The organism is Paenibacillus sp. N22P23 (assembly GCF_059383735.1).
The window spans coordinates 57,672-142,931 of the sequence record NZ_JBXENT010000012.1 but is presented as its reverse complement, the minus strand read 5'-3'; the positions used below and the strand labels follow the sequence as shown (position 1 = coordinate 142,931).

Annotated in this window: 75 protein-coding genes (1 of these 75 cut by a window edge); 59 read left to right on the top strand and 16 right to left on the bottom strand. The window is 49.5% G+C overall.

Translation table 11 applies throughout. The annotated features are described in order from the left end of the window. Positions 1–1,157: 1,157 nt before the first annotated feature. From AC506A_RS28445 to AC506A_RS28425, 5 genes are all read right to left on the bottom strand, one after another. Positions 1,158–2,375 (bottom strand): magnesium transporter CorA family protein, encoded by a 1,218-nt coding sequence (locus AC506A_RS28445; RefSeq protein WP_495464383.1) that lies wholly within the window; start codon positions 2,373–2,375, stop codon positions 1,158–1,160. Positions 2,376–2,547: 172 nt separating this feature from the next. After that, positions 2,548–3,324, bottom strand: coding sequence for a sigma-70 family RNA polymerase sigma factor (locus AC506A_RS28440; RefSeq protein ID WP_495464382.1), 777 nt, complete (start codon positions 3,322–3,324; stop codon positions 2,548–2,550). Next, a complete protein-coding gene (gene rsbW / locus AC506A_RS28435) occupies positions 3,324–3,803 on the bottom strand; it encodes an anti-sigma B factor RsbW (RefSeq protein ID WP_495464381.1) in 480 nt (159 codons plus the stop codon). Before rsbW ends, AC506A_RS28440 begins: the two co-directional genes overlap by 1 nt. A gap of 33 nt (positions 3,804–3,836) precedes the next feature. Beyond that, on the bottom strand, positions 3,837–4,160 hold the full coding sequence (locus AC506A_RS28430) for an STAS domain-containing protein (RefSeq protein ID WP_495464380.1): 324 nt from the start codon (positions 4,158–4,160) through the stop codon (positions 3,837–3,839). Positions 4,161–4,237: 77 nt separating this feature from the next. After that, positions 4,238–5,341 carry a LacI family DNA-binding transcriptional regulator gene (locus AC506A_RS28425; RefSeq protein WP_495464379.1) on the bottom strand — a complete coding sequence of 368 codons (1,104 nt, stop codon included), beginning with the start codon at positions 5,339–5,341 and terminating at the stop codon, positions 4,238–4,240. A 721-nt stretch (positions 5,342–6,062) separates the two neighbouring features. Here AC506A_RS28425 and AC506A_RS28420 point away from each other — a divergent pair. From AC506A_RS28420 to AC506A_RS28330, 19 genes are all read left to right on the top strand, one after another. Continuing rightward, positions 6,063–7,664: a hypothetical protein gene (locus AC506A_RS28420; protein ID WP_495464378.1), complete on the top strand. Its 1,602-nt coding sequence runs from the start codon at positions 6,063–6,065 to the stop codon at positions 7,662–7,664. 280 nt (positions 7,665–7,944) lie between these two features. After that, a complete protein-coding gene (locus AC506A_RS28415; RefSeq protein WP_495464377.1) occupies positions 7,945–9,681 on the top strand; it encodes a type 2 periplasmic-binding domain-containing protein in 1,737 nt (578 codons plus the stop codon). A gap of 141 nt (positions 9,682–9,822) precedes the next feature. Further along, on the top strand, positions 9,823–10,797 hold the full coding sequence (locus AC506A_RS28410; RefSeq protein ID WP_495464376.1) for an ABC transporter permease: 975 nt from the start codon (positions 9,823–9,825) through the stop codon (positions 10,795–10,797). Between the two features lie 22 nt (positions 10,798–10,819). Continuing rightward, positions 10,820–11,698, top strand: a complete 879-nt coding sequence (locus AC506A_RS28405) for a carbohydrate ABC transporter permease (RefSeq protein WP_495464375.1) — start codon at positions 10,820–10,822, stop codon at positions 11,696–11,698. A 7-nt stretch (positions 11,699–11,705) separates the two neighbouring features. After that, positions 11,706–13,358: a glycoside hydrolase family protein gene (locus AC506A_RS28400; RefSeq protein ID WP_495464374.1), complete on the top strand. Its 1,653-nt coding sequence runs from the start codon at positions 11,706–11,708 to the stop codon at positions 13,356–13,358. A 21-nt stretch (positions 13,359–13,379) separates the two neighbouring features. Then, positions 13,380–14,129 carry a phytanoyl-CoA dioxygenase family protein gene (locus AC506A_RS28395; RefSeq protein ID WP_495464373.1) on the top strand — a complete coding sequence of 250 codons (750 nt, stop codon included), beginning with the start codon at positions 13,380–13,382 and terminating at the stop codon, positions 14,127–14,129. 24 nt (positions 14,130–14,153) lie between these two features. After that, on the top strand, positions 14,154–15,356 hold the full coding sequence (locus AC506A_RS28390; protein WP_495464372.1) for an enolase C-terminal domain-like protein: 1,203 nt from the start codon (positions 14,154–14,156) through the stop codon (positions 15,354–15,356). Positions 15,357–15,469: 113 nt separating this feature from the next. Then, positions 15,470–16,006, top strand: coding sequence for a general stress protein (locus AC506A_RS28385; RefSeq protein WP_495464371.1), 537 nt, complete (start codon positions 15,470–15,472; stop codon positions 16,004–16,006). Between the two features lie 1,055 nt (positions 16,007–17,061). Further along, positions 17,062–18,153 (top strand): LacI family DNA-binding transcriptional regulator, encoded by a 1,092-nt coding sequence (locus AC506A_RS28380; RefSeq protein WP_495464370.1) that lies wholly within the window; start codon positions 17,062–17,064, stop codon positions 18,151–18,153. Between the two features lie 316 nt (positions 18,154–18,469). Next, positions 18,470–21,322: a beta-galactosidase gene (locus AC506A_RS28375; protein ID WP_495464369.1), complete on the top strand. Its 2,853-nt coding sequence runs from the start codon at positions 18,470–18,472 to the stop codon at positions 21,320–21,322. Between the two features lie 133 nt (positions 21,323–21,455). Continuing rightward, complete coding sequence (locus tag AC506A_RS28370) at positions 21,456–22,325, top strand: ABC transporter permease (RefSeq protein ID WP_495464389.1); 870 nt, start codon at positions 21,456–21,458, stop codon at positions 22,323–22,325. Between the two features lie 70 nt (positions 22,326–22,395). Further along, entirely contained in the window at positions 22,396–23,301 is a 906-nt protein-coding gene (locus AC506A_RS28365; RefSeq protein ID WP_495464368.1) for a carbohydrate ABC transporter permease, read from the top strand. Positions 23,302–23,413: 112 nt separating this feature from the next. Further along, complete coding sequence (locus AC506A_RS28360; protein ID WP_495464367.1) at positions 23,414–25,027, top strand: ABC transporter substrate-binding protein; 1,614 nt, start codon at positions 23,414–23,416, stop codon at positions 25,025–25,027. 150 nt (positions 25,028–25,177) lie between these two features. Further along, on the top strand, positions 25,178–25,702 hold the full coding sequence (locus tag AC506A_RS28355) for a sigma-70 family RNA polymerase sigma factor (RefSeq protein ID WP_495464366.1): 525 nt from the start codon (positions 25,178–25,180) through the stop codon (positions 25,700–25,702). After that, the gene (locus AC506A_RS28350; RefSeq protein WP_495464365.1) at positions 25,699–26,820 is read left to right on the top strand and encodes a hypothetical protein; all 1,122 of its coding nucleotides are present in this window, start codon (positions 25,699–25,701) and stop codon (positions 26,818–26,820) included. Before AC506A_RS28355 ends, AC506A_RS28350 begins: the two co-directional genes overlap by 4 nt. Further along, positions 26,817–27,797, top strand: a complete 981-nt coding sequence (locus tag AC506A_RS28345; RefSeq protein WP_495464364.1) for an ABC transporter ATP-binding protein — start codon at positions 26,817–26,819, stop codon at positions 27,795–27,797. The genes AC506A_RS28350 and AC506A_RS28345 overlap by 4 nt, the downstream gene beginning before the upstream one ends. After that, positions 27,794–28,627 (top strand): ABC transporter permease, encoded by an 834-nt coding sequence (locus AC506A_RS28340; protein WP_495464363.1) that lies wholly within the window; start codon positions 27,794–27,796, stop codon positions 28,625–28,627. Before AC506A_RS28345 ends, AC506A_RS28340 begins: the two co-directional genes overlap by 4 nt. A 25-nt stretch (positions 28,628–28,652) precedes the next feature. After that, positions 28,653–29,579, top strand: a complete 927-nt coding sequence (locus tag AC506A_RS28335; RefSeq protein ID WP_495464362.1) for an ABC transporter ATP-binding protein — start codon at positions 28,653–28,655, stop codon at positions 29,577–29,579. Then, positions 29,572–30,297 carry an ABC transporter permease gene (locus AC506A_RS28330; protein ID WP_495464361.1) on the top strand — a complete coding sequence of 242 codons (726 nt, stop codon included), beginning with the start codon at positions 29,572–29,574 and terminating at the stop codon, positions 30,295–30,297. Before AC506A_RS28335 ends, AC506A_RS28330 begins: the two co-directional genes overlap by 8 nt. 65 nt (positions 30,298–30,362) lie before the next feature. Here the strand turns inward: AC506A_RS28330 and AC506A_RS28325 are convergent, their stop codons facing one another. After that, on the bottom strand, positions 30,363–31,250 hold the full coding sequence (locus AC506A_RS28325; RefSeq protein ID WP_495464360.1) for an AraC family transcriptional regulator: 888 nt from the start codon (positions 31,248–31,250) through the stop codon (positions 30,363–30,365). A gap of 156 nt (positions 31,251–31,406) precedes the next feature. On the opposite strand from AC506A_RS28325, the gene AC506A_RS28320 reads away from it, so the two are divergent. The 9 genes from AC506A_RS28320 to AC506A_RS28280 all read left to right on the top strand — a co-directional run bounded on the left by AC506A_RS28320 (position 31,407) and on the right by AC506A_RS28280 (position 42,585). Next, positions 31,407–32,966, top strand: a complete 1,560-nt coding sequence (locus AC506A_RS28320; RefSeq protein ID WP_495464359.1) for a HEAT repeat domain-containing protein — start codon at positions 31,407–31,409, stop codon at positions 32,964–32,966. 157 nt (positions 32,967–33,123) lie between these two features. Beyond that, on the top strand, positions 33,124–33,777 hold the full coding sequence (locus AC506A_RS28315) for a GntR family transcriptional regulator (RefSeq protein WP_495464358.1): 654 nt from the start codon (positions 33,124–33,126) through the stop codon (positions 33,775–33,777). A gap of 115 nt (positions 33,778–33,892) precedes the next feature. After that, positions 33,893–34,816 carry an ABC transporter permease gene (locus tag AC506A_RS28310; protein ID WP_495464357.1) on the top strand — a complete coding sequence of 308 codons (924 nt, stop codon included), beginning with the start codon at positions 33,893–33,895 and terminating at the stop codon, positions 34,814–34,816. Between the two features lie 15 nt (positions 34,817–34,831). Further along, positions 34,832–35,734 (top strand): carbohydrate ABC transporter permease, encoded by a 903-nt coding sequence (locus tag AC506A_RS28305; protein ID WP_495464356.1) that lies wholly within the window; start codon positions 34,832–34,834, stop codon positions 35,732–35,734. Between the two features lie 75 nt (positions 35,735–35,809). Next, the gene (locus tag AC506A_RS28300; RefSeq protein WP_495464355.1) at positions 35,810–37,480 is read left to right on the top strand and encodes a type 2 periplasmic-binding domain-containing protein; all 1,671 of its coding nucleotides are present in this window, start codon (positions 35,810–35,812) and stop codon (positions 37,478–37,480) included. 82 nt (positions 37,481–37,562) lie between these two features. After that, a complete protein-coding gene (locus tag AC506A_RS28295) occupies positions 37,563–38,660 on the top strand; it encodes a mandelate racemase/muconate lactonizing enzyme family protein (protein WP_495464354.1) in 1,098 nt (365 codons plus the stop codon). Positions 38,661–38,830: 170 nt separating this feature from the next. After that, positions 38,831–40,012: a SulP family inorganic anion transporter gene (locus tag AC506A_RS28290; RefSeq protein ID WP_495464353.1), complete on the top strand. Its 1,182-nt coding sequence runs from the start codon at positions 38,831–38,833 to the stop codon at positions 40,010–40,012. A 51-nt stretch (positions 40,013–40,063) separates the two neighbouring features. Continuing rightward, entirely contained in the window at positions 40,064–40,963 is a 900-nt protein-coding gene (locus tag AC506A_RS28285) for a helix-turn-helix domain-containing protein (protein ID WP_495464352.1), read from the top strand. 113 nt (positions 40,964–41,076) lie between these two features. After that, positions 41,077–42,585 (top strand): alpha-glucosidase/alpha-galactosidase, encoded by a 1,509-nt coding sequence (locus AC506A_RS28280; RefSeq protein WP_495464351.1) that lies wholly within the window; start codon positions 41,077–41,079, stop codon positions 42,583–42,585. Positions 42,586–42,645: 60 nt separating this feature from the next. On the opposite strand, the gene AC506A_RS28275 is transcribed toward AC506A_RS28280, so the two are convergent. The 4 genes from AC506A_RS28275 to AC506A_RS28260 form a co-directional block, all read right to left on the bottom strand. Further along, a complete protein-coding gene (locus AC506A_RS28275) occupies positions 42,646–43,422 on the bottom strand; it encodes a pirin family protein (protein WP_495464388.1) in 777 nt (258 codons plus the stop codon). A gap of 38 nt (positions 43,423–43,460) precedes the next feature. Continuing rightward, a complete protein-coding gene (locus tag AC506A_RS28270; protein WP_495464350.1) occupies positions 43,461–43,850 on the bottom strand; it encodes a DoxX family protein in 390 nt (129 codons plus the stop codon). 82 nt (positions 43,851–43,932) lie between these two features. Beyond that, positions 43,933–44,376 (bottom strand): MarR family winged helix-turn-helix transcriptional regulator, encoded by a 444-nt coding sequence (locus tag AC506A_RS28265; RefSeq protein ID WP_495464349.1) that lies wholly within the window; start codon positions 44,374–44,376, stop codon positions 43,933–43,935. 239 nt (positions 44,377–44,615) lie between these two features. Next, positions 44,616–45,350: a hypothetical protein gene (locus AC506A_RS28260; RefSeq protein ID WP_495464348.1), complete on the bottom strand. Its 735-nt coding sequence runs from the start codon at positions 45,348–45,350 to the stop codon at positions 44,616–44,618. 350 nt (positions 45,351–45,700) lie between these two features. Here AC506A_RS28260 and coxB point away from each other — a divergent pair, with 350 nt between their 5' ends. The 13 genes from coxB to AC506A_RS28195 all read left to right on the top strand — a co-directional run bounded on the left by coxB (position 45,701) and on the right by AC506A_RS28195 (position 58,168). Beyond that, complete coding sequence (coxB, locus tag AC506A_RS28255; protein ID WP_495464347.1) at positions 45,701–46,744, top strand: cytochrome c oxidase subunit II; 1,044 nt, start codon at positions 45,701–45,703, stop codon at positions 46,742–46,744. A 68-nt stretch (positions 46,745–46,812) separates the two neighbouring features. Next, the gene (gene ctaD / locus AC506A_RS28250; RefSeq protein ID WP_495464387.1) at positions 46,813–48,666 is read left to right on the top strand and encodes a cytochrome c oxidase subunit I; all 1,854 of its coding nucleotides are present in this window, start codon (positions 46,813–46,815) and stop codon (positions 48,664–48,666) included. After that, positions 48,663–49,283 carry a cytochrome (ubi)quinol oxidase subunit III gene (locus tag AC506A_RS28245; protein ID WP_494822054.1) on the top strand — a complete coding sequence of 207 codons (621 nt, stop codon included), beginning with the start codon at positions 48,663–48,665 and terminating at the stop codon, positions 49,281–49,283. Before ctaD ends, AC506A_RS28245 begins: the two co-directional genes overlap by 4 nt. A 3-nt stretch (positions 49,284–49,286) precedes the next feature. Then, a complete protein-coding gene (locus tag AC506A_RS28240; RefSeq protein ID WP_495464346.1) occupies positions 49,287–49,601 on the top strand; it encodes a cytochrome C oxidase subunit IV family protein in 315 nt (104 codons plus the stop codon). 85 nt (positions 49,602–49,686) lie between these two features. Continuing rightward, positions 49,687–50,586 (top strand): cytochrome c oxidase assembly factor CtaG, encoded by a 900-nt coding sequence (gene ctaG / locus AC506A_RS28235; RefSeq protein WP_495464345.1) that lies wholly within the window; start codon positions 49,687–49,689, stop codon positions 50,584–50,586. 39 nt (positions 50,587–50,625) lie between these two features. Then, positions 50,626–51,090 carry a DUF420 domain-containing protein gene (locus AC506A_RS28230; RefSeq protein WP_495464344.1) on the top strand — a complete coding sequence of 155 codons (465 nt, stop codon included), beginning with the start codon at positions 50,626–50,628 and terminating at the stop codon, positions 51,088–51,090. Positions 51,091–51,421: 331 nt separating this feature from the next. After that, positions 51,422–52,123, top strand: coding sequence for a cold-shock protein (locus AC506A_RS28225; protein WP_495464343.1), 702 nt, complete (start codon positions 51,422–51,424; stop codon positions 52,121–52,123). Between the two features lie 233 nt (positions 52,124–52,356). Continuing rightward, positions 52,357–53,397 (top strand): aldose 1-epimerase family protein, encoded by a 1,041-nt coding sequence (locus AC506A_RS28220; protein ID WP_495464342.1) that lies wholly within the window; start codon positions 52,357–52,359, stop codon positions 53,395–53,397. Positions 53,398–53,432: 35 nt separating this feature from the next. Next, positions 53,433–54,182 carry a DeoR/GlpR family DNA-binding transcription regulator gene (locus tag AC506A_RS28215; RefSeq protein WP_495464341.1) on the top strand — a complete coding sequence of 250 codons (750 nt, stop codon included), beginning with the start codon at positions 53,433–53,435 and terminating at the stop codon, positions 54,180–54,182. Between the two features lie 120 nt (positions 54,183–54,302). Then, complete coding sequence (locus AC506A_RS28210) at positions 54,303–55,151, top strand: class I fructose-bisphosphate aldolase (RefSeq protein ID WP_495464340.1); 849 nt, start codon at positions 54,303–54,305, stop codon at positions 55,149–55,151. A gap of 1 nt (position 55,152) precedes the next feature. Next, on the top strand, positions 55,153–56,313 hold the full coding sequence (locus tag AC506A_RS28205) for a Gfo/Idh/MocA family protein (RefSeq protein WP_495464339.1): 1,161 nt from the start codon (positions 55,153–55,155) through the stop codon (positions 56,311–56,313). Between the two features lie 2 nt (positions 56,314–56,315). Next, complete coding sequence (locus AC506A_RS28200) at positions 56,316–57,605, top strand: carbohydrate kinase family protein (RefSeq protein ID WP_495464338.1); 1,290 nt, start codon at positions 56,316–56,318, stop codon at positions 57,603–57,605. 8 nt (positions 57,606–57,613) lie between these two features. After that, positions 57,614–58,168: a D-lyxose/D-mannose family sugar isomerase gene (locus tag AC506A_RS28195; RefSeq protein ID WP_495464337.1), complete on the top strand. Its 555-nt coding sequence runs from the start codon at positions 57,614–57,616 to the stop codon at positions 58,166–58,168. A 68-nt stretch (positions 58,169–58,236) separates the two neighbouring features. Here the strand turns inward: AC506A_RS28195 and AC506A_RS28190 are convergent, their stop codons facing one another. Beyond that, positions 58,237–58,962 (bottom strand): FadR/GntR family transcriptional regulator, encoded by a 726-nt coding sequence (locus AC506A_RS28190; RefSeq protein ID WP_495464336.1) that lies wholly within the window; start codon positions 58,960–58,962, stop codon positions 58,237–58,239. Between the two features lie 137 nt (positions 58,963–59,099). On the opposite strand from AC506A_RS28190, the gene glcD reads away from it, so the two are divergent. Continuing rightward, positions 59,100–60,515, top strand: a complete 1,416-nt coding sequence (gene glcD / locus AC506A_RS28185) for a glycolate oxidase subunit GlcD (RefSeq protein WP_495464335.1) — start codon at positions 59,100–59,102, stop codon at positions 60,513–60,515. After that, the gene (locus tag AC506A_RS28180; RefSeq protein ID WP_495464334.1) at positions 60,508–62,064 is read left to right on the top strand and encodes a (Fe-S)-binding protein; all 1,557 of its coding nucleotides are present in this window, start codon (positions 60,508–60,510) and stop codon (positions 62,062–62,064) included. Before glcD ends, AC506A_RS28180 begins: the two co-directional genes overlap by 8 nt. 63 nt (positions 62,065–62,127) lie before the next feature. Here the strand turns inward: AC506A_RS28180 and AC506A_RS28175 are convergent, their stop codons facing one another. Beyond that, entirely contained in the window at positions 62,128–62,490 is a 363-nt protein-coding gene (locus AC506A_RS28175; RefSeq protein ID WP_495464333.1) for a hypothetical protein, read from the bottom strand. Positions 62,491–62,957: 467 nt separating this feature from the next. After that, complete coding sequence (locus AC506A_RS28170; protein WP_495464386.1) at positions 62,958–64,568, bottom strand: alpha-amylase family protein; 1,611 nt, start codon at positions 64,566–64,568, stop codon at positions 62,958–62,960. Between the two features lie 107 nt (positions 64,569–64,675). On the opposite strand from AC506A_RS28170, the gene AC506A_RS28165 reads away from it, so the two are divergent. From AC506A_RS28165 to AC506A_RS28130, 8 genes are all read left to right on the top strand, one after another. Continuing rightward, positions 64,676–65,038 carry a hypothetical protein gene (locus AC506A_RS28165; RefSeq protein WP_495464332.1) on the top strand — a complete coding sequence of 121 codons (363 nt, stop codon included), beginning with the start codon at positions 64,676–64,678 and terminating at the stop codon, positions 65,036–65,038. A gap of 132 nt (positions 65,039–65,170) precedes the next feature. Beyond that, positions 65,171–65,386, top strand: a complete 216-nt coding sequence (locus tag AC506A_RS28160) for a hypothetical protein (RefSeq protein WP_495464331.1) — start codon at positions 65,171–65,173, stop codon at positions 65,384–65,386. A gap of 21 nt (positions 65,387–65,407) precedes the next feature. Further along, a complete protein-coding gene (locus AC506A_RS28155; RefSeq protein ID WP_495464330.1) occupies positions 65,408–65,656 on the top strand; it encodes a hypothetical protein in 249 nt (82 codons plus the stop codon). Positions 65,657–65,803: 147 nt separating this feature from the next. Then, entirely contained in the window at positions 65,804–66,526 is a 723-nt protein-coding gene (locus tag AC506A_RS28150; RefSeq protein ID WP_495464329.1) for a hypothetical protein, read from the top strand. 28 nt (positions 66,527–66,554) lie between these two features. Further along, positions 66,555–66,989, top strand: coding sequence for a GntR family transcriptional regulator (locus tag AC506A_RS28145; protein ID WP_495464328.1), 435 nt, complete (start codon positions 66,555–66,557; stop codon positions 66,987–66,989). After that, entirely contained in the window at positions 66,982–67,881 is a 900-nt protein-coding gene (locus AC506A_RS28140; protein WP_495464327.1) for an ABC transporter ATP-binding protein, read from the top strand. Before AC506A_RS28145 ends, AC506A_RS28140 begins: the two co-directional genes overlap by 8 nt. A gap of 3 nt (positions 67,882–67,884) precedes the next feature. Beyond that, the gene (locus AC506A_RS28135) at positions 67,885–68,787 is read left to right on the top strand and encodes an ABC transporter ATP-binding protein (protein ID WP_495464326.1); all 903 of its coding nucleotides are present in this window, start codon (positions 67,885–67,887) and stop codon (positions 68,785–68,787) included. Continuing rightward, positions 68,780–70,111 (top strand): ABC transporter permease, encoded by a 1,332-nt coding sequence (locus AC506A_RS28130; RefSeq protein WP_495464325.1) that lies wholly within the window; start codon positions 68,780–68,782, stop codon positions 70,109–70,111. The genes AC506A_RS28135 and AC506A_RS28130 overlap by 8 nt, the downstream gene beginning before the upstream one ends. 212 nt (positions 70,112–70,323) lie before the next feature. Here the strand turns inward: AC506A_RS28130 and AC506A_RS28125 are convergent, their stop codons facing one another. After that, entirely contained in the window at positions 70,324–71,160 is an 837-nt protein-coding gene (locus AC506A_RS28125; protein WP_495464385.1) for a helix-turn-helix domain-containing protein, read from the bottom strand. A 189-nt stretch (positions 71,161–71,349) separates the two neighbouring features. Between AC506A_RS28125 and AC506A_RS28120 the strand changes: the two genes are divergently transcribed. The 8 genes from AC506A_RS28120 (at position 71,350) to AC506A_RS28085 (ending at position 81,951) form a co-directional block, all read left to right on the top strand. Further along, complete coding sequence (locus AC506A_RS28120) at positions 71,350–72,351, top strand: Gfo/Idh/MocA family protein (RefSeq protein WP_495464324.1); 1,002 nt, start codon at positions 71,350–71,352, stop codon at positions 72,349–72,351. Further along, positions 72,348–73,337 carry a Gfo/Idh/MocA family protein gene (locus AC506A_RS28115; protein ID WP_495464323.1) on the top strand — a complete coding sequence of 330 codons (990 nt, stop codon included), beginning with the start codon at positions 72,348–72,350 and terminating at the stop codon, positions 73,335–73,337. Before AC506A_RS28120 ends, AC506A_RS28115 begins: the two co-directional genes overlap by 4 nt. A 135-nt stretch (positions 73,338–73,472) precedes the next feature. Further along, entirely contained in the window at positions 73,473–74,747 is a 1,275-nt protein-coding gene (locus AC506A_RS28110; RefSeq protein ID WP_495464322.1) for a Gfo/Idh/MocA family protein, read from the top strand. A gap of 135 nt (positions 74,748–74,882) precedes the next feature. Beyond that, the gene (locus AC506A_RS28105) at positions 74,883–76,541 is read left to right on the top strand and encodes an extracellular solute-binding protein (RefSeq protein WP_495464321.1); all 1,659 of its coding nucleotides are present in this window, start codon (positions 74,883–74,885) and stop codon (positions 76,539–76,541) included. A gap of 84 nt (positions 76,542–76,625) precedes the next feature. Next, a complete protein-coding gene (locus tag AC506A_RS28100) occupies positions 76,626–77,525 on the top strand; it encodes an ABC transporter permease (RefSeq protein WP_495464320.1) in 900 nt (299 codons plus the stop codon). Between the two features lie 14 nt (positions 77,526–77,539). Further along, positions 77,540–78,421, top strand: a complete 882-nt coding sequence (locus tag AC506A_RS28095) for a carbohydrate ABC transporter permease (RefSeq protein ID WP_495464319.1) — start codon at positions 77,540–77,542, stop codon at positions 78,419–78,421. A 112-nt stretch (positions 78,422–78,533) separates the two neighbouring features. After that, positions 78,534–80,273, top strand: a complete 1,740-nt coding sequence (locus AC506A_RS28090; protein ID WP_495464318.1) for a sensor histidine kinase — start codon at positions 78,534–78,536, stop codon at positions 80,271–80,273. 16 nt (positions 80,274–80,289) lie between these two features. Beyond that, a complete protein-coding gene (locus AC506A_RS28085) occupies positions 80,290–81,951 on the top strand; it encodes a response regulator transcription factor (RefSeq protein ID WP_495464317.1) in 1,662 nt (553 codons plus the stop codon). Between the two features lie 187 nt (positions 81,952–82,138). Here AC506A_RS28085 and AC506A_RS28080 read toward each other — a convergent pair whose 3' ends face one another. Together AC506A_RS28080 and AC506A_RS28075 are read right to left on the bottom strand one after the other, a co-directional pair. Then, positions 82,139–83,956: a sensor histidine kinase gene (locus tag AC506A_RS28080; protein WP_495464316.1), complete on the bottom strand. Its 1,818-nt coding sequence runs from the start codon at positions 83,954–83,956 to the stop codon at positions 82,139–82,141. After that, on the bottom strand, positions 83,953–85,260 hold the 3' portion of the coding sequence (locus AC506A_RS28075) for a response regulator (protein WP_495464315.1). Its footprint extends 249 nt past the window's final position; only the last 1,308 of its 1,557 coding nucleotides appear in the window; its start codon lies beyond the right edge, outside the window; it ends in the stop codon at positions 83,953–83,955. The genes AC506A_RS28080 and AC506A_RS28075 overlap by 4 nt, the downstream gene beginning before the upstream one ends.

Genomic DNA, 85,260 nt, shown 5'->3' with positions numbered 1-85,260 from the left:
AACCCCAAACCCCAAACCCCAAACCCCAAACCCCAAACCCCAAACCCCAAACCCCAAACCCCAAACCCCAAACCCCAAACCCCAAACCCCAAACCCCAAACCCCAAACCCCGAACCCCGAACCCCGAACCCCGAACCCCGAACCCCGAACCCCAAACCCCAAACCCTGGACCCCGAACCCCAAACCCCGAACTTCGCCGAACAGCGACCTCCAAGCCCCCACAAACGACGCATCCCAAGTAACCTTGTCTTCTGTGTTTGAATTCCATCGCCGAAAGCGGCATATCCGCTCTTAGCGGGAAAATTGGCTTGAAGGAGGCATTTATAGCGGAAATATCGCTATCAATGCTCAGTCACTTAACTAACTTGCTCTCCGCGCATGAATTCCTTCGCCGAAAAGGGCATCACCACTCAAAAAACCACCCCAAACTGCCCCCGCCGAAGGCTGAGAGTCGGAAAATCCGACTCTCAGCGGCGAAACCGTACAAAAAAGAAGCTGAGAGTAGGGAAACCCGTCTCTCAGCTCCAGAAACCACCTCAAACTGCCCCCGCCGAAGGCTGAGAATCGGAAAATCCGACTCTCAGCGGCGAAACCGCACAAAAAAGAAGCTGAGAGTAGGAAAACCCGCCTCTCAGCTCCAGAAACTACCCCAAACAGCCCCCGCCGAAGGCTGAGAGTCGGAAAATCCGACTCTCAGCGGCGAAACCGCACAAAAAAGAAACTGAGAGTAGGAAAACCCGTCTCTCAGCTCAAGAAACCACCCCAAACTGCCCCCGCCGAAGGCTGAGAGTCGGAAAATCCGACTCTCAGCGGCGCCTCCCCACAAAAAAAGAGCTGAGAAGCGCAAACCTCGCTTCTCAGCTCCGAATCGTCAACCGCGCTGCCCCGGGTTCCCCGCGAACTGCGGCTTCGCTCAATCCACCACTACCGCGCGCCCCGCGCCATCCGTGCCTCGCGCCACCGGCGCCATCCGCGCCCCGCGCCACCGGCGCCATCCGCGCCTCGCGCCACCAGCGCCATCCGTGCCTCGCGCCCCGCGCCATCCGTGCCTCGCGCCACCGGCGCCATCCGCGCCCCGCGCCGACGGCACTACCGGCGCCATCCGCGCCCCGCGCCGACGGCACTACCGGCGCCATCCGCGCCCCGCGCCGACGGCACTACCGGCGCGCCCGCGACGGCAGCGGCGCGTCATGCTCCACGCCGCTGCCGCTGCCGGCATCCGCCGAGCGCGCACCTGGCTCGGCCGCCGAAGCGGCTCCGCCCGCGCGGCCGCCGCTTCGGCGCATCCGCGACAGCGGCGCATCCTCGCTGCTAAGCGCAAGGTCCGCACCGCGCGAGCTAACAATCGAGCGGTCACCTTTGCGGCCGTTCAGCAGATCGCCGGTCCAGCCCTTGTGCCACAGCCACCAATAGATGAGGACAGTGGTAACGACGATCACGAGGCTGACGGTTATGAATCCCCAGCGTTCACCGGCCCATGGGATGTCCTTGAAGTTCATGCCCCAGACCGCGCCGATGACCGTTGCCGGCATGAATAAGGCGGTGAAAATGGTTAACGTCTTCATAATGTCGTTGCCGCGAAAATTCGAGATGGCATCATCCATCATGAGCAGCGTGTCGATCTCCATTGCATAATGGGTGAGCAGACCTTGGATGCGGTCGAGCTTCAGCTCCATCCGTTTGAACTCTTCCTGCTCCAGCAGCGTATGCATAAAGGCTTCTCTGGCAGCACCTTGAATTTCCTTGATGGGAATAAACAAGTGACTCCAATGCAGCAGCTCATAGCGCCGCTCGAAGATCACATTCATCAGGCCGGTGCGGTTCTGTTTGCGCATCTTCTGCTCCAAGTCGCCTAGACGCGTCTCGAACCGGTCAAGTCCCTCATGGAACGTCTCCAGCAAGGCGCCAAGCAGCACGAAGAAACCTTCCGGCGCGCTCTGACAGCGGTTCAGCTTATCCTGCCAAGGATCCAGCTGCAGCCGTACTGACAAACGCATATCCGTCATATAAGTGACCAGCTTCCGGTCGGTCATTCGAAAGTGTAAAGGGAGGATATCGCTCTCATCCTCAGACACCTGAAACAGCAAGGTCCCATGCAGGATCGAGTCGCCGCCCAGAAGCTCGGAGACAATAATTTGATTGTGAGCAATGCCTTCGACATCATTCAGCCAGCCGGTAAGCTCCGGATGGGCTTGCGCAACGGTTTGTTTCGCGTGAGCAAGCTCTGCCGCCAGATCAGCTAAAGCAGACGCCCCCGAAAAGGCATCATCGGCTGCTGCTTTGCTGCTGCGACTAAGACCGGACGTTTCCGGCCGCTGTTCGTGAAGCATGAGCCATTCCCACGCTTGCGGAAATTGCAGCATCCGATGCATCATGGTTTAGAAGCCTCCTGCTTGTCCGTACGTACATCTATTATGTTACCATCATAACGCGAACCCCGCTTGAAGCACAACAGCGCCGCCGACAATTTTATCCAAAAATAATTCCAAAGAAGAGGGGCACACAAAAAGCACGCCGCGGCCATCTTGCAAGGCCTACAGCGTGCTTCTACTCTTCCTGCTCATGATGTTCATGCAGCAGCTGCTTTAATTTATCGATCGCACGCCGCTGAATCCGGGAGATGCTCATCTGCGAGATGCCAAGCTGATCAGCGATTTGGCGCTGAGGAAGTCCGTCCTGATAAGCTAGCAGCAGTACTTTCTGCTCCTCAGGCTTTAGCTTCGAGAGTGCATCCTGAAGATCGAGCCGCCGATCGATATTGTCGAAATCATTGGTATCTGATCCGAGCAAATCCCCGAGCGATGACGTATTGTCATCATCAGATATCGGCGTGTCCAGCGACACGTAGTGATAGAGCTCCCGGCCTGCCAGAATCTCAGTCGTTTCCTCCAAGGACAGCGACATGGCCTCTGCGATTTCTTCGATCTTTGGAGAGCGTTCAAGCTTTACAGTCAGCTCGTCGATCGCTTGCTGAACGGCAATCCCTTTCTCCTTGATGCGGCGAGGGACCTGAACATACCATGATTTGTCGCGTAAATAATTTTTCATATGCCCGATGATACTCTTCATGGCGTAAGGCTCAAACTGCACACCGAGCGTACTGTCGAATTGACCGAATAAACGAAGCAGCGCAATCTGGCCCACTTGCATTAAATCCTCGTATAGATCCGGGCGGTTACGCGAAATTTTACCGGCGGCCATTCGAACCATAGACTCGTAATGTGTGATGAGCTGTTCAGCGATGTCGTTGGACGGATCGCTTTGATAAGCCATAATAAGTTCCATGCTTGTGGGCGCGGGTTGCTTAATCGGCTGCGCGCTCATCACAATTCACCGCTTTTGACAAGGCGCTTGGTAAGAACCACTTCCGTTCCCGTTTCACTGTTCACTTCCACATCATCCATCAGCGCTTGCATCAAGTACAGGCCAAGTCCGCCTGCCTGGAGTTCATCAATCGATTTACCATTAACCGGCTTCGCTCGTGCGGCTGCGGTTGCTGCGTCAAAGCTGCGGCCATCATCTTTGACGATAATGGAGAGGGCATCGTTCTTCTTAATGAAGCGCACCTCAATCCGTGGCGCAGGCTGTGGAACCGGAGCGGCTTCCCCAGTGCTCAAATCGCCGTAAGCGTACAGAACCGCGTTGTTGCACGCCTCGGACACCGCCACTTTCATATCCTCGATTTCCTCGAAGGAGAAGCCGATTTTGACAGCTAATCCATAGAGAGTTAACCGAACCAGATCAATATATTCCGCCGAAGCCGGCACCTGCAAGGTGATTACTTCTTCGACCTGTATGTTCATTATGCTCTCGTCCCTTTCTGCTGCTAGTACGAATTAGGCTTGTTTGAGTAAAAATGGCGTGATGCCCGTCATATCGAACAGCTTGCGGATATGAGGGGGGACAGATTCAACGCTAAAAGGTGCTTGTTTGGCATGTCTTGCTTTCAGCACGGACACAAGAATGCCGATGCCGGTACTATCCACATAACGGAGCTCGCGCAAATTAAGGGTCAGCTCTCGGTCAGTTAGTTCAATCAGTGGGGTCATCACTGCACGCATATGAACGGCGGACTCCAAATCCAGCTCGCCTCCGACATAAACGATACATTTGCCTTCCTGATTCTCCGTTCGCAAAAATAGTTTATCGGTTTGTTTCATAGCTCGACGCTCCTGTATCCAAAATATCTTCTTGTTACGAGTTGTATACCCCTTCCAAAGGGAGTTGAAACATAGGCCTATGCCCGAAAAGATGGAGCAGCCGTCGTGCCCCCAATAACAAGGCGCGGAGACAGCACAATTTTCTTGCGCTCTTGAGCAGGGTTGGTGACCAGCGAGAGCATGAGTCGGCCTGCTTGAGCACCGATTTCTTCTTCCTGCTGCAGAATACAGGTCGGGCGCAGCGTCCACCTTGTCGAATATTCATAGTCATCGAAGAAGATCACTGACAACTGATCCGGTATGGAGAGCTGCAATTGTTCCGCGACCGCGAATACTTTCAGGCCTAGTGAGGAATTAAGCGCAAATACTGCGGTGATATCCGGGTTTTGCTGCAAGTAGAGTTCAATTTGCTCTGGCTCCGTACGGGTAAACACAAGCCGTGGATCACTTAATAAGGCGTGGTCAGCCAAAGCTTGCCGATAGCCTTCAAGCCGGTCCTCCATGCTCGTCGTCCCCGTGTAGGGAGCCGTAAGAAAGGCGATCCGGAAATGTCCCGCCTCGATAAGATGTGTAGTTGCAGCATAAGCGCCGCTGAAATGATCCGTGCAAACACAGTTGGTTTCAAGCCCCTTGAGATAGCGATCAATGACCACAATCGGGTAGCCGCGCAAGGTCATCCGCAGAATATCCTCGTTATAGCTTTCCCCTTCAACAGGGTAGACGATCACCCCGGCTACGCCCATCTCCTCGGCCTCGGCCAGCAGCTGGCATTCCGTTTCTACCGACTCGTGGGTCAGCGAGACGATAACGCGGTAGCCTTGACTCGAAGCGGCGCTCTCCACACCTTTGACCAAATTGACCATATAGGCGGTTTTCAAGCTGGGGATGAGCAAAGAGATAAGCTTCAGCTTGCGAGTCTCCGGCGATTGATAACGAAGCGGCTCACCTTGGGCTTGATCCGCAATGAAAGAGCCTTTGCCCTGAATACGGTAAACTGTACCTTCTTTTACAAGTGAAGATAAAGCACCTTTGACGGTAATGCGGCTGACGCCAAAATGCTCTGCAAGCTCATTCTCTGAAGGGAGTCGATCTCCGGGGAGCAGCTGACCTTGTGCGATTTGGTCGGTTATATACGTGCGTATTTGGTTGTATAGGGGGACTCTTTTGGTTGGTTCGGACATATAATCACACTCTCTCTCCTGATATAATGAATATACAACTTTCTTTGTGAATTTCCAATTTTTTTCTTTACAGAGGCTGTAATATGGGAGTATGATGCAGGTAAACAGCCACCTAGTAAAGTTTATAAGTTGTATATTTGTTATATAATTATGAACTGCCTCCTAGAACCCCACTTCAGCAATACCCTTCCTTTAGAAGTTCACCAACACAAGCACCAACACCAAACATAAGTACCACCAACACCAACACCAACACCAACACCAACAGTAGTACCACGAGCTAAAGTCGATCTGGTTGTCGTGTTAAGAAAATGTAGCACAAAGCGCAGCATTTACTTGATAAGGGCGGTCAACTGGCTGATGGGAGTGGGAATGTTGCGTGAAATGCAACAATTACCTTCCTGGGAGCTCGAATACTCGATAATGCTGCACGAAATGCAACATTTGACTAGGTTTTGGCCGGAAAATGACAGTTGGAGGCGGGGATGTTGCATAACGTGCAACAAATTCCTCCATGTCGGCCCAAATGCTCGAAATTGCTGCACGATACGCAACATTTTCTTGGAGCTATCGGCCAACTGGCTGCTGAGGCGAAGCCCTTTACCCAACCTTTTTTTTAATTCAAAATGTAAGCGCTCTATTTCGTCTTGTCTCCATTCACGTTGAGAAGCTACACGATTCATACAAATAGAATCCAGGCGAACAAACAGGGGGAGTTACGATGGTAAACGAAGCTCACATGCCAAGCAGACCGAAGACGTATTATTTGCAGGAGGCAATCGAGCGTGGTTTCAGTGCGATTGCAAACCGACTGGATCCCGAACAGAACATGCGGCCTTACTTTCTGCTTCGCTTACAACCCGAGCCAAAGCTTGAGCACCATATTTGGGATTTAGGCGATATGTGCTCCCGATTTACCGATGCGTATTTGCTCGGCCGACCGATTACCGGAGCCACGGACTATGTGGAAGAAGAACAAGCACTTCGAGCGATGCTGGACACATGCGATCCGTTCCTGAATCCATTTATGGCAGGGAGGATGCTCCTGGCTTACGTCGATTTGTATCTGGATTCGCCTTCGGAATCTGGTCGAGAGGTCATCGAGAAGCTCGCCTCAGCCATAAGAGGCAAGCTGCAGCATGAAGAGGACTACAGTTACTGGTTCAGAAATGCCGAAGGCTGGAACACGATGGAGAACGCTGTATTCGGTGATTTCAATGGCTATCCAACCTTCCCGCTCGGCGGAATCATGCTGGCATTGGCTCGGTACACCGAAAGTGTCGATGCACCGGATTGCGAGGACTTGCTTGATCGAATGGGTCGGTTCGTGCTGAATGTCAGCGGGACTTTCGACGAGCAAGGGCATTATCAAGGACATACGCACTCCGGCGGAATCCTTACAGCAGCCGTTGCGCTTATGCGCCGTGCCCTGAGAACCGGCGATACCCAAACCATTGCGAGAATGAAAACGGTCTTCGATTGGACCTTGCGCTATTCCAGCTCTTGGGGCTGGATACCGGATGGTGTCGGTCCGGACGACGCTTCCTGCGAATCGTGTTCGATCACGGATGCCATTCATTTGGGACTGCTTATCGCTCGCAATATCGATTCGAATTATTATGCGATCTTAGAGCGGTTCGCCCGCAATCAACTGCTGGAGAACCAAATTATACAAACCGATCCGATGCTGCCGAATGTTGATCAAGCGCAGAAGCCGCAATTTGAGCGGGCGCTCTATGGAAGCTGGGCCTCTTGGTCGAAGCCGGGGTCACTCGACAACTGCCGGGAGAGCGTGGAAGGCTGCTGCCTAGGGGCAGGAATTCGAGCCTGCTATCTGGTCTGGGATGATATCGTAACGAAGCGTGATGCCGTCGTTTCCGTCAATATGTCGCTAAGTCGCAACAGCGATTGGGTTGAGGTCATCAGCTACCAGCCTTATGAGGGCAAGCTCGATCTGGTCATTCACGATGCACCAAGCTTGCGCGTACGCGTGCCGGATTGGGTGGATTTCGAGGATATTACCGTTTCGATAGACGGTGCAGTCACAAGCGCTCAGCTTCCGGAGAACGGTTATATCCGTCTCGAAGGTTTGCAGTCTGGTCAATTGGTTCAGCTTCTATATCCAATGACCACTGTAGAGAAGGTCGAGCATGTTTCCGGCCAGGACTACAATGTTCGTTGGCGGGGCGACACCGTCATCTCCGTGACGCCGTCAGGTCAAATTTATCCGCTGTTTAAGCGTGAATGGATGAATCAGCAGGCAGCACCGCTTGTTCAAGGTATTCCATACGCGGATCAGCGCAGCGGCAAGGTTCATTGGTAGTTGTTATTTTGGGATGAGGATGAACGGGGGCCTGAAGCTGCTTCACACATGCGGACTACTGCTCCCGGATCACCTGCACCATATACATTACGATTGGGATTTGTGAATGCTTGGCACTGCCAAGGGGGGCATGAGAATCCCGCACACATGGTTCGTATGTTTGAAGCAAGGGGGAGTGGAGCACGGTCAATTGGCCGGTTGGCGTGGACTGCACTGATAAATCGGTTTTGTTCCTTATGTTGAGCAAGGTTCCATCACTCATGTACAGGGGGAATAACGTGTGAGAATCCAGCGTAAAGTAGGCATTCTGTTAAGTGTAGCAACCCTTTCTCTAGGCGTCGTTGGCTGCAGCGGAAGCAACAACAACGACAATACGACCAATACCGCCACGAATGATACAACGAAGACAAACAACGCAGCAGCGACGAATAACACCACTACGAATAATGCGGCGGCGACGAATACGCCGGCAGAAGAAACGCTTGGAACGGTCAGCGATTTGAAAATCACGGCGTTTAACTGGGGCTGGGATAATGCCGATCCGGCTAAGGACATCGTCCTCCCAGAGCTGACAAAACGCCTCGGTCTGAACAATTTAACCTATGACGTGCTCAAGACAGGCAGTTACGGCGATGTTGTGCAGAAGCTGCAACTCTGGGCATCCACTGGCGGTTCCGATTGGCCGAATTTCGTTGCGCTTGGAGCAGATGGCAAAACAAAGCTGATTCTGAACACCATGGGCGAGAGCGGCAAGCTGGAAGACTTGACGCCTTGGCTGGATAAATATCCGAATGTGAAGAAAGCCGTCGAGAAACTCCTGCCATTCTCAACGAATCCTCACGATGGCAAGCTGTACAGCATCCCGCAAAACTTCTCCAACATGCAGGCCTATGCGATCGACCAGCCGACGATCTGGATTCGCAAGGACTGGCTCGATAAAGTCAATCTTGGTTATCCCAAAACAGTGGATGAATTCTACAACGCACTAAAGGCGTTCAAAGATCAGATCAAAGACGTAAACGGACAGCCGGTCGTTCCTTACTCGGCATTCGGAGAGAACTTCCGCAACATGATCAATCTGTTCTTCCCCCCTGGACAAAACAATGGCACAGGATGGTGGTACACGGATGCTGACGGCAAAGCAGCACGCTCCGATGTGTCGCAGCCGGAGAATCTGATTAGAGCGCTGACCTTCTACAACAAGCTGTACAAAGAAGGCTTAATTGAAGAAGAAAGCTTCTCGCTCAAGCAAGGCCAAATCGACGAGAAAGGGAACCAAGGCCGCATCGGTGCCGTTCACGGCGCTTATTGGGAGCAGGCAAACCCTTACACGGACAGCATGAAGAAAACCGATCCGAACGCGAAGTTCGTCGGCATTCAGCTGTATGATCCGACAATCGCTTCGGGGCCAAGTCTGCCGCAGTTCAGACTGGAAGCTTGGAGTCTATGGGCTGTGAAAGCAGGTCTTCCGAAAGAGGAAGTCAATACGTTCTTCAAGACGCTGGATTATGTACTCTCCGAGGATGGCACGATCCTGACCAAGTACGGTTTGGAAGGCCAGCAATGGGAGCGTAACGCGGATGGCAAAATCGTAGATACGAAAGCATTCTTCGATGAGACGCAAGGCGACTGGAACAAACGCGCACATGCCGGTATCGACGTCTACTCCTTTGTTCCGAACTACGAAGCGCTGATCAAGAACCAAGCTCCATCCGGTTACGAAATGCGTGAGGATATGATTGAAACGTGGAAGAACCTGGGCTCCAAGTTCCCTACGGAATACATTACCGATCCACAGCGTTACGTGGATCCGGGCGATGTAGAGAACAAAGTGACAGTGGGCGAAAGCGATCGTTACAAGCAATTGGTGGCGAAGTCAATTACAGCTAAGAGCCCGGACGATATCAAGAAGCTTGTTGAAGATTGGGGCAAGAACGCACGTGCGCTCGGCTATGACAAAGTCGTTGAAGAAAGAACGGAAGCGGCGAAGTCGATTAATCTCGAAAGCTTAAAATAATCGAAGTAATAGCTGAATGCTGCATGTCCGATCTTTGGATCGTACACGCAAGCCAATCAGCATGCCTGACCAGACTCGCATACGAGGGGAGCGCTCCTGCGCTCTCCTCCACCATTTATCCGAAAAGGAGGGTCACTCGCGATGACGACTCTCGCTGAAACGCCGGCACAAACACCAAGCAGGAGACAGCTTCTCATGGGGAAAATAGGACGCAAGATGTGGGATCAGCGCTGGTTATATATTTTTGCGATACCGGGGATCGTCTTCTTTCTCTTGTTCTCTTATTATCCGATGATCGGCATCATTATGGCTTTCCAGGATTACAACCCGGTTAAAGGTTACTCGGGCAGCGATTTTGTCGGCATGGACAATTTCAAGACGATCTTCCATTTGCCGGATTTTACGAATGCGCTGCGCAACACGCTTATTATTAGCGGACTTAAGTTGGTCATTGGATTCCCCGTTACCATTCTGTTCGCGCTGCTTATTAACGAAATTCATCAAACTGTATTTAAGCGCTTCGTTCAAACGATCAGCTATCTGCCTTATTTTATCTCGTGGGTTATCGCGGCGGGGCTGTGGTATAAGCTGTTGTCTCCGGATGGCGGACTAATTAATGAAATGCTCACGAAAATCGGGTTCTTGAATGAACCGTTCTACTTCATGGGCAGCACGAGTGCCTTCCTGCCGATTGTCATCTTCACTGAACTTTGGAAAAATATCGGCTTCAACGCCATCATTTATTTAGCAGCACTTTCAAGCATTGATCCTCATCTGTACGAAGTGTCCAGCATCGACGGCGCGAGCAGGGTTCGCCAGATTTGGCATATCGCACTGCCGGGTATTCGAGGCACGATGGTGCTTCTGTTCATTCTGAGCGCTTCCGGTCTCATGAGTGCGGGCTTCGATCAGCTATGGACGATGGGGAACCTGCAGGTGCAAGAGGTCGGCCAAATTCTCGATACGCTCATCTTGAGCTATTTGCGCAATTCCGGCGGATTTATGGGCTTATCGCTCGGCGCGACTATGGGTGTTTTCCAAGCGACGGTGGGGCTGCTTCTATTCCTGCTCTGCAACTTCATTGCGAAGTTATTTAAACAAGAGTCGCTAATTTAAGCTGGAGGTAGGTGGGTCAGCCATGCAGAGATCACGTGGAGAAAAATGGTTTAACGTTGTCAATATGCTGCTCATGCTCGCGTTCTCGTTTCTGTGCCTTTATCCATTTATCTATATTTTAGCGATTTCGCTAAATGATGCGATGGATGCGCAGAAGGGGGGCATTTACCTCTGGCCGCGTATTTTCACTTGGAAGAACTACAGCGTTATTTTTAACGATAAAGATATTTTTCTTGCCTATGGCGTGACCATTGCCCGGGTACTTGTAGGCGTGGTGACCCAAGTGCTGCTCGTGGCTATGTTTGCTTTCGTCCTGACGAAGAAAACGTTCCCGCTGCGCAAGTTTCTGAACTGGTGGATTGTCATTCCGATGTTTCTGAGCGGAGGACTTATTCCGTTCTACATCACGCTGCAGCAGCTGCATCTGCTGAACAGCTTCTGGACGTATATTATTCCCGGTCTGTACGGCGCCTTTAATATTATGCTGGTTCGTACGTTTATGACCGAGCTGCCGGAGGCACTTGAGGAATCGGCGAAGATTGACGGTGCCTCGGACTTCCGGATTTTCTTCAGCATTGTTTTCCCGCTCTCCAAGCCGGTGCTGGCCACGATTGCGCTGTTTGTCGGCGTAGGCCACTGGAATGATTGGTTTACAGGCTTCACGTTCATCTCTAACACGAAGCTGTGGACGGCGCAGAATATGCTGCTGTTCCTGATTCAATCGAATGAAGCGTCCAACCTCGCGGTGCTCAGCAAGATGCATCAGGGAGCCGTGACGGTAACGGCGGAATCCATCAAGATGGCGATGCTGATCGTGACGACGGCGCCGATTCTATGCATTTATCCGTTCCTGCAGAAATATTTTGTGAAAGGCATCATGCTAGGCTCATTGAAAGGGTGATCAGAAGGTGGAACTCGGCAAAGCACTTGATTATAAGGAATTGGCAGCACTAGCGATTCATCATTACAAGGAAATGCTTGACCCGGACTATCATCATTTACCTTATTTCTTTGCGAAAATCGGCAGTGACGAATCGTTCGCATGGCATAGCGAGTGGGACTTTGGCGATGCGGTTGGCCGGTTTCTTGATGCTTCGATTCTGTGCGGCGAGATCGTAGGCGAGCGTCTAGGCCTTGATGCTGAGACGCATATGAAGGATGCGCTGCGCTGGATGCAGAGTGAATCGGATGGGCTGTTCTACCGAATGAGCAATAATTGGGATGTTCCTGCCGGCGCCAATATGTTTGACCAGCGGAGCGTGTTTCTGGGGCTCTTAAGCTGGCTCAAATTCGATAAAGAGGATGAGGCGAAGACACGTATCGAGCGGATGCTGCAAGGGATGCGAAGCATCGCGGTCGAGCGTGAGGATTACATCTGCTACCCGTTTGAGACGTATGTGCCGGGTATGGCAGTTCCTGAGGAAATCTATACGGAGCACGGTTTTATCGTGGAGCCGACGCATTATGGCGGGGGCGTCTTTATCCTGCCGCTGGCGATTTATTATGAGCAATATCGAGATCCGCTTGCCGCGGAAATGCTGGAGAAGCTGACGCGCTTCGTCGTGAATCATTCACGGGTATTCGAAGCGGACGGCAGCTTCTGGTCCCAGGGACGATACCCGGATGACGGCCATTTCCATTCCAAAATGGGCGCAGTAGCCGGTATTCTGCGGTATGCGACCATCAAGCAGGATGCGGAGCTGATCGCTTGGTGCCAGAAGGTGTATGACTGGGCCTGCAGCATGGGCAGTACATATGGTTGGTTCCCGGAAGGCACGGGCCTGAACGGGGAGGAGCCGGTCGATGAGCGGTATCGCTGGCTGCCGGGTGTCATACAACACAGCGAAACCTGCTGTACGACGGATATGATCCATACGGCGATTTATTTGGCGAAGAACGGCAATATCGCCTGCTGGGACGATGCGGATCGGTTCGCGAATACGCTCGTCGCCTCGCAAGTGCGTGACGTATCTTGGGCTAGGGAAGTGATTGATAAGCCGGACACGCCGACGCGAACTTATCGCAACGTGCCGCAGCGTTACAGGGGCGGTTTCACGGGCCGGATGAATCCGAATGATTTCTCCAACCGCGGCAAGGTGGACACAATGGCTTGCTGCTGCGCTGCCGGGGGAAGAGGGCTGTATCTGATTTGGGATCATGCGACCTCGTTAAGCGGAGATCGACTCTATGTCAATCTCTGGCTGACGAAGGAGAATGAGCACGTCAAGATGGAGTATGAGGTGCCGGAAAAAGGCGTGCTGCGCATACAGCCGAAGCAAGCCGGCGATCTATATATCCGCGTCCCAGGCTGGCTGTCGACAGATGAGATTACTTGTCATACGCCTCGTAAGCAAAGCGTCTCGCTTGCGCATCCGTATTTGGTTGTCGCGGGGCTGGAAGCCGGCGAAACGGTAGAACTGGCCTTTCCTTCGGAGCTCGTGAAGCGGGAAGAAATCGTGGCCGGCGAGCGTTATGAGGGCACTTGGATCGGCAATCGATTGTTCGATGTGAGCCCAAGAGGCGTTATGCCAATGAACAAGGCTCTCATCATGAAATCATGATTACAAGGGGGATTGTGAGAAATGAGCATGACACTTGAAGAGCAGGTTGAGCAATTTAAGCGTGATGGTTATTTTGTCGTGAAACAGGCTTTGTCTCCTGAGCATGTATCGACGTTAATTGATAAAGTCATTGCCATATCGGAGGGCTTTACTACGCGGGAAATTCCCGACATTATCGACAGGGACGAGGCGTTTGTACCGCTGCTCGTCAATCCTCCGGTATTTAACTTGATGCGGGCGTTGATGGGGCCGCGCATTCAGATGGAAAGCGTGAATGCAACGCGCATTAAGCCGGGCAAAGGGATGCCGGTCGGCTGGCATATGGACTCGCATGTTTATCCTGATCCGATGCCGCCGTATTGGTATTTTCCGATATCGATCAATTGTGCCTATTACTTGGATGAGATTACCCTGGAGAAGGGGCCGCTTGTCGTCGTTCCCGGCTCTCATCTCTCTCTGAAGAATCCACCGGATGGGCTGAGCGAGATTGAAGGCCAGATCGATGTAATGGCTGAAGCGGGAGATGCCGTTATTTTTCATGGCGCTCTGTGGCATGCGGCTAAGCCGAATGTACATCCAACTGAGGAACGGCGCGCCTTGTATTATAACTACTTGCAGTCGTTCTGCAAGAATCGGGTGGATAACTTCGTCGGCGATCGTTCCCGTCAGCTTCGCGAAAGCGGACCGTTTTATATTCAACAATTGCTTGGCAAATTCGACGGCTGGCATGATATTCCCGCGGATGCTGAAGAGCAGCTAGCCAATCTATAAGGTTCAAAAGGAGCTGTCCTCTCTATGGCACAATTGGAAATCAGGGACGTCCGGGTCATCATGACCGCGCCCGATGGGGTTAATCTCGTTGTCGTGAAGATCGAAACGAATGAGCCCGGTCTATATGGCCTAGGCTGTGCAACGTTTACGCAGCGGCATCTTGCTGTCGCGGCGGCGGTGGAGCACTATTTGAAGCCGTTCCTGATTGGCAAGGATCCAAGACGGATCGAGGATATATGGCAAACCGCGATGGTCAGCGGTTATTGGCGCAACGGTCCGGTGCTGAACAATGCGGTCTCCGGAATTGATATGGCATTGTGGGATATTAAAGGCAAGCTATGCGGCGTGCCCGTTTATGACCTTCTAGGCGGGAAAGTGAGGGATGCGGCAGCCGTCTATCGCCATGCCGACGGACGCGATGCCAGCGAAGTGGAAGAGAATGTTCGCATGTTTATGGAGCAGGGCTGCCGATATGTCCGCTGCCAATTAGGCGGATATGGCGGTCAGGGCCATAAGCTGCACCAGCCGGATCATGTGCTGCCAGGCGCTTACTTCGACCCGGATGCTTATGTGCGCAGCGTGCCGCAAATGTTCGATCATTTGCGCGCCAAGCTGGGGTTCGAGGTGGAACTTCTGCATGATATTCATGAGCGGATTGTGCCGATTGAGGCGGTAAGATTGGCGAAGCAGCTTGAGCCGCATCGCTTGTTCTTCCTCGAAGATCCGCTGCCGCCGGAGCATCTGGATTGGTTTCGACACATTCGCGCGCAATGTGCGACGCCGCTTGCGATGGGCGAGCTGTTCGTCCACTCCGCGGAATGGATGCCGCTTATCACGGAGCGGCTGATTGACTTCATCCGCTGCCATGTCAGCGCGATTGGCGGGCTGACTCCTGCGGAGAAGCTGGGTACGCTATGCGAAGCCTTCGGCATTCGTACGGCTTGGCATGGTCCTCCGGATCTGTCGCCGGTTGGCATGGCCGCGAACATTCATCTGGACCTCAGCAGTCCGAATTTCGGCGTGCAGGAATGGAGCGCGATATCCGATCGGATGCGCGAGGTGTTTCCGGGCAGTCCCGTTCTTCGAAACGGCTACGCGTATGTCCCGGATACCCCGGGTTTCGGCGTAGAACTGGATGAACAGAAGGCAGCGCTTTACCCTTGTCATGATGTGCTGCCGGGGTGGACGCTCTCCCGTATACCGGACGGTTCGCCGTCGCGGCCGTAGCAGTCCGAGTCGATCAGAGGCTTATCTTTCTCTGGCATAATTTCCTTTGTCATCCGGTTTAATCCTGCCATATTGGGGCATACCAAACCTAAACAGCAGGATGCGAGGCGAAGATGATGACTTACAAAATAGGCATATTCAATACGGAAAATGAAGCAGTTGCGGCCGTTCAGGCACTGGAACAAGCCGGGTTTACGAACCACGAGCTGAAGGTGCTGGCAAAGGATCGAGAACACTCGCGGCGAATCGAATCGGAAACGAACGTACATGCCGATGAGATGACGGACCTGCTTGGTACGCGCGCGGCTGCAGACGATCATGGCGTAGAAGATCTAAGAATTTATGCACCGATGTCAGCGGCGAGCGGTCTGAATATTAGCGGCGGCTTTATTGGCGGCATGACGTATCCGAGCAACGGTTTCCTGATCTCAACCGCCTTCTTGGGCGATGACCGCAATGTGGAGAATGCGCTGGCAGACATCGGTCTGGAGAGCGGTGACACAGAACCTTGCCGCGAGGCACTTCGACAGGGAGCCGTTATTGTCGCAGCAGACATCGGGAACAGCCAAGAGGCGGACGGCCCGGATTTGTCGCGCGGCGGTGCGGCGGAAGCGGCTTTCCGGAGCTGCGGAGCTGCGCAGATTTTGTAGGGATTTGCCTACTGTTGTAGTGGTTGACGAAGGGCCGCCTCAAAAGTGCAACGACTTTTGAGACGGCTTTTTTGTGGCGGGGATAGTTGAGAAAACCTTTGCCGATCAGATCCGGATCCGATTACCCCTCTATAGTGAGCAGAATTATTTCGGAGCTATATTCGGGCAAATAAGCGTCGTACGGTTCGTTAGAGCTTTCAGCGAAAATCTAACGAACCGTAGAGGCCTTATATGGCCTGATTTCTCTCCTCCGAGAATCTAACGAATCGTAGAGGCCTTATTATGAGAAAATCGGCTCCAATTTACCCGTAAACCGCCAAATAGGACCTCCACGATTCGTTACAATTTTTTTGGAGCTATATTCGGGCAAATAAGCCCCGTACGGTTCGTTAGATCGGATTAGCTGCAAGTACATCGGCGCGTAATTAGCAATATTCGTACACGATCTTGTCGAAACGAATATGGACTTGTCTGTAGAACTCCCTGGAGGAAATATGGATATTCAACCGGTTCCAGTTGAACTTTAACATTGAATATCCATTTTCTTCCAATGGCTGCGTCCACCTGCTTTACAAATAGCAGCATCTGCAGTAATAGTTGGACTAGAAATAACATCCGCATTATTTCTATTTATTGTTATATCGTATCGTTCGTGTACTGGGGATTGTGTCCATTCATTGAACGGATCTCCATGATCTAGTTCGTAAAATGGAGCAGGCTTCATTTGCATGATGTATCGCAAGAATTTGCTGATTAGGCGCGGTGACGGCTGAAGTTAAGCTGACACTACGAAATTGTGGGTTCCTCCCAAATCTATAATTTCCACCTGAAAAATTTGTATAGCGATCCCAATTGAAGGCTACAAAGTATAAAACATATCAGTTATAATGAAATGGATAATGTTATATACTATTTTCAAATATATGTATTTCGTTTACTTGTATATTTTCAAATTCACTAGCTTGGCTTGCCCCATTTACAAGTAGGAAAAAACTCTGCTATGCTAGTGAAAAACTGTCACCTAGACAGATCTTAAGCCCAAAGGGTGAGGCAAAATGAAACCGGTTACTGTTTACGACATTGCTAGAGAAGCAAACGTTTCCGTCGCAACCGTCTCACGTGTCTTGAACAACACGGCGCCAGTGAAAGCATCAACTCGGGAACGCATCTTGGGTCTCATCCAGAAGCACCAATTTCAGCCCAATGCGCTTGCACGCAGCCTGATCAAGAAGGAAACCGGCATGATCGGCATTATTTTGCCCGATATTACGAATCCGTTCTTTCCGGAAGTGTTGGCGGGTCTTGAGCAGGAAGCAAGAAATAACGGCTATACGTTCTTCCTATGCGATACCGGCTCCTCCAACCAGGACATCAAAGCACAGTACCAGCGGGAATCCCAGTACTTGAATATCCTTATGGAGAAGCAGGTTGACGGCATCATTATGATTGGCGGCCGGATCGACCTCGCCCGTTGCAGCAAGGAAATGGCGAAGGAAGTAGCCGAAGTGAACAAGCGGCTGCCTGTCGTGCTTATTAACGGCAATTTGCCAGGAGCGAAGTTCCATCGCGTCATCATCGACGAAGTTGCCGGCGGCATACTTGCGACCGAGCATCTGATTGGACTTGGCCACACGGATATTGCCTTTATCGGCGGTTACAAGCAGATGTCCAATACGGTGAAGCGTTTGGAAGGCTACACAAAGGCGATGCAGCAAGCTGGATTGCCAATTCGAGAGGATTGGATCATTACCGGCGGTTTCACCGTGGAGGCGGGCAAAGCTTTCATGAACGAGCTGCTTAGCGCGGATGAAGAAAGTCGGCCGACGGCTATAGTTTGCGCCAATGATCTTTCTGCAATCGGTGCAATCAAATCTGCGGTGAAGCATGGTTTGCGTGTTCCCGAAGATATGTCGATCATCGGCTTCGATGATATTCCGCTTGCCGCAAACGTCATCCCGGAATTGACGACCATCTCGCTCAAATGTTTGGAGCTTGGCCGTACGGCTGCCCATATCCTGCATCAGCTGATTGGGAAGAACAGCATTGAAGCGTTGACCGTTCTTCAGCCTGAGCTCGTTGTGCGTGAAAGCACGGCACCTTTGAGGGTAGCTGCCAGCAGCGGCAGAGCCGGGAACCTGTTGTCGTAAGGATGAAAATCTTTTCAGAAAAATTATATTGACAGCGCTATCATTTTGAATGTAAACTTCAAATCAAGATGACCCTCTAGCAAGGGTTTAATTTTATCCCAAGTATGAAATGGGTTTCATAAAACCCACATAATTGTATACTTACCGGCACGATGCTAACGCACGTAGTCACCCGAAATACACTTACAAACGGTATCTGTGATGTTGTTCAAACTTCGCTCAAACCCGCAACGTTAAAGTGTATTTTTATTTTGACAGCGTATGAAATGGGTTTCATAAAAAATGGTCACTGCTCACCTCAAGGAGGATCGAACGCATGAACATGGACATGAAAACGAGTTCTGCATTACAACTCTCATCATCAGCACTACGTATCGATGGTCAAGCCGAGATTATCCTCTGCGCATCACTCTTTTACTTCCGCAATCCAAGGGCCCATTGGCGTGAACGTTTGGAACAGGTGAAGGCCTTCGGGTACAACGCCATCGATGTTTACTTCCCTTGGAACTTTCACGAGCTGGAAGAAGGCAGCTGGGATTTCACCGGCGAGCGGGATGTAGAAGCATTCCTGCAGATGGCTGCTGATGTGGGTCTCTGGGTAGTAGCAAGACCTGGGCCATACATTTGCTCCGAATGGGATGGTGGCGCACTTCCCGCCTATCTGTTCGCCAAACCGGATATCGTCATCCGAAGCACAGACAGCACTTATATGCAGGCCGTAGAGAAATGGTTTGATCGCATTCTCCCTCTTCTAGCCAAATACGAGCAGCAACGAGGCGGCTCCATCATCTGCGTGCAGCTCGAGAACGAGCTCGACTTCTACGATTGCGCTGATCCCAAAGGCTACATAACCGCGCTTCGGGATATGGCAATAAACCGCGGCATACAGGTTCCGTTAATTGCCTGCGCAGGACAGGGCGGACTTTACGAGGCTTCGGGCCTTGTTGATGGCGTCGCACCAACTTGTAATTTTTATCCGAATGACAAAGACCCCGAGTTTGAATATAAAGTAACCGCTTATGAACAACGGCTCTCACACCATGACCTTCCGTTGCTAGTTACCGAGACAAATCGCTCCCATTTCCTGCTTCGCCGACTGTTATCCTGCGGAGCGAAGCTGCTCGGCCCTTACCTTCAAGTTTCCGGAACAAACTTCGGCTTCACCAATGGTACCAACAACTGGGGAAACCCGCTCGCACTTATGACATCCGATTATGATTTCTATGGCATGATTTCGCCTGAAGGCCACGTTCGCAAGGAAGCGTACGAAGGCCGCCTGATGCGCCGCGTAATTACAGCTTACGGCAGCTCGCTTGCAGAAGCGCAAACCGCTCCGGCAGCGGACATTGTAACAGCAAGACGGCTCGTCGATTCGGCTGATGCAGCAGCACCGGGTACGCTGGTTCAGCGGCAGCTGCGGCTCGCGCAAGGCGGACATCTCCTGTTCGTAGCAAATGTTGGTGAGCATGAGGAATTGGTACAGCTTGAACTGCAAGGTACTGAAGGAGGCTTGATTCCACAAGCTTCGAAGCTTCACACCATTCCAGCAAGGTGCGAAATGCTGCCAATCGAGGTTCCGATGAGCGGCTGGGGAATAGAAGGCATCCTGCGGTATTCGACGGCGGAGCTGACGGATGTACACCGCGAAGCCGCGAAGACGGTCATTGTTTTCCACAGTGAGTATGAAGGCGAAATCGCACTGAACTTGAAACAGTCCGCAGTTCGCATCGAAGAGAATGGCATTGCAGCATCGGTGCAAGGTGAAGAAGGCGATTATCTCTTCGTCTTCCAAGCAAGAACCGGAACGATCGCTTCTTGTATCTTAGAGCTGGCGGATGGTACGGAGCTTGAACTGATCGGCTTGGCAAGAGCGGATGCATTACTTATGAATGCCATCCAAGTTGGCGGCGAAGTAACGATAGGCAGCGCAATTACTTATGACCTTACTCCTCGCGAGACGATTCTAGATTGGTCTTTGAAAGCGGTATCACCAGATGCAAGTATGTCACCGGTTGGAGCGGCATCCCTTGCGCATGCAGACTTCCTGGAACATAACGGCATTTACCGGGGGTATGCCTGGTACGAGGCTGAATACGGTGGCAACGCGGCTGATCAAGACGTACAAGGGATTCTCGTTCAACAAGGCAGTGATATCATTTCGCTCTACTCGGGAGACAGCTACTTAGGAACGATTACGCCGGGCGGAGGAAGCCGGTTTATCCGCAGCAGCAGTATAGGCGGTGCGGGAGGCAAACTGACGGCACGCGTGGAAATTTGGGGACACACCAACTTCGATGATCCTCGTCTGCCGGCTCTAAGCCTTGATTCGATGAAGGGTTTGACCGGACTTGTCTCCATAACAGGCGTGAAGCCATTGTTGCATTGGCGCATGCTGCGGGTGAAATCACGCACGCTGCAGGCTGAACTGCTGGAGCGAGACTATGATGATCAAGCATGGGCAATATGCACCTTCGGCGGATGGCTCTCACCGGATCATCCATCCAGCGAGTATTTCCGCAAAACCTTCACGGCAGCGGAGAATGCAGATTCATGGACGCTTCACTTTAAAGGCATCCAAGCTATGGCGCAGGTGTTCGTGAACGGAGCTTCCATCGGGACGGTTCATCCGTTTGATCCTTATCTCACTATTTCGGATCATGTGCAGCCGGGCGAAGAGGTTCAGGTCACCGTGTTCCTGGAACGCGTACTCGGATTAGGAGCCGGAGAGGTTATCGTCTATGAAGGGAACGCTGCTCGCAATTGGCAGCTATCTGCTGCTGACGAAGCCGGATTGCTCGCACATGCGGAAGCTGCTCAGCAGGATTCCATGACCACCACACTCCCGGTAACGATGGAAGCAGGAAGCGTGTCTTGGCTGTATGGAACATTGCCGGAAGCCAGCAGCGCGAATGGCTGGCGGGTCTATGTGAAAGGCAGCGGAATGAAAGCAACGGTTTATTTTGGCGGCGTGATTGTCGGACGGTTATGGACCGCAGGCGGCAAGTCGAGACCAGCCATGAGCGGGGGCAGTCAGGATTCCTTCTTCCTCCCAGGGCCTTGGTTAGCCGAAGGCAATAACAAGCTCATTATTCTGCTCGAAGCGGTTGAGGCCGAGGCGTCATCGCAGCTCGATAGCTTAACCTTTGTACCTGCCGGCGTACAGCTATAGGTAGTTACAACTTGATCTATAGGAGGGAATTAGGATGAAAACGATCGCGCAGCCGGCAGCAGCAGTGAAGTCGAAACCACAAACGCTGCAAACGCGAAGAAAGAAGCTGTGGAACAATCGTACGCTCATTCTGATGTGTGTGCCCGCAATTCTGTTCTTCGCCATATTTGCTTATCTTCCAATGCCGGGCTTGTATCTTGCCTTCATTAGATACAACTATACGGATGGCATTTTCAAAAGCGCCTTTATCGGCATGGATAACTTCCGATTCCTCGTGATGACCGGCGATCTGTGGCGGTTGACTTCCAATACGATTTTGTACAATCTGGCCTTCATCATACTCGGCAATTTCTTGCAAATATTCATAGCCATTTTACTGAATGAGCTGCGCAAGAAATGGTTCAAGAAGGTCTCGCAAACGATCATGTTTCTGCCATTCTTCATCTCATTCGTTATTATCGGTCTCATTGCCTATAACATCTTAAGCTACGATTACGGTATGCTCAACGGCATATTGAAATCGATAGGTGCTGATCCGGTCAAAACCTACTCCAATCCGCATGTATGGCCGTTCATCATTGTCATCACCTACCTCTGGCAGTCGACCGGATACGGGTCCATCGTTTATTTTGCCGCCATCATGGGGCTGGATTCCGAGGTCGTGGAAGCATCCGAAATTGATGGTGCCAATGCCCTTCAACGGATTCGCTACATTGTTCTGCCATGGCTGAAGCCGACATTTATTATTCTGCTGCTGTTCTCGCTCGGCGGCGTGCTTCGAGGGAATTTCGGTTTGTTCTACAACCTTGTAGGTGCGAATAATACATCGCTCTATGCCACAACCGATATTATTGAAACGTATGTATTCCGCTCCCTGATGAACAATTTCAACTTCTCGATGGGCAGCGCGGTGAGCTTGTATCAGTCGGTGTTCGGTTTCATCGTCGTTCTCTCAGCAAACTGGCTCGTGAAGAAGACATCACCCGATAATTCATTGTTCTAATGTATGCTCCCGGAGCGAATTTTCAATCGCGAGGAAGCATACGTAAGTTAATCTCTTAGGAGGGACTCGCATGGAAGTGGTCCAAAAGCGCATTCGGACGGATGGGACGTCCTTAATGGTTCGAGGTTTCGGTTATGTATTCATCGGTTTATTCGCACTCTGCTGCTTGGTCCCGTTTCTTGTCGTACTGGGTACTTCGTTCACGAATGAAGCATCCATTGCGAAACACGGCTTTAATATATGGCCACGGGAGTTTACAACCTTTGCTTACAAAATCGTATTCGAGAATCCGGACCTGATTATCGGTTCCTATGCCGTGACGATTGGACTTACGATCGTAGGCACAATTGCAGGATTGTTCTTGGTTGCCATGACCGGATATGCGCTTCAGCGGCCGGATTTTGAGCAGCGGAACTCGATTTCGTTCTTCATCTATTTCACAACGCTGTTCTCCGGCGGTCTAGTTCCTTTCTATCTGCTTATCAAACAATACTTAAGCTTAGGCGATAATTACCTAGCCGTCTTGCTTCCGGGATTAATGAGCCCCTTCCTCATCATTATGATGAAGAGCTTTACGAGGTCGATCCCGCATGCGATTACGGAATCCGCTAAGATTGATGGCGCAGGCGATTTCACGATCTTCATGCGACTCATTCTGCCGATGACAACGCCGGCGCTCGCTACAATCGGTTTGTTTATCGCACTGGGTTACTGGAACGAGTGGTATAACGCGATGCTATTTCTGTCGCCGGATATGAAGTATCGTCCGCTGCAGTTGTTCCTCTATAATGTCATCACAAGCGCCGACTTTATTCGAAACTCATCCGCCTCTTCGAACGTTCCGCTGCGGGATATGCCGCTGGAATCCATGAAGATGGCGACGGCGGTCGTCGCAACGGGTCCGGTTATCATGTTCTATCCGTTCGTTCAGCGTTATTTCATTCAAGGGATTACAGTTGGTGCAGTGAAAGGGTAACGGGTATATGGGGGAGCTTGCCGGCCCTCTTGCCATAGCCGCTCGAAAGCGCTTCCAAGCCTTAAGGAGCGGAACAAAACCAGTTTCATCAAAAATAGGGAGGCTACAAAGAATGGGAAACTTAAAGCGGGTATCCACCATTGTACTCATGCTCATCCTAGTTTTCAGTATCGCGGCTTGCGGAAGTAACAACAATAACAAGAACACCGGAAACACAAACACAAGCGATACGTCAAGCAACACCTCCAGCAATACATCAAATGACAGCGCTGATGTAAGCAAGATCGATACAAGCGAATTCGAGACGATTTCGTATGTCGTGCTCGGCGATAAACCGAAGAACGGCCAGCTAGACAAGGTTATGGAAAAAGTGAATGCGATCATGAAGGAAAAAATCAATGCGAAGCTCGAGTTCAAATGGGTAGAGTGGGCAGACTGGCAAACGAAATACAACCTGCTGCTTGCTTCCGGCGAACCGATCGATCTGATCACAATCGGTACGGACTGGCTTGATACGTGGGGCAATGCGCAGCGCGGTGCGTTCCTGCCGCTGAACAGTTTGCTGGAGCAATACGCGCCGCAAACCTTTGCTGAAATTCCGCAAGAGGATTGGGAGCAAAGTAAATTCAAGGACGATATCGTTCTGATTCCAGAGAATCATTACACGCAATGGGTTAACCATGGCGTTTACTATCGCGGCGACTGGGCCAAAGAGTTTGGCATTACGGAGCCGATTAAAGATTTCGAAGGACTTGGCAAGTACTTCCAAGGCGTGAAAGACAAGAAAGAGGGCGTTGTCCCTTACGATGTAAACGGCGGCACAAGCACGTTCTATAACGGTTTTGCTACAACATACACAGATAACATTGAGCTGCCGATTTCCACTGGTTATGCGAACGTGTACTATGCTAAATCCTACGACGATCGCTATACAGTTGACAGCCCGATCTTCAACGATGATTTCATTAAATTCGCAGGGTTAATGAAAGAATGGGCAGATAAAGGCTACTGGCGTGAAGATGTGCTGAACTATAAAGGAGATACTCGTGCAGCACTTAAAGCAGGTCTCACAGGCGCAGATTCTCACCATACACAAACGTACAAAGGACTTCGCGTTGAAATGGATAAACAGCAACCGGGCTCCGAGCTGCAAATGTTCTCCTACTCCGATACGCGAGGTAACCTGATCTCCATGCCAATTACGCATGGCGGTACGTCGGTTGGTGCACACAGCAAACATCCAGAGCGTGCTCTGATGGCCTATGAACTGATCCGTCAAGATAAAGAAGTGTACCAACTGATCAACTACGGCCTCGAAGGCGTGCAGTATGAAATCAAAGACGGCAAGCGTTTCCGTCCAGCTGCTTACGACGATGCAAGAGACGGCTTCTACACAGACTTCTGGGGCGGCCGTGTCGACAAATTTGAAATTCCTTCTGATACTGACTGGAGCGGTATTGGCGATGTATATGCTAAGTATGATGGCATCAAGAAACCATTCCCTTACGGTAAATTCGTATTCGACAAAGCAAGCGTTGATCCTGAGATGACTGCCATCTCTCAAGTAGTAGGCGAGCAGCTTCCAGCGATTCTGTTCGGTAAAGCAGGCGATCCTGCGGCTGCAGTTAATGCGCTTCGCGACAAGCTGAAAGCAGCTGGCTACGACAAAGTAAAAGACGAAATCCAAAAACAATTGGATGCTTACAAAACATTGATTGAAGGTTAATAAATCATCATCTTGTTATCGAAAACAGCCGACAGAGTTCACTCTGTCGGCTGTTTTTTCGTCCAGCCGAGCAGGGTCGTTAGCTTTTTTTCAACGATGTGCTATATTTGGGCTAATTGCGTCGTCTTAACAGATGAAGGAGGCGAATACATGGCAAACCAGAATAGGCCGGAACGGTTTCAGGCGTTGTTCCGGGAACATTATCCCGTTGTTTTGCGGAAGATCATCGCTCTAGTCGGAGACCGCGCAGCAGCCGAGGATTTGACCCAGGAAGTGTTCCTGCGTCTTTATCGCAACCCGCCGGAAGATCTTGATCGCACTGGAGCATGGCTGCACCGGGTATTGACCCGTATCGTATATGATCATTACCGAAAGTCCGGCAGACAACAGAGTCTGACGGAGAAACAGATGAACGAAGCGTTAACGGAGGAACAGACCCATCCTTCTAATGAAGCGGCTGTTATCCAGAACTGGGAACGCGATGTTGTTCGAAATGTGCTGAATAAGTTATCCGAGCGGGACCGTCAAGCATTGCTGTTGAAAGAAGAGGGCTACAGCCATGCTGAAATTGCAGATGCGCTGCAGGTCAATCCCAAGATTGTCGGGACCTTGCTCATGCGGGCAGCCAGTCGGTTTAAGAAGAATGTGAATGACGAGGAGGTTATGGAGCAATGAAACATAAACCGTTGAATCATGCAGATACACAAGAGCTCAACGTTAGCGATGCAGATGTGGAGCATGCACTTGACCGATTGTTTGATGCGGTGAAAGACGAAGAGGTACCGGATGTCTGGGTGGAGGATGCTAAGCCTTTCCAAATCAAACTGCAACCAAGTGAACAGCCATTGAGCGAGGAATTGACGGTGCGCGAAGAGCCGCAAGCGCCAATTCAAATTGCTGCTATTAATGAAGAAACGCGTAGGAAGAAGCCTCGCAGGATGAAGAAACGGTGGCTGTCAGGGGCGACGGCTGCAGTACTCGCAGGGATGCTGTTGTTTACGTCCTGGGGTCAAGGCGTTATGGCGTCCATGCTGGGCACGTTCCGCGTGCAGCACTTTGAAACCATTGAAATTAGCCAATCCGATATCAACTCGTTCCGTGACGCACTGCAGGCGGGAACGGCTGGCATACAGCAGCTTGATTTGAATCGGTACGGTGATATCAAGCAGGAGGGCGGCGGCAAAGCGCGCGATGTTGACGCTGCTGAGGCAGCGACTTTAGCCGGAGAGCAGAAGCTCAAACAGCTTCCGGGCGATGGGAAAGACATTATAACCTATATGCCGGAGCAGCAGATTACCTTTAACCTGCATCCGAAGGAAATTAACAAAATGATTGCGCTGCTCGGAGGCGAAACGAAATTTCCGGCTTCCGTCGAGGGTTCGCCGATCGTCATTCGTATGCCGGACACGTTTAGGATGAAGCAGGTTGCCGCGGACGGAAATACGGCTAAGCAGCTTATACAAATGCCGGCTCCCTCCATTGAAGTATCCGATGATGTTGATGTAGAGCAAATTCGGCAGGCTGTCTTGGATTTGCCGATCATCCCAGATGAGATGAGAGCGAAGCTTGCGGGTATCGGCGATTGGCGCCATACGCTTCCGGTTCCGTCTACATCGACAGACAACATTCGCACGCTGAAGGTCGATGGCAATGACGCGATTCTGACGATGTCGGGCGATGCTAGATCGCTGATCTGGCTGCAAAATGAATGGGTCTATCAGCTAAGCGGATCCATGGAGGCTTATCCATCGGAAGAGGCCATTATTAAAGAAGCCAGAGGAATTATGAAATGATGATTCTGCAAACAAACGGGCTGACTAAGACATATGCATCCGGAACGGGCTGCACCGATATTTCCCTGGAAATAGAGAAGGGGAGAATCTTCGGGCTGCTCGGTCCGAACGGCGCAGGCAAGAGCACCTTTGTTAAAATGGTCGTCGGTTTGCTGCGGCCGGATTCCGGCAGCGGGATGTTCTTCGGCAAACCAATCGGACATCCTGAGTCGCGCACGAAGCTTGGCTATTTGCCGGAACTGTTTCGTTTCCAGGAATGGCTGACAGGAGCTGAAGTGCTCCGTTATCATGCCGGACTATGCGGAATGACGCGATTCCAGACGAAATCAGCGGCCTTCACGTCCCGTATTGAGGAAGTCTTTCGTATTTGCGGGTTGAATGAACGAGGTTGGAATCGTGTCCGTCATTACTCCAAAGGCATGCAGCAGCGCCTCGGAATCGCTTGTGCGCTTCTAATGGACCCGGAGTTTATTATTCTGGATGAACCCTCCTCCGCGCTTGATCCGATTGGTCGTTATGAAGTTCGTATGCTGCTGGAGCGGCTGCGGTCAGAGGGGAAGACGGTTTTTCTAAACACACATTTGCTCGAGGATGTTGAAGCGGTTTGTGATGACGTTGCGTTCCTCCACCTCGGCAAACTGCGTGCAGTGGGGCCGATGCGAGAGCTTCTGCGAAGCGGCACGAGCTGGGAAATTACGGCTTCGGGCTGGCTGCCGGAGCTGCAGGAGGCGCTTGCGAATCAGTTGCTGCCGGGGATGTCCTTTGCGATCGCGAAGCAAGATGGGGACGGCAGCGCCGTCCTTCATGTGTCCGCCAAGGGACGGGAGCAGATCGGGTATATGAACCGACTGCTGATGGAAGAAGGCGTCACGGTCTATGAGGTTCGGCCGGTGCAAGGCAGGCTTGAGGAATGGTTTCTCGCCATGTCCGGCGAACAGGGCAATAGCGGTGCGGGTAAAGGCGGTGCACGTTCATGATGTGGATTGCGTATGCCGGCAAGGAATTGCTTCGCAAAAAAATCTTATGGGTCAGCTTCATACTGACCGTGCTATTCGTCGGGTTGTTCTGTTACGGATTATCCCGTACCCCGGAGGAGCATAGCCAGCTTCAGGTAGAAGCGTTAATGAACGGTGTCATGCTCCTGTCGCTGGGGCTGCTCTTCGCGCAAATGATCATTGCTTTTCTAGTTTTGTTTACAATGATGGGCGCGATCTCAGGGGAAGTGGAGAACGGACTGATGCTAGCCGTATTGGCCCGCCCAGTCCCGCGTTGGAAGGTGTACCTGGGTAAGTATGTGGGGATTGCAAGCTGGCTCATCGGGTATTGTATCGTTTTGTTTTTTGCGATTCTGCTTCCGATCCACTTCTGGCTGGACTTCCCGCTGTATCCGCTCGTCATCTTGAAGTCGCTGCTGCTATTCATCTGGGCGCCGCTGCTGCTGCTTGCCCTTACAATGTTTGGCTCGATCTACTTGCCAATGCTCGGAAACGGCGTCGCTTGTGCCATGCTGTATGGATTAAGTCTTTTCAGCGGTTTCTTGGAGAATCTCCCGTTCGCTAGTGAGAAGATATCACAGACCGCGTTGTTCTTCTCCATGCTGCTGCCATCCAATACGATGCTGAAGCGGGTGACCTACGAGCTGTTCAATGGACTCGATTTACCGGTGACGACCGATATGGTCAACACGCTCGGTCCGTTATCCGCCATCAATGTGCCTAGTATGGCATTTATACTGTATACCGTCTTCTATTTGCTTGTGCTGCTCGTTGCCGGATGTTTCGGTTTCCGGCGCAAAGATATTGCTTAAATCATCGAAGGAGCGTTTTCAAACAATGGATCAACCAATCCTGCAGGTTCGCGGACTCAACAAACATTATAAAGGGGTTAAAGCCGTTAACGGGATTGACATGACGTTAATGCCCGGAGACATATACGGCTTCCTTGGACAAAACGGGGCAGGCAAAACGACGACCATCCGTATGATGATGGGACTCATCCAGCCTTCGGCAGGCTCAGTTGAACTGCTGGGGGAGCGAATCGGTAAGGGCCGTAATGCGGTACTGCGCAAAGTCGGGTCGGTCATCGAATATCCTGGCTTTTATCCGAATCTAACGGCTATTCAGAACCTGGACATCCACCGTAAAATGATGGGGGTACGCGGTCAAGACGCGATGGAGGATGCACTTCGTACGACGGGCCTATGGGAGGCCAGAAACCGCAGAGCGGCTGATTTCTCGCTTGGCATGAAGCAGCGTCTGGGCATCGCAAGAGCCATTCTTCATAGTCCCGAACTGCTCATACTGGACGAACCGACCAATGGTCTCGATCCAATGGGAATCAAGGAAATTCGTTTGCTGATTCAAGAGCTCGCGCAGAAACGGAACATTACGATTCTCGTTTCCAGCCATATTCTAAGCGAAGTGGAGCAGTTGGCTACGAAAGTCGGCATCATCCATCGTGGAGTTATGCTGGAGGAGTCGACCATGCATGCACTGAAAGAACGGAACCGCCATTACATTAGTCTGCACGTGGATCAACAGGAGAAATCTAGAGAGTTGTTAGTTTCGGAGATGGGCATTCGAGATTGCCGAATCGATGAGAATGGGTGGCTCCGTGTCTATGATGACGGGCTGATGCCCGGCGAGATGAACAGGCTGCTCGTGAGGGAAGGCATTCTTGTGAATAGTCTCTCCGCCATGAAAGACTCGCTCGAAGACTACTTTGTTCGGCTTGTGGAAGGAGGTGCAGCCCGTGCTTAATCTCATTGCTTGTGAATGGCTCAAATGGCGTCGTTCTCGCATGCTTTGGCTGATTGCGCTTGGTGCGCTGCTTCCGGGAGCGCTCGTGTTCTTCATCGAGCTGAACAATTCCAACGCTTTCGAATGGAAGTCATTGTTCGAGAACAATTTGATGATTATGACCATGCTGATGTGCCCGTCCTTATTCGCTTTGTTAACTGGCTATTTGTTCGCAAGGGAGTTCCAGGAGCGCACTGTGAATAACCTGTTGACGGGGCCGCATTCGCGAAACCAAGTGCTTACCGCTAAGTTTGTCATTGCGCTTCCGGTGTTGATTTCCGTAATCCTGTTAGCTTTTCTGTTGACTTTAGCCACGGGCTTCCTATTTACGAGCGATCTGCCGTCTACGACTGTTTTCGCTGAGGCAGCCGGCAAATACGGTCTGCTCTTTATCGTGCAATATGCACTCGTGCCGATTGCAGCTGCAGTCGCCCTTTTGTGGCGCAGTTATATTCCGGCAATGGGCCTTGGTGTGTTTGCCGTCGTTTCGGAAGTTACCATCATGCAGTCCAAATACATCATGTACTATCCATGGAGCGCACCTCTGAACCTGGTCAGCAATATGGTGCCGGAAACGAACTCGATTCCGATAGGCACTACCACAATGGTTATAACGTTCCTTGTTCCGCTTGTCTTTATCGGTTTGTATTTCCGTCGAACAGACGTTCACAGCGGATAGTTTCGGTTCAAAATAATGGTTAAACCTTTAAGCCTGGCAGTGAATACACTGCCAGGCTATTTGTTTTAGAGCAGAAGTTTGTTCGAGGCTTCGGATTCTCGGTAGGTCTGAGGAGACATGCCGACATATTTGCTGAACATTCTGGAGAAGTAGTGAACGGAATTGAAATGGTATTTGTCTGCGATCTGCATAACGCTCAAATTGGAGGAGCGCAGCTCTTCCCTCGCTCGATTGATGCGGAATTGGTTGATGTACTGAATCGGTGATAAACCGGTTGTTTTCTTGAACAGCTCGAAGAAATAACCACGGCTTACGCCAAGCGACTCCGAATAGTTCTCCAAATCGATAGCATTGCCATTGATCAAATCTACCTCAATGCGTTCGAGCAGTCTGCCGATCCGCGGGTCTGGGATATGCCTTTCTTGAAGCGAGTAGGTTAGGAAATGATTGATAAATGCGGCAAAATGGCTTTGGGCATTCAGGCTTCGCAGAAAGGTTCGGTCAGTCGTATGCTCGCTCGAAATATAGCTTCTCTGCAGCAGGTCAGTCCAATTGAGCAGTGAAGCGCTGATATTAGAGATCTCGGGAAGCGGGTAAGGGAACGCTTCACCTACCAGCTCGGTTCGCAGCTGGGCGTAGTCGTAGCATAGCGGTGCGGCTTCGTTCTTGAACACTTCGGTTCTGTCTACATAATACCAATCGAAATAACAGCAGACATGTACCAGAGGGTCGGAGGAGTCAGCGATCCAATCGTGAGGCTGTCCGGCTTCCATGTAGACCATCATGCCCGGCAGTGCTTCGTATTGCTCACCGCGCAAACCAAAGATGCCTTTCCCTTCGGTCACGATATAGATGGAGCTCGAATAGACATAGCGGTTATTGCTGGTTTGTCCGCGATAGAAGGCATATTTGGTCGCGTAATAGACATAAGGATGGAACTTGGAAAAATCCATGGCTGGTAGGGACCTCCTTTATCTCAAACGGAATGATGGGGCTGAAAACAACCTGACTATTGTGCAACTGGATGACTGTAAGCTAAATACAAAATTCACCTTCTCGTTTACATTAAATATAACACAATAACTTACGAAAGAAGGGGCTGCATCAACGTGCTTAATGAAATGAATTTGCTAAGCGACGAGCAGATGATCTCATTTATAACCAATGGATTCGTGGTTTTACATAATGAATTGCCTTCGGAGCTGCACCGAAATGTGATGAAACAAATTGACTACGTGCTGCAAAATGAAGGCAATCCAGGCAATAACATTTTGCCGCGTGTGCCTGATATCCAGCGTTTCTTTGACACTCCAACTGTAAAAGGTGCACTGACAAGCGTCCTTGGACCTGACTATTATATGCATCCTCACCGCCATATGCACTACAATCAACCGGGGAATCAAGCACCTGGCGGAGGTCAGTGGCATAAGGATGGCTACTGGTCCTCGATGCGCAGCCATCGTCCTTGGTGGGTAATGATGTTCTACTATACACAGGACATTACCGAAGAAATGGGACCGACCGCTATTATGCCCGGCTCCCAATACAACGAGAAATTCCCGAATCAAGAAGTCGTACTGCCTACCGGCAAAGCAGGGACGATTGCATTAGTCCATTTTGATCTCTGGCATAAAGCATCGCTGAACACCTCGAATCTCGATCGTTACATGTTGAAATTCCAATTTGTACGATTGAGTGAGCCGATGTCGCCAAGCTGGAATCATACGAATGGTATGCCGGCGTTTCCGATTGAAGCACCGACAGCGCATCTTAATTTGTGGCTTGACGCATGGAACTGGCTCAGAGGAGAGAAGACCTTTAAGCCTGTCATCGCCGGTAACGAAAAAGAGGTACCGGTTCTGATTGAAGAGCTGGCGAGCGAAGATGCGATCCGTCGCGGACGCGCTGCCGACAAGCTGGGTCTAATGGGCGAGGCGGCGGCAGCTGCAGCTCCGAAACTGGCTATATTGATACAAGATACTGCCGAAGATGCAGCATTGAACGCGGTTTATGCGCTGGGTCACATCGGAGCGGCCGGTATGCAAGAGCTGCTCAGCGCGCTTAAGGATGGGTCCAAATTAATCGCACAGCGTGCAGCCTATGGGCTTCAAGCAGTTGGTGCTGCAGCAGTGCCGAGTCTCATCGATGTCCTTCAGCATGCAGAGGAGAACAGCAGAGCGCTCGCCGCTTTCGTACTCGGTATGCTTGGAGAAGAGGCCTCATCTGCAGTGCCGGCCTTAATAGCAGCACTCGCTGATTCCAGTGAATGGGTGCGCCGTAACGCTGTAGAATCTCTTGGGATGATTGGCGGCTCGGCTGAAATAACGGTACCGGCATTGGTTCGCGTCATGGAGGAAGCGGTCGAGCAGGAGCATTCGGAGAATGAGGCTGCTGGCAACACAGGCTCCTATGTATACAATCAAGAATATATCAAGAACAAAATCGGCTATACGGCAGCGTTGTCCTTACTTCGCGTCGGGAATTCCGGCGATCCGGACCTCGTAGTGTCCGGCCTGCAGTCAGGGTTACTCAGTGCGGACCGATATACCCGTGCATATGCATTCGAGGCACTGACCGCCCTTAGAACGGATAAAGCGATCGATGTCCTCATTTCCCAATATCGCGCGGCACGCTGGTGCCCGGATACGCACAAAGCAAGTACATTTTAAGAGGACTCCCAAGTCAGGATTTGCCGCTGTAAATAGGCTGTCTCCCAGCGGCAAATTCCTTTATTCTAAAATATAAGAACGAATAATTTTCACCTTATCCGATAAATAATACATGATATACTATTGATCATTCCATAGAATGAGGGTGGTCGCTTATATGTCCAAGAAACTATTGTCCCGCTATGTATTGACCGATGAGCTCTATGCGCTGCTGAAGGAACGTATTTTGTCGCATGATATGCCGGCCGGTCAAAAAATCAACATCGATAAGCTGGCCAGAGAACTCGGCGTAAGCAACATTCCGATCAGAGAATCGTTATTCCGGCTGGCTTCCGACGGATTCGTCACGGTCATCCCCTTTAAAGGCATGTTTGTCGCCAAAATGAGTGCCAAAGACATTGAAGAGATCTTCGAGATTCGCATTCATCTGGAGGAACTGGCTATTCGCAAAGCGATCACTCGCATTCCCAAGTCGAGGCTTGAGGAGATTATGGTGCAGCTGGAGCAGTCGGCAGACAGAGAAGCGGCAGAGAACGAGGAAAAGGCCGTTTTACAAATGAATGAAGGTCTGCATGGGACGATTGTGTATTATGCGGACAATTCCAATTTGCAGCAGATGGTAGCGGCACTCATCGAACGGATTCACCGTTATTTGAACCTGCACCATTACCAAATCGATATCGAAGCAGAGAAAATAGAGCATCAGACGATTACACGTTATATGCTTGCAAACGAAACAGAGAAAGCGGTTGAGGCCATGCGTATTCATTTGCAAAACTCACATCGCAGGTTGCTGGCAAGCTTTGAATAAATGAATATCATACATCGATTTTGCCATTCATCATCTCTTACATTATAAATCGTGTATGATATTTTTTATCAAATCTTTATTAAGCGCTTACAAGAAGAGGGAGGGATTAATAGGAATGCGTACTCCGGACATGGCAGACTTCAAAAGGCGAGTACTAAGGCACTGGCAACTGTACATCATAGTCGCATTACCAACGCTATTCTTACTTACTTTCAATTACGTACCGATGCTCGGCGTGCAAATCGCATTTAAAGAGTTCAATCCGGTGAAAGGGATCTGGGGCAGTCCTTGGGTTGGTGGGAAGCAGTTCGATATGTTTTTCAGCTCGCCATTCTTCAAGCCGGTCATCCGAAATACGCTGCTGCTCAGCGTGTACTCCTTGTTAATAGCTACACCTGCAGCCATCTTGTTGGCACTGGCCATGAATGAGGTGCCGAGTCGAAGATTTAAGAAGGTCGTTCAAATGACCACGTACGCACCATATTTTATATCCACTGTCGTTCTGGTAGGGATCATTAATATCGTGCTTTCACCTAGCACCGGCATTTACGGACAGTTCTCTCATTTGTTAGGGTTCGATCAGGTCTATGATATTTTGGGGCAGCCGAAAGCATTTTCATCCCTTTATGTATGGTCAGGCGTATGGCAAGAAACGGGGTACGGCGCGGTCATTTATCTCGCATCGCTCGCCAATATAAACCCGGAGATGCACGAAGCATCGAAGATTGACGGCGCTTCACGATTACAGAGGATCATCCATATCGATCTGCCTTCCATTCGCCCAACGATCATTGTTTTGCTTATTCTTTCCGTAGGCGGCCTGCTCAGCGTTGGGTTTGAGAAAGTGTTCTTGCTGCAAAACATGTTGAATTTGGACACATCGGAGGTCATTTCGACCTATGTGTATAAGATCGGTCTTGTCCATACGAACTACAGCTTCGCGGTGGCGGTCGGCCTGTTCAACTCCATTGTTGGGTTCATCCTGATCTTCACTACCAACCTACTTGCTAGAAAATATTCCGACTCCAGTTTGTTCTGATAAAGGGGGATATCCGTGGACCGCGCTATTCGAATTCGTGAATCCTGGGAAGATCGACTGCTGCTCACTCTGATCTACAGCGTGCTTGTGCTAGTTACACTGATTGTCGCTTATCCGATTATTTATATCGTCAGCTCCTCTTTCAGCTCATCCTCTGCCGTTATGGGCGGGAAAGTATGGTTTTTGCCGGTAGAGCCGACCTTGTATGGGTATGCGGCTGTATTCCAGTACAGTCAAATATGGAAAGGCTATCTGAACTCCATTTTTTATACCGGTGCAGGCTCGACCTTGAGCGTAATCCTGACCATTATGATGGCGTATCCGATTTCCAGAAAGACATTCGTCGGCAGAAATGTGCTGGTATGGGCATTATTGTTTGCGATGTTATTCAGCGGCGGGCTGATCCCTTACTATCTTGTCGTTCACAGTTTGCATCTGCTTAATTCACCATGGGCGATGATTTTGCCTGGAGCGCTGAGCATTTTCTCCATTATCGTGGCCAAGACGTTCTTCCAGTCCTCCATTCCCAATGACCTGTATGAAGCTGCGCAGCTAGATGGCTGTACCGATGCCGGCTTCTTGATCCGAATTGTGCTGTTTCTGTCCAAACCGGTCATTGCCGTGTTGTTCTTATGGTCAGCCGTCGGGAACTGGAATTCCTACTTCAATGCGCTCATCTTCTTGAATGACGCGGACTTATATCCGCTGCAGCTCGTGCTGAGGGAGATCTTGGTCATGAATAACGTGAATACGAGCTCCATGACACTAAGCGCAGAGCAGATGAAGCATTTTGAAGATATGAAGACGCTGCTCAAGTATTCCGTAATCGTCATATCGAGTCTACCGGTGCTCATTCTGTATCCGTTTATTCAAAAGTACTTCGTTCAGGGGGTGATGGTTGGAGCGATTAAGGAGTAGCTACATTCAATAGGGGATTACATGCAACAATCATAAGCAGCGCTAATCATGGATTAAAAACTGGGAGGGTTATCAATGATGCGTACTAGTAAAGTGATTTTTCTTGCGGCTCTTTTAAGTGTACTCTTAGTAGTTTCGGCTTGCTCATCCAACAATTCAAGTAATAACGGGAACAATTCAAACAATACCGCTACAGGCGCAGTGGACCAAGACAAGGTCGTTGATGTTTCGTTCTTTGCCGTACCGGGCGGCGACATTATCGATGTGAAGACGAACTGGTTCACCACGTACGTGAAGGATACGTTTAAGCTGGATGTCAAATTTAACATTGCCCCTTCAAGTGATGCCGCAACCAAGCAATCGCTCCTGCTCTCAAGCGGCGACTACCCGGATGTATTCTGGAGCGGTAACTTTACACCGTCCGATATTTTGAAATATTCGAAGCAAGGCATCGTTGTACCGCTCAACAAATATATCGAGCAGTATGCTCCGAATTTGGTGAAAGCAATCGACAGCGCACCAGGCTTGAAGTCGGCTATTACAGCTCCGGATGGCAACATCTACGGCTTGCCGAACTATAACACCTGCTGGCACTGCTTCTGGGCGAACAAGGCTTGGATTGATAAGAGCTTGCTTGAGAAATACAACTTGGAAGTGCCTGCAACGACAGAAGAATTCGAGCATGTGCTGCAAGTATTTAAAGACAACGGCATCATTCCGTACACCGGCTCTTCCGACAGCTATGACCCTATTCCTTTTCTGATGAATGCTTTTACGTATGATAATGCGTCCGATTATTTCGATGTGGTCGATGGTAAGGTTCAGTACGCCCCTACGCTTGAGGGTTGGAAGAAAGGACTCACTTACTTGAACGGCCTGTATTCCAAAGGGTTGCTTGATAAGCAAGCGCTCAGCCAAAAGGGTGAAATCGTTAATCAAATGGCGACCCAAGGTAAAGTCGGCATCGTTCCGTTTCTGTATAGTGCCGGATTTATTGATATGGGGAACCCGAACTATAAGAACTGGGTAACGCTGGCACCGCTTAAAGGGCCGGATGGCGTTCAATATGCCGCATTCAGCGGTAACAGCCCGAAAACACTTTCCTTTGCTGTAACGAATAAAGCATCTGAAGAGCAAATCATTCGCTTAATGAAGCTGATCAACTTTATCTATACGCCGGAAGGCACGCAAATGCTCAACTACGGTCCGGAAGGAAAATACTGGACGAAAGCGGAGGCCGGTGTGAACGGTCTGGGCGGCGATCAAGCGCTATTCATTACGCAATCGGATAAGTTCTATTCTTCGGGCGCGAAGCAAAATGAAGGCTGGAACCAAATGGGCCCGGTATTCCAGGACATGACATGGAGAAATGGCTTCGTTAAAGCGGCTTCGCCGTTCTCTTCCGAAGGATTGGAGTCGCTGTTGCTCTTGGAAACGATGAAGAATTATGCCGGACATCAGCCGAAAGAAGTTTATCCGGGTGCGATTTACATGGAAGATGAAGTGAACCAGAAGTTCGCATTATCCAAAACAAACATCGAGCAGTATATGAAGCAGTGGACAGCTCAGTTCATTCTCGGTAACAAGTCGACTGATAAAGATTGGCAGGAGTATCTCGACGGCTTTGCCAAGCTGGACTTGGACGGGTATTTGAAAATGGCTCAAGATTCTATGACTACGCCATTTGATACTTCCGCATACCAGTCTGATGCCAAGACCGTAGAATTTTTGTCTTCCCTAAAATAACGAATAGAACGCCGGTGCTGAAGGGGCAAAAGGATGACTCAAGCTCCTTCAGTAACCGGCTATACAACCGGAGGGAAATCCTATGAAAATTGTTAGCGCGCAAAGCTTTATCCTTCATGTCCCGATCACACCGCCAATTACCGATGCGATTAACGTAGCGACACATTGGGGTGTAACGGGAATCAAAATTCAAACGGATGAAGGCATTACGGGGTATGGTTACACCGGCACGACCGCTAAGGGCGATGAGATGATTGCAGATACGATCGACCGTTATTACGCGCCAGTGCTGATTGGCAAGGATCCGACGATGATCAAACAGATTTGGGATGAGCTTCGCTTTGGACCGATGCACTGGATCGGTCGGGCCGGTATTACACATATGGCGCTGGCTGCCGTTGATATCGCGCTCTGGGATATCGTATCCAAGGCGGCGAATCTGCCGCTCTGGAAGTATCTCGGCGGACACAAGCCGGAGAAAATCAAAGCTTATAATACGAACGGCGGCTGGCTCAACTGGAGCAAGGAACGGCTGCTTTCGGATATTGCCGGCATTGTGGATCAAGGATTTACCGCTGTGAAGATGAAGGTCGGCAAGCCGGATCCGCGTGAGGACTTTGACCGTGTGCAGGCGGTGCGTAAAGCAATCGGCGATGATATCGGGTTGATGATCGATGTAAATCAGCAGTGGAATATAACAACAGCAATGACATGGGGGAAGAAGCTGGAGCAGTTTGATCTGATGTGGCTGGAAGAGCCGCTCAATCCGGACGATGTGGCCGGCCACCGCAAATTGGCGGATGAATTGAATGTGCCGATAGCGCTTGGCGAACATGTCTACAATAAATATGCGTTCCGTGACTACATTCACCAAGGCGCAGTAGAATATGTTCAGGTCGATGTGACACGTGTAGCCGGCATTACGGAATGGCTGCAGGTTGCCGGACTTGCGGCAGCGTATGATTTGCCGATTTGCCCGCATGTTGGGGATATGGGCCAAATCCATCAGCACTTGGTCGCATCCACTCAAAATGCGATTATGCTGGAGTACATCCCGTGGATTCGTCATATTTTTGAAGAGCCTGCTACTGTAGTTGACGGTTTCTACACGCCCCCGCAGCAGCCCGGTGCTTCGACGACGATTCTCCCCCGCTATTTTGACGAATATCGGATTCGCTAATGATGATATAGCTCGGAAGCTGCGCCTTTCCTCGAAGGGCGCCGGCTTGCGGGCTTTTTAATTGAAAACTTACAAAAAAGAACGTTGACCGTCCATGGAACCCGGGGTTATGCTAACCGATAGAATACCGGAATTTCGGCATCTATATCTATTATTGAGGTGAACGGTTAGTGAATGGGACTTGGCGTGACCAATGGACATCGGATGTCAGACTAAACGTGCTTGCCGGCATGACGGCGACACTTGCTTTAATACCGGACTCTTTGGCGTTTTCGTTTATGGCGGGGGTACCGCCTCAAGTGGGGATTTACGCCACCATTTGTATTTTGCTTGTCATTACGTTCTTGGGCGGAAGGCCCGGCATGATTTCGGCGGCAGCCGGCTCGATGGCGGTATTGATGCTGACACTGGTGAAAGAACACGGCATCGCGTATTTATTCGCAGCTACCGTGCTGACAGGAATCATCCAATACTTGATGGGCGTCTTCAAGCTTGGCAAAGTGATGCGTTTCGTACCGCAGCCGGTGTTAACGGGCTTCGTAAACGCGCTCGCGATTCTGATTTTCTTATCTCAGCTGCGTTACTTGGTGGATGCGTCCTTCATGATGTATGTGCTCATCGCGGCAGCACTGCTCATTATTTATATCCTTCCACGGTACTTCAAAGCCGTACCGTCGCCGCTTGTTGCGGTAGCATTGCTGACGATATTCGTGTGGGCGTTAGGCATTAGCGATGTCACTCGAATTGGGGATATTGCGGCCATCGATGCTTCCTTGCCATCGTTCCTGCTGCCGGATATTCCGTTTACGTGGGAAACTTTCTTCATTATATTGCCGTACTCACTGTCTCTGGCCGTTGTCGGTTTCACCGAAACGATGCTGACGCAGAACCTGCTTGATGAGATGACAGGGGACAAGACGGACAAGAACCGAGAAATGCGGGGCCAAGGTATTGCGAATTTCATCGCGGGTTTCTTCGGAGGGATGGCAGGCTGCGCGCTTGTTGCGGAATCCGTACTTAATGTAAAGATGGGCGGTCGGAATCGACTGTCGTCGCTCGTTGCAGCGTTATTCTTATTATTACTTGTAGTCGTGCTCGGCGATCTGCTCGCACTGATTCCGATGGCTGCGCTCATTGGCATTATGCTGATGGTGTGTATTGCGATTTTCGACTGGAAATCGGTATTCAAAATGCGTGCGGTCCCAGTCAGCGAAACAATTGTCATGGTTGTTACCGTGGCAGCGGTTGTAGTGACTCATGACCTTGCGATTGGTGTGATCGTCGGTGTCATTCTCAGCTTCTTGATTGTCCTGCTGCAGAAGTCACTGAAGCGCGGATCGCTTGAAGGGTAATTCGCAGCTGTAATTCGATTACGAATAGGTGAAGATGGAGGCGGTGCTTGCATGCGATCTTACAGCTTATACGATCCTTACTGGAGAGAAGGCGGTGATTTCCGTCCGAACATCGTCGCTTACTATTATAAGCAGTGGCTCGATTACCGCATGGACTTTCATGCGCATGATGCCATTGAGTTTATGTATGTCATTTCCGGTACGTGTACGGTGGAGACGCTGAATGATGTGTTCCAGATGCGCAAAGGGGATCTGATCTTACTGGATTCCCGCGTATCGCATAAGCTCATCGTTCCGAAAGAAAGTCCGTGCCGGATGCTCAATGTGGAGTTTATGTTTGCGGAGTGCGACGGTATTTACCCGTCTATGAAGCAGCTTGCCCAAGGACATGAAGCGCTGGCGGAGCTGCTGGGCCGCAAGGTTAGCACCATCATGCTGCGGGATCCCAATGAGGTTCATCATACGCTCAAGAGTATCGTCATGGAAATGGATACAGGCGGAACGCAGCGCCGCAGTATGACACATTTGCTGCTGGCGCAGCTGCTCGTTCGCGTTGCGCGGCTCGCGGCAGATGAAGTAAAGGATGTTGCCCAGGGTCAGCATCATCGCTATGTGCGGAAGGCAACCGAATATATCCATCAGCATTACGATTGCGATATTCAAGCGAAGGATGTTGCCGTCTCCGTAAGCTTGCATCCGGTGTATTTGCAGCGGATTTTCAAGGCGAATATGAATGTGACGATCACGGAATATCTAGCCGAGCTGCGCGTGGAGAAAGCCAAGATGCTGCTTGCGCGCTCCGATGTGCCGATCATCGATATCGCCGATTATATCGGCTTGAACAGCAGGCAATATTTCAGCATGCTGTTTAAGAAAGTAACCGGGATGTCTCCTGCGGCTTACCGAAAATCAATAGAAACGATGCAAGGCTTCGATAAGCAGTTGCAATAGTTGACATGCCAGGCGCAATCCGGTTGGATTTGTGGAAACGCATTCTTGATGCTCCTGCTAGAATGAGGGTAATGAACGTGTATCCTATTCCATCAACCTCAGGAGGGTTTAGCATGTCTTTCAAAGTTGCTTTTATCGGAGCGGGCAGTATCGGATTCACAAGGGGATTGCTGCGTGATTTGCTTTCGGTGCCTGAATTCCGCGACATCGAGCTTGCGTTCACGGACATTAATGCGCACAATTTGGACATGGTAACCCAGCTGTGCCAGCGGGACATTATCGAGAACGGGCTGCATATCCAAATTCAGTCGACGACCGATCGCCGCGAAGCTTTAAAGGATGCCAAATACGTGCTTACTGTCGTCCGGATCGGCGGATTAGAGGCCTTCCAACATGATGTCGACATTCCGCTTAAATATGGCGTGGATCAATGTGTTGGCGATACGCTCTGTGCAGGCGGAATCATGTATGGCCAGCGCGGTATTGCCGCGATGCTGGACATCTGTAAAGACATCCGCGAGGTAGCCAGACCGGATGTGCTGCTGCTCAACTATGCCAATCCAATGGCAATGCTGACCTGGGCCTGTAACAAATACGGCGGCGTGCGTACAATTGGACTATGCCACGGCGTTCAAGGCGGTCATCATCAAATTGCGACTGCGTTTGGGCTTAAGAAGAAAGAAGTCGATATTATTTGCGCAGGCATTAATCATCAGACTTGGTATATATCCGTTAAGCATAACGGTGTAGATAAGACAGGCGAGGTGCTTGAGGCATTCGAGAACCATCCCGAGTATCAGAAGACGGAGAAGGTGCGCATCGATATGCTGCGCAGATTCGGCTACTACTCGACGGAATCGAACGGACATCTCAGCGAGTATGTTCCTTGGTACCGCAAACGCGCCGACGAGATTCAAGATTGGATCGATATGGGCGTGTGGATCAATGGAGAAACAGGCGGCTACTTACGTGTTTGCACGGAAGGGCGTAATTGGTTCGAGACGGACTTCCCGAACTGGATGAAAGGTGATCCTTACGTATACAGCGCGGAGAAACGTTCGGAGGAACACGGTTCCTACATTATTGAAGGTTTGGAAACAGGCCGGCTGTATCGCGGACACTTCAACGTCGTGAACAATGGCGTTATTGCGAACTTGCCGAATGATGCCATTATTGAAGCACCGGGCTATGTCGATGCGAATGGCATCAATATGCCGGTCGTCGGTGAGCTGCCACTTGGCTGCGCGGCAGTGTGCAACGTGAGCATTTCCGTTCAACGACTTGCAGTCGAAGCGGCTGTTCATGGCGATGATAAGCTGCTCCGCCAAGCCATGATGATGGACCCGCTTGTAGGCGCTGTTTGTAATCCGAAGGAAATCTGGCAAATGGTCGATGAAATGCTTGTCGCGCAGGAGAAATGGCTGCCGCAATACAGCGCTTCTATTGAGAAAGCGAAAGAGCGGCTCGCTGCAGGCAATCTCATTCCGACACGCGAAGACTATAAAGGTGCGGCCCGTCTCAAGACCAAATCGGTGGAAGAGATGCTGGAGGATCGCGAAGCGGCGACTCGCAATGCAGGAGAGGCTGACAAAGCGAAGGAACGTCCGGCGGCAGCGCATTAATAGATAGAAAAGGGGATCGGAGTGCCAAGGCGGCACTTCGATCCCCTTTTGGTATAAGAATTAACGTTTAGGATAGAGCGGGTAGTCTACGTTGGTAGGCACATCAATCAGAATGAGACGCAGCGGCGTGTCGCCGGTTGCTGTAATGACAGCTTCCTGAGCTTCGGCTGCTCTGGCCAAGATGAAATCTTTATGTTTAAAGGTGGTATCTTTCGCTTCTTCAGATGTATAAGTCCATGAGCCGTCTCCGCGAATGGCCAGTGCAGTCAGTGTTCGTCCGCCTGCAATTGAATGCGTATATTGCGCGCCCGGCGCTAGCTCGACATCCCACATGAGCGCATCTGCTGTGATGGAGATTGGTGAGCCTTCACCCATGATGGTTTTCTTCGTATAGCCGGCGCCTTGGGCAATCGGGAATTCCTCATGCTCGTATTGGTTATACGTAGGCTGCCGCTTGAGGGCTTCTTGGATGGATGGCTCGAACCAGATTTGGAAGCCTTCCATGTCCGGGCCGACAAAACGTTCTTCATGGCTGACGCCTGAACCGGTTTGCATAAGCTGTACCCCGCCAGAACCGATTGTGCTCTTCGTGCCGAGCGTATCGCCGTGTTCCGCCTGACCTGCTACAACATAGGTCATGATTTCAAACGCTTGGTGTGGATGAAGCGGAATGTAGCCATCTTGCTTGGAATGAGCCCATGCCCAGTAGAACAACGTGCTTACGCGTTTCACGACAGAACCTTCGCCTGAGAAGCCGATCGGTTTCTGCTCCGTGATTTTGCCGCCATCAAATGCGCCGGTAGCTTGAAGAGATGGTCCGTATACGAGTGTTTGTATCATAATAGTAACCTCCAATGAATGAGTTTGATGTTCAATCAACCAATTGCGTACTCGCCTGCACCAATAAGTGTGACACCGATTGCGATTGCAATGAGGACAATGTTGTATTCCATGCCGTTAGCCGTAATCCAAAAGCCGTTTCTACGATGAACGGAAATAATAGCGCCAAGCATAGTGAGTACAAGAAGTGCAGCCGATACCGGCATCCATAATCCTAGGACAAAGAGCAAGCCCCCGACAAGTTCAGCAATGCCTGCAGCCAGCGCGATTACAACACCTGGTTTTAAACCAATGGAATCCATCCAGCCTCCGGTCGACTTCAGGCCATATCCGCCAAACCAGCCGAACAGCTTCTGTACGCCGTGCCCCGCAAACGTCAAACCGACAACCAAACGAATAAGTAACAAGCCTAGTGCAATACTCATGAATGATTTTCCTCCATAAAATGAAAATATTAAGTTTCTTAACATTAAGATATCTAACCCGAATAATCGAGATTCCGAAGCTCTATGTGAAGCTGCTTTGTGCCGCGATGCCAAGCTTCTTCAATAAAACAATTGCTTGTTCTTGTTCTTCAGTCGACAAACCGCTCACTGCATCAGCAATAACCTCGCGGTGACTCGGAAACACATCGTCGAGAAATTTTCTGCCTTGCTCCGTAATTTCAGCATAAATGACACGGCGATCAGTAGGGCATGCCTTCCGATGCGCCAATCCCTTGGCAACAAGCTTGTCGATAACATAAGTAATATTGCCGCTCGTCATGAGAATCTTCTCGCCAATCTGCTGCAGCGGCTGTTCACCCTTATGATACAGAAGCTCGAGAACGCCAAACTCCGTTGGATTAAGGCCATGCTTGCGAATATCTTGATGAACGTGAGCGCTAACCCATTGATGTGCACGGGACAATATAATGAAGAGATGCAATTCCTGATCGGTTTCGATAGACATGATTTTCACCTCGAATCGAATGTTGCAGCTATTTGTCTTAAACCTTGATATCTTAATTTAAAGATAAATGAATTTGGGTAGTTTGTCAAGACTGCCGCATACGTAAATGGAGCACACTTGTACTAGCGATGAATAGAGGAGTGAATTTTTCCTACATTATATAGAAGCAATTTTCCGCAAAAGAGGACTGAAACGCATGATGCGCTTCAGTCCAGCAGTCAGTGTGATCAGAAGCATTGTTATTTGCTCATACGTGCTCGAAGCTGGCTGTCGATCGGTTCCGGTACTTTGTCTCCGCCAACGAATTGATGCTTCACAAGCGTATTAAATGAAGAGAGCCATGGCGTGAGGGAATGTCCTGCCCATGCCTCTTGTGCATATTGGATCATATGGTTGTTGAACTCTTTGTTTGCTGAGATATGAACTTCCTGAACTGCCGGAGCCAGCTTGCGCACATGAATTGCTATCGTCTGCTTCAGCTCTCCGGAGATTTCATTGTGGTCATTGATCGTGAGTGCAGAGTTATATGGCGTTGCGACCCTTTGATTGTTCCAATAAGGGCTTCCGTTATCTACATTATAGACGCCTTCCGTTGTTCCGCCGTTATTTTGCTCTTTAGGACCGCCTGTTTTACGCGTACCTGTTGCTGTCCAGTCTGTTGTGATTGCGACATAGGCATTCTTATCCGAAAGCATGACGATCGCACCGGCTACACCGTTAATATTGGACACATCATTCGAAATGAGGGAGCTGTATTCAAACCAAGCATTGTCGTGCTGGCCCGGCAAACCGCTCATAGTTCCATACATCCGGCTGCCGAGCATTTTGGGATCGCCCTTCTTCTTGGAGCCATAATCGAATGTGCTGTTCTGAACGTGGCGTTCGTAGTTACAGCCGCTTAAGGCCATGACGGTTACCATTGCACTGGCGGCAATCAAAATGAGAAATAAACGATAAGCTGCTCGCTTTTTCATTAAGGGTAGCTCCTTTCATTAACCTAGCTTTAGGATGGGCTAGTGTGAAACAAATATGCATGCTATTTCGATACATAAAGAACCATGGTTTTTGCACACAATGTAGGATAGACATGGTGGTTCGAAACGGTAAAATGGCAAGCGGAAAAACCGTCGAAATCGGCGATTTTACTGGTATGAGAACAATTTGTGAACACGCCTGGGAACATTGACAAATAGCACCTTCAACTTTATATTTAATAAAGTGATTAGATTGCAGAAGTTGTCTAAACATCTAGGATTTCACGCAGCACAGCCGCTTTTTGCGCCATCTACGGCAGCTGCGAAAACGTAAAAAGTGGGGTTGATTGATGATGAATCGGTGGCACGTTCTAAAACGGCTTATGCCGCTTCTTGCCGGAATGGTGTTGCTGCTGTCAGCTTGCGGACGAGCTGACTTGTCGACGCTTAGACCGCAAGGGCCGGTTGCCGAAGAACAGTACGGACTAATGAAATTAACGATCTGGATCATGATCGGGGTCGTTCTAGTCGTTTTCGCTATTGCAGTGTATGTAATTATTCGCTTTCGCCGCCGTCCAGGCGACAAATCGATCCCTGTTCAAGTGGAAGGGAACCACAAGCTGGAGATTATTTGGACAGTCATTCCGATTATCCTGCTGATCATTCTCGGTGTTCCAACAGTTAAGTCCGTCTTCGGACTTGCGAAGGACTACACGAAGGATCCGGCTGCAATACAAGTTAAAGTTACAGCTCACCAATACTGGTGGGAGTTCGAATATCCGAACCTTGGCGTGAAGACAGCACAAGAGCTGCTCATTCCAAACGATGCGGTTATCTCGGTAGAAGCGAAAACAGCTGATGTGCTCCACTCCTTCTGGATTCCGTCGCTTGCCGGTAAAATCGATACGAATCCGGGCGGCAACGTGAACATCATGTACTTTAAAGCACCGAAGACTGGTGTTTACCTTGGTAAATGTGCCGAACTCTGCGGACCTTCTCACTCTTTGATGGATTTCAAGGTGAAGGTTGTAGATCGTGCTTCGTTTGACCGCTGGGTAGCTGCTATGAAGAATCCGGTTGCGCTGCCTGAGAATCAGGAAATCGCGGAACTACTCAATAAACAGTGCTTGTCTTGCCACGCAATTGGCGGTAACGGCGGACAGATTTATCCGAATCTGACGGGTATCGGAAGCAAACAATCGGTAGCGGGTATTCTGGTCAACACAGACCAAGCGGAGTTCGCTAACGAAGGTACGGTTGAAGAGAACCTTATCAGATGGATCACCGATCCACAGGAAGTGAAACCAGGCACGTTGATGCCTAAGGTTGATCTGACCAAAGAGCAAGTCGAAGCCATCTCGAAATACTTGGCAGGCTTGAAGCTAGAATATTAATTACTTACGGAATGAAGGAGGTACCTACTTTGGCTCACGGACATGCGGTTAAACGGTATAGTGGCCTGATGGATTGGCTGACAACCGTTGACCATAAAAAAATCGGCATTCTGTATCTGATATCGGGCGGATTCTTCTTCCTGGTTGGCGGATTGGAAGCCCTCCTGATTCGGATTCAGCTATGGAAGCCGTTAAATGACTTCGTAGCGGCGCATACGTTCAACGAATTGCTGACGATGCACGGTACAACAATGATCTTCCTTGCGGCGATGCCGATTATATTCGCCTTAATGAATGCGATCGTACCCTTGCAGATCGGCGCGCGGGACGTTGCATTCCCGTTCGTTAACGCAATTGGTTTCTGGACATTCTTTGCAGGAGGCGTTCTGCTCAATGTCAGCTGGTTTGCTGGCGGCGCGCCAGATGCAGGCTGGACTGCTTACGCACCACTTTCGACATCGACTTATAGTACAACGCACGGTCTCGATTATTATGTTATCGGTCTTCAAATTGCCGGTATCGGAACGTTGGTTGGTGGTATTAACTTCTTGGCAACAATCATTAACATGCGTGCACCGGGCATGAGCTTCATGCGTATGCCAATGTTTACATGGTCTGCGTTCATTACTTCGGCGCTTATCTTGTTCGCTTTCCCTGCTCTGACAGTTGGCTTGGTAGCGATGATGTTTGACCGTGTGTTCAGCGGGAACTTCTTCGAACCGACCAACGGCGGTAACGCCGTCCTGTGGGAGCATATCTTCTGGATTTTCGGACATCCTGAGGTTTACATCTTGATCCTGCCTGCTTTCGGGGTTATCTCCGAAGTAATCAGCGTATTCTCGCGTAAACGGTTGTTCGGTTACAGCTCCATGGTATTTGCTACAGTACTAATCGGTTTCTTGGGCTTCATGGTTTGGGCGCATCATATGTTCACGACGGGTCTTGGCCCGGTTGCGAACGCATTGTTCTCCATTGCAACAATGTTGATTGCGGTTCCTACAGGTATCAAAATCTTCAACTGGTTGTTCACGATGTGGGGCGGCTCGATCCGTTTCACAACAGCAAATCTGTTCGCAGTCGGCTTCGTTCCAACATTCGTAATGGGTGGCGTAACGGGCGTTATGCTTGCAGCAGCACCAGCTGACTTCCAATATCACGATTCATACTTCGTAGTTGCCCATTTCCACTACGTAATCGTCGGTGGTTTGATCATGGGTCTGTTCTCGGGTCTGTACTACTGGTGGCCAAAAATGTTCGGTCGTATGCTTGACGAGACTCTCGGTAAGATCATGTTCTGGACATTCTTTATCGGCTTCCACCTTACATTCTTCGTACAGCATTTCCTTGGCTTGATGGGTATGCCGCGTCGTGTATGGACTTACCTAGACGGTATGGGCTTCAACAACTTGAATATGATCAGTACAGTCGGCGCAATGCTGATGGGTGTGGGTACAATCGTATTCTTGCTGAACATCGTCATTACTTCCATGAAGCCGCGTAATGCGGGCAATGACCCATGGGAAGACGGACGTACACTGGAATGGACGATTCCTTCTCCAGCACCAGAGTTCAACTTTGCACAAACTCCGCTCGTTCGCGGTTATGATGCTTTCTGGAGAGAGAAAATGGAAGGCAAAAAGGAAATGATCCCGGCTGAACCGCTTGGTCCTATCCATATGCCATCACCATCCATTCTTCCGTTCTTTATGTCAATCGGCTTGTTCATCGCAGGTCTTGGATTCATGTATGCGAAAGGCGATTACGGTACAGGCGCTTGGGCGTATATTCTAAATCATCACATTATCGCGATATTCGGAATGCTCATTACACTTGCATGCATGTTCTTGCGTTCGGTGTATGATGATCATGGTTTCCATATCGAAGTGGATGAGATTCAAGGGAATAAGGGGGTTAAAGCATGAGTGGACATACACACGTAGACGGTCAACTCCCTCATGAGCCGGAAAAAGCAACCCTCGAGGGACGTAATAAAGTTCTTGGTTTCTGGCTGTTCCTTGGCGGTGAAACGGTATTGTTCGGTACGCTGTTCTCGGCGTACCTGGCACTTCGCCACCAAGTCGGCGATGGCAACCCAACTCCAATGGAGTTGTTTGATCTTAAAACCGTTGCAATCGCAACGTTCATTTTGCTAACATCCTCCTTGACTAGCGTGTTCGCGATTCAATCGATGCACACGAACAAAGTGAAGTCGATGGTATGGTGGCTCGTCATTACCGTTCTCTTCGGTCTTGCTTTCTTGGGCCTAGAGATTTATGAGTTCACGCATTACGTTCACGAAGGTCACAAGTTCTCAACAAGCGCATTCAGTACATCGTTCTATACGCTCGTCGGCTTCCACGGTGCTCACGTATTGTTCGGGGTTCTCTGGATTTCGATTCTGATTGCGCAGATCTTCAAAAAAGGTTTAAATGTTGTTACTGCTCCTAAGATATATGTTGCCGGTATGTATTGGCACTTTATCGACGTTGTGTGGGTATTCATCTTCACCGTCGTGTACTTGATGGGAAAGGTGGGCTAACGAATGGCTGGTCAACATTCTGCTGCCGAAGAGAAGAAACACCATAGGCATGAAGGTCCTAAGAAGCATATCATTGCTTTCATCTTCTCGATTCTGCTCACTGTCATTGCATTCGCAATGGTTGCTGCAGGCGAGATTAACACATCGTTTATCTACATCAGCTTGGTTCTTATGGCGTTCGTCCAAGTGTTCGTTCAAATGGGCTTCTGGATGCACATGAAAGACCGCGGTCATATTTTCCCGATTGTAGGCATTCTAATGGGTGTGTTCGTCGTATTCACGATTGTCATCATGGCTGAATATTGGGCTTGGTGGTAATACGGTTATAAATTGAAGAGAGGGAGGTCCTAGTTGGCCCCCTCTTTTGTTGTAAATGTAGGTTGGAATGGAAAGGGGTACCATCATGCTCGGATTGCAATTTTTCAGCTTTGAAGAGTTATGGAGCCCGTGGTTTTTCTTCTTTATGACAGCATTGGTTATCCTCTATTTCTACTTAGCTGGACCTTGGAAGGAAAAGCATGCGCCCAATGAACCTCGTGTCACGGTGCTGCAGAAGATATTGTTTGTATCTGGAATGGTGCTTTACTATTTGGCGCAAGGCGGACCGCTCGAGCTGCTTGGCCATATGATGTTCACCTTCCATATGGTGAATATGTCCCTATCGTATTTAATCGTGCCGCCGCTGTTGCTGCTTGGCATTCCCGCATATATCTGGCGTTATGTGTTTGCCAGACCGTTCTGGAGAAAATACAGCTCGCTTATGAATCCGATCTTTACGTTAGTTGTGTTTAATATGTTATTCTCGGTGTATCACGTACCGGCTGTTCATGACTATGTCATGACGCATTTTACGATTCATAGAATCTACTACTTGGTACTGCTTGCCACTTCGTTTATGATGTGGTTTCAAATTACGTGCCCGGTGCCGGAGTGGAACCGTCTGACGGATGTTCGTAAAATGGCGTATATATTCGCAAGCGGCATGCTGCTTACGCCGGCTTGCGCGCTTATTATTTTCGCCAGTCATCCGATGTATGCGACATACAACGACCCGGAGGTATGGGCACAAGCGATGGGCTATTGCGTGGCCGGCGATCCGAGTGCGCTGCTCTCGAGTTTTAACGGACCGACCTTCTTTAATTTGATGGGAATAACCGAGGACCAGCAGCTTGGCGGAATTGTTATGAAACTCGTACAGGAAGTCATGTACGGCGCGATTCTGGCTTATGTCTTCTTCCATTGGTACAAGAAAGAGCATGCTGATTCCGATGACGAATTGCCGGACAGTGGTGCACTCAGTTAATAGAGATGTTTGATATTTCATGAATGGACGGGATGCTCCTTGTCACTTTACACGATACTACCTACTATCAGTACATCCTTTATCGCACTCAGTGCGATTCTCGTTGCGATCGGATGGAATTTAGCCATCAAGAGAAAGCTTGAAGCTCACAAGAAAGTGATGCTCGCAGGCGCTGTGTCTGCGCTTCTCTTCTTTATCATCTATATGTCGCGTACGATATTCGTTGGCAATACAGATTGGGGCGGCTCAGATGAGATGAAGCCTTACTACCTGACGTTCCTGTTCTTCCACATCGTGCTGGCAACAGTAGGTGCAGTGTTCGGACTTACTACGCTGACACTTGGATTCAAGAGCCGTTTTGCCAAGCATCGCAAGTGGGGACGCGTGACGTCAGTAATCTGGTTCTTCACGGCTATCACCGGTATTATGGTATATGTGCTGCTTTATCTATTGTATCCGGGTGGTCATACGAAACCGGTACTGGACGTTTTGTTCGGCGGTTAAGCTGCCAGAAGCAGGGCGGTTTAATTGTAAAAGGTGTTGCAGAAGCTTGCTTCTGTAACACCTTTTTTGTGCTACTTATTAAGTAATTGCTCGTTTCTTGTCCTCTCTTGAATGATTGCATAATACTGAGTTAGCTTGTTGAACACCTGAGAAATATCATCGCTAATCTCATGTAACTCATCGACTTCGACGCGGTGATTGAGCATGGCGTTTGCTGGGGGCGATAGAAGTGAATACAAGGGAAGGTGATGTTAGGATAGTATTTAAACGATCGATATATACGTGATACAATATATTGTAAAGAAAAAAATGGAATGTTGGGGGTGCTTGAATGAAAGGTAGAATTAAAATGTTCAATTCAGATAAAGGATTTGGCTTTATTGTTGGAGACGATGGAACAGATCGATTTTTTCACAGTTCTAGTATTAATTCTTTAGAACAGCCAACTGCTGGTAAAATGGTAGAGTTCAGGCCATCCGAGAATGAAAAAGGGATGACTGCAATTGAAATATCTTTACTTTCCATGAAAGAGCAACCAACATTTATTCAATTGGGAAGCGCTAGAATTAAACTAAGTAATATTAAAAGCTATGGAATTAAATACATAACTCAATACTTTGAAAAAGTTTATGAAAAGGAAGAAAAGAAAGTAAATGGATTTGTTGAACTTCTAAGCCAATTGGGAGTAGTCGGGGAACAATTTGAATGGAAACATAAAGGTAAATTTGAAGAAATAAATGAATCAAGAGCTTATGAGATAATAGAGAAGCGTTGCAAGTCTAAAATGGTATTCGTTAAAGAAAAAGAATTTTATAAAAAAGAACCTGCCCTAACGTACGGAGAATATGACCGTTATTATGCTAAAGAAGACGGTATTCATTACATTGATCTGAAGGTTGAAATTGAAGATTTAATAACTGAAAAGGTGAACTATCTCTATGTAACTACGTATCAAAACGATAAATATAAGTTTTATGAAGATGAATTTGATGTTTTTGAGAAGTGTAAAGAATTAGATGATATTCTAAGTTAATATTATTTCAAAAAGATAAAGCCGACCTTTTACTCAAGGCTGGCTTTTTTTGTTCTAACAAATCTTTATACCTTATTCGTCGCACCACTACATAACGTATGGCTTATCGAGAGGCATGCATAGACAGCGAGTAGATGAAACTTTCGGCAGATGTTTACAGACAGGTAGTGAACCAGTAAAATATGTGAATAAGGAACAAATGATGTTTGATTCGAACAGGAGAGTGCAAATCGATGCAGCTGCATGGACGACAATATACACGCAGGGAAATAGAAGCTAGAGTGGGGAGAATCGAGCAAATTGGCGGCATTCGCAGATTGACGCTGACAGAAGGCAATGAAGCAGGTTCATCGGTGCTGTCCGTTCGAACAGGAGCAGGGCTGTCGTTTGATGTTATGCCTGACAAGGGACTAGATATCTCATCTGCTTCATTCGGCGGTGGATCGTTATCTTGGCAATCGGCCAATGGCGATGTGCATCCTTCTCATTATGATGATCAGGAATTAGGGTGGCTGAGCACCGCTTCGGGAGGATTACTGATGACCTGCGGGTTGATCAGCGCGGGGTCCCCAAGCAAGGTTGATGGTCGCTCTTATGGTCTGCATGGCAGAGCGCATCATACTCCGGCACGGCAGGTTGTCGCGGAAGGCTGGTGGGAAGGCGACGAATATGAGATGCGAATCGCAGGAACGCTGGAGGAAACGTCCATGTTCGGCGGTCATCTTCGCCTAAAACGTGAGATCAGATGCCGACTTGGCGAGAATCGAGTTACGATCCGCGATGTCGTAGAGAATGCTGGGTTTAAAGCTTGTCCGCATATGATGCTGTATCATGTGAATTTTGGGTATCCGCTGCTTACGGAACAGTCGCGGATTGATTTTCCGGATGGAGGGAAGGTTGTGCCGCGGGAAGCAGAGGTACCGGTAGAGGGCTATAACCGTTGGAATGCTCCGGATCCTGAATACGCTGAGCGTGTGTATTATCACGAACTGGCTTTCCCCACCGATAAGAAAGCAGCCGTAACCATCCATCAGCCGGCGTTTCCGGTAGCACTAGGACATACTTTGCCGATCGCGGTAAAGCTGAGCTGGAATACCGATACGCTTCGGAAGCTGGTGCAGTGGAAGATGCCCGGTGCCGGCGTGCACGCTCTTGGCATAGAGCCTTCGAACTGCGATGTCGAAGGAATGGAGATTGAGCGGCAGCGCGGAAGCTTGGTTATGCTGGAGCCGGGAGCATCGCTAGCCTATGAATTGGAATTGACAGTTAGCTAAGAGCAGCGCGGAAGGGCGAGGTGAGCTAGATGACGATGAGCATGAATGAAAGGCAGCAGCAGCTGCTCGGTTTGCTGGAGAGCAGCGGCGAAGTGAAGGTAGCCGGACTCAAGGAAACGTTTGGCGTAACGGAGATGACGATTCGGCGAGATCTGGAGAAGCTGGAGCTTGCAGGGTATGTGAAGCGTACGTTTGGCGGCGCAATATTAGCATCCAAGGATGTAGCGCTGCAGGATCGATCCGTCGTCATGACCGAGGAGAAGAATCGAATCGGCAGAGCAGCGGCAGCTCTTGTGATCGAGAATGATTCTATCTTTATCGATGGAGGCACGACTACTCTCTATGTAGCGCGGCATTTGAAGGCTGGCATGAACGTAACCGTAGTTACGAATGCCCTGAATATAGCGCTGGAGCTGCTAGAGCGAGGGATTACCACAGTTGTCACGGGCGGTATGGCGCTGGAAACGACGTCTACGTTAGTGGGGCCTGGTACGGTGGAGGCCATTGGGAAGATGGCCTTTGACCGCGTGTTCCTTGGTGCCACAGGAATTACGGCCAAGCACGGTTTCAGCAATTCCAATATGTACGAGGCTGAAATCAAGCGGATGGCTATCGTGCAAGCGACAGAGGTTAATGTCGTCGTCGATCATACGAAATACGGAGCGAAGGAGCTGTTCTCGTTCGCGCCTCTGTCAGCGGTGCATCGTGTCGTTTGCGATCAACTGCCTGAGCAATCGTTGGTGGATGCCTGTCGTGAGAACGGAGTACAGCTGTTGGAAGCGTAATTATTCGGTCGGCAGTGTGTTTGTTTTAAACATTTTGATAGACAGGTGTAAATTGCTCCTATAGAATAATGTTATAAACGAACATTATATGTTCCAACAGAACAGAGGGGAATGGTAGATATGGCATCGGCAGCACCACGTCTCAATCGGATGTTTAGCGAACAAGGAAAGTGTTTTGATGTAGCGGTAGATCACGGATTTTTCAATGAGTTTTCCTTCCTATCCGGTATTGAGAATATGAAGCAGGCGATAGAAACGATCGTGCAGGCGAATCCGGACTGCATTCAGCTTAGTATCGGTCAGGCAAAATGGCTGCAAGGCGTTCCCGGCAAGAAGAAGCCTGGTCTTGTACTGCGTACGGATGCGGCGAATATCTATGGAACAGAGCTGCCGCGCTTCTTGTTCAGCGAGCTTGTTGATCGTGCGATTGAGAAAGCAGTTGCGCTCGATGCTGTCGCGGTATGTGTAAATCTGCTGCTTCTGCCGGGTCAGCCGGAGCTGCACCATCAGTGTGTGCGAAACATCTCGCTGCTGAAGAGCGAATGTGAGAAATATGGCATGCCGCTTATGGTGGAACCGCTTGTTATGCTGCCGAATGCGGCGAAAGGCGGTTACATGGTCGACGGCGATATTAACAAAATCATGCCGCTCGTTCGCCAAGGCGTGGAGCTTGGTGCAGATGTCATTAAAGCCGATCCAAGCGACGATGTGACGGAATATCACCGCGTCATTGAGGTAGCCTCCGGTATCCCAGTATTGGTTCGCGGCGGCGGTCGGGCGAGTGACGAAGAAATCGTCAACCGTACGGTGGAACTGATGAATCAAGGCGCATCCGGTATCGTTTACGGACGCAATGTGATTCAGCATCCGAATCCGGCAGGCATGACGAATGCTCTGATGTCCATCGTGCATCATGGTGCCACGGCATATGATGCGCTCGCTATTCTAGGCGGAGAGGGTGCAAAATAGCATGAGCAAACGGATCGTTCGTTTCGGGGTCATCGGCTGCGGCTTGATGGGTAAGGAGTTCGCCAGTGCGGCGGCAAGATGGCTGCACCTAGAGGGAGTCGAGTTTGAACCTCGCATTGTAGCCGTATGTGATGCGAATCCGGCTGCGGCGGAGTGGTTTCAACGCCAAGTGCCAAGCGTAGAACGTGTTTATTCGGACTACAAGATGCTGCTGTCCGACCCTGATGTTGAAGCCGTATACTGCGCTGTTCCTCATAATTTGCATGCGCAAATCTACGTGGATATCATCGCCGCGGGCAAGCATTTGCTTGGCGAGAAGCCTTTCGGTATCGATAAAGAAGCGAACTCGCGCATTAATGCCGCGCTTGTAGCGCATCCCGAGGTGATTGTCCGCTGTTCATCGGAATTCCCATTCTATCCGGGTGCACACCAGATTATCCAATGGGTGAATGAAGGCAAATTCGGACGAATTATCGAGGTAGAGGCAGGCTTCTGGCATTCAAGCGACCTCGATCCGACGAAGACAATCAATTGGAAACGCCGCATTGCCACTAACGGTGAGTACGGATGTATGGGCGATCTGGGCATGCATGTACTTCACTTGCCAATGCGATTCGGCTGGCAGCCGAGCAACGTGCGTGCCTTGCTGAGCAAGATTGTTTCCGAACGGCCGGATGGCAAAGGCGATAAAGTCCCTTGCGAAACGTGGGATAATGCGATCTTAGCTTGCGAAGTGAAGACGGCTGATCAAGAGTTCCCGATGGTGCTTTCGACTAAGAGAATTGCGCCGGGACATGCGAATACTTGGTTTATTCGTATTCAAGGAACGGAGATGTCCGCGGAATTCAGCACGAAAAATCCGAAGCAGGTCTCTTCGCTCCCTTATTCGCCGGGTAAGCAGCAGGCTTGGCATACGGTGGATGTACCGTACAAGTCAGCTTATGGGACGATTACGGGCGGGATTTTCGAGTTTGGGTTTTCGGATTCGATTTTGCAAATGTGGGCTGCGTTCTGTGATGAACTGGTCAGCGGCAAGGAAGGGATGAGGCAGCCGTTTCATTGCGCAACGCCGGAAGAAGCGCATGGCAGCCATCTCGTATTTACGGCGGCACTTGAATCGCAGCGCACCGGAGAAACCGTAACGATCGACTGGAGGGATTAACCTTGGGCTCGAGCGCAGTACGCGCAAACCTAGATGTCGAAGTCGTGGTGGCAGGTCATATTTGTTTGGACGTTATCCCTGCTATGCAGGCGAAGAAGGACGGAATGGGCGCGATACTCGTTCCGGGTAAGCTGGTGGATATTGGCGCTGCCGTTATTTCAACCGGAGGAGCAGTGTCAAACACGGGACTGGCGCTGCACCGGCTTGGTCTTGGAACGAAGCTGATGGGCAAGATCGGCGACGATTTGTTCGGCGGTGCGATCATGGATGTGCTGCGCGGGTATGGTCAGGAGCTTGCGGATGGAATGATTGTCGCCACAGGCGAGCATACCTCCTATTCGCTCGTCATCAGTCCGCCGAATATCGACCGGATCTTCCTTCATTGTACGGGGGCTAACGATACGTATTCAGCCGATGATTTGCCGATTGAGGCACTGACGGGCGCGCGGTTGTTTCATTTCGGCTACCCGCCGCTGATGCGGAAAATGTACGAGGACGGCGGAACGGAGCTGGCGGAGCTGTTATCGCGAGTGAAAGGTGCAGGGCTGACGGTATCGCTGGATTTGGCGAAACCCGACCCCGAGTCGCCGGCAGGATTAACGGACTGGCGGAACGTATTTGTGAAAGCGCTGCCGCATGTGGATGTGTTCCTGCCCAGCTTCGAGGAGATTCTGTATATGCTTCGGCGTGAAGAGTACGATCGACTGCTAGCTGTTCATGATACAAATGATTTGCTGCCTTTTGCAGACGGTCCGCTTCTGCGGGAGCTGTCGCAAGAGCTGTTGGAGCTTGGTGTCAGCGTAGTTGTGCTCAAGCTGGGCGAGCATGGGCTCTATCTGCGTACAACGGACAATCGCGCGAAGCTCGCGGCGATGGGTGCCGGTGTACCTGCGGATATAGACATATGGCTGGACCGGGAGCTGCTCGTGCCTTGTTTTGAGGTCGAAGTAGCTGGGACTACCGGTGCAGGAGACTGCACGATTGCGGGGTTTATAGCCGGATTGCTTAAGGGGCTGAGCCCCGAAGCAGTGTTGAACGGCGCGGTTGCGGTAGGCGCCAGCAACGTCGAGCATGCGGATGCGACAAGCGGCGTTCCGGCATGGGACACCGTGCAGCAGCGTATGGCTGCCGGTTGGCGAAGGAAAGCGGTGACGCTGGGATTGCCCGGCTGGAGCAGCGAAGTTGTGGAGGTTACGGCAGGGGCAGAAGCGGCGTCCGAGCAAGGTGCTAACGGCGTTTGGTATGGGCCGGGGGAAGCGGCAACGAAGACTGCGCGATTGGCTGAATTATAAGGAGGCGAATGTGTGTGAAGAGAAGCGAAGTGCGGGCTGCGCAGCAGCGGACGGCGGAGTTGTTTGGTCAAGTCGGTATAGTGCTGACAGCGGAGGAACGTGACAATATCGAGGTTGCTACGTTCGGACTTGAGGATTTGGAATCGCAAGGGCTTGAACTCATCACCTATATTAATAATGATCGCTATTGCGCAAAGGAACTTGTATTATTCCCCGGCCAAACCTGTCCGGAGCATCTGCATCCGCCCGTTGAGGCCGATCCTGGGAAGCTCGAAACGTTCCGCTGCCGATTCGGTAAAGTGTGGCTGTATGTCGAAGGCGAACCCACTGCCGCGATTCAAGCGAAAGTACCGGCAGGCAGCGAACCTTATTACACGGTTTTCCATGAGATTGAGCTCAATCCGGGCGAGCAATACACCATCTCCCCTGGCACGAAGCATTGGTTCCAGGCAGGGCAAGAGGGAGCGATTGTGTCGGAGTTCTCCAGCACAAGCCGCGATGAATTCGATATTTTCACCGATCCGAATGTAAAGCGCATTCCTGTCATCGAAGAGGATCTATAGGTCGCGCAGAGCAAAAACCGGTATCTCCGCGATGGGGTACCGGTTTTGATTTTGGATACTGGTTGCTGCTATAGGGTGCCGGTTTTGTCGCGCAGCACCTGCTCGACCTTGGCAAGATGAATCTCCATGCGCGAGGACGCGAGTGTTTCGTCCTGCAGCCGGATGGCTTCAACGAGGGCGATATGTTCTTCGAGCAGTCTGCGCGCGGACTGACGTTCGGCGTAGAACCAGAGGGAACGCGTATCGCGCATGCTCTCATGCAGACGTATCGAAAGGGACTTCATGAGCTCGATGAGCATCGGGTTATGGGTCGCGGCCGCGATTTGCTCATGCAAGAGGACATCAGCCTGCTCGCTGAAGGTTTCGTCAGACAGCCGCTGCTCCATTTGCTGCAGCGTCTCGTGCAGGGCAGCAAGATCGTCAGTATTGCGATGTTGAGCGGCGAGTGCAGCGCAGCCGGTCTCAAGCACTTTGCGCACTTCCAGCAGTTGAAGCAAGGAATCGGCGCGATCGAGCCAATCTTCCTTGAAGCCGTCAGGGGAGTTATCCTCCTGCTGCGTGGGTTCAGGCGATCTGACGAAGGTGCCGCCACCCTGACGAATATCGAGGAGTCCTCTCGCTTTGAGAGCGCTCAATGCTTCGCGAATGGTAGAGCGGCCGACCCCATATTCGGCGGCGAGGTCAACAACGGACGGAAGTTTATCGCCGGGGAGAATAGCACCTGATGTAATCCGATTATAAAGCTCGCGAGAAACCCATTCATTACTCTTGAGCGGACGTTCATTCCTATTCATAGGGAGGTTCCTCCTGAGTGGCAGTCTCAAAATGCAGGCCATTTACTAATGTTACATTTCTCCATCTTATGATATACTTTTTTTAAAACAAAGTCATCAGACGACCTGATCTATTTTCGTTGAGGGGGAACTCTTTCATGCTTCATGACACGGTCAAAATCAAGCTGCGCGCCATCGTGGGCGAGCGGTGGTTCAAAGATGATCCGGAATCGTTAATTACGCATTCCTACGATGGAACGCCAATGCTGCAATCACTGCCGGATGGCGTGATCTATCCTGAGAATACGGCACAGGTGTCGGCCATATTGAAGCTGCTGCAGGAGCACCGCATCCCGGTTGTCAGCCGCGGTTCAGGTACGAATCTATGCGGCGGAACGGTACCGGTTGAAGGCGGCATCGTCATGGTGATGCACCGAATGAACCGTATCTTGGAGGTGGATCTCGAGAATCTCACAGCTACCGTGCAGCCTGGCTTGAATACGAAGCAGTTTATTACGCATGTGGAGCAGCTTGGCCTATTCTATCCGCCGGATCCGAGCAGCATGGCGATTTCGACGATCGGCGGCAATATTGCCGAGTGCTCGGGCGGGCTTCGCGGCTTGAAATACGGAACGACGAAGGATTACGTGATCGGCCTTGAAGCCGTGCTCGCGAATGGCGAAATCCTTCGTACCGGCGGCAAGCTGATGAAGGATGTTGCCGGCTATGATCTGACGAAGCTGCTGGTTGGTTCGGAAGGAACGCTTGCGGTTATTACGGAAGCGACGCTGAAGCTGATCCCGCCGCCGAAGACGAAGAAGACGATGCTGGCGATGTATAAAGATTTGTATGGCGCGGCGCGTACCGTTTCAAAGATTATCGAGAACCGCATTATTCCGGCGACGCTGGAGTTTCTGGATAATCCGACGATCCGAGTCGTGGATGATTTTGCGAAGTTGGGGCTTCCGCTTGATATGGATGCGATTCTGCTCATTGAGCAGGATGGCGATCCGGAGATGGTGGAGCGTGATATTGCGCGTATCGCGGATATTTGCCGGAGCGAGAATGCGGAGCGCGTCACGATAGCGGAGAACGAAGCGGAGGCGCTGAAGCTGCTGACTGCGCGGCGCAGTGCTTTTACGGCGCTGGCAAGACTGCGTCCGACGACGATTCTGGAGGATGCAACGGTGCCGCGCTCGAAGATCGCCGAGATGGTGCTCGCGATTAACGAGATTGCGGAGCGGCATAACGTGACCATCTGTACGTTTGGCCATGCGGGGGATGGCAATTTGCATCCGACTGCTACAACCGACGCGCGCGATAAGGATGAAATACACCGTGTGGAGCTGGCTTTCGAGGAAATCTTTGAGGCCGCAATTGCGCTCGGCGGCACGATCACGGGCGAGCATGGCGTTGGCCTTGTGAAAGCACCGTATTTGGAATGGAAAGTAGGCGCGGCAGGCATGGAGATCATGCGCGCGATCAAGACGTCTTTTGATCCGAACAACATTTTGAACCCGGGCAAAATGTTCGCGAAATCGACGCGCAAAAGGGTGGTGCTCGGCCATGGCTAACTCCCTTGTCTCCCTGCTGGACTCCAAGGAAATCGGCAAATGCAGTGAGCTCGCGACGACGCTGAAGCGTACGCTTGATTATGATCAGCTCACCAATTGCATGCGCTGCGGCTTTTGTTTGCCGGCGTGTCCGACCTTCCGCGAAACGGGCATTGAAGCGGAATCGCCGCGTGGACGAATCGCGCTTATGAAAGCGGTGGCTGACGGAATCATGGATCCGGACTACGCTTTCGAGACGCAGATGAATCATTGCTTGGGCTGTCGTGCTTGTGAGCCGGCTTGTCCGGCGGATGTGAAATACGGGCAGCTGCTGGAGCAGGCACGCGATTCCATCGAGCAGCATACGACGAGCCACCGCTGGTGGGTGAAGGCAGCACGGAAGACTGCATTTAATGGAATGTTCCCCCATCAGAAACGAATGCGCCTGCTTGGCGGAGCACTGCAAATCTATCAGCAGTCCGGTTTACGGAAGCTCGTTCGCGGCGTCGGGCTCATGAAGCTGTTTCCTTCCCATATGGGGCAAATGGAGAGCATCCTGCCGGATGCCTCGTATCGCGGTGTTGTGGAGCAGATCGGCTCCTTCCATCCGGCGAAAGGCGAGCGGGTGGGCACTGTCGGCTTGTTCCGGGGCTGCATTATGGATGTGCTGTTCACGGAAACGAACAAGCATACCGTTGAACTGCTGAATGAAGCGGGCTTCGACGTCGTTATTCCCGAAACGCAAAATTGCTGCGGCGCGCTGCATGCGCACAGCGGCGAGCAATCAGGTGCGAAGGAGCTGGCCAAGCGCAACATTAAGGCGTTCCAATCCGCAGGCGTCGATTGGATCGCTTCCAATGCCGGCGGCTGCGGCGCGCTGCTTGTGGAATATGACCATCTGCTGCACGATGATCCGCAGTGGGCGGAAGGCGCGGCTTGGTTTGCGAAGCGCACGTTAGATGTGAGCAAGCTGCTCGTCGAGCATGGCCGCTTGCAGACTGCGGCGACGCAGGCCATGGCGGCGAGCAAGGCTGCCGCCGCGCCGAGCTGTGGCGGAGGCAGCGCGAAGCCGGGGAGTGATGCGGTTGCCGTCAGTGCCGGCGGCAGCAGCGTGGCGATTGCCGGCACCGCCAGCGCGGCAGCGGCCGAAACCGCCGCCGGAGGCGGATGTGGCGGCTCTTGCGGCGGCGGTGTTAGCTTCGCTTCCGCGGACAAGGTCCGCATAACGTACCAGGATTCCTGCCATCTGCGCAACGCGATGCGCTCCTCCGAAGCGCCGCGCAAGCTGATGCGCAGCGTGGCGAATGCGGAGTTCGTCGAGCTCCACGAAGCTGACCGCTGCTGCGGCTCGGCAGGGATCTACAACTTGACGCAGCCGGATATGGCCGGCCAAATTCTCGATCATAAGATGGAGCATGTGAAGCAAACAGATGCCCATTACTTGCTCACGAGCAACCCGGGTTGTCTGCTGCAGATGAAGCTCGGCATCGAGAAGCATGGCATGAGCGGCAAGATGGAAGCCGTGCATCTGGTTGATTTTCTGCATGAGCGGATATGTAAGTCGGAATAATCCTATAAAGAAACAGTCCGGGCTTCAAAGTCGTCCCGGACTGTTTTTTCTGCAATTAATAGGTCACTCACATCTGCCAATGAGGAAATAATCCTCGACGTGAGCATAGTCTCTGGTGGCTGAAACGGCAACAGCAACGTTACTGCCCCCGATTCCGCTTGCCTCGATACGAACGCCGAAGACATTGACCCCCGCATATACATTGTCCAGCGTATAGCTGGAGTTGGGTTCTCCGATCGGATTTAGCGATACCACCTTCATGACATATGGGATTTTCTCACTGGATCCGCTACCGGACGGCATGATTTGATACACTTCTATTGCAGCAACAGCAGGCTGTGGATTGGTGGTGAATACACAAATCGCAAGACTTGTGATTTGTGGGATTTGACTGTTCGGGATGGGACCGGAATCATAGATAGGCATAACTCGTCCTCCTTCATATCATGTGACTATTACTAGTTACTATATGGTAGTGAGACAAGTTTGGTTATAGATAACTGGCTAATTAATAGAAAAACAAGCCCCTGATCAGGATCAGCGGGGCGGAATACTCTAACGAACCGTACGGCGCTTATTTGGTCAATTATGGATCCGAAAACATGCTAACGAACCGTAGGGCTCTATTTGACGGTTTTGGCGTAGTTGGGAGCCGATTATCCCCAAATAACGCCTCTACGGTTCGTTAGATTCTCGAAGCCTCGAAATTCGGCCCAATATCGCCCCCACGGTTCGTTAGATTTTCGCGGGATGCAAATGAGGAGTGCGAGAGGAGGGGGGGACTCTAAATTAACGCTTTGATGTGTTAATTTAGATAAAAAAATGGCCGTCGAGACTTTATCGACAGCCTGAAACCCCTGATCAGGATCAGGGGCTTGCGTTATATTTTACGATTAGATCCACCAGCCGTTATCCTTCTCATCCAGCAGCTCCGCGGAGACCTCGTTCCATTGGAACGAAGTCTCTTCACCGCCTAACACCCAGCGGCTTGGACATGTCGTGCGAAGCCAGTCCAGCGGCTCGCCGACCGGCAGCGGCTGAGCGGCCAGTTCGAAAGCGGCGCGCAGCGCGAGCTCCTGCTCCTTTGTGACGATGGCCGGATCGGCCGAGACGAACAGCGGAGTGCCGCTGCCTGCAAGCAGTCGCAGCCATTCTCGGTTATTCGCCCATGGCACGTCCTTCGTTAAGCCGAGGCAATCCGCATCGTGGCTGTAGAAGGTGCCATGCTGCGCCATGCGAAAAGCCATCGTATTCACGCCCATGTAACGAGTCCGCTCCCACCAGCGTCCGCTTGTATCATCACCGGTTCGCTGAATCTCGAACAGTCCGGCAGAGAGATGGCTGAAGGTATTGCAGCCAATGACATCCGCTTGTCCCGATGCTTCGGCAATTGTACGGTACAACGCGAGCGTAATCTCGGCGGTAGTCCGAGAACGATCACTGAAGGCGTAAGGCAGTGCATGCGGCTTTGATTTCATCGTGAATCCCCACTGACCGAGCATGTCGTACGTCGTGAAATCATGCTTCAGCATATCGAATCCGTAGCCTACCATTCGTTCTACCGATTCGCGAATATGTGCCAGTACGTCCGGATTACTAGGATCGAGCACGCTGCTTCCGGTTGCGGCTTCCTTATAACGTATCCACTCTGAAGGTACGTTCTCCGTCGTCAGGAGCGGGCGGAACCAAAGTCCGGGCTTCACGCCGATTTCTTTCATTTCACCGGCTAGTCGTGCCATGTCAGGAAATTTGCTGTTGCCGAACCATGGCCCTCCATTACAGGTGCCTCCGTTATCTTTGGCGGACTGCCAGCCATCGTCAATGACCATATAAGGACGATTGCGTGTGTTCGAGGATAATGAAGAAATAAACCGTGAATCCTCCAGAATCTCCCTATGCGAGCTTTCTCCATAGGCATAGTACCAGTTATTCCCGCCATAAACAGGCTGCTTCGGCATCAAAGGATTATCGCACATCATGGCGCAGAAACGCCTTGCTGCAGTGAATGGCGTCTCGTCCAGCGTGCCCGGATCATAGATGATATCGGCGACAGCAAGTGTACGCGCACCAAGAGATACGCCGCCGCTGCCGCTTGTGACATCAGCAGTGAACGTTATGCCATCGGAATCGAGCTGCCAGTAGCAGAGCGAATTTGCCCCCGTCTTCACACCGTAGCCGGCTGTGCGCAGCCCATCGTGAGCGAGAAAATACCAAGGCATCACGCGCTCCGGCACAATACCTCGCCATTCCAAGTCCCCGTAACCGCGCTCCCAGTGATCGCCGAGAATGAGCAGATTTCCTGCCGGTGCTTCGTTCCAGCGCAGTTTGATTGTGCGCACGGGTATAACAGGTGCTTCCAGCTCAAGCGAAATGACATTCCCTGTGCGTTTCAACGTGAGTGCCAGGCCTGCCGCTTCCCATCTCTCTGCTCCGGCGTGGGCTAGTGTCTGCCACTTGTCCTCCGTTCGAATGACAATCGCGCTTGGTTCGCCTGACAATATCATAGCGGTCAAAGTATTGCCTCCTTATGTAATCGATTTATGGTTCTATTCTAATACGGATAACCCCTCCCGGCATACACATAAGTAACAACCGGAGTGGGGTGGTAGGCGTGGAAGCTTTCAAGTCATTTCTGACCAAACTTCTGATCCTGCTCTTTACGCTGTTGTTCATCTATCCTGCGATTCTATTCGCGATGTTGGTGTTGGGATTTACGGATTCATGGAAGTCGGGAACTGTTATGCTCGTATCGGCATTGCTGCTTCGCTTTATCTTAAAACGCGAGGTCGCAAAGCTTCCTCCCATTCGCAGATTGAAAAATGAGCAGTTGAGCAGCTTCCAGGGTGTTTATAATGACGAGGAGTCTCCGCCGCAGCTCAGTGATATCTACTATGATATTGCCGCAAAGTTGAAAGAACAGGAAGAGATTGTTCGAATCGTAAATCAGTTGAACGAAAAGCCGGGCTCCAAGTAAGCTGCAAACGCCAAGCGAGAGCATGCATGAAGCTCAGGTGAGGTGTTTTTTTTGCGCTTCCAATTGTTTACAAACGCGTGAACGGTTTCTTATAATGGAGTAACCTGACTAAAGGTGGGGAGTGAAATTCTGTTGAAACGTTACGTGTTCACAATTGTTGTGGCGTGTATCATGATTTGTTTGGCCATACTCGCCTATTGGGATGTGTATCGGCCGCGGATTGGCCCAGTAGGCAATGGGCCGGATGATGCTGCCGTTCTAAGAGCATTAATCCTTCGATTAATATCTTCTGTGAGCGTATTAATCGTTGGCATTATTGGTTTATATGCGTATAAGAAGAAATCGTAACGAAAGTGGGTTCAGCTGCACATGGATCACTTGTCCAATTACCGTCACGTTCAATCGATCGCGAAAGCAACAATGAATGATTTGCATGTGGGCCACACGATTGAGTTCCATAGGGATGATCGAAAATATTTCGAGCAGGGAAACACGATGAAGCTCAGTGAAGCGATTCTGTTCACTTTTGAGCCGCATATCAGCCGAATGGATGGCGAGTATGGGTTCAAGCGGGAGGATATCTATTATTTTCATAATGGCAAGCTTGCTTGCTTATGAGAGTGGGCGGCTGTTGAAGCTGCTTTTTTGCGTTGGTGGCCTACTTTATAAAATCTTAAAGCTGGATGTGATTGACAGCTTCGCTTTCGACTGATTATACTGTATATATGAGTATACACAGTATGAAGAGTGGAGGCGAATAAGACGATGACGAGCTTTCAGGGTGCATGGAGATTACTACGATTTGAAGGAAGCCGTTCCTGGGTCGGACTGCTGCTCACGATCGTGATTGCTAGTTATATGGCCGTTCTCATGCAGCCTTTTTTTGATGATTTGCTTGTACAAGGAGATAAAGTCGGCAATGGCTTGGGATCTGAATTTGTTTATTTGTCCGTGCTGCCTACCATGGGGTTTCTCATGAATCGAAGTGTTCTGCAATGCTGGGGAAGAGATACGTATACGCGAAACATTGCTTATCTGCGCACGATGCCGATTAGCTGGAATATGATCATTTTGGCTAGAATGCTGCAGTTTGTGATTGTATTGTCCATTGTTGTATTGTATTTCTTCACCTTACAATATGCAGCACTAAATGAGCTTCGCGAGCTGATGTCGCCAGGTGAGTATGTCATCTTCTCGTTTATCTGGTATGGCTATGCAATGATGGCGGGAGCGACCTATATATTCTTCGAGGCAACTTGTAAGGGGCGAATCTATGTTGTCATCTGCATCGGCTATTTACTGCTTTACGCCTTTATCGGCTTTGCGTTATGGCTGACAGATACATATTTGATGATTAGAATCATCAACGTATCTCGTGAATATTCCATTCTCTGGCCGATTCTTTCGGTGCTCATGGGGATAGTGGTTTCCACGCTGGTCGGCCTACTGATTCGGAAACGAAATACGAAACGCAATTTGCTGGAATAGCGTAATGAAGCGAGAGAAGGTGTGAACGGTGTGGATACCCATTCAGCTGAATGAACATAGTGCAGAGCCGTTATACCATCAGATCGAGGTGCAGCTCCGTGCATTCATTGTCAGTGGCCAATTGCCGGAAGGCACGCTGCTTCCATCCATACGTGAATTAGCGCAGCAGACCAAGTGCAGCGTCATCACCGTTCGGCGCGTGTATCAGGATTTAGAGAATGAAGGACTGCTTCGCACTCGGCAGGGAACGGGGACATTTGTTGCAAAGGTAGACACGGATTCACGAGACCGCCAGCGGCGAACCGCGGTTATGGAGGCCATGGAGCAGGCGGCGGATGCGGGGCTTCGCGTACATTTTAGCGATGAAGAGCTGGTCGATATGCTGCTGGACGTGCTGCGTAGGAAGCGGGAATCAAGCGCTGCGGCATTACTTCATGGTGGGGAGGCAGACAAGGATGAGTGATGCTGCTGTTAAGATTTCAGGAATGGTGCAGCGCAGGCCGAATTTTGAGCTGGGTCCAATCGATCTGGTCATTCCGAGCGGCTTCGTGACGGCAATAGTGGGTCCTAACGGCTCGGGGAAGAGCTCGCTGTTTCGGCTGCTGCTGGATCTTGCCAAACCGGATGCCGGGCAAATCGAGCTGTTGGGCGAGCAGGTCGGGCTTGGGAATGATACGAAGCTGAAGGCGAGAATTGGTTATATGCCGGAGCAACCAGTCGATCTGGAGGATAGGCTGCGCGGGAATCAGAAGGCGGATTTCGTCAGACAGTGGTACCCAAAGTGGGATGTTCACCTGTATCAGGAGCTGCTGCGCCGCTTCGAGGTAGACCCTGCGATCAAGCTGGGCAAAATGTCTAAAGGGATGCGCAGGAAATTCGATCTATCCCTCACGTTGGCGCATCATCCGGAGCTGCTGCTGCTTGATGAACCTTCCTCAGGTCTTGATCCGATCGCTTGGAAGACCATGATCGATGTGCTGCATCGTTATATGGAGCATGGCAATCGGACCATTCTAATGGCTTCTCATATTGTTGATGAAGTCAGGCGGCTTGCCGATTATATTGTGTTTGTGGTGCAGGGCAAGGTACTTGGGATTTATGAGAAGGATACGCTGTTAAGTGCATGGCAGGTGATGTACATCGATGCCGCTGGAACCAAGGTCAATTGGAAGCAGATGCCCGGTTACCGGCATGCGAGCATCTCGGGCGGAACTACTTACAAAGTGGTAACAGAAGATGCATTGCAGGCAGAAAGATGGCTGGCAGAGCAGAAGCTGGGATTCATCAGCAAGCAGAAGCTGGAGCTCGATGAGATTTTGCTGCATCATATCGAACATGCGAGAGGAGTTTTGTAGAAGATGAACGCGTTGTCGCTTGAACATGTTTTTAAGCAATATGGGGACAAGACAGCTGTTAATGGGATCAGTTTCGAGGTTGCACAAGGAGAGATTTATGGATTGCTCGGTGCCAACGGAGCAGGCAAAACAACAACGATGCGTATGGTGCTCGGCCTGATCTATCCGGATTCCGGCAGCATTCGATATGATGGCAAAGCTTATGGGAAAGAACTGCTGAAGGGACTCGGCTATTTGCCGGAGGAACGCGGTCTGTACCCGAAGGTGAAGGTGTCCGATCAGATCCTCTATCTCGCACAGCTGCGCGGCATGTCTAAGCGGGATGCCGACCAGAACTTGAAGCGCTGGCTGGATCGATTCGGCGTACCGGAGTACTATGGCAAGAAGGTAGAGGAGCTGTCCAAGGGGAACCAGCAGAAAATCCAATTCATCGCCGCTGTCATCCACCATCCGCGCATCGTCATTATGGATGAAGCGTTCAGCGGATTGGACCCGGTTAACGTGGAGCTGCTCAAGTCGACGGTTAAGGAATTACGCGATGCCGGTTCATGTATCTTGTTCTCGACGCACCGGATGGAGCATGTTGAGGAGTTGTGCCGCAACATTACGATTTTGCATAAATCGAATACGGTCCTTCAAGGTAATCTGAAAGCCCTCAAGAAGCAGTTTCCGCGGGAACGTATTATCCTGGCAACCGATGGCGACGTTACCGGACTTGACGCGATCGGCGGTGTCATGAATGTGATAAGACATGAGTACGGCTATGAGCTGTTCATCAATGATGAGGCGGCTGGCCGCCCGGTATTGGAGCTGGCGATGGCGCAAACCGGCGTGAATCGCTTTGAAATATTGGAACCGACGCTCAATGAAATCTTTATTAAGACGGTAGGTGAGAGCCATGAATAGCGGATTCTGGACGGTTGTCGGTTTTACGGCGAAGAATAAAGTAAGAGGGAAGGCTTTTCTCGTCACGACCCTTATCATTGCAGTCATCATGAGTATTGTCATCAATTTACCTTACATGATCGATAAGTTCAGCGGCGAAGGGAAGCCGACTGCAGTTGGCTACTTGGACAGCACGAGTGAGAAGTTGAAATCGCAGTTGTTCACCTCCACTCGTATTGCGAGCATGTTGAATGACTATTATGGGAAACAGGAGAAACCTGAACTGAAGCTCGTGCCGATTGCTGATGCCGGTTCGGCGGAGGCCAATGAGAAAGCGATGAAGCAGGCTGTGGCCGATGATGTCATTCATGGCTATATTGAGTTCTCGCCGGGTAAGGAGAGCGGTTTCCCTGCGATTACCTATAAATCCGAGAGCTTGATGGAATCGAAGGTGTCCTCATCGTTGTCTACTGCGCTCCAGGTCGTCAAAATGGAAGCGGTCATTGGCGGAGGCGGACTGAGCGATGATGTGAAGGCGCTCCTAACGAAGCCAATTGAGCTCGATTCCGTGCAAATTTCAACGGTGGAAGGCGCTGGATCGATCGGTCAAGGGAAAACGAAAGCACAGCAGGGAATGGATTTCGGAACGGTATACGTGATCATCATCATGCTGTTCATGTCGATCATGATCAGCGGCCAAATGATTGCCAGCGAAATTACGGCCGAGAAGAGTTCTCGCGTCATGGAGATTCTCATTACGAGCGTTTCGCCGCTCAAAGCAATGTTCGGCAAAATTTTCGGGATGTTCCTCGTGGTACTGCTGCAGATGGCGATATACGTCATAGTCATCGTGATTAACATGACCTTGCCGCAGAATGCGGATAAGCTCGGCGATCTGGGCATCTCGCTAAGGGATGTCGATCCGGTTCTCGCCACATATGCTCTGGTGTTCTTCCTGACGGGTTACTTCCTATTCGCTACGCTGTTCGCGGCCGTCGGCTCCATTGTCAGCCGTACGGAGGATCTAGGGCAAGCGGTACTGCCAATCACCATGCTGTCGCTTGCGGGCTTCTATATCTGCATCTTCGGCGGCATGAACAATCCGGGATCGATGCTCATGAAGATCTGTTCGTTTATCCCGTTCTTCGCGCCGTATGCCATGGTTTCAAGGCTCGGCCTGTCCGACCCGCCACTCTGGCAAGTATGGCTGTCGATTGCGACGCTGCTGGCTTCGATTCTTGTCTTCGGCTGGCTGTCCGCGAAGATTTACCGCGCAGGCGTGCTGATGTATGGCAAGAAGCCGTCGCTTAAGGAGCTTGGCAAGGCGATGCGTGCTTATAAGTAAGCGGAGCAGTTACGTTAATTATATTGTGGGTAACGTCTACAAATGAGACTGATATCACTAACTGATGAGATTTCTAATACTTAATATTGAGACTACCTATAAAAAGTCAGTTAGATCATCCCTTGATCTAACTGACTTTTTGCTTTAAAAATAAGTGTTGCCAATGGATTGGTCCGAAAAATCATACTGTTTAGTGAACAGCTAGTAGAGCTCTAGTTTATCCTCCCATTCATTTTGCTTACATATTGCTTCGGCGTACATCCATTGAATCGCTTGAATAGCTCGTAGAAATGAGCCATATTTTCGATCCCTACGGCCTCGGCAATTTCGTTCACACTGCGGTTTTCGGTAACGAGCAGTCGTTCCGCTTTAGAAATTCGTTTCTGATTAACATAATCCGTAAAGGACGATCCCATCTTCTTTTTAAAATACTTCGAAAAATAGGAGTAGCTCATGCCAGCAAGTTGACTGGCCACTCCCATGTCTATTTTCTCTGTCAAATGTTCATCCACATAGGTGACGAGCGATCGAATCACGTCTACATCCGCATCCACATGCGACTGTGACGTTAACAGCTCCCGCGTATCATAGCGAAGAAGCATCAACAACAAATACTTGATATGCATACTAACCGCGATTTCGTAGCCCTTCTTTTTATCCATAACCTCTTCATGTGTTTCGGAAATCATCCTTGCAATGTCTTTTCTCACATGTTCGTTTTCCTGGAAAATGTAATTCAGCTTCTCTAAGGGATGAAGGATCTCCAGGAAATGCCGATAGTACATCATCATGGCCGGATCGAAAAAGGGTCGGAAGTCAATGTGAAGCACAATGTAACTGAGATCGTTGTCACTGAGCTTTCTTCCAGTGTGCAGTTGAGAAGATCCAATTACCATCACATCTCCTCCATGAAGCGTGTAGGTATGATTCGGTGTTTGAATTTCGTGGGTACCCTTCTCGACCAATATGAACTCAACCTCATTGTGATAATGCCAGGTATTTGAGCTCGTCCGCTCTTTACTTGAATCCGTGAACCTCCACACTTTCATGCAGAGTGAAGGGTTTTGATAAGGAATCGGTTCTTTGAAAATATGCATGTATAGCTCGGCACCACACTTTCAGCAAGCACGAATATGGATATAAAAAGCATAAATGCCCGCATTTCGGATAAGCGACAATGTGTATATCATATAACGTAGTTAGTCGTTATGAAAGATGAAAATAAGGAGTGAAGCAGTATGAAAGTAGCTATTGTCGGTTGCGGGGGGCTCGGAAATGTGCACGCCCGCGGTTACATGAATATCCCAGATGTAAAGCTGGTAGGCGTCTGCGATATCGATTTCAGTTTAGCGCAAGAACTATCCAATAAAACGGGAGCAACGGCTTTTGCCTCATTTGAATCCATGCTGCGAGAAATAGAATTCGATATTCTCAGCGTGACATTACCTAGCTATTTACATAAAGAATTTACATTGAAAGCAGCCGCCGCCGGCAAGCATGTGATCTGTGAAAAACCGCTTGCGTTACATCTCGAAGATGCCGCAGAGATGATCCGCAGTTGTGAACAGCATGGAGTTCGGCTTTTTGTCGGACATGTTGTCCGATTTTTCCCCGAATACGTTCAAATGAAGCAAGTGATCGATGATGGGAAACTAGGACGCGTTGGTGTAGTCCATGCCAAACGCATTGGCTCTCACCCCGGACGTTGGTTCTTTGATGATGATAAAAGCGGTGGCGTTATTACCGATCTCATGATTCACGATATTGATTTCTTCCGTTGGGCGATAGGGGAAGTCAAGTCTGTCTATGGCTTTAACCAACGTGTGAATGACATTGATTACGCATTGGTTACGCTATTATTCGAAAGCGGAGCCGTTGCGAATCTGGAAGCTTTCTGGGGCTATCAGGGTCCTTTCCAAACAGCTGTAGAAATCGCTGGAAGCAAAGGCATTATTCGCAGCGACAGTCAGAAAAACAGCTCCTTGCAAATTTGCAAAGCGCCTTCCGACTCGGAAGACCGACGTTTCGCAGAAGTACCTCAAAGTCCAGGATTCACTAGCCCCTATAACTTGGAATTAGCACATTTTATTCAATGCATACGAGAAGGCACGGAACCAATCGTAACTGAGAACGATGCCTATAAAGCGTTAGAAATTACCCAAGCTGCACTGGAATCTGTACGAACAGGTAAATGTATCCAGCTGCAACGGGGCAGGGCGCTAGGAGAGGTGACACCATGAAGAGATTAAAAGTAGGTATGATTAGCTTTGCTCATGGCCATGCTCACTCGTATTTGAATGCACTTAGGGCAATGGCCAATGTCGAAGTCGTTGGCATCGCAGACGAGCTTTATAGCCGCGTTGAGAACGTTATCAGCAAATACGAGCTGCCTTATTTTGAGAAGTATCAGGATTTGCTGGCCGCAGATGTGGATGCGGTTGTGATCTGTGCGGAAAACACTCGCCATGCAGAGATCACCATAGCAGCAGCGAAATCTGGTAAGCATGTGCTTTGTGAAAAGCCTCTTGGCCTCTCCGTTACAGAGATGGAAGCCATGATTGCTACGTGTAAAGAAAACGGAGTCCAGCTTATGACGGCGTTTCCCTGCCGCTACCTGGCAGCTGTTATTAAAGCGAAAGAAGCCATTGATCATGGCCAGATTGGCGATATCTTAGCTATTAAGGGAACTAATCGCGGTTCACTTCCTTCAGGCTGGTTTCTTCAAAAAGAGCTTTCCGGCGGCGGCGCTTTATTAGATCATACCGTTCACGTCATGGACTTAATGAATTGGTTTACCCAGTCTGAAGTGAAAGAAGTATACGCCTACGCTGCCACGTTATTTCACGAAAAGATCGATATTGATGATGCCGGAATGATCCATGTCAAATTCGCAAATGGGGCTGTTGGCGTTTTGGACACAAGCTGGTCACGGAACCCCGTCTTCCCTACGTGGGGAGATGTCACCATGACGGTCATTGGGACAAAGGGGACACTTTCGATCGATGGTTTTGCGCAAAAAAATGACCTGTATAGTGAAGAAACTGGCAAAGGTGTATGGACCTATTGGGGAGACTCCATGGATGATCTCTTAGTAAAATCCTTTGTCCATGCCTTGCTGAATGGCGAACAGGTGCCAATTACAGGAGAAGATGGCTTGCGTTCAACGATTGTTGCGTTAGCTGGATACAAATCAGCAGCGTTTGGGCAACCGGTATCTTTAGAGTAAACATTAAGACCGGAATTCCTTGGGAAACAGAGGATTCCGGTTTTTTTTTTATTGATGCGGATACGAAAAAGAGAATACGAAATATGGCAAGTTGTCGGATTGAGCAAAATTAAAGAATAGAGAGAAGGAAAGATCATGAAAACATTGACAGCTGTACTTGTTGGAGCAGGATCCCGTGGTGCTCGAAGCTATGCGCCTTACGCACTCGATTACCCGCATGAATTGAAGATTGTCGCAGTAGCCGAGCCGGATAAAGAAAGACGCGAGAAGTTTGCGCAAGATCATCAAATACACGCAGAACTATGCTTTGCTTCTTGGGAAGAAGTGCTCGAGCAGCCGCAATTAGCGGATATTATGATGATTTGTACGCAGGATCGTATGCACCATGAGCCGACGATTCAGTCTCTCAATAAAGGCTATCATGTTCTACTCGAGAAACCGATGTCGCCAGACCCGCGAGAATGCATCGAAATGGAGCAGGCGGCAAAGCGAAACAATCGTTTGCTGACGATTTGTCACGTGCTGCGTTATACCCCCTTCTGGTCAACGGTTAAACGGATTATTGATGAAGGACGAATTGGCGAAGTGGTATCCATTCAGCTGAACGAAAACGTTGGCTATTGGCATATTGCACACAGTTTCGTTCGCGGCAACTGGAACAACTCCGATACGTCAAGTCCGATGATTCTGTCGAAATCCTGCCATGACATGGACATATTATCCTGGCTGATGGACCAGCCATGCGTTCGAGTCAGCTCGTATGGCTCGTTGATGCATTTTCATTCTGGCAATGCGCCGGAAGGCTCTACGGATCGTTGTTTGGATGGCTGCGCAGTGGAAGCGCAATGCCCTTATTCGGCGCCGAGATTCTATCTAGGCGATGGCAAGGGCTGGGCTTGGCATTTCACACAGGATGCCAGCAGAGAAGCGATCGTAAAAAGACTGCAAACGTCCCCCTATGGGCGGTGTGTGTATAAAGCTGATAATAATGTGGTGGACCATCAGGTTGTGAACATGGAGTTTGCGAACGGTTCCACGGCTACCTTCAGCATGTGTGGATTCACAATGGAGCAGGAAAGGGTCATCCAAATCATGGGCACGAAGGGTCAAATTAGCGGCCATGACGATAAAATCATCGTGCACGATTTCGTAACGAAAGAGAAGAATGAAATTTCAATTCATGTACCTAGCAGCGGCAACGGCGGTGGGGATGCAGGGGTTATGAGCAGCTTCATAAGCGAAGTCCGCACGTATATAGGTGGGGAAAGCTTGACGTCCGCAACGGCTTCGGTACGCAGTCACTTGATGGCGTTTGCGGCGGAGGAATCACGTTTAAACAAAGGGAGATCCATCGAGATTGCTGAATTCGCCAAACAAATTATGGATGCGACTTCCGTTCGTAAGGATTAATCCATTGGTTATAGGGAAACAAGTAAATAATCGTATATAAAGTAAAAACGGGTAAATAGATTTTCATTGCCCTGAGCTCTATCATTATTAATGAAGTCGGATTAATATTGAGAATCATTTAGGGGGACACACACAATGAAGATGTGGAAGAGAACAACGGCTTTTGGTGTTGTCGCATGTACGCTTGTGCTTTCAAGTGCTTGCAATTCCGGTACCACGGGAGAAACAAATAGCACGTCTAACCCAACGTCAACTGATAGTTTAGGGAAAAAAGTAGTCGAGTTGACGACAGTTCGCAGTAATCCATCCGATATTAAATGGGATCAAGGTGAGTCGATGGACAAAAACTCCGTTTACGACGCCTACGAAAAAGATTTGGGTATTCGTATTAAGAATTTGTGGGTTGCAGATTCGAAACAGTTTGAACAAAAGCTTAACATGATGATTGCATCCAATGATATTCCCGATTTCTTCTCTGTTAATGACCAGGTTCAACTGCAACAATTGATTGATGCCGATATGATTATGGATTTGACTACAGTATTTGATAAATACGCCAGCGACGAAACCAAAGAGCATTTTACGAAAGATGGCGGGGTTCAGATGAAATCCGCAAAAGTAGATGGTAAATTGCTTGCAATACCGCTTACGGACAGCCCATATAACTCGTCGAATTATCTATGGGTTCGTAAGGATTGGTTGACCATGCTGAATCTGCCCGAGCCTAAAACGATGCAGGATGTACTGAAAATTTCCGAGGAATTTACGAAAAAGGATCCTGGAGGGACTGGGAAGTCATACGGTCTCACATTGCACAAAGAACTTTTTGATGATTATGGAATCACCGGATTTATGAACGGTTACCATTCCTATCCAGGAATCTGGCTGAAAGATGCGGACGGTAAGCTCGTTTATGGTAGTATTCAACCTCAGACAAAAGTGGCTTTGAAACAACTGCAGGATATGTATAAATCAGGTCAAATCGATCCGGAATTTGGTACGAAGGATCCGGATAAAGAAAATGAACTGGTTGCAGCTAATAAAATTGGGATGGCTTACGGTGGTTTCTATTTAAGCGCGTGGCCATTAGCAAGTGCAGCGATCAAAGACAACAAATTGGTTCAGGATTGGCAAGTATATGGACTGCCATCGGTTGATGGAACTGTTGCCAAAACACAGATCGGTTTAGGCGTTAACGGGTATGTGGTTGTTTCGAAAAACTGCAAAAATCCGGAAGCAGTCATTCAAATGATAAACCAGTGGGTCAAAGTACAGCTCAAAATGACGGATAAAGAGAAGGTGTACTATAACGGGAAAGAACTTGAAGATAAAGGTAAGCTCTATTTCAAAGCCAATCCGATCCGCGTTTTAGCACAGGATGGTTATATTCAAGCGGGTACTACGCTTCCTAAAGCCATTGAGTCGAAAGATCCTAGTGGTTTGAATAATGATCCAGACTTGATCAATCGTTACAATGCGGCACAAAACTATTTGAATGGTGACATTAGCGGCTGGTTGCACTGGATGATCGCCAAGCCAAGTGGATCCTTCTCGATCATGACGCAATATTCGAAGGAAAATCGATTTGAGCAGGATCAATTCTTTGGAGCACCTACACAAACGATGCAGGATAAAAAAGGGATACTGGTTGCAAAAGAGAAGGAGATATTCACTAAAATCGTTATGAATCAAGTATCCGTCGATGAATTCGACAAGTTCGTGACCGAATGGAAAAACCTCGGCGGTGAGGAGATCACGAAGGAAGTCAACGATTGGTATGCGAAGCAAAAATAACGAAAGCTCGTTATAACGATATGGGAGGGGCAACCCTCCTATCGTTTTTCTATTCGCTATTAGATCATCAATGAGGTGAAACATATGTTGGGTAAAAGGTTGATCCGTGAGTGGTCGCTGCATCTGATGATTTTTCCAAGTGTCATCCTTCTTTTTATTTACAGCTACATCCCCATGTTTGGTATTACGATTGCATTCGAAAAGTTTATTCCCTCGAAAGGGATCTTACATTCACCCAAGGTTGGATGGAAGAATTTTCAGTTTTTTCTAGAGTACCCCGATATTCAACGTGTATTATTCAATACGATTAGCATCGCCCTAATGAAAATGGTGGCTGGTTTGATTGTGCCGCTGATCGTATCCCTTTTGTTGAACGAGATCCGTAAGGTACTGTTCAAGAGAGTATTTCAAACACTCGTTTATTTGCCGCACTTTTTGTCATGGGTACTGCTCGGAGGTATTTTGATCGATATTCTTTCACCTTCGACGGGGATTGTGGCGAAGGTGCTAGGCATGCTGGGAATCGATCCGATTTACTTTCTGGGGAACAATCAATGGTTTCCTTTTGTTATCGTAATATCTGACGTTTGGAAAGAGTTTGGTTTCAGTACAATTGTTTATTTGGCAGCGCTAACATCAATTAATCCTTCTTTATATGAGGCTGCCTCGATGGATGGTGCAGGAAGATGGAAGCAAACATGGCATATTACACTGCCAGGTATGCTGCCCGTCATTATCTTATTAGCGACATTAAGCTTAGGTAATGTACTGAATGCTGGTTTTGACCAAATTTTTAATTTGTATAGCCCGCAAGTGTATGAGAGTGGAGATATTATTGATACACTCGTCTATCGACTTGGCATGGAACAGTTCCAATATGGTGTAGCGACGGCGATCGGTCTAATTAAATCGCTCGTATCTCTGGTTTTCATTTCGCTTTCGTATTTCCTTGCTTACCGGCTAGCGAATTACAGAATATTTTAAAGAGGAGTCGCCTTATGATACATCAACTAACGCGGAGCAGATCGCTTTTCTTGATTATAAATTATATCTTTCTTGGCGCGCTCTCCTTGCTATGTATTCTACCCATGATTCATATACTTGCTTTATCCTTTAGCTCGGGCGCAGCTGCTTCGTCAGGGTCAGTTTCCCTATGGCCCGTTGAATTTACGACTGCAGCTTATCAAAATATTTTTAACAAACCGCAGTATTTCACAGCGTTCTTAGTTACGATGAAAAGAGTGCTGCTAGGCACGTCCATCAGTATGCTGTTAACTGTGCTGGCGGCGTACCCCTTATCCAAGGAGTCCAGTCATTTTCTCTTTCGAACTGGCTATGCCTGGTACTTTGTAATTACGATATTGTTTAGCGGCGGCTTGATTCCGTGGTATATGACGATCAAATCCACAGGACTTTTGGATACGATTTGGGCGCTTATTTTGCCTGGAGCTGTACCGGTGTTTAATGTCATTCTGTTGCTTAACTTTTATCGTGGTTTACCTAAAGAATTGGAAGAGTCAGCTAAAATAGACGGCGCTAACCATTTTGTTACTTTGTTTAAAATCTATCTGCCGCTATCTGCCCCCGCGCTAGCGACGATTGGCTTGTTTACGATTGTAGGACATTGGAACAGTTGGTTTGACGGGCTCGTGCTGATGAACCGCCCCGAACATTACCCGCTGCAAACTTTTTTGCAGACAGTCATTATTAAGAAAGATTTCAGATTCATCTCCGCGGATGATCTCGATATGTTGAGACTATCTGATCGAACGAGTACAGCCGCACAAATTTTTGTTGCAGCCGTACCTATTCTGATCATATACCCGTTCTTGCAGCGCTTTTTTACAAAAGGAATAGTAATGGGAAGTGTGAAGGAATAAGTGAGTTCAGGATGGCAGCCATTCAGATATTCATTGCTTAAGCTTATGCGCTCATGACATAATTAGCGTGGAAATTGTGATTCCGAGTATGGGTTGAGCGGGTGTGGATATTATGAACATAATGAAAAAGTTGGAATCGTTGAAAACTCCTTCTATTTTTATAAAGCTGTTTCTTACTTTTTTCCTGGTTATTACGCCTCTTTATCTAATTACCTTGCGAATTAACGTGAAGGGATCGGACGGAATCCGATACGAAATGTCGGAGTCTATGAAGGCCAGAACGGATTATTTTATGAATATGCTGGAGAGTGAGATTGGTCGAATTTCGGATTCACTTCCCGAATATGTCGTCGATCAGGATCTTCGGAAACTAAGTTCGATTGGTGATGAAATTAGTCAGTACGAACGAATAGAACTTGTAAACGCGCTGCAAAGACGGCTGTACTTAATGAAGTATTCCAGCCTGTATATAGCCGCTGCCAAAGCTTACATCCCCTTGATCGGAAGGACGGTCACGCAAGCTGATTACGATGAAGGTATCAATGAGCCGGAATTCGAAGCATTGAGGAAGCAGAATAGCGGCGGCCCAATCATTTACTGGCACGATCGATTGTTTCTGAGTCTGGCGTATCCGGCGAATGTGAAACGAAGCCCATTGTTCGTGCTCGGCATCGAACTGTCGATTAAGCAGATACAAGACATGCTATACTCCGTAGCAAGACCCGGTCAAGGGAATGCAGTACTTATTAATTTGAAGCAGAATTGGGAGATTAGCGATCAGGGGAACAAAACCGAGGTTGAGGAAATAAAGTCGTTTTTACAAAGCCAGCAGGACAAGGGAATTCAGAGCGACTTGACGACCATGAGCCTTAATAAGGAGCGAACCATCGTATCTTATCGATTTTCACCCGCGATCAATACCTATCTCGTGACGTTTACACCAGAAGCATATATGCTCGGTCCGATGACAACTCTCAAAAACTGGTTTTGGGTGATGTCCAGCGTTTCCGTCATCATCATCATATTCTTTTCCTACTCCATTAATAAAGTGATCCTGCGTCCGATGAGGAAGCTTATTTATGCCTTTAATCGAACGTGGGACGTTCACACGTATCCAGTCTTGCCGACCAATCGCAATGATGAGTTCGGTAATTTATACCGGGGATTTAACAAAATGGTAGAACGGTTAAGATGCTTGATCCAGGAGGTTTATGAGCAGGAAATCAGAAGTCAACGATCAGAATTGAAGCGACTGCAGTCACAAATCAATCCGCATTTTTTATATAATTGCTTCTTCGTCATGTCTCGGTTGATCAAGAGAGTAGATACGGAACAAGCCTATCAATTCTGTATGAATATGGGTAACTATTTCCAAATCGTAACGCGCGACAAGCCGGATGAAATTCCGTTTCAACTAGAAATCAATCATGCTCGCACTTATGTGGATATCCAGACTGTTTGTCTAGGCGATCGCATAAAAGTCGAGTTTCAGATACCTGAATGGATCGTAAACGAAGGGACCGTCATTCGCTTTGTCCTTCAGCCAATCATCGAGAACGTGTACAAGCATGTTTTTGAGCATCAAGAGGGCGATGGGAATCTATGGATTCATTTTGAAAAGAACGTCGATGAGATTCTCATGCATGTGGAGGACGACGGCAATGGTTTGGGTGATTCCATGATCGAACTATTGAACGGGAAAATCACCAATGAGATGGATGAAATCGATAGCTCGATCGGCATCGTAAACGTTCACAGACGCATTCAATTACGTTACGGGGAGGACTGTGGCCTTACTTTTGCAAGATCTCGTCTTGGCGGACTGCACGTGCAGATTAAGCTTAGGACATGACAGGGAGGGGAATCAGATGTATCGATTGCTCGTCGTTGACGATATGCCCATTGTAGCAGATGGTTTGATGGAGTTGCTGCAAGGCATGACGCATTTAAACTTGAAATTGTATAAGGCATATTCAGGAACGAAGGCACTCGACATTCTGAGAACTGAAAAGATTGATATCGTGCTGAGTGACATCAAAATGCCCGGCATGCAAGGCATTGATCTGCTAAAGGAGATTAAGGTGAGTTGGCCAAACTGCAAAGTGATCTTTCTAACGGCTTACGATGACTTTGCTTATGTGCGCAGCGCGATTTCGCTCGGTGGCTTTGAATATATTTTGAAAATTGAAGGGGATGACAAAATCGTCCGGACTGTTGAAAAAGCAATTATTAGTCTGAACGAAGAAAACGTCGCAAGAACTTTAATTCACGGTACGGACAGGCATACGACTTTGGCCGATACAGCTCCACGGGAAGCCTATGTATGGGAGTTGCTAAGCGAAGAGAAAACGAATGAGACCGACCTAATTAACGCATTGGTGGGGATGAACCTCTCACTTCGAGCTGATTTGCCTATGCAGATGGTGATGGGGAACTTTAAAGAGTGGGACTGTGTGAAGGATCAGGCTGGGCTGCTCGCCACTGTTCAAAATATTATAGAGCAATATACGGGGGACTGTGCCCGTTTATTGATTAGTAGTAGTAATGATTCTCAGTTTCTACTCCTAATTCAAGAGGATGGCGATGCTTACGAAGGGCCTGAAACAGCTTCCTTCATTCGCAGCAAGTTGGAACCGATTCGCCAAACATGCCGAAAATTACTGGATATCCAGATCGCTTTTGTTCTGCACGATTTACCGGCAGGATGGAGTGGGTTTCGTCATGTTTTTGAGAATTTGAAGAGTGATATCGCCCTTGGAGCAGACATTTCTTTGGGAATGATTGAAGCGGGAGCACTTAGCGAAACTACAGTACAATCGGACAAAAATGAGAGCGGTACGAACTATTTTCAGTTGTATAAAGTTCGGTTGTTAGACAATTATTTAGCGAGTGGAAACGAAGTTGATTTTAATAAATTGTTTCATGAGTTGAAGGCTTTTCTATTAGAGGATTCGACGTTTCGGCTGCACAAGCTGGAATGCCTTCATGCGCTTCATGCCGTTTTTGTATCGAATATGATGGCTTGCCAAATGACGGATGAGCTGGACATGGCTTTAGATCTATATAAAAGAATTCACCTTAGTGGTAACAGATATTGGGAAGAGCTGCAGCAGCAATATAGGCAAATTGCATCCTCCATTTTCGAGTATAAGCGAACCATGGCAAGCGAGAATTCGCCAGAGTGGATCGATAAGGTGCATACGTATATCGAGGCACATTTGGCTGATGATCTGACACTTCCTATGCTGGCCTCACAGGTGAACTTTAACCCTTCTTATTTTTCCCGATTCTATAAGCAGAAGACGGGGATTTCGCTATCTGATTACATTGCGGATATTCGTAATACAACGGCGAAGGAACTGTTGAAGTGTAACAAAATTAAAATTCAAGATATCGCAACGAAAGCTGGCTATCAATCGAGTATGGCGTTTATTCGGTTTTTCAAAAATCAAAATGGGATGACACCTCAGGAGTTTAGAAGAAAGATGTCATCTGCCATCTTCGTTTCTGAAGCGAACAATAAATATTAACGAAGTGGAAAGTAAAATGCAGTAGTATCTCTGAGTTAGTTCTTATTAAAATGGTTCCAAGGCAGGTGATCTTAAGATCGCCTGCCTTCAATTTTTTAGAGGAGGAAAAGGGGTTTTGTATTTTTATATCGATATCTGCTTGGTTTCTCCAAAAATTTCTAATTATCTACAAAATTCGGCAACATTATTAAACGTTGCCAATCTCGAGCTGGGCCGCTTTGATCTCATGCGGTTGTCTGCATGGGATTCGAACGATAATCGTCGTTCCTTTGAGCTCGGAGCTCTCCATTTCCAATCCGTAGGCTGCTCCAAACAAAAGCTTGATCCGCTCGTTAACGTTGTACAATCCTATGCTTCCTCTTTCGGCAGATTGTGAAGAGCGGGTCAGTTTTTGCCTGATCTCATTCAATTTCTCCGGTCCAATGCCGCTTCCGTTATCAGCTATTGTGATACGTAGATCATTCTCATCGCTATAACCCTGGATCGTAAGCAGATTGTTCTGACGCTTACGGTCGAAGCCGTGCATGAGATAGTTCTCGATAAGCGGCTGGAGAATCAATTTAATGATGCCGTACCCCATAATCGACTGTTCGACTTCGATCTCGTAGTGAAAGAAGTTTTGATATCTCGCATTGAATATTTTGAGGTACATGTTGCATAAGTCGATTTCTTCAGCCAGGGTGACGACTGAATCTGCTTTGAGCGATGCCCGGAAGAGAGCAGCGAGCGAATGAATCATTTCTCCGCCTTCGTCATTCCCGTCGATCTCCAGTCTTGCTCGTATCGCTTCTAACGAATTGTACAAGAAATGCGGATTGATCTGGTTCTCGAGAATTTTCATCTCCGCGATTTTTTGCTGCAGCTCGTAAACGTAAGACTTATTAATATGGTCCTGCAGGCTGTCGCACATCTTGTTGAAATGGACGGCTATTTGTTCGAATTCATTATCTTTATTGTTCAGAGGGATCCGGTAAGCCAAATTGCTTTCAACCGTCTTGCTCATTGCTTTGACGATCCGGTTAACCCGTTTGGATATTATGCTAGTCACAAGAAAATAAACCGAGAAGATGAAGAGCAACAGAATAATGGCTGCGATATAAGTGGAGTTGTTAAAAATATTCAGCTGCTTCTTCAATGCTGATTTCGGCAATACGGCAGCATAGATAAAAGGGTCTTTATCGGAGCTGGCCATTCTGACAATGCTGTCCTCGGCCAGCATCACGGAATCCGACGATTGGCGGAGCTGCTCGAAGTAGGAATATTTTCGCCCATAATAGGTCGAAGACGAGTCGAACACAACCTCTCCATCCCGCGTTAACACGAGCAGATAGCCTTTCATGTCTTTGCCAAACTGGTTGATGGTATATTGCAGGTCGTCCATCCCGAATTCTACAATGAACCGACCAAGAAAGAGGCTGGAGCTCGGGTAGTAGAAGTTACTGGCGACGTCAAAGTAGTTCTTGGATGCTTGGGAGGCCACGTATTCCCCCGGATGGGCAGGAACAATAAAGCTCTCCTGTGAAGAGTCCCGTAGTCGGGGAATGTTCTGCAGGATCGCTTCGGTATGGTCAAAGAAGGCATAGTCCAAATCATACATATACAAATAGGCCTTCTGTGAATGGCTGTTATAGAAGATGAGGTTGTTAATGTTAGGGTCAAGGCTTAATAGGTCTTCGAGTTTGTAAGCCATGTTCTTTCTCTCATAGGAGTCTAAGGGCACAGTTCCTAACTGGTCTGTAACGTCCATCATACTCATGATATAAGCAAATAACTGTTCGTCATCGTATATTTTGAGCAGGATGTCTTTAATCGTCTTCGTACGGTCGTTCATCGTATTCTGCAGCGCTGCGATAATTTGCTGATGGATTCCGATTTGTCCTTCCTTCAGTAATGCGTAGGAGTTTCTGGACACATACCCTGTGAAAATATAGAGGGCAACGGATAGAACCAGAATATAGAGCAACAGGATTCGGGTAAACAGCTTGATGCGTATCCGTTTTTTCATTTGAATTCTGCCGGTGACACACCGGTCGCCTTTTTGAAAATTTTATAAAAATGGCTTGGTTCCAAGTAACCCACTTTGGCTGCTATGTCCGTCATTTTCATGTCGGTTTGCAATAGCAGTTCCTTTGCCTTCTCGATTCGCAGATGGTTCAGGTAGCTGCTGAACAAGATCCCGGTTTCTTTCCGGAACAGCTGACCCAAATAAGACGCATTGATATTAAATTTATAGGACAACGTCTTTAGCGATAAATCTTGATTTGAATGCTGCAAAACGTAGTCCAAGATCGGTTTTATCGTCGCGTTGGCAGTGCCGTTCTTATCGCCGAAGAGATCCGAAGCGAGTGCAACGGTTTCATAAACCAGCTTTGCCAAGTCATCAAATCTGGTAGAGGACTCGAATCGAAGGTAAAGATGCTTGAACTGTTCCGGTACATGTAGCGGATTAACAACGGATTTCTTTACCGTGTTGGCGATTTGAAACAGCAGCTCAAGCAATGCGTTCTTGAACTGTGAAAGCGGGAGATGCGATGCGTCTTGTAGACCTTCTAACGCGGCCCGCGTTAATTCCAAACACTCTTCTTTCTTTCCGGCCAAGATCAGGTTATTGATGGTTTCATAAGGAAAGCTCGGTAGCTGTTCTTGTCCGGAGTGGTTCTTCGTATCATCGTCGGAATCGATCAGACTGTTTGGAGGCAATAGAAAACTATAGCCTTGCAGCTCTTTGGCGGACTGATAGCTGAGATCTGCGCCAAGCAGATCGGTTGTCCGTTGCCCGATCGTGATTAAGATTTGGAGGTCATTTCGAGCTTTAATCTCGGAAAGAAATAGCTTTAGCTGCCCTAGAAGTGGAGAGCCGCCGTTTGTTTCGGTGGGTTCAGAGAATATGGCAACCACGTCGAAGGAGGAGTCACAGAAAGACAAACGCAGCGTATTGTGGTTAAACCATTGAGCCAGTTGATCGCGGATCGATAAGGCAACCTTGTGCTTCTGTGCGTTATCTTCGCCGCTCAGTACTCTAATTAACGCAATGCGAAAACAATCGAGATTCAGCTCGATTTGAGCGATTTGTGATTTCTCTTGCAATTCGGCTCGAGAGATAGAACCTGTAACCCATCGAAGCAGGATGTTCTCGCGAAATGCATTCAATTGTTCGGCAAGTCCGATCTGACGGTTCGTGGTATCCTGCAGCTTCTCGACTATCGCTGAAATGCTTGCAACGAATTCGTTCTTATCCAGCGGTTTCAGCATGTAATTCTCGACACCGAGCTTGACGGCCTGCTTCACATATAAGAAATCGTCATGACC

Bases quoted from the DNA above. Each gene is read 5' to 3' on its own strand.
- AC506A_RS28225 (WP_495464343.1), top strand. From the start codon at position 51,422: ATGAAAGGTAGAATTAAAATGTTCAATTCAGATAAAGGATTTGGCTTT.
- AC506A_RS28125 (WP_495464385.1), bottom strand. From the start codon at position 71,160: ATGAAAGTGTGGAGGTTCACGGATTCAAGTAAAGAGCGGACGAGCTCA.
- AC506A_RS28205 (WP_495464339.1), top strand. From the start codon at position 55,153: ATGAGCAAACGGATCGTTCGTTTCGGGGTCATCGGCTGCGGCTTGATG.
- AC506A_RS28115 (WP_495464323.1), top strand. From the start codon at position 72,348: ATGAAGAGATTAAAAGTAGGTATGATTAGCTTTGCTCATGGCCATGCT.
- AC506A_RS28335 (WP_495464362.1), top strand. From the start codon at position 28,653: ATGGATCAACCAATCCTGCAGGTTCGCGGACTCAACAAACATTATAAA.
- AC506A_RS28210 (WP_495464340.1), top strand. From the start codon at position 54,303: ATGGCATCGGCAGCACCACGTCTCAATCGGATGTTTAGCGAACAAGGA.
- AC506A_RS28340 (WP_495464363.1), top strand. From the start codon at position 27,794: ATGATGTGGATTGCGTATGCCGGCAAGGAATTGCTTCGCAAAAAAATC.
- ctaG (WP_495464345.1), top strand. From the start codon at position 49,687: ATGCTCGGATTGCAATTTTTCAGCTTTGAAGAGTTATGGAGCCCGTGG.
- AC506A_RS28295 (WP_495464354.1), top strand. From the start codon at position 37,563: ATGAAAATTGTTAGCGCGCAAAGCTTTATCCTTCATGTCCCGATCACA.
- AC506A_RS28195 (WP_495464337.1), top strand. From the start codon at position 57,614: ATGTGTGTGAAGAGAAGCGAAGTGCGGGCTGCGCAGCAGCGGACGGCG.
- AC506A_RS28240 (WP_495464346.1), top strand. From the start codon at position 49,287: ATGGCTGGTCAACATTCTGCTGCCGAAGAGAAGAAACACCATAGGCAT.
- AC506A_RS28310 (WP_495464357.1), top strand. From the start codon at position 33,893: ATGCGTACTCCGGACATGGCAGACTTCAAAAGGCGAGTACTAAGGCAC.
- AC506A_RS28300 (WP_495464355.1), top strand. From the start codon at position 35,810: ATGATGCGTACTAGTAAAGTGATTTTTCTTGCGGCTCTTTTAAGTGTA.
- coxB (WP_495464347.1), top strand. From the start codon at position 45,701: ATGATGAATCGGTGGCACGTTCTAAAACGGCTTATGCCGCTTCTTGCC.
- AC506A_RS28105 (WP_495464321.1), top strand. From the start codon at position 74,883: ATGAAGATGTGGAAGAGAACAACGGCTTTTGGTGTTGTCGCATGTACG.
- AC506A_RS28405 (WP_495464375.1), top strand. From the start codon at position 10,820: ATGCAGAGATCACGTGGAGAAAAATGGTTTAACGTTGTCAATATGCTG.
- AC506A_RS28085 (WP_495464317.1), top strand. From the start codon at position 80,290: ATGTATCGATTGCTCGTCGTTGACGATATGCCCATTGTAGCAGATGGT.
- AC506A_RS28175 (WP_495464333.1), bottom strand. From the start codon at position 62,490: ATGCCTATCTATGATTCCGGTCCCATCCCGAACAGTCAAATCCCACAA.
- AC506A_RS28150 (WP_495464329.1), top strand. From the start codon at position 65,804: ATGACGAGCTTTCAGGGTGCATGGAGATTACTACGATTTGAAGGAAGC.
- AC506A_RS28395 (WP_495464373.1), top strand. From the start codon at position 13,380: ATGAGCATGACACTTGAAGAGCAGGTTGAGCAATTTAAGCGTGATGGT.
- AC506A_RS28245 (WP_494822054.1), top strand. From the start codon at position 48,663: ATGAGTGGACATACACACGTAGACGGTCAACTCCCTCATGAGCCGGAA.
- AC506A_RS28285 (WP_495464352.1), top strand. From the start codon at position 40,064: ATGCGATCTTACAGCTTATACGATCCTTACTGGAGAGAAGGCGGTGAT.
- AC506A_RS28170 (WP_495464386.1), bottom strand. From the start codon at position 64,568: ATGATATTGTCAGGCGAACCAAGCGCGATTGTCATTCGAACGGAGGAC.
- AC506A_RS28130 (WP_495464325.1), top strand. From the start codon at position 68,780: ATGAATAGCGGATTCTGGACGGTTGTCGGTTTTACGGCGAAGAATAAA.
- AC506A_RS28140 (WP_495464327.1), top strand. From the start codon at position 66,982: ATGAGTGATGCTGCTGTTAAGATTTCAGGAATGGTGCAGCGCAGGCCG.
- AC506A_RS28345 (WP_495464364.1), top strand. From the start codon at position 26,817: ATGATGATTCTGCAAACAAACGGGCTGACTAAGACATATGCATCCGGA.
- AC506A_RS28260 (WP_495464348.1), bottom strand. From the start codon at position 45,350: ATGAAAAAGCGAGCAGCTTATCGTTTATTTCTCATTTTGATTGCCGCC.
- rsbW (WP_495464381.1), bottom strand. From the start codon at position 3,803: ATGAACATACAGGTCGAAGAAGTAATCACCTTGCAGGTGCCGGCTTCG.
- AC506A_RS28445 (WP_495464383.1), bottom strand. From the start codon at position 2,375: ATGATGCATCGGATGCTGCAATTTCCGCAAGCGTGGGAATGGCTCATG.
- AC506A_RS28425 (WP_495464379.1), bottom strand. From the start codon at position 5,341: ATGTCCGAACCAACCAAAAGAGTCCCCCTATACAACCAAATACGCACG.
- AC506A_RS28155 (WP_495464330.1), top strand. From the start codon at position 65,408: ATGGATCACTTGTCCAATTACCGTCACGTTCAATCGATCGCGAAAGCA.
- AC506A_RS28100 (WP_495464320.1), top strand. From the start codon at position 76,626: ATGTTGGGTAAAAGGTTGATCCGTGAGTGGTCGCTGCATCTGATGATT.
- AC506A_RS28315 (WP_495464358.1), top strand. From the start codon at position 33,124: ATGTCCAAGAAACTATTGTCCCGCTATGTATTGACCGATGAGCTCTAT.
- AC506A_RS28135 (WP_495464326.1), top strand. From the start codon at position 67,885: ATGAACGCGTTGTCGCTTGAACATGTTTTTAAGCAATATGGGGACAAG.
- AC506A_RS28280 (WP_495464351.1), top strand. From the start codon at position 41,077: ATGTCTTTCAAAGTTGCTTTTATCGGAGCGGGCAGTATCGGATTCACA.
- AC506A_RS28110 (WP_495464322.1), top strand. From the start codon at position 73,473: ATGAAAACATTGACAGCTGTACTTGTTGGAGCAGGATCCCGTGGTGCT.
- AC506A_RS28180 (WP_495464334.1), top strand. From the start codon at position 60,508: ATGGCTAACTCCCTTGTCTCCCTGCTGGACTCCAAGGAAATCGGCAAA.
- AC506A_RS28350 (WP_495464365.1), top strand. From the start codon at position 25,699: ATGAAACATAAACCGTTGAATCATGCAGATACACAAGAGCTCAACGTT.
- AC506A_RS28420 (WP_495464378.1), top strand. From the start codon at position 6,063: ATGGTAAACGAAGCTCACATGCCAAGCAGACCGAAGACGTATTATTTG.
- AC506A_RS28090 (WP_495464318.1), top strand. From the start codon at position 78,534: ATGAACATAATGAAAAAGTTGGAATCGTTGAAAACTCCTTCTATTTTT.
- ctaD (WP_495464387.1), top strand. From the start codon at position 46,813: ATGGATTGGCTGACAACCGTTGACCATAAAAAAATCGGCATTCTGTAT.
- AC506A_RS28215 (WP_495464341.1), top strand. From the start codon at position 53,433: ATGAGCATGAATGAAAGGCAGCAGCAGCTGCTCGGTTTGCTGGAGAGC.
- AC506A_RS28380 (WP_495464370.1), top strand. From the start codon at position 17,062: ATGAAACCGGTTACTGTTTACGACATTGCTAGAGAAGCAAACGTTTCC.
- AC506A_RS28410 (WP_495464376.1), top strand. From the start codon at position 9,823: ATGACGACTCTCGCTGAAACGCCGGCACAAACACCAAGCAGGAGACAG.
- AC506A_RS28095 (WP_495464319.1), top strand. From the start codon at position 77,540: ATGATACATCAACTAACGCGGAGCAGATCGCTTTTCTTGATTATAAAT.
- AC506A_RS28385 (WP_495464371.1), top strand. From the start codon at position 15,470: ATGATGACTTACAAAATAGGCATATTCAATACGGAAAATGAAGCAGTT.
- AC506A_RS28365 (WP_495464368.1), top strand. From the start codon at position 22,396: ATGGAAGTGGTCCAAAAGCGCATTCGGACGGATGGGACGTCCTTAATG.
- AC506A_RS28120 (WP_495464324.1), top strand. From the start codon at position 71,350: ATGAAAGTAGCTATTGTCGGTTGCGGGGGGCTCGGAAATGTGCACGCC.
- AC506A_RS28375 (WP_495464369.1), top strand. From the start codon at position 18,470: ATGAACATGGACATGAAAACGAGTTCTGCATTACAACTCTCATCATCA.
- AC506A_RS28325 (WP_495464360.1), bottom strand. From the start codon at position 31,250: ATGGATTTTTCCAAGTTCCATCCTTATGTCTATTACGCGACCAAATAT.
- AC506A_RS28190 (WP_495464336.1), bottom strand. From the start codon at position 58,962: ATGAATAGGAATGAACGTCCGCTCAAGAGTAATGAATGGGTTTCTCGC.
- AC506A_RS28265 (WP_495464349.1), bottom strand. From the start codon at position 44,376: ATGTCTATCGAAACCGATCAGGAATTGCATCTCTTCATTATATTGTCC.
- glcD (WP_495464335.1), top strand. From the start codon at position 59,100: ATGCTTCATGACACGGTCAAAATCAAGCTGCGCGCCATCGTGGGCGAG.
- AC506A_RS28390 (WP_495464372.1), top strand. From the start codon at position 14,154: ATGGCACAATTGGAAATCAGGGACGTCCGGGTCATCATGACCGCGCCC.
- AC506A_RS28355 (WP_495464366.1), top strand. From the start codon at position 25,178: ATGGCAAACCAGAATAGGCCGGAACGGTTTCAGGCGTTGTTCCGGGAA.
- AC506A_RS28360 (WP_495464367.1), top strand. From the start codon at position 23,414: ATGGGAAACTTAAAGCGGGTATCCACCATTGTACTCATGCTCATCCTA.
- AC506A_RS28080 (WP_495464316.1), bottom strand. From the start codon at position 83,956: ATGAAAAAACGGATACGCATCAAGCTGTTTACCCGAATCCTGTTGCTC.
- AC506A_RS28370 (WP_495464389.1), top strand. From the start codon at position 21,456: ATGTGTGTGCCCGCAATTCTGTTCTTCGCCATATTTGCTTATCTTCCA.
- AC506A_RS28270 (WP_495464350.1), bottom strand. From the start codon at position 43,850: ATGAGTATTGCACTAGGCTTGTTACTTATTCGTTTGGTTGTCGGTTTG.
- AC506A_RS28430 (WP_495464380.1), bottom strand. From the start codon at position 4,160: ATGAAACAAACCGATAAACTATTTTTGCGAACGGAGAATCAGGAAGGC.
- AC506A_RS28220 (WP_495464342.1), top strand. From the start codon at position 52,357: ATGCAGCTGCATGGACGACAATATACACGCAGGGAAATAGAAGCTAGA.
- AC506A_RS28440 (WP_495464382.1), bottom strand. From the start codon at position 3,324: ATGAGCGCGCAGCCGATTAAGCAACCCGCGCCCACAAGCATGGAACTT.